General features: G+C 71.9%; 93 protein-coding genes and 3 tRNA genes (2 of these 96 only partly in view). 56 read left to right on the top strand and 40 right to left on the bottom strand.

Going from position 1 to position 115,343, the window contains the following annotated elements; all coding sequences use genetic code 11:
• The 3 genes from J421_RS19510 to J421_RS19500 form a co-directional block, all read left to right on the top strand.
• On the top strand, positions 1-99 hold the 3' end of the coding sequence (locus J421_RS19510; RefSeq protein WP_025412850.1) for a GspE/PulE family protein. The gene continues 1,527 nt to the left of window position 1, outside the view; the window shows 99 of its 1,626 coding nt (coding positions 1,528-1,626); the start codon falls outside the window, past its left edge; its stop codon occupies positions 97-99.
• 193 nt (positions 100-292) lie between these two features.
• Positions 293-796 (top strand): NUDIX domain-containing protein, encoded by a 504-nt coding sequence (locus J421_RS19505; RefSeq protein WP_025412849.1) that lies wholly within the window; start codon positions 293-295, stop codon positions 794-796.
• A gap of 83 nt (positions 797-879) precedes the next feature.
• Positions 880-1,644 carry a PEP-CTERM sorting domain-containing protein gene (locus tag J421_RS19500; RefSeq protein ID WP_104022833.1) on the top strand — a complete coding sequence of 255 codons (765 nt, stop codon included), beginning with the start codon at positions 880-882 and terminating at the stop codon, positions 1,642-1,644.
• Between the two features lie 78 nt (positions 1,645-1,722).
• Here the strand turns inward: J421_RS19500 and J421_RS19495 are convergent, their stop codons facing one another.
• The 8 genes from J421_RS19495 to tig form a co-directional block, all read right to left on the bottom strand.
• Positions 1,723-2,583 (bottom strand): acyltransferase, encoded by an 861-nt coding sequence (locus tag J421_RS19495; RefSeq protein ID WP_025412847.1) that lies wholly within the window; start codon positions 2,581-2,583, stop codon positions 1,723-1,725.
• A 1-nt stretch (position 2,584) separates the two neighbouring features.
• Positions 2,585-3,106 carry a DUF1572 family protein gene (locus J421_RS19490; RefSeq protein WP_025412846.1) on the bottom strand — a complete coding sequence of 174 codons (522 nt, stop codon included), beginning with the start codon at positions 3,104-3,106 and terminating at the stop codon, positions 2,585-2,587.
• Positions 3,107-3,127: 21 nt separating this feature from the next.
• A complete protein-coding gene (locus J421_RS19485) occupies positions 3,128-3,835 on the bottom strand; it encodes a hypothetical protein (protein ID WP_148306400.1) in 708 nt (235 codons plus the stop codon).
• Complete coding sequence (gene yihA, locus J421_RS19480) at positions 3,832-4,458, bottom strand: ribosome biogenesis GTP-binding protein YihA/YsxC (RefSeq protein WP_025412844.1); 627 nt, start codon at positions 4,456-4,458, stop codon at positions 3,832-3,834. The genes J421_RS19485 and yihA overlap by 4 nt, the downstream gene beginning before the upstream one ends.
• Positions 4,455-6,938 carry an endopeptidase La gene (gene lon / locus J421_RS19475; RefSeq protein ID WP_104022832.1) on the bottom strand — a complete coding sequence of 828 codons (2,484 nt, stop codon included), beginning with the start codon at positions 6,936-6,938 and terminating at the stop codon, positions 4,455-4,457. Before lon (J421_RS19475) ends, yihA begins: the two co-directional genes overlap by 4 nt.
• A 95-nt stretch (positions 6,939-7,033) precedes the next feature.
• Positions 7,034-8,275, bottom strand: coding sequence for an ATP-dependent Clp protease ATP-binding subunit ClpX (clpX, locus tag J421_RS19470; protein WP_025412842.1), 1,242 nt, complete (start codon positions 8,273-8,275; stop codon positions 7,034-7,036).
• A 218-nt stretch (positions 8,276-8,493) separates the two neighbouring features.
• The gene (gene clpP, locus J421_RS19465; RefSeq protein WP_025412841.1) at positions 8,494-9,126 is read right to left on the bottom strand and encodes an ATP-dependent Clp endopeptidase proteolytic subunit ClpP; all 633 of its coding nucleotides are present in this window, start codon (positions 9,124-9,126) and stop codon (positions 8,494-8,496) included.
• Positions 9,127-9,215: 89 nt separating this feature from the next.
• Positions 9,216-10,454 (bottom strand): trigger factor, encoded by a 1,239-nt coding sequence (tig, locus tag J421_RS19460; protein ID WP_025412840.1) that lies wholly within the window; start codon positions 10,452-10,454, stop codon positions 9,216-9,218.
• Positions 10,455-10,610: 156 nt separating this feature from the next.
• Here tig and J421_RS19455 point away from each other — a divergent pair, with 156 nt between their 5' ends.
• The 4 genes from J421_RS19455 to J421_RS19440 all read left to right on the top strand — a co-directional run bounded on the left by J421_RS19455 (position 10,611) and on the right by J421_RS19440 (position 16,610).
• A complete protein-coding gene (locus J421_RS19455; protein ID WP_025412839.1) occupies positions 10,611-11,189 on the top strand; it encodes a hypothetical protein in 579 nt (192 codons plus the stop codon).
• 216 nt (positions 11,190-11,405) lie between these two features.
• Complete coding sequence (locus J421_RS19450) at positions 11,406-14,750, top strand: SusC/RagA family TonB-linked outer membrane protein (RefSeq protein WP_158508845.1); 3,345 nt, start codon at positions 11,406-11,408, stop codon at positions 14,748-14,750.
• A gap of 13 nt (positions 14,751-14,763) precedes the next feature.
• Positions 14,764-16,167: a RagB/SusD family nutrient uptake outer membrane protein gene (locus J421_RS19445; protein WP_025412837.1), complete on the top strand. Its 1,404-nt coding sequence runs from the start codon at positions 14,764-14,766 to the stop codon at positions 16,165-16,167.
• Entirely contained in the window at positions 16,167-16,610 is a 444-nt protein-coding gene (locus J421_RS19440) for a hypothetical protein (RefSeq protein ID WP_025412836.1), read from the top strand. The genes J421_RS19445 and J421_RS19440 overlap by 1 nt, the downstream gene beginning before the upstream one ends.
• 98 nt (positions 16,611-16,708) lie before the next feature.
• Here J421_RS19440 and J421_RS19435 read toward each other — a convergent pair.
• From J421_RS19435 to dnaK, 3 genes are all read right to left on the bottom strand, one after another.
• Positions 16,709-16,789, bottom strand: a tRNA-Leu gene (locus J421_RS19435).
• A gap of 21 nt (positions 16,790-16,810) precedes the next feature.
• Positions 16,811-18,349: a trypsin-like peptidase domain-containing protein gene (locus tag J421_RS19430; RefSeq protein ID WP_025412835.1), complete on the bottom strand. Its 1,539-nt coding sequence runs from the start codon at positions 18,347-18,349 to the stop codon at positions 16,811-16,813.
• Between the two features lie 131 nt (positions 18,350-18,480).
• On the bottom strand, positions 18,481-20,421 hold the full coding sequence (gene dnaK / locus J421_RS19425; protein WP_025412834.1) for a molecular chaperone DnaK: 1,941 nt from the start codon (positions 20,419-20,421) through the stop codon (positions 18,481-18,483).
• Between the two features lie 187 nt (positions 20,422-20,608).
• Between dnaK and J421_RS19420 the strand changes: the two genes are divergently transcribed.
• From J421_RS19420 to ppk1, 4 genes are all read left to right on the top strand, one after another.
• Positions 20,609-21,367, top strand: a complete 759-nt coding sequence (locus J421_RS19420; protein WP_025412833.1) for a rhomboid family intramembrane serine protease — start codon at positions 20,609-20,611, stop codon at positions 21,365-21,367.
• Positions 21,368-21,546: 179 nt separating this feature from the next.
• Positions 21,547-22,158: a DUF47 domain-containing protein gene (locus J421_RS19415; RefSeq protein ID WP_025412832.1), complete on the top strand. Its 612-nt coding sequence runs from the start codon at positions 21,547-21,549 to the stop codon at positions 22,156-22,158.
• A 14-nt stretch (positions 22,159-22,172) separates the two neighbouring features.
• Complete coding sequence (locus J421_RS19410; RefSeq protein ID WP_025412831.1) at positions 22,173-23,225, top strand: inorganic phosphate transporter; 1,053 nt, start codon at positions 22,173-22,175, stop codon at positions 23,223-23,225.
• 197 nt (positions 23,226-23,422) lie between these two features.
• Positions 23,423-25,588, top strand: a complete 2,166-nt coding sequence (ppk1, locus tag J421_RS19405; RefSeq protein WP_025412830.1) for a polyphosphate kinase 1 — start codon at positions 23,423-23,425, stop codon at positions 25,586-25,588.
• Between the two features lie 7 nt (positions 25,589-25,595).
• Here ppk1 and J421_RS19400 read toward each other — a convergent pair whose 3' ends face one another.
• The 5 genes from J421_RS19400 to udk all read right to left on the bottom strand — a co-directional run bounded on the left by J421_RS19400 (position 25,596) and on the right by udk (position 31,661).
• Positions 25,596-27,173, bottom strand: a complete 1,578-nt coding sequence (locus tag J421_RS19400) for a Ppx/GppA phosphatase family protein (RefSeq protein ID WP_104022829.1) — start codon at positions 27,171-27,173, stop codon at positions 25,596-25,598.
• Positions 27,174-27,261: 88 nt separating this feature from the next.
• Entirely contained in the window at positions 27,262-28,815 is a 1,554-nt protein-coding gene (locus J421_RS19395) for a hypothetical protein (protein ID WP_148306399.1), read from the bottom strand.
• Between the two features lie 42 nt (positions 28,816-28,857).
• Positions 28,858-30,261 carry a HAMP domain-containing sensor histidine kinase gene (locus tag J421_RS19390; RefSeq protein ID WP_025412827.1) on the bottom strand — a complete coding sequence of 468 codons (1,404 nt, stop codon included), beginning with the start codon at positions 30,259-30,261 and terminating at the stop codon, positions 28,858-28,860.
• A gap of 7 nt (positions 30,262-30,268) precedes the next feature.
• Positions 30,269-31,000 (bottom strand): response regulator, encoded by a 732-nt coding sequence (locus J421_RS19385; protein ID WP_025412826.1) that lies wholly within the window; start codon positions 30,998-31,000, stop codon positions 30,269-30,271.
• A gap of 31 nt (positions 31,001-31,031) precedes the next feature.
• Positions 31,032-31,661: a uridine kinase gene (gene udk, locus J421_RS19380; RefSeq protein ID WP_025412825.1), complete on the bottom strand. Its 630-nt coding sequence runs from the start codon at positions 31,659-31,661 to the stop codon at positions 31,032-31,034.
• A 262-nt stretch (positions 31,662-31,923) separates the two neighbouring features.
• On the opposite strand from udk, the gene J421_RS19375 reads away from it, so the two are divergent.
• From J421_RS19375 to J421_RS19360, 4 genes are read left to right on the top strand one after another with little or no spacing between them, the layout of a single operon-like run.
• Positions 31,924-33,420 (top strand): bifunctional metallophosphatase/5'-nucleotidase, encoded by a 1,497-nt coding sequence (locus J421_RS19375; RefSeq protein ID WP_025412824.1) that lies wholly within the window; start codon positions 31,924-31,926, stop codon positions 33,418-33,420.
• Positions 33,417-33,647 carry a hypothetical protein gene (locus J421_RS19370; RefSeq protein ID WP_025412823.1) on the top strand — a complete coding sequence of 77 codons (231 nt, stop codon included), beginning with the start codon at positions 33,417-33,419 and terminating at the stop codon, positions 33,645-33,647. The genes J421_RS19375 and J421_RS19370 overlap by 4 nt, the downstream gene beginning before the upstream one ends.
• Positions 33,644-34,762: an adenosine deaminase gene (gene add / locus J421_RS19365; protein ID WP_025412822.1), complete on the top strand. Its 1,119-nt coding sequence runs from the start codon at positions 33,644-33,646 to the stop codon at positions 34,760-34,762. Before J421_RS19370 ends, add begins: the two co-directional genes overlap by 4 nt.
• Complete coding sequence (locus tag J421_RS19360) at positions 34,759-35,592, top strand: purine-nucleoside phosphorylase (RefSeq protein ID WP_025412821.1); 834 nt, start codon at positions 34,759-34,761, stop codon at positions 35,590-35,592. The genes add and J421_RS19360 overlap by 4 nt, the downstream gene beginning before the upstream one ends.
• Positions 35,593-35,660: 68 nt before the next feature.
• On the opposite strand, the gene J421_RS19355 is transcribed toward J421_RS19360, so the two are convergent.
• On the bottom strand, positions 35,661-36,488 hold the full coding sequence (locus J421_RS19355; RefSeq protein WP_158508844.1) for a M48 family metallopeptidase: 828 nt from the start codon (positions 36,486-36,488) through the stop codon (positions 35,661-35,663).
• A 127-nt stretch (positions 36,489-36,615) separates the two neighbouring features.
• On the opposite strand from J421_RS19355, the gene J421_RS19350 reads away from it, so the two are divergent.
• From J421_RS19350 to J421_RS19335, 5 genes are all read left to right on the top strand, one after another.
• On the top strand, positions 36,616-37,401 hold the full coding sequence (locus tag J421_RS19350) for a TrmH family RNA methyltransferase (RefSeq protein WP_025412819.1): 786 nt from the start codon (positions 36,616-36,618) through the stop codon (positions 37,399-37,401).
• 76 nt (positions 37,402-37,477) lie between these two features.
• Complete coding sequence (locus J421_RS19345) at positions 37,478-38,359, top strand: prepilin peptidase (RefSeq protein ID WP_025412818.1); 882 nt, start codon at positions 37,478-37,480, stop codon at positions 38,357-38,359.
• 14 nt (positions 38,360-38,373) lie between these two features.
• Positions 38,374-39,627 carry an AAA family ATPase gene (locus tag J421_RS19340; protein WP_158508843.1) on the top strand — a complete coding sequence of 418 codons (1,254 nt, stop codon included), beginning with the start codon at positions 38,374-38,376 and terminating at the stop codon, positions 39,625-39,627.
• Entirely contained in the window at positions 39,624-40,883 is a 1,260-nt protein-coding gene (locus J421_RS32920; protein WP_025412816.1) for a hypothetical protein, read from the top strand. Before J421_RS19340 ends, J421_RS32920 begins: the two co-directional genes overlap by 4 nt.
• Complete coding sequence (locus tag J421_RS19335) at positions 40,880-42,181, top strand: DUF445 domain-containing protein (RefSeq protein ID WP_025412815.1); 1,302 nt, start codon at positions 40,880-40,882, stop codon at positions 42,179-42,181. Before J421_RS32920 ends, J421_RS19335 begins: the two co-directional genes overlap by 4 nt.
• Before the next feature lie 278 nt (positions 42,182-42,459).
• Here J421_RS19335 and lon (J421_RS19330) read toward each other — a convergent pair whose 3' ends face one another.
• Positions 42,460-44,955, bottom strand: coding sequence for an endopeptidase La (gene lon / locus J421_RS19330; protein ID WP_025412814.1), 2,496 nt, complete (start codon positions 44,953-44,955; stop codon positions 42,460-42,462).
• Positions 44,956-45,106: 151 nt separating this feature from the next.
• Here lon (J421_RS19330) and ffh point away from each other — a divergent pair, with 151 nt between their 5' ends.
• The 19 genes from ffh (at position 45,107) to glgP (ending at position 73,820) form a co-directional block, all read left to right on the top strand.
• Positions 45,107-46,462, top strand: coding sequence for a signal recognition particle protein (gene ffh / locus J421_RS19325; RefSeq protein WP_025412813.1), 1,356 nt, complete (start codon positions 45,107-45,109; stop codon positions 46,460-46,462).
• Positions 46,463-46,605: 143 nt separating this feature from the next.
• Positions 46,606-46,926 (top strand): 30S ribosomal protein S16, encoded by a 321-nt coding sequence (rpsP, locus tag J421_RS19320; RefSeq protein WP_025412812.1) that lies wholly within the window; start codon positions 46,606-46,608, stop codon positions 46,924-46,926.
• A 7-nt stretch (positions 46,927-46,933) separates the two neighbouring features.
• Entirely contained in the window at positions 46,934-47,488 is a 555-nt protein-coding gene (gene rimM, locus J421_RS19315) for a ribosome maturation factor RimM (RefSeq protein ID WP_104022824.1), read from the top strand.
• Positions 47,485-48,198: a tRNA (guanosine(37)-N1)-methyltransferase TrmD gene (trmD, locus tag J421_RS19310; protein ID WP_025412810.1), complete on the top strand. Its 714-nt coding sequence runs from the start codon at positions 47,485-47,487 to the stop codon at positions 48,196-48,198. The genes rimM and trmD overlap by 4 nt, the downstream gene beginning before the upstream one ends.
• A gap of 36 nt (positions 48,199-48,234) precedes the next feature.
• Positions 48,235-49,479 (top strand): S8 family peptidase, encoded by a 1,245-nt coding sequence (locus J421_RS19305; protein ID WP_025412809.1) that lies wholly within the window; start codon positions 48,235-48,237, stop codon positions 49,477-49,479.
• Between the two features lie 126 nt (positions 49,480-49,605).
• Complete coding sequence (rplS, locus tag J421_RS19300; protein WP_025412808.1) at positions 49,606-49,986, top strand: 50S ribosomal protein L19; 381 nt, start codon at positions 49,606-49,608, stop codon at positions 49,984-49,986.
• Between the two features lie 8 nt (positions 49,987-49,994).
• The gene (locus J421_RS19295) at positions 49,995-50,747 is read left to right on the top strand and encodes a ribonuclease HII (RefSeq protein WP_025412807.1); all 753 of its coding nucleotides are present in this window, start codon (positions 49,995-49,997) and stop codon (positions 50,745-50,747) included.
• A 194-nt stretch (positions 50,748-50,941) separates the two neighbouring features.
• A complete protein-coding gene (locus J421_RS19290; RefSeq protein WP_025412806.1) occupies positions 50,942-52,735 on the top strand; it encodes a S8 family serine peptidase in 1,794 nt (597 codons plus the stop codon).
• 167 nt (positions 52,736-52,902) lie between these two features.
• Positions 52,903-54,963: a S9 family peptidase gene (locus J421_RS19285; protein ID WP_104022823.1), complete on the top strand. Its 2,061-nt coding sequence runs from the start codon at positions 52,903-52,905 to the stop codon at positions 54,961-54,963.
• Between the two features lie 239 nt (positions 54,964-55,202).
• Positions 55,203-56,033 carry an SDR family oxidoreductase gene (locus J421_RS19280; protein WP_104022822.1) on the top strand — a complete coding sequence of 277 codons (831 nt, stop codon included), beginning with the start codon at positions 55,203-55,205 and terminating at the stop codon, positions 56,031-56,033.
• 141 nt (positions 56,034-56,174) lie between these two features.
• On the top strand, positions 56,175-56,834 hold the full coding sequence (locus tag J421_RS19275) for an OmpA family protein (protein ID WP_025412803.1): 660 nt from the start codon (positions 56,175-56,177) through the stop codon (positions 56,832-56,834).
• A 221-nt stretch (positions 56,835-57,055) separates the two neighbouring features.
• Positions 57,056-59,077: an alpha-1,4-glucan--maltose-1-phosphate maltosyltransferase gene (locus J421_RS19270; RefSeq protein WP_025412802.1), complete on the top strand. Its 2,022-nt coding sequence runs from the start codon at positions 57,056-57,058 to the stop codon at positions 59,075-59,077.
• Positions 59,074-60,738: a maltose alpha-D-glucosyltransferase gene (treS, locus tag J421_RS19265; protein WP_104022821.1), complete on the top strand. Its 1,665-nt coding sequence runs from the start codon at positions 59,074-59,076 to the stop codon at positions 60,736-60,738. Before J421_RS19270 ends, treS begins: the two co-directional genes overlap by 4 nt.
• The gene (locus J421_RS32915; protein ID WP_158508842.1) at positions 60,735-62,183 is read left to right on the top strand and encodes a hypothetical protein; all 1,449 of its coding nucleotides are present in this window, start codon (positions 60,735-60,737) and stop codon (positions 62,181-62,183) included. Before treS ends, J421_RS32915 begins: the two co-directional genes overlap by 4 nt.
• Entirely contained in the window at positions 62,183-64,537 is a 2,355-nt protein-coding gene (gene glgX, locus J421_RS19255) for a glycogen debranching protein GlgX (protein WP_025412801.1), read from the top strand. Before J421_RS32915 ends, glgX begins: the two co-directional genes overlap by 1 nt.
• A gap of 95 nt (positions 64,538-64,632) precedes the next feature.
• On the top strand, positions 64,633-66,930 hold the full coding sequence (glgB, locus tag J421_RS19250; RefSeq protein WP_201773167.1) for a 1,4-alpha-glucan branching protein GlgB: 2,298 nt from the start codon (positions 64,633-64,635) through the stop codon (positions 66,928-66,930).
• Positions 66,927-69,071, top strand: a complete 2,145-nt coding sequence (gene malQ, locus J421_RS19245) for a 4-alpha-glucanotransferase (RefSeq protein ID WP_025412799.1) — start codon at positions 66,927-66,929, stop codon at positions 69,069-69,071. The genes glgB and malQ overlap by 4 nt, the downstream gene beginning before the upstream one ends.
• Positions 69,059-71,902, top strand: coding sequence for a malto-oligosyltrehalose synthase (gene treY / locus J421_RS19240; RefSeq protein ID WP_025412798.1), 2,844 nt, complete (start codon positions 69,059-69,061; stop codon positions 71,900-71,902). The genes malQ and treY overlap by 13 nt, the downstream gene beginning before the upstream one ends.
• Positions 71,903-72,092: 190 nt before the next feature.
• Positions 72,093-73,820, top strand: coding sequence for an alpha-glucan family phosphorylase (gene glgP / locus J421_RS19235; RefSeq protein ID WP_025412797.1), 1,728 nt, complete (start codon positions 72,093-72,095; stop codon positions 73,818-73,820).
• Between the two features lie 56 nt (positions 73,821-73,876).
• On the opposite strand, the gene J421_RS19230 is transcribed toward glgP, so the two are convergent.
• The 3 genes from J421_RS19230 to treZ are packed head-to-tail and all read right to left on the bottom strand — an operon-like array spanning position 73,877 to position 78,351.
• Positions 73,877-74,272 (bottom strand): hypothetical protein, encoded by a 396-nt coding sequence (locus J421_RS19230; protein WP_025412796.1) that lies wholly within the window; start codon positions 74,270-74,272, stop codon positions 73,877-73,879.
• Complete coding sequence (locus J421_RS19225) at positions 74,272-76,395, bottom strand: amylo-alpha-1,6-glucosidase (protein WP_104023174.1); 2,124 nt, start codon at positions 76,393-76,395, stop codon at positions 74,272-74,274. Before J421_RS19225 ends, J421_RS19230 begins: the two co-directional genes overlap by 1 nt.
• A gap of 33 nt (positions 76,396-76,428) precedes the next feature.
• A complete protein-coding gene (gene treZ, locus J421_RS19220) occupies positions 76,429-78,351 on the bottom strand; it encodes a malto-oligosyltrehalose trehalohydrolase (protein ID WP_025412794.1) in 1,923 nt (640 codons plus the stop codon).
• Positions 78,352-78,473: 122 nt separating this feature from the next.
• Here treZ and J421_RS19215 point away from each other — a divergent pair, with 122 nt between their 5' ends.
• Positions 78,474-79,886 (top strand): FAD/NAD(P)-binding protein, encoded by a 1,413-nt coding sequence (locus J421_RS19215; protein WP_025412793.1) that lies wholly within the window; start codon positions 78,474-78,476, stop codon positions 79,884-79,886.
• Between the two features lie 3 nt (positions 79,887-79,889).
• Here J421_RS19215 and J421_RS19210 read toward each other — a convergent pair whose 3' ends face one another.
• Positions 79,890-80,204 (bottom strand): hypothetical protein, encoded by a 315-nt coding sequence (locus J421_RS19210; RefSeq protein ID WP_025412792.1) that lies wholly within the window; start codon positions 80,202-80,204, stop codon positions 79,890-79,892.
• A gap of 149 nt (positions 80,205-80,353) precedes the next feature.
• Here J421_RS19210 and J421_RS19205 point away from each other — a divergent pair.
• Together J421_RS19205 and J421_RS19200 are read left to right on the top strand one after the other, a co-directional pair.
• Positions 80,354-80,426: transfer RNA gene (locus J421_RS19205), tRNA-Lys, on the top strand.
• 142 nt (positions 80,427-80,568) lie between these two features.
• Entirely contained in the window at positions 80,569-82,035 is a 1,467-nt protein-coding gene (locus J421_RS19200; RefSeq protein WP_104022819.1) for a sensor domain-containing diguanylate cyclase, read from the top strand.
• Here the strand turns inward: J421_RS19200 and J421_RS19195 are convergent.
• Positions 81,926-82,825, bottom strand: coding sequence for a serine hydrolase (locus J421_RS19195; RefSeq protein ID WP_201773044.1), 900 nt, complete (start codon positions 82,823-82,825; stop codon positions 81,926-81,928). The two genes, J421_RS19200 and J421_RS19195, sit on opposite strands and share 110 nt — an antisense overlap.
• A gap of 255 nt (positions 82,826-83,080) precedes the next feature.
• Between J421_RS19195 and J421_RS19190 the strand changes: the two genes are divergently transcribed.
• A complete protein-coding gene (locus J421_RS19190) occupies positions 83,081-83,539 on the top strand; it encodes a hypothetical protein (protein ID WP_025412788.1) in 459 nt (152 codons plus the stop codon).
• 229 nt (positions 83,540-83,768) lie between these two features.
• Complete coding sequence (locus J421_RS19185; protein WP_025412787.1) at positions 83,769-85,562, top strand: lytic transglycosylase domain-containing protein; 1,794 nt, start codon at positions 83,769-83,771, stop codon at positions 85,560-85,562.
• Here the strand turns inward: J421_RS19185 and J421_RS19180 are convergent.
• The 4 genes from J421_RS19180 to J421_RS32910 form a co-directional block, all read right to left on the bottom strand.
• Complete coding sequence (locus J421_RS19180; protein ID WP_025412786.1) at positions 85,559-86,320, bottom strand: lytic transglycosylase domain-containing protein; 762 nt, start codon at positions 86,318-86,320, stop codon at positions 85,559-85,561. The genes J421_RS19185 and J421_RS19180 overlap by 4 nt on opposite strands.
• 55 nt (positions 86,321-86,375) lie before the next feature.
• Positions 86,376-86,873 (bottom strand): cyclic pyranopterin monophosphate synthase MoaC, encoded by a 498-nt coding sequence (moaC, locus tag J421_RS19175; RefSeq protein WP_025412785.1) that lies wholly within the window; start codon positions 86,871-86,873, stop codon positions 86,376-86,378.
• Entirely contained in the window at positions 86,870-87,946 is a 1,077-nt protein-coding gene (locus tag J421_RS19170; RefSeq protein ID WP_158508841.1) for a hypothetical protein, read from the bottom strand. The genes moaC and J421_RS19170 overlap by 4 nt, the downstream gene beginning before the upstream one ends.
• 109 nt (positions 87,947-88,055) lie before the next feature.
• The gene (locus J421_RS32910; protein WP_025412783.1) at positions 88,056-88,544 is read right to left on the bottom strand and encodes a DUF3293 domain-containing protein; all 489 of its coding nucleotides are present in this window, start codon (positions 88,542-88,544) and stop codon (positions 88,056-88,058) included.
• An 81-nt stretch (positions 88,545-88,625) separates the two neighbouring features.
• Here J421_RS32910 and J421_RS32905 point away from each other — a divergent pair, with 81 nt between their 5' ends.
• The 4 genes from J421_RS32905 to J421_RS19150 all read left to right on the top strand — a co-directional run bounded on the left by J421_RS32905 (position 88,626) and on the right by J421_RS19150 (position 92,586).
• Positions 88,626-88,967, top strand: coding sequence for a hypothetical protein (locus tag J421_RS32905; RefSeq protein WP_025412782.1), 342 nt, complete (start codon positions 88,626-88,628; stop codon positions 88,965-88,967).
• A 33-nt stretch (positions 88,968-89,000) separates the two neighbouring features.
• Positions 89,001-89,735 carry a type 1 glutamine amidotransferase domain-containing protein gene (locus J421_RS19160; protein WP_025412781.1) on the top strand — a complete coding sequence of 245 codons (735 nt, stop codon included), beginning with the start codon at positions 89,001-89,003 and terminating at the stop codon, positions 89,733-89,735.
• Positions 89,736-89,860: 125 nt separating this feature from the next.
• Positions 89,861-91,072: a hypothetical protein gene (locus J421_RS19155; RefSeq protein WP_025412780.1), complete on the top strand. Its 1,212-nt coding sequence runs from the start codon at positions 89,861-89,863 to the stop codon at positions 91,070-91,072.
• On the top strand, positions 91,069-92,586 hold the full coding sequence (locus J421_RS19150) for a hypothetical protein (RefSeq protein WP_025412779.1): 1,518 nt from the start codon (positions 91,069-91,071) through the stop codon (positions 92,584-92,586). The genes J421_RS19155 and J421_RS19150 overlap by 4 nt, the downstream gene beginning before the upstream one ends.
• 7 nt (positions 92,587-92,593) lie before the next feature.
• Here the strand turns inward: J421_RS19150 and J421_RS19145 are convergent, their stop codons facing one another.
• Positions 92,594-93,529, bottom strand: a complete 936-nt coding sequence (locus tag J421_RS19145) for a nucleotidyltransferase family protein (protein WP_201773043.1) — start codon at positions 93,527-93,529, stop codon at positions 92,594-92,596.
• A 139-nt stretch (positions 93,530-93,668) separates the two neighbouring features.
• Here J421_RS19145 and J421_RS19140 point away from each other — a divergent pair, with 139 nt between their 5' ends.
• Entirely contained in the window at positions 93,669-94,481 is an 813-nt protein-coding gene (locus tag J421_RS19140; RefSeq protein WP_025412778.1) for a metallophosphoesterase family protein, read from the top strand.
• Here the strand turns inward: J421_RS19140 and J421_RS19135 are convergent.
• The 6 genes from J421_RS19135 to purE form a co-directional block, all read right to left on the bottom strand.
• Positions 94,467-95,657 carry a zinc-dependent alcohol dehydrogenase gene (locus J421_RS19135; RefSeq protein ID WP_025412777.1) on the bottom strand — a complete coding sequence of 397 codons (1,191 nt, stop codon included), beginning with the start codon at positions 95,655-95,657 and terminating at the stop codon, positions 94,467-94,469. The genes J421_RS19140 and J421_RS19135 overlap by 15 nt on opposite strands.
• On the bottom strand, positions 95,654-96,532 hold the full coding sequence (locus J421_RS19130) for an SRPBCC family protein (protein WP_025412776.1): 879 nt from the start codon (positions 96,530-96,532) through the stop codon (positions 95,654-95,656). The genes J421_RS19135 and J421_RS19130 overlap by 4 nt, the downstream gene beginning before the upstream one ends.
• A gap of 141 nt (positions 96,533-96,673) precedes the next feature.
• Positions 96,674-97,288, bottom strand: coding sequence for a superoxide dismutase family protein (locus tag J421_RS19125; protein WP_201773042.1), 615 nt, complete (start codon positions 97,286-97,288; stop codon positions 96,674-96,676).
• Positions 97,289-97,365: 77 nt separating this feature from the next.
• Complete coding sequence (locus J421_RS19120) at positions 97,366-98,607, bottom strand: acetate/propionate family kinase (RefSeq protein ID WP_025412774.1); 1,242 nt, start codon at positions 98,605-98,607, stop codon at positions 97,366-97,368.
• Complete coding sequence (gene purK / locus J421_RS19115; RefSeq protein WP_025412773.1) at positions 98,604-99,872, bottom strand: 5-(carboxyamino)imidazole ribonucleotide synthase; 1,269 nt, start codon at positions 99,870-99,872, stop codon at positions 98,604-98,606. The genes J421_RS19120 and purK overlap by 4 nt, the downstream gene beginning before the upstream one ends.
• Complete coding sequence (gene purE / locus J421_RS19110; RefSeq protein WP_025412772.1) at positions 99,869-100,390, bottom strand: 5-(carboxyamino)imidazole ribonucleotide mutase; 522 nt, start codon at positions 100,388-100,390, stop codon at positions 99,869-99,871. The genes purK and purE overlap by 4 nt, the downstream gene beginning before the upstream one ends.
• Before the next feature lie 120 nt (positions 100,391-100,510).
• On the opposite strand from purE, the gene J421_RS32900 reads away from it, so the two are divergent.
• The 3 genes from J421_RS32900 to J421_RS19100 are packed head-to-tail and all read left to right on the top strand — an operon-like array spanning position 100,511 to position 102,206.
• Positions 100,511-100,771 carry a class I SAM-dependent methyltransferase gene (locus J421_RS32900; RefSeq protein WP_025412771.1) on the top strand — a complete coding sequence of 87 codons (261 nt, stop codon included), beginning with the start codon at positions 100,511-100,513 and terminating at the stop codon, positions 100,769-100,771.
• On the top strand, positions 100,768-101,295 hold the full coding sequence (locus J421_RS32895) for a class I SAM-dependent methyltransferase (RefSeq protein WP_025412770.1): 528 nt from the start codon (positions 100,768-100,770) through the stop codon (positions 101,293-101,295). Before J421_RS32900 ends, J421_RS32895 begins: the two co-directional genes overlap by 4 nt.
• A 2-nt stretch (positions 101,296-101,297) precedes the next feature.
• Entirely contained in the window at positions 101,298-102,206 is a 909-nt protein-coding gene (locus J421_RS19100; RefSeq protein ID WP_104022813.1) for an extracellular solute-binding protein, read from the top strand.
• 48 nt (positions 102,207-102,254) lie between these two features.
• On the opposite strand, the gene J421_RS19095 is transcribed toward J421_RS19100, so the two are convergent.
• The 3 genes from J421_RS19095 to J421_RS19085 all read right to left on the bottom strand — a co-directional run bounded on the left by J421_RS19095 (position 102,255) and on the right by J421_RS19085 (position 105,680).
• Positions 102,255-102,327, bottom strand: a tRNA-Asn gene (locus J421_RS19095).
• A gap of 110 nt (positions 102,328-102,437) precedes the next feature.
• Complete coding sequence (uvrA, locus tag J421_RS19090) at positions 102,438-105,302, bottom strand: excinuclease ABC subunit UvrA (RefSeq protein WP_025412768.1); 2,865 nt, start codon at positions 105,300-105,302, stop codon at positions 102,438-102,440.
• 114 nt (positions 105,303-105,416) lie between these two features.
• A complete protein-coding gene (locus tag J421_RS19085; RefSeq protein ID WP_025412767.1) occupies positions 105,417-105,680 on the bottom strand; it encodes a GlsB/YeaQ/YmgE family stress response membrane protein in 264 nt (87 codons plus the stop codon).
• Between the two features lie 69 nt (positions 105,681-105,749).
• Between J421_RS19085 and J421_RS19080 the strand changes: the two genes are divergently transcribed.
• The 3 genes from J421_RS19080 (at position 105,750) to J421_RS19070 (ending at position 108,735) form a co-directional block, all read left to right on the top strand.
• Positions 105,750-107,627 carry an ABC transporter ATP-binding protein gene (locus J421_RS19080; RefSeq protein WP_025412766.1) on the top strand — a complete coding sequence of 626 codons (1,878 nt, stop codon included), beginning with the start codon at positions 105,750-105,752 and terminating at the stop codon, positions 107,625-107,627.
• 147 nt (positions 107,628-107,774) lie between these two features.
• The gene (locus J421_RS19075; protein WP_158508839.1) at positions 107,775-108,518 is read left to right on the top strand and encodes a Stp1/IreP family PP2C-type Ser/Thr phosphatase; all 744 of its coding nucleotides are present in this window, start codon (positions 107,775-107,777) and stop codon (positions 108,516-108,518) included.
• The gene (locus J421_RS19070; protein ID WP_025412764.1) at positions 108,511-108,735 is read left to right on the top strand and encodes a hypothetical protein; all 225 of its coding nucleotides are present in this window, start codon (positions 108,511-108,513) and stop codon (positions 108,733-108,735) included. Before J421_RS19075 ends, J421_RS19070 begins: the two co-directional genes overlap by 8 nt.
• Here J421_RS19070 and J421_RS19065 read toward each other — a convergent pair.
• Positions 108,732-110,003: an HD domain-containing protein gene (locus J421_RS19065; protein WP_025412763.1), complete on the bottom strand. Its 1,272-nt coding sequence runs from the start codon at positions 110,001-110,003 to the stop codon at positions 108,732-108,734. The genes J421_RS19070 and J421_RS19065 overlap by 4 nt on opposite strands.
• A gap of 86 nt (positions 110,004-110,089) precedes the next feature.
• On the opposite strand from J421_RS19065, the gene J421_RS19060 reads away from it, so the two are divergent.
• Positions 110,090-111,931, top strand: a complete 1,842-nt coding sequence (locus J421_RS19060) for an HDOD domain-containing protein (protein ID WP_025412762.1) — start codon at positions 110,090-110,092, stop codon at positions 111,929-111,931.
• Between the two features lie 18 nt (positions 111,932-111,949).
• On the opposite strand, the gene J421_RS19055 is transcribed toward J421_RS19060, so the two are convergent.
• Entirely contained in the window at positions 111,950-113,854 is a 1,905-nt protein-coding gene (locus J421_RS19055; protein ID WP_104022811.1) for a sensor histidine kinase, read from the bottom strand.
• 39 nt (positions 113,855-113,893) lie between these two features.
• Positions 113,894-115,343, bottom strand: partial view of a phosphoenolpyruvate carboxykinase (ATP) gene (gene pckA / locus J421_RS19050; RefSeq protein WP_025412760.1) — the 3' portion only. 179 nt of this gene lie beyond the right edge of the window; only the last 1,450 of its 1,629 coding nucleotides appear in the window; the start codon falls outside the window, past its right edge; its stop codon occupies positions 113,894-113,896.

Genomic DNA, 115,343 nt, shown 5'->3' with positions numbered 1-115,343 from the left:
CCCGCGGAGCGATCGTCCGCCGTTCGGCCCGCCGCGCTCGGGCTGCCCGATCTCGACGCGCTCTTCGACCTGCTGTCACCCTCGGAGCGGCGTCGATGAGGGCGCGGGCGATACGGCGCTGGCGATGATGCGCTATGCGGCGCAGACCCCGTCTCACACCGCTGAACCACGCAGTGCGGCGCAGTGCCGCGATGTGAGCGCCGCGTGCGCTTCATCGCGCCGTACCGCCAGCGCAGTTTCGCCCGCGCCGTCATCGACGCCGTCGTCAAGCGCCCAAGGTTAGGTTGCCGCCATGACCGAGCTCAAAATCGGCGTCGTCGACGTCTACCTCGTCCACCAGTCCGACGCCGGCAAGCACGTCCTCGTCCTCCAGCGCGCCGCGCACGGCACCCGCTGCCCGCTCGCGTGGGAGACCGTCCACGGCCGCATCGAGCCCGGCGAGCGCCCGGAGCAGGCGGCGGTCCGCGAGGTGGCCGAGGAGACCGGCCTCCCCATCGCGCGGCTGTACAACGTGACCACGCAGGCGTTCTACCTGCACGGCATGGGCGCCGTGCAGCTCGCGGTCGTCTTCTGCGCCTTCGTGGCCGAACGAGCGCCGCCGACGCTGGGACCGGAGCATCGCGCCGCCGAGTGGCTGCCGATCGACGCGGCGCGCGCGCGCCTGGCGTGGCCGCGCGAGCGCGAGGCGCTCGACCACGTCATGCATCTGTTTGCGAGCGGCGACGCCGGCCCGCTGGAGGACGTGCTGCGCGTCGACCAACCAGGCACTAGCGTAAAGCCGGATGCGCGCGCATAGTCTGTGCGTGACGGCGCCAGCAGCATCTCGTCGGTCGCCGCGGTACACCGCACCTGGGCTCTGAACCCTTCGGAGGTCGCTCAATGAGCTGGCGCAAACTGCTCGTGCTCGCAGGTGCGGTACTGGTGCCCGCAGGGGCGAAGGCGCAGGGGGCCTGCTCGATCCCGGACGTGTTGACCCACCCGTTCGCCTACGTGTGGATCAACGGCGTCTGCAACGACGCGTCGGCGCTCGTCTCGCCGACCGGCAACGGCACCTGGTCGAACGCCATGACGCTGCGGACCTCCGCGGGCGTGGTGAATCTGAACGCGCAGTACGACTCCGACCCGTTCATCACGTTCGGCGCGACGACGACGAACGTCATCGCGGGCCCGGTCACCTACGCGTTCCTGTTCGGCACGCCGATCACGCCCGGCACGTACAACACCGCGTCGTCCACCGGCGGCCTGACGTACACCGTCGCGAAGACGTCCGGCTCCGTGACGGCACCGGGTGTCTACCCGACGTACATCTCGGGCTATGGCACGTTAGGCCTCGCCGCGACGAACCTGGGCGTGGACCTCGGCACCGCGAGCTGCTCGATCACGACGACGACGCTGGCCACCTGCACGCAGAACTTCGGCGTGCTGACGAACACGTTCACCCCGGCGCTCTACGACAACCTCGAGGCGCTGCTCACGTACAACCAGAGCGGCCTGCAGACCGTCGCCTCGTGGTCCGGCGCCATCACGCTCGACTTCGACAACACCATCGGGAACGGCAACCTCGTTCCCGAGCCAGCGACGCTCGGCCTCCTCGGCATCGGCCTCGCCGGGATCGGCGTGATCGCCCGTCGGCGGCGCTCGTAATCTCGCGCCGCGGACACGCTGAAAGGAGCGCGGGGTTCTTCCCGCGCTCCTTTCGCGTTTCGACCCGCCGCGTGGGCGTCAGCCCTGCTGCTGCGCCTTCTCGCGCGCGGCCGGCGACACGCGCAGCTCCTGCGGCGGCGCGTTCGGCTTCACCGTGATGCTCTTCGCGGGGATGCCGACGTTCACGTGATACGGCCGCACATCCTTCGTCGCGACCGCCATCGCGCCGACCATCCCCTGCTCGCCGACGTGCACGCCCGCCAGGATCGTCGCGTGGTACGTGACGCGCACGCCGTCGCCGAGGACCGTCGTCACGTTCGTCACGTCCTTCTGGTCGACGATGCTGTGCGTGTGGCTGTACACGTTCGCGTAATCGGAGATCGACACCTTGTTGCCGAGCACGATCCCGCCGCGGTCGTCGAGCAGCACGTGGCGGTGCACGACGACGTCGTCGCCCACCTCCATGTTGTAGCCGAACGAGAACTCCACGTGCTGGAAGCATTTGAAGTTCGCGCCGCACCGCCGGAAGATGTGCGGCGCGAGGATGCGGCGCAGGCGCACGCCGAGGTCCACGTACTGGCCGCCTAACGGGCTGCGGTCGAACGAGTACCACAGCCACAGCAGCGGCTTCACGCGCTGGAATTTCACGTCGTCGCACTCGCCGTAGTACTCGGGCTCCAGCGTCACGTTGCGCGGGTCGAGCGCCGAGAGCGCGAGGCGCGTGGCGACCGGGAGCCGCTCGTCGTGCACGGCGCCGTCGACGTCCGCGGCGTACGTGGGATAGAGCAGCTGCGCGAGCGTCGTGCGACACAGCTCGCTGCGTGCGTCGGGCGTCTGCGCGTCGTCGTCGCGCAGGCGGTCGGCGATCGACTCGAGCCACGCGTCGGCGAGCGACGCCGAGCCGCGCGCGGGGAGGGAGCGGAGGGGAAGGAGCGCCATGTCAGTGTGGTCGCTTCTCGAGCGTGGGACTGCGGTTGTACTCCGCGGATTTGCCCTTCGGGATGCTCAGCGTCTGCCACCGGTCGCCGGTCGCCTCGCGCGCGAGCAGCACGATCTGCCCGACGTGCATCGCCACGTGCGCGAGCGACCGGCACAGCGCCTGGTGCACGGTCAGCGGCTGTCCGCGAATGTGCACCGTGCGCGCGAGATCGGCGTCGGCGAGCGCACCGACCTCGCGCTCGAGCACCGACCATCCACGCGCCCACCATTCGTCCACCTCGGCGCGCGTGTAGTCGCGCGTCTCGAACTCCGTGTCCCGCTCCCGCCACGGCTTCTCGCCGTCCTCGGCGAGAAAGTTCGTGAACCGCGACGCGAGGTTGCCGCCGACGTGGCGCATGAGCATCGCCACCGAGTTCGCGTCGGCGGCGGGGATCCGGTTCAGCGCGTCGTCCGGCAGCTGCGCGATCGCCTTCTCACCGAGCAGGCGATAGCGGCGGTACTCGTCGAGGAAGTCCGAGAGCATGATGTCTTTGGTTCGATCGGCTCATGGTCTGGGCACGCTGGTCGCCTTGCTCGGCGCGCTCTGCGCCGCCCGGCCGCGCACGAGCGTGCGCTCCCGGTCGAGCCGCGCGAGCGGACCGCCGCTCGCGCCCCAGGCGTCGTTGCGTACGCCCTGCACGGTCACCGCGAGCTGCGACTGCCACACATCGAGCGCCCCGTCGAACACGTAGAGCGCGGTCTGCTGCCCGCGCTGCTGCAGCCGCTGCTCGCCGAACCCCGGCGTGAGCGGCACGAGATCCAGCGGCCGGAAGTCGCGCCCCGCGTCGGTCACGATGACCTCCTGCGGACTGAACCGCGCCTCGCCCTGCTCGGTGCCGTAGAACGTCACGCGCCACACGCTGTACCGCTCCAGCCCGTAGCGGCGGGCGATCTCCCGGAGCTGCGCCGAGCGCCCGAGCACCTGCTCGTGCAGCGCGCGGTACGTGTCGGGCGACAGCAGGCGGATCACGCTCTCGTCGAGCGGGATGGCGCGCGCGAGCACGCCGCCGGGCAGCGTGAACTGCAGCGACACGTCGTCCAGCCGCAGCGTGCCGAAGCCCGGGGGCACGAGCCCGGTCGTGTCCTCCGTGCCGGGCACGCCGCGCGCGCCCACCGACGGCGCGGGCGCCGGCGCCGGCCCGCTTCCCGGCGCACCGGAGCACGACGCCGCGGCGAGCGCGCCGAACACCGTTAGGCAGCGGCGGAGGCTCATCCCGCCGCCTCGCGCCACGCCGGCTCACCGACGAGCGACACGATCGCCGCCGCGAGGTCGTCGCGTCCCTCGCCGGTGTGCGCGCTGAACGGGATGATCTGCTCCTCGCTCGTCCCTACGACGCCGGCGAGCGCGGCGACGCGCGCCGGCAGCTCGCGTTTGTGCAGCTTGTCCACCTTCGTCGCGACGAAGATCGTCGGCGCGCCGATCTCGGCGAGGAAGTCGACCATCTGCAGGTCGTCGTCCGTCGGGTCGTGCCGCACGTCGAGCAGCTGCACCACGCCGCGCAGCGGAGGGCTCGAGCGCAGGAATCCCTCGATGAGCGGCCGCCACTCGGCCTGCCGCGCCTTCGAGATCTTCGCGTAGCCGTAGCCCGGCAGGTCGACGAGCGTGAACAGCTCGTTGATGCCGAAGAAGTGGATCTCGCGCGTGCGTCCCGGCGTGTTGCTCACGCGCGCGAGCGCCCGGCGTCGCACGAGCCGGTTGATGAGCGACGACTTGCCGACGTTCGATCGCCCGCTGAACGCCACCTCGGGGAGGTTCGGCTCCGGGCGCCAGCCGCCGGCCGACGCCATCGGGCCGAGGTAGTCGATGCGGCGGATGACGAGCGGGTCGGTGCTCATCGCGACGCCTCCGCCGGCACGCGCAGCGCCACGGTGAGCACCTCGTCCATCGACGACACCGGATGCCACGCGATCGCCTCGCGGACGTCGGCCGGCAGCTCGGCGGCGTCGCGCGCGTTGCGCTTCGGCAGGATCACGGTGTGCACACGGTGTCGGTGCGCGGCGACCGCCTTCTCCTTCACGCCGCCCACCGCGAGCACGCGTCCGCGCAGCGTGATCTCGCCCGTCATCGCGACGTCGCCGCGCACCGGGTTGCCGGTGAGCGCGCTCACCATCGCCGTCGCGATCGTGATCCCCGCCGACGGCCCGTCCTTCGGCGTCGCGCCGGCCGGAATGTGCACGTGGATGTCGCGCGCGCGGTGGAAGTCGGGGTCGATGCCTAACGCGGCCGCGCGCGCGCGCACGTAGCTCAGCGCGGCGCTCGCCGACTCCTTCATCACGTCGCCGAGCGCGCCCGTGAGCTGCAGCCGCCCGCGCCCCGGCACGACGCTCACCTCCACCTCGAGCAGCTCGCCGCCGGCGGGCGTGTAGGCGAGCCCGTTCGCCACGCCGATCTTGTCGTCGCTCGTCAGCTCGTCGCCCTCGTGGGGCGGTGGGCCCAACAGGTCGGGCAGATCCTCGGCGCGCACGTCGAGCGAGCGTGGAGCGTGGAGCGTGGAGCGTGGAGGCTCGCTCTCGTCGTCTCCGCGCTCCACGCTCTCCGCTCCACGCTCGGCCTGTCGGCGGGCGAGCTTCCGCGCGACGCGGTGGATCCGGCGTTCGAGGTCCCGCACGCCCGCCTCGCGCGTCCACTCGCGGATCACGCGCAGCAGCGCCTCGTCGTCCCACGTCACGCGATCGGCGTCGAGCCCGCACGCCGACAGCGCGCGCGGCACGAGGAAGCGCCGCGCGATGGCGAGCTTCTCCGGCTCCAGGTACCCCGGGATGCGGATCAGCTCCATGCGGTCGCGCAGCGGCTCCGGGATGCCGGCGAGCGAGTTCGCCGTCGTCACGAACAGCACGCGCGACAGATCGTAATCCACCTCCAGGAAGTGGTCGCTGAACGCGTGGTGCTGCTCCGGGTCGAGCACCTCCAGCAGCGCCGCCGCCGGGTCGCCGCGCCAGTCGCTCCCCGTCTTGTCGATCTCGTCGAGCAGCAGCACGGGATCCACGACCTCGGCGCGGCGCATCGCCTGGACGATGCGTCCCGGCATCGCGCCCACGTACGTCCGCCGGTGCCCGCGGATCTCGGCCTCGTCGCGCACGCCGCCTAACGAGACGCGCACGAACTTGCGGCCCAGCGCGCGCGCGATCGACCGCGCGAGCGATGTCTTGCCCACGCCCGGCGGCCCGACGAGGCAGAGCACCGGCCCGCGCAGCTCGCCGACGAGCGCGAGCACGGCGATGTGATCGAGGATGCGATCCTTCACCTCCTCCAGCCCGTGGTGGTCCTCGTCGAGCACCGCGCGCGCGCCCGCGACGTCGGGCGGCGCGGCCGAGCGCTCGCGCCACGGGAGGCCGAGCAGCCAGTCGAGGAACGTGCGCGACACCGTCGCCTCGGGGGACACCGGCGACATCTTCCGCAGCCGCCGCACCTCGCGCAGCGCGCGCGACTCCACGGACGGCGGCATCCCCCGGTCGCGCACCTGCGCCTCGAGCGCGGCGGTGTCGTCGCTCTCGTCGTGGCCCAGCTCCTGGTGAATCGCCTTCAGCTGCTCGTGCAGGTAGAACTCGCGCTGGTTCTGGAACACCGCGCCGCGCACCCGCTCCTCGATCTGCCGCTCGAGACCGAGCAGCTCCAGCTCCCCGCCGAGCAGCTCGTCGAGGCGGGCGAGCATGTCGGGCAGGGCGGGGGCTTCGAGCAGCCGCTGCCGCTGCTCGTGGCGCACGGCGAGATGCGCGGCCACGCCGAACGCCTGCCGCTCCACGCTCGTCACGTCGCGCAGCAGCGTCACGATCTCCACCGGCACGCGCCGCTGCAGCGCGGCGTAGTCCTCGAACCGGTCGAGGATGCGGCGCATGGCGGCCTGCAGCTCCGGCGTGCCCGCGGCGGTCGTCGCCGGGGGCTCGTCCGGCTGCGGCTCGACGAGCGGGAAGGGAGCGAGCGTCGCGCGGAGCGGCGCGTTCGGGCTTGCGTTAGGCGGGGCGCCCTTCGGCGCGGTGCTCCGCGTCTCGTAGCGCGTCACGCGCGCGCGCGCGGCGCCCTCCAGCAGCACGCGCACGGCGCCGTTCTGGAGCCGCGCGGCCTGCTGGATCCTCGCCAGCACGCCGACTCGATGCAGGTCCGCCGGCGCGGGGTCGTCGACCGCGGTGTCCTTCTGCGCGACGACGAACAGCAGCCCGTCTCCCGCCGCCGCCGCCTCCACCGCCGCGAGCGACGCGGGGCGCCCCACGACCACCGGCGTCACGACGTACGGGAACAGCACCGCGTCGCGCAGCGGCAGTACGGGCAGTCGACTCGGCGCCTCGATCGGATCGCCGTCGCGGGGGAAGGACTTCATGGCCGGAAGTTAACCCCCCTCTACGCTCCACGCTCCACGCTCGGCATCCCCGCAGGGGGAGCGAGCGTGGAGCGTGGAGTGGACCGTGGAGGCGCTTACGCTTCTTTCTTCTTTCGCTGCGGCGCGATCTCCAGCATCGGCGGCGCGCCGTTCGTGATGCAGTTCTCGGTGACCTTCACCTCGACCACGTCCTCGCGCGTCGGGAGGTCGAACATCACGTCGAGCAGCGACTCCTCGAGGATCGCGCGCAGCCCGCGCGCGCCGGTGCCGCGCTTCAGCGCCTTCTGCGCGACCGCGCGCAGCGCGCTCTCCTCGAACGTGATCTTCACGTCCTCGAGGCTGAACAGCTTCTGGTACTGCTTGGTGAGCGCGTTCTTCGGCTCCTTGAGGATGCGCACCAGCGCGTCCTCGTCCAGCGCCTCGAGCGGCACGCACACCGGCAGGCGGCCGACGAGCTCCGGGATCAGCCCGTAGCGGAGCAGGTCTTCCGGCTCCACCTCGGCGAAGATGCTCTTCCGCGCCGCCGCGTCGCGCTGCGCGTTGCCGGTGAAGCCGATCTGCCGCCGGCCGACGCGCGCCTCGATGATCTTCTCCAGCCCGTCGAACGCCCCGCCGCAGATGAACAGGATGTCCTTCGTGTTGATCTGGATGTACTCCTGCTGCGGATGCTTGCGGCCGCCCTGCGGCGGCACGCTCGCCACGGTGCCCTCGAGGATCTTCAGCAGCGCCTGCTGCACGCCCTCGCCGCTGACGTCGCGCGTGATCGACGGGTTCTCGCTCTTGCGCGCGATCTTGTCGATCTCGTCGATGTAGACGATGCCGCGTTCGCACTCGGCGACGTTGAAGTCGCCCGCCTGCAGGAGCCTAACGAGGATGTTCTCCACGTCCTCGCCGACGTAGCCCGCCTCGGTGAGCGTCGTCGCGTCGGCGATCGTGAACGGCACGTCGAGGATGCGCGCGAGCGTCTGCGCGAGCAGCGTCTTGCCGACGCCGGTGGGGCCGACGAGCAGGATGTTCGACTTGTCGAGCTCCACGTCGTCGTCGCGCGACCCCGCGGAGTTGATGCGCTTGTAGTGGTTGTAGACCGCCACCGCGAGCGCCTTCTTCGCCTGCTCCTGTCCGATCACGTACTGGTCGAGGACGTCCTTGATCTCGGTGGGCGTCGGGACCTGCGTGATCGCCTCGGCGACCTCGCGCTCCTCGTCCTCCGCCAGGATCTCGTTGCAGAGGGCGATGCACTCGTTGCAGATGTACACGCTGGGCCCGGAGATGAACTTCCGGACCGAGTCTTTGGACTTTCCGCAGAACGAGCAGCGAAGATGCTTGTCGTGCGACATGGCTCTCGGAGGGGCGGGAGGCGGGGCGCGCCGGCGGCGCGGCCCCGAAAACACGTAATAGTCTGGAGCGGAACGGGTCAAGCACGACGTGCCCGAAGGCAGTCGGGACTCGGGACTCGGGACTCGGGACTCGGGACCTGCGCCCCCACGAGTCCCGAGTCCCGAGTCCCGAGTCCCGAGTCCCGAGTCCCGAGTCCCGAGTCCCGAGTCCCGACCTGTCAGGCCGTCACGGTCGGCTGCTTCGACTCCTCCACGATCGTCCCCGGCGCGGAGATCACCTGGTCGATGATCCCGTAGTTCTTCGCCTCCTCGGCCGACATGTAATAGTCGCGGTCGAAGTCGCGCTCGATGCGCTCGAGCGGCTGGCCCGTATGCGAGGCCATCAGCTCGTTCATCTTCGCGCGGAGATACAGGATCTCCCTCGCCGCCACCTCGATGTCCGCCGCCGTGCCCTGCGCGCCACCGCTGGGTTGATGCATCATGATGCGTGCGTGCGGCAGTGCGAAGCGCTTCCCCTTCGTGCCGCCGGCCGCGAGCAGGAAGCAGCCCATGCTCGCCGCCATCCCCATGCAGATCGTGCTCACCGGCGAGCGCAGGAAGCGCATCGTGTCGTACATGGCGAGTCCCGCGGACACGGACCCGCCCGGCGAGTTGATGTAGATGTTGATGTCCTTCCCCGGGTTGTCGCTGTCGAGGAACAACAGCTGCGCGATCACGATGTTCGCGACGTCGTCGTTGATCGGCGTGCCGAGGAAGATGATGCGGTCCATGAGGAGCCGCGAGAAGATGTCGTACGTCCGCTCGCCGCGGCTCGACCGCTCGATGATGTACGGCGTGTAGATCGTGGGCATGGGTTCGTCGTCGTCGTAGTCGTCGTCCGAGTGGAACGAGTGCAACGGTCCGTACATCGTACCCTCCAGTGCGACGGAGGTCACATCGGTCATTCGGCGGAGTTGCGCTCGAGGAGCCACGCGAAGACCCGCTCCTCCGTGATCTGGTGCTCCAGCTCCTGCAGGCGGCCGGCCTTCTGCAGCGCGGCGTAGAGCTTTCCCGCCTCCGCGCCGCGCTCGGTGGCCATCGCGTTCACCCGATCGTCCACGTCCGCTTCGGTCGCGCGAAGGTTCTGATCGCGTGCGATCGTCTCCACGACGAGATCGCGACGCACCTGGCGCTCGGCGAGCGGTCGGAACTCCTGGGCGAAGCGCTCCTTGTCCTCGTCGGGGATCTGATACGCGTTCGCGTAGCCGTCGACGAGCTGCCGGACCCAGCTCGGCGGCACGTCGAACGGGTTCGCCTCGATGATCTGATCGAGCAGCTGGGTCTTCAGCTGCGTCTCCGCCTCGCGCTGCGCCTGCGCGCCGAGGTCCTTGCGCACCGCCTCGCGCAGCGCGTCGAGCGACTCGAAGTCGCCCACCTCGCGGGCGAACGCGTCGTCCAGGTCGGGCGAGGTCTTCCGCTTCGCCTCCTTCAGCGTCACGCGGACCGTCTTCGTCTGGCCGCGCTGCGCCTCGTCGGGGAAGTCCTCGGGCCACTTCACCGGGCGCTCGATCGTCTCGCCCGCCCGGGCTTCCATGATGAGGTCCTCGATCCCGGGGATCGCCTGGTCCTTCCCGAGCTCCAGCCGGTACTCCTTCTGCTCGCCGATCTGTCCCTGCTCGTCCGCGGTGGCGAGCGCCACGGTGACCATGTCCCCCGACATCGGCCGGTCGTCGGTCGGGGCCCAGGTCGCGCGCTGGTCGCGGAGCGAGTCGAGCTGCTCCTGGACCATCTCGTCGGTCACCTCGGTGGCCGGCCGGTGGACGCGGAAGCCCTCCACCCGCGCGAGCTGCACCTCGGGCCGCACCTCCATGTGGAGCGTGAACGTGAGCGGCTCGCCCGGCTCGAACTTCAGGTCATGGATGTGGGGCTGCGTGATCGGCTCCAGCTTCTCCTGCTCCATGACCTTCTTGTAGGCCTCCTGCACGACCTCCTGCAGGACGTCCTGCCGGATGGCGTCGGCGAAGCGCTTCCGCACCATGGCCGGCGGTGCCTTGCCGGGCCGGAACCCCGGCAGCCGCGCCTGCGACGTGTAGCGCCGCGCCGTGCGCTCCTCGACCTCCCGCACCGCGTCCGCGGGGACGGCGACGTCGACGTGGCGCTCGACACCGCCGGGCTCTCTCTGCGTAATCTGGATGTCCATGAAACCGAAGTACCGGAAGGGACTGCGCGCCCGGGTGGGGGCGCGCATCGCTCGGAAAGCTAACCCGGGCCGGATCCGATTGCACCGACCGCGCCTGCCCGACGAACGCGCTCGTCACCCCGGGGTAGCAGCGCCCGACCTCAACCCCGCACGCTCATGACCCTGGCCCGTCCGTCGCTCCGCCGCCTTCTCTCCGTCACCGCCGCCGCGCTCGCTCCGTCGCTTGCCGCCGCGCAGGCCACCGAGGCCCCGCCGAGCCCTCTGCTGCCGCAGCAGTCGGTGGCAACGAACCCGCTGGCCATCCCGTTCGGCGTGTTCTCGTTCGAGTACGAGGCCGCGCTGCCGTCGCCCGGCTTCACGTTCGGCCTCGGGGGGACGTACTTCTCCGACAACGGCGACCGGAACGCGTGGGCGGAGGCGAAGGCGCTGTACTACCCCGGCGAGACACCGTTCCGGGGGTTCTCCATCGGGCTCTCGGCCGGCGTGCACCAGGCGCGCAACGTCCCCGACTGCGTGGTCTTCGACATCACCGGGGGCTGCTCGAACGAGCGGAAGACGCAGACCGCGCCGACGCTCGGCGTGATCGTGTCGTACGACTGGCTCATCGGGCGAGCGGAGCGGTTTCGCGTCGGGCTCGGCGGCGGCGCGAAGCGGGTGCTGAAGGACGTGGGGCGCGACGACCCGCTGTGGCAGGTCTATCCCGACGGCCGCTTCGTGATCGGCGTGGTGTTCTGAGATCGGGGTGGGGGGCCCCGCTGCGGGCGCGTTTCGTATACTTTATTCCACGGTCCATCACCCGCCGGTGACGTTCCTCGTCATCGGCGGGTGCGTCGTAGTACCGCGAACCGCCCTGTCCAGCGCCCCCCGCGCGTCGCTCCGGTGACGCGCGTCCGCCGGCATTCCGCTCCGCCGGCTTCACCGTCACCACGTCGATCTGGTGAGGACGCCATGATGTCAGCACGCTCCGCCGCCGCACTCCTCCACATCGCTCGCGCGCCAGCGGTGCGCCTAACGAGCAGCGCGCTCGGGCTCGTGCTCGCGCTCGCGACCTCGCTCGGCGCGCAGACGCCGGCCGCGGGCATCATCGAGGGACGCGTGACGGACGTCGGCAGTGGGCGCCCCCTCGAGTCGGCGCAGATCCAGGTCGTCGGCACGACGCTCGGGGCGGCCACGAACGCCGCCGGGACGTTCCGCATCACGAACGTCCCCGCGCGGCAGCTCCAGGTCCGCGTGCGCCTCATCGGCTTCCAGCCCGCCGAGCGTACGGTGACCGTCGCCGCGGGCCAGTCCGCGCACGTCGAGGTCACGCTGACGCCGTCGGCCCTGCAGCTCGAGCAGGTCGTGGTCACCGGCACCGGTGGCGCCGTGGAGACGAAGAAGCTCGGGAACACCGTCGCCGTGGTGAAGCCACCCGAGAACGCGCCGGTGGTGAACGTCTCCGAGGTGCTGCAGGGACGCGAGCCCGGGCTCGTCGGCCTCCCATCGGGCGGCATGACCGGCGAGGGCGCGCGCATCCGCATCCGCGGCAACGCGTCGCTGTCGCAGTCGAACGAGCCGATCATCCTCGTCGACGGCATCCGCATCAACTCCGCCGGTGGGCTCGGGCAGGCGGGCGGCGCCGGCGCATCGTCGTCGCGGCTCGACGACATCGACCCGTCCACGATCGAGCGCGTCGAAGTGCTCAAGGGCGCCGCCGCGGCCACGCTCTACGGCACCGAAGCGTCGAACGGCGTGATCCAGATCTTCACCAAGCGCGGGGCCGCGGGCGCGCCGCGCTGGGACTTCGGCATCGAGCAGAGCCTCTCGCAGTTCCCGCTCGACCGCTTCCCGGTCAACGCCGGCTTCGCGAAGACGCAGGGGCAGGCCGACTCGCTGACCGTCTTCTACGGCCGCACCATCCGGCCGTTCGACATCATCGAGAAGAACATCTGGAAAGACAACATCGCCGCCACGGGCTACGGCCAGATGTACACCGGCCAGGTCAGCGGCGGCTCGGAGCGCATCGGGTATTTCGTCTCCGGGCGCTACCAGGGGGAGAACGGGCCGCTCGGCGGGAAGCTCGGCGGCAAGCGGCTCGGACCGGCCGACGACATCGCGCACCACGCCCAGGCGACGTCGAACCTGAACTTCCAGCCGCGCAGCAACCTGCGGTTCGACGTGAACACCGCGTACACGGGGACGTCGCAGCAGATCCCGTCCAACGGCAACGACATCACCGGCTTCGTCAGCCAGGTCTACCTCGCGAAGCCCGAGAACGCGAACTGCCGCCAGAGCGTCGTCGACAACCCGCAGACCGCGTCGACGCTGGGCGTCGCCGAGCCGGGCGTGTGCGTGGGCGCGGGCAACCCGTTCGGCAACGGCGCGTTCGCGACGATCCGCGAGGCCGCGCAGCTCCAGCGCGAGCAGGAGGTGCAGCGCTTCCGCGGCTCGACCACCGCGGCGCTCTCGATGCGCGACAACCTGAACTGGACGAGCACCGTCGGCATCGACGTGACGGCGCAGCGGAGCTGGTCGATGCTGCCGTTCGGCAACAACATCGACCGGCAGAACTCCACCGCGCCTAACGGTCGCCGCACGATCGACGACATCGCGGACCGCCAGATCACGGTCGACACGAAGCTCGGCTGGAAGACCGAGCCGCGCAGCTGGCTCTCGTCCGACTTCACGGTCGGCCTGCAGGGCTTCTTCGCGCGGAACGTCGAGAGCAACTCGACGGCGGAGAACTTCCCGGGTCCCGGCCTCGAGGTCGTCGGCGCCGGCACGCCCACGACGCTCGGCGAGACGTTCCTGTCCACCGTCACGGGCGGCTTCTTCGGCCAGGAGCAGTTCAGCCTCTTCAACTGGATCCACACCACCGTCGGCGGTCGGTACGACTACTCGAGCGCGTTCGGCAAGGAGGCGCCGGGCGTCTTCTATCCGAAGGCCAGCATCTCGGTGGTGCCGAGCGACCGGCCGGGGTGGAAGGACCACGGCTTCGCGAGCGTGATCTCGGCGCTGCGGCTGCGCGCCGCGTTAGGCCAGTCCGGCCGCCAGCCGGGCGCGTACGACCAGTTCACCACGTACGGCCCGCTGCAGCTCGCGCCGACGGGCACCGGCCTCGTGCCGCTCAACCTCGGCAACGCCGCGCTCGCGCCCGAGGTGTCCACCGAGGCGGAGGTGGGCTTCGAGGTCGGGCTGTTCGACAATCGCGCCGGCGTGCAGGTCACGGGGTGGAACCGCGTCGTGAACGACCTGCTCGTCCCGGTGCAGTATCCGCCGTCGGGCGGCTTCCTGCGCACGCAGCTCACGAACGTCGGCCAGATGAAGGGGCGCGGCCTCGAGCTCTCCGTGAACGGGCTCGCGGTGAGCCGTCCGAACCTGCAGATCGACCTGCAGGCGAGCGGCGCCTATCTCTGGCAGCGCGTCACCGACATGGGCGGCGCCGCGCCGATCAAGGTTGGAGCCGGCGGCGTGCGCTACCGCAACTTCGTCGCGGTCGGCTACGCGCCGGGCGCGCTGTTCGGCGCGAAGCTGATCGGCCCCTGCTCGGCACGCCCCGCCGGCGCGACCTACGCGTGCATGCAGCCGAACCAGGTGCCGTACGACTTCAACGGCGACAAGCAGCCCGACACGATGGACCAGGCGCTCGCGTACTTCGCGAGCGTGCCGAAGTCGGGGTCCACGGTCGGCGTCGCCGCGCTGAGCCCGATCGCCGTGGACGAGGATGGCGACGGCGATCTGCTCGACCACTACCTCGGCAAGCCGACGCCCGACTGGACCGGCTCGTTCGGCGGCAACATGACGCTGTACCGCAAGTGGCGGCTCAACACGCTGTTCGAGTTCAAGGGCGGCCACTACACGGTGAGCGACATGACCGATGCGTTCATGAACGCGCTCACCATCGCGCTCAACTCGAAGCGCACCGCGAAGCTCGACGCAGTGATGCAGAACCCCGCGAGCACGGCGCAGCAGCGCCTCGACGCGGGGCTCGACTGGGCGTACAACGTGAAGGCGCTCTCGCCGTACGACGGCCTGAATCAGAACTTCAGCGGCAACTTCCTCCGCTGGCGCGAGCTCTCGCTCACGTACACCGCCGGCACCTCGCTCGCGCGGAAGGTCGGCGCGTCGTCGCTCGCGATCACCGGCGCCGCGCGCAACCTGCTGCTCATCACCAAGTACCCCGGCGTGGATCCCGAGGCGAACCAGGGCGGCCGCGGCAACGGCAGCACGTTCGACCAGAACTTCGCCGACGCCATCGACGTGTTCGGCCTGCCGCTGCAGCGCCGCTTCTCGCTCGCCGTCCGACTGGGTTTCTGAGGAGACCACGCCCATGACTGCACAGAACACCCAGCGCCGCACCCGCACCGGCCGCCGCAAGCTCGCCCTCGCGTTAGGCACGCTGGCCCTCGCCGCCGGCTGCAACGTGCTGAACGTCGACAACCCGAACAACGTCAGCGAGGACAGCCTCGCCGACCCGTCCGCCGCGACGCCGCTCGCGAACGGCGTCGCCGCGGCGACCGTGCGCGGGCTCAACTCCGTGCTCGACCCGTATTCCACGGTCTCCGACGAGCTCGATTTCGTCGGCTCGCAGGACGGCTTCTTCCAGCTCGACGTCGGCAACGTGTCCACGCCAGTGATCCAGTTCACCGACCAGGCCTTCAACCGCATCGCCGAGGCACGCTGGACGGCCGACCAGGCGCTGGCGCGGCTCGTCGCGTGGGACAAGGACGGCCGCCTGTCGTCGCGCGCCGACCTAGCGAACACGTATCTGTACGGCGCGATCGTCTACACGACGATCGGGGACGTGTTCGACGACTTCACGCTCTCCGATCGGATGACGTCCGCCGCGCCGATCGGCGAGACGAACATGAAGAGTGTCTACGACACCGCGGTGGCGTACCTTGACCGTGGTCTCGCGGTCGCCACGGCGATCAACAACAGCGGGCTCCGCACGCAGATCCTCGCCATGCGGGCGCGCGCGAAGTTCTCGCGCGCGCTGTGGGCGAAGCTCAATCCGCCGGCCAAGTACGCCGGCGCGCCGGCGCCGATCGCGAGCCCGCTCGTGAACGACGCGGAGGCGAGCGCCGACGCGACCGCCGCGCTCGCGCTCATGGGCTCCGCGGACTACGCGTTCACGATCACGCCGTCGTCCCAGAACACGGCGGGCAACAACCTGGGGAACGACCTCAACACCCGGCGTGAGATGCGCATCGGGCAGGCGTACGCGCAGCCCGATCCGGCGGCACAGGGGCAGAACCGCACGCTGGTGCAGGGCGGGCAGCCGGTGATCGTGCTGAACGATCCGGTGACCAACGCGCCGGACGTCGCGCTGCGTGCGCGCGTGAACGCGCTGATCACCGGTGGCCAGTTCCTGCCGATGACGGTCGTCTCCGCGCGCGAGATGCAACTGATCCTCGCCGAGGCCGCGCTCGCGGCGGGCAACCAGGCGGAGGTCGTGGCGCGCATCAACGCGGTGCGCGCGCTCGCGGGCGAGACGCCGGCGTGGAACGGCACGTCGCCGGACGGGCTCACGATGCTGCGCTTCGAGCGGCGCGTGAACCTGTTCCTGCAGGGCCGGCGGCTGCAGGACATGTATCGCTTCGGCGAGCGCGACCCGCGGTGGCAGACGAGCTCCGTGGCCTACACCACGCGCGGCTGCTTCTTCCCGATCACGACCACCGAGCGCCTGTCGAACGCGAAGGTGACGACGCAGCCGGTCTGCAACGGCCTGTGATGCCGCGCGCGCGCGCCGGCTCGGCGCTGCTCCTCGCCGCGACCGCGTGCACCGCGTACCACGCGGTGCCGCCGGAGCACGTCGCGACGGGCGCGCGCGTGCGCGTGACCCTCACCACCGACGGGGCTGCGGCGCTCGCATCGCGCCTCGGCGGCGCGGTGACGGGCGTGGAAGGGAAGTGGGTCGGCGAGCGAGCCGACTCCATCGACCTCCGTGTCGATCGCCTGCTGACCGCGGCCGGTGCGCCCGTCGACTGGAGCGGCGGGCCGGTAGCGATCGCGCGCGGGGCGGTGCAGTCGGTGGAGCAGGCGACCGTCTCGCGCTCGCGCACGACGCTCCTCGTCGGCGGCGTCGCGGCCGCGGGCGCGGCACTCCTGGCCATCGTGCACCGCGGTGGCGGCGCGAAGGGCGAACCGACCGGCGGAGGACAGCCCGGGCTCTAACCGCCAGGGCAGGAGGGCAGGAGGGCAGGAGGGCAGGAGGGCACGAGAGGCGATCGCTCCTGCCCTCCTGCCCTCCTGCCCTCCTGCCCTGGACTTAGTGCTCGGGGCGGGACTCGAACCCGCACGCCTCTCGGCACTGGATCCTAAGTCCAGCGCGTCTGCCATTCCGCCACCCGAGCCTGGTGGCGGAATCTAACGCTTCACTCCACGACCCGGAGGTTCACCACCCGCGGCCCGATGAGCGGCTCTGCGGTGCTGTAGACGCGCAGGCTCACCACGTCGCCCGGCTTCAGCTGCGCGAGCACGTTCTGCAGGTCCGACGCGGCGCGCAGCTTCTTCTTCACCGGGTACAGCACGTCGGTGAGCACGTCCGTGCCGCGCGGCGCGAGCAGCCCGCGCGCGGGGCCCGACGGAGAGACGTCCATGACGCGCAGGCCGCGGTCGCTCGCCTCGAGGTTCGCGTCGCGCGCGAAGTCGGCGTCCACCGGCTGCACCGAGATGCCGAGCTGCCGGCTGCGGCCCGTGTCCTCCGTCGGCGTGGGACGCGCGGTCGGCGTGGCGCGCGCCACCTGCGCACCGTCGTCGTGCTCCTCGAGCCGCACGCGGAACGTGCGCTTCTGGCCGAAGCGCATGACGTCGAGGTTCAGCACCTCGCCCGGCTCGTGGCTGCGCACGACGCGCTGCAGCGTGCTGACGCGGTCCACGGGCCGGCCATCAGCGGCGATGATGACGTCGCCCGCCTCGACACCGGCCTGCTCGGCCGGGCTGCCCTCGGCGGGCGTGAAGCCGCGCACGAGCGCGCCCGCGATGCGCGGCAGCCCCGCGACCTTCGCGTCCTCCGGCGACACGTCCGCGATGGACACGCCGAGCACGGGCTGACGCACGCGTCCGTGCTTGAGCAGATCGTCCATCACGCCGCGCGCGAGCGAGATCGGGATGGCGAAGCCGTACCCGGAGTAGAAGCCCGTACGGCTCGCGATCGCGGAGTTGATGCCGATCACCTCGCCGCGCGCGTTCACGAGCGGGCCGCCGGAGTTGCCGGGATTGATCGCGGCGTCGGTCTGGATGAAGTCGGCGATGGCGTAGTTGCCGTCCATCAGCCCCGGCAGGTCGTTCGAGCTGCGTCCCTTCGCGCTCACGATGCCGGCGGTCACCGTGAAGTCGAGGCCGAGCGGGTTGCCGATCGCGACGACCCAGTCGCCGACATGCGTGACCGTGTCCTCGCCGAGCGCGGCGACCGGAAGCTCCTTCCCCTCGATCTTGATCACCGCGACGTCGGTCGTCGGGTCGCCGCCGATGACGCGCGCCTTGAACGCGCGATGGTCGGTGAGCGTCACGTTCACGCGGTCGGCGTCGCCGACGACGTGGTTGTTGGTCAGGATGTAGCCGTCGGTCGACACGATGAAGCCCGAGCCGTCGGCCTGCACCGGCTCGCTGCGCTCGGGATCGAACTGGCGGAAGAAGTCCTCGTAGCCCGGCGGCACGCGCCCACGCGAGCGCGCCTGGTTGCGGCGCGGGTCGCGCTCGGTCTGGATCGACACGACCGCGGGCGTGACGCGCTCGGCGATCGCGGCGAAGCCGTTGCGCACGTCGCCGGCGGGACCGGATGCGGGCGCGAGGTTCATCCCCGCCTGCGCATAGCTCGGGCGCGTGAAATCGAGCGCCGAGGCGAAGAGCAGCCCGGCGAGAAAGGCGATCGCCACGGCGACGCCGAAGCGTACGCGAGGGAGCGGTGCCATGATCGTGATCCGACGGTTGTGGGAGCCGTGCCGTACGCGGGATGCTAACGCATGCGCCGGGCCGGAAACGAGAAGGCGCCGGGACCGAAGTCCCGGCGCCCACCGCGCACTCCACGCTCTGCGCTCGGCGCTTACTTGTTCTCGTCCACGATCTCGTAGTCCGCCTCGACCACGTCGTCGGGCTTCGCGCCGCCCTGCGCGCCAGCCTGCGGCCCGCCGTTGCCGGCGCCGGTGTCGCCGCCGCCCTGCGACTCGCCGCCCGACTGCGCGGCCTGCTGCTGGTAGAAGCTCTGGCCCGCCTCGCTGAACACGCGGGTGAGCTCTTCCTGCGCCGAGCGGATCTCGCCCATGTCGTCGCCGCGGAGCGCCTTGCGCGCGCGCTCGACGGCCGAGTCGATCTTGCTCTTCGTGTCGGCGGGGACCTTGTCGCCCCACTCCTTCACGTTCTTCTCGACCTCGTACGTGAGCGAGTCGAGCCGGTTGCGCGTGTCGATCTCCTCGCGCTTCCGCTTGTCCTCCTCGGCGTGCGACTGCGCGTCGTTCACCATGCGGTTGATCTCGGCGTCGGACAGCCCGCTCGACGCCTCGATGCGGATCTTCTGCTCCTTGCCCGTCGCCTTGTCGCGCGCCGTCACGTGCAGGATGCCGTTCGCGTCGATGTCGAACGTCACCTCCACCTGCGGCATGCCGCGCGGAGCGGGCGGGATGCCGGTGAGCTGGAACTTGCCGATCGTCTTGTTGTAGATCGCCAGCTCGCGCTCGCCCTGCAGGACGTGGATCTCGACCGTCGTCTGGTTGTCGTCGGCGGTGGAGAACGTCTCCGTCTTCTTCGTCGGGATCGTCGTGTTGCGCGGGATGAGCACCGTCATCACGCCGCCGAGCGTCTCGATGCCTAACGACAGCGGCGTCACGTCGAGCAGCAGCACGTCCTTCTGCTCGCCGGTGAGCACACCGCCCTGGATCGCGGCGCCGATGGCGACGACTTCGTCGGGGTTCACCGAGCGGTTCGGATCCTTGCCGAAGAACTTCTTCACGACCTCCTGCACCTTCGGCATGCGCGTCGAGCCGCCGACGAGGATCACCTCGTCGATGTCGCCCGCCGAGAGGCCGGCGTCCTTCAGCGCCTGCTCCATCGGCGGAATCGTGCGCTGAATGAGGTCGTCGACGAGCTGCTCGAACTTGGCGCGGGTGAGCGTGTAGTTCAGGTGCTTCGGCCCCGACGCATCGGCGGTGATGAACGGCAGGTTGATGTCCGTCGACTGCGTGGTCGACAGCTCCATCTTCGCCTTCTCACCGGCCTCCTTCAGGCGCTGCAGCGCCATCGGATCCTTGGAGAGATCGATGCCCTGGTCGCGCTTGAACTCCGCGACGAGCCAGTCGATCACGCGCTGGTCGAAGTCGTCGCCGCCGAGGTGGGTGTCGCCGTTCGTCGACTTCACCTCGAACACGCCCTCCGCCAGCTCCAGGATGGAGATGTCGTAGGTGCCGCCGCCGAGGTCGAAGACGGCGATCGTCTCTTCCTTCTTCTTGTCGAGACCGTAGGCGAGCGCCGCGGCCGTCGGCTCGTTGATGATGCGGAGCACGTCGAGCCCCGCGATCTTGCCGGCGTCCTTCGTCGCCTGCCGCTGCGAGTCGTTGAAGTACGCGGGGACGGTGACGACCGCCTTGCTGACCGAGTGCCCGAGGTAGTCCTCGGCGGTCTGCTTCATCTTCTGGAGGATCATCGCCGAGATCTCGGGCGGCGTGTAGCGCTTGCCCTGGATCTCCACGGCGGCGAGATCGTTCGAGCCGGAGGTGACCTTGTACGGCACCTTCTTCTGCTCGTCCTGCACCTCGCCGGTCTTGCGCCCCATGAAGCGCTTGATCGAGAAGATGGTGTTCTGCGGGTTCGTCACCGCCTGACGCTTCGCGATCTGACCGACGAGCCGCTCGCCGTCCTTCGTGAAGGCCACGACGGACGGGGTCGTCCGGCCGCCCTCCGCGTTCGGGATGACCACCGGATCGCCGCCCTCGAGCACGGCGACGACCGAGTTCGTCGTCCCGAGGTCAATGCCGATGACTTTGTCTGCCATTGCGTCCTCGATTGATGTATGGGTCGTGGTGACCGGCGCTTTCCAAGGCAATCGCGGGGCCCGAAATTGCTGCCACTCCGGCAGCGCCCGCTGGGCCGGCTCCCTCGGCGCGTGACAGCGCGGCACGATCGGGGCCGACGGCCTGCCTTCTGTACCGGCAGTCGCGGTCCTCTCCTCCCACTCCTTCATGATCCCGATCAGCGACGAGAATCCGACGCTCCGCACGCCGGTGATGACCTACCTGCTCCTCGCCTCGCTCGCCGTCGTGTTCGTGGTGGTGCAGGGCGCGGGGCAGGGGTACCCGCTCATCGCGAGCGTCTGCAACTGGGGGATGGTGCCCGGCGAGCTGACCCATCTCGCCCCGGTCGGGCTGCACGTCCCGATGTCGCCCGGCGTGGACTGCGTGATCGACACCGAGGCGAAGAACATCTTCACGCCGCTCACGTCGATGTTCCTGCACGGCGGGTGGGCGCACCTGCTCGGCAACTCGCTGTACCTGTGGGTGTTCGGCAACAACGTCGAGGACAGCCTGGGCCGGTTCCGCTTCCTCGCGTTCTACATCCTGTGCGGGCTGGCGGCGGCGCTCACGCACGTCGTGCTGAACGGCGCGTCGCCGGTGCCGACGGTCGGCGCGTCGGGCGCGATCTCCGGGGTGCTCGGCGGCTACCTCGTGCTGTACCCGCGGATCCGGGTGCGGACGTACTTCCCCCCGGTGTTCCTGTTCCACGTGCCTGCGTGGTTCGTGCTCGTGTTCTGGTTCGGCGAGCAGGTGCTCACCGGGCTCCCCGAGCTCTCGCCGATGCGGCGCGACGCGTCGGGCGGCGTGGCGGTATGGGCGCACGTCGGCGGCTTCGTGGCCGGCGTGGTGCTCGTGAAGCTGTTCGAGAACCACGCCCTCGTGCGGCGGCGGACGGCGTTGGGGGAGGCGCGCGCGGTCTGGGAATGAGAGGGCACGAGGGCGGGAGGGCAGGAGGGCAGGAGCGATCGCCTCTCGTGCCCTCCTGCCCTGCTGCCCTCCTGCCCTAGATTCACGCCGGTCGTGTGACACGATCGTGACGCGGCTGCCCGTGCCGAGCACGGCCGGCGCTCGCTTCAATTCCACGCACACGTTCCCGGAGACTTTTCGTGCGCCTCATCCCTCGCGACGAGCGCTTTTTCGACATGTTCGGCGAGCTCGCGCAGCGCATCACGACGTCGGCGAAGCTGCTGCATGAGCTGTTCAGTCATCCCGACCGCCTCGTCGAGTACGAGGCCCGCATCAAGGACGTCGAGCACCAGGCGGACGAGCTGGTGCACCAGGTCAACAAGCGAATCGACACGAGCTTCGTGACGCCGCTCGACCGCGAGGACATCCATCTCCTCGCGACGCGGCTCGACAACGTCGTGGACCTCATCGACGGCACGGCGCGGCGAGCGCGCATGTTCCGCATCACGGAGACGCGCGAGGCCGCGCTGCAGCTCACCGACGTCCTGGTGCGCGCCGGCGAGTGCATCGAGGAGGCCGTGCGCGACGTCAAGAAGCCGCAGAGCGTGGCCGACATCGGCCGCCGCATCAAGGACCTCGAGGAGGAGGGCGACGCGACGTACCACGAGGCCGTCGGCGCGCTGTTCGACGGCACGCCGAACGCGCTCGACGTCATCAAGTGGAAGGAGCTGTACGACAAGCTCGAAGAGGCGATGGACGAGTGCGAGGACGTGTCGAACGTCCTGGAGAGCATCTCGCTCAAGAACAGCTAGGCGCGGGAGACTCGTTGGTCACCTACGTCGTCGCGATCATCGTCATCGCGTTCATCTTCGACTTCAGCAACGGCTTCCACGACTCCGCGAACTCCATCGCGACCATCGTCGGCACGCGGGTGCTCAGCCCGTTCGCCGCGGTGGTGTGGGCGGCGGTCTTCAACTTCTCGGCGCTGTTCGTGGTGAAGACCGCGGTCGCGAAGGCGGTCGCCACGGGATTCGTCGACAACGCGATCGTGGAGCCGAACGTGATGTGTGCCGCGCTGCTCGGCGCGATCGCGTGGAACATCATCACGTGGTACTTCGGCATCCCGTCGAGCTCCTCGCACGCGCTCATCGGCGGGCTCGCCGGCGCCGCGCTCGCGAAGGCGGGCACCGCGGGGATCACGTTCGGCACGAAGTGGATCCAGACGCTCAGCGCGATCGCCATCAGCCCGGTGCTCGGCGCGCTCATGGGCTTCCTGCTGATGCTCGCGGTGTTCAACCTGTTCCGCTTCTTCACGCCGGCGCGCGTCGACCGTGTGTTCCGCCGCGGGCAGCTCATCTCCTCCGGACTACTGTCGCTCGCGCACGGCGGCAACGACGCGCAGAAGACGATGGGCATCATCGTCGGGCTGCTCGCCTCGGCGCCGGTGCGCACGGCGATGGAGGGGCGCACGGGGTGGATGCAGTACCTGTACGTCGCACGCCCCGACGTCGTGCCGCCGCTCTGGGTGGAGGCGGCCGCGTACCTCGCGATCTCGTTGGGCACGCTGTTCGGCGGCTGGCGCATCGTGCACACGATGGGCTCGCGCATCACGCGCCTGCGTCCGGTCGGCGGCTTCTGCGCGGAGACGGGCGGCGCGATCGTCATCCTCACCGCGTCGCAGTTCGGCATTCCGGTGAGCACGACGCACACGATCACCGGCTCGATCGTCGGCGTGGGCGCGACGAATCGCCTGTCGGCCGTGCGCTGGGGGATCGCGGGTCGCATCGTGTGGGCGTGGATCCTCACGATCCCCGCGGCCGGCATCATCGCCGCGCTGTCGTTCTGGATCCTGCGCGCCGTGCTGCCGTTCCAGTTCTGAGCGGGGACAGGATGGACGGGATCTGTGGGCCGTTCGTGTCGACAGGATGAACAGGACGGACAGGATGAGAACCAACACCAAGAGCGTTGCCTTTGGTGTTGGTTCTCGTCCTGTCCGTCCTGTTCATCCTGTCGGAGAAGGGAACCGCCGATGTTCGTCGTCTAGCCGGATCCCCCGTCCTGTCGTAAGGTAGACCCGTGACCCCGAAGCTCCCGCCGACCGCGCTGTTCATCAACCGCGAGCTCTCGTGGCTCGAGTTCAACGCGCGCGTGCTGCACGAGGCGACGGATCCACGCGTGCCGCTGCTCGAGCGCGTGAAGTTCCTGTCGATCTTCAGCACGAACCTGGACGAGTTCTACATGGTCCGGGTGGCGGGACTGCGGCGGAAGGTCGCGCAGGGCATGGCGCAGTATCCGCCGGACGGGCTCACGCCGGCGGAGCAGCTCGCGGCGATCCGGCGGCGCGTGAGCGAGCTGCTCGCGCGACGCGATGCGTGCCTGTACGGGCAGCTCCTGCCGCTGCTCGCGTCGAACGGCATCGAGCTCAAACGCATGTCGGAGCTGTCGCCGCCGGAGTGGATGGCGGTCGACGAGTTCTTCGAGTCGCAGGTGTTCCCGGTGCTCACGCCGCTCGCCGTCGATCCCGGGCACCCGTTCCCGTACATCTCGAACCTGTCGCTGTCGCTCGCCGTCGAGCTGCGCGACCCCGATCAGGGCACCGAGCACTTCGCGCGCGTGAAGGTGCCGCGCTCGCTGCCGCGTCTCGTGCCGACCGGCACGCCGCACCACTTCGTGCCGCTCGAGGAGCTCATCGGCGCGAACCTGCCGGCGCTGTTCCCCGGCATGGAGGTGCTGCGCTGGTTCGCGTTCCGCATCACGCGCTACTCGGACCTCGACCTCGGGCAGATCGACCAGATGGAGGACCTGCTCGACACGGTGGAGCAGCAGGTCTTCCGCCGCCGGTTCGGCGAGGTCGTGCGCATCGAGCTGCAGGAAGGGATGCCGGAGGGGCTCCGCACGCTGCTGCTCGAGGAGCTGAACGACGTCGAGACGCAGGCCGTGAGCGCGCTCACGCTCGACGACGTGCACGAGGGCGGTCGGCTGCTGGAGCTCGGCGACCTCATGGCGCTCACGCAGCTCGAGCTGCCGGAGCTGAAGGACGCGCCGTTCACGCCGCTCGTCCCGGGCGTGCTGCGCGACACCGCGCGGTCGATCTTCGACATCGTCCGCGAGCGCGACCTGCTCGTGCACCACCCGTTCCAGTCGTTCGACGCCTCGGTGGAACGGTTCATCGAGGAGGCCGCGCGCGACGAGCACGTCATCGCCATCAAGCTCACGCTCTACCGCACGTCCGGCGACACGGAGATCGTGACCGCGCTCGCCGACGCGGCGCAGGCGGGGAAGCAGGTCGCGGTGCTCGTGGAGCTGCAGGCGCGGTTCGACGAGGTGAACAACATCAACTGGGCGCGCACGCTGGAGCGCTACGGCGTGCACGTGGCGTACGGCCTCCCCGGGCTCAAGACGCACTGCAAGACGGCGCTCGTCGTACGGCGCGACCCGGACGGGGTGGTGCGCCGCTACGTGCACCTCGGCACGGGGAACTACAACTCGAAGACGGCGCGGCTGTACACCGACATCGGGTTGTTCACCGCGAACGCGAGCATCGGCTCCGACGCGTCGGATCTGTTCAACGCGCTCACCGGCTTCTCGCGGCAGCGCCTCTATCGCAAGCTGCTCGTCGCGCCGGCGAACATGCGCGCACGTCTGCTGTCGCTCATCGAGCGCGAGGCGGCGCATGCGCGCGCGGGGCGGAGCGCGCGCATCGTCGCGAAGATGAACGCGCTCGTCGACCCGGAGACGATCGGCGCGCTGTACGCGGCGTCGCAGGCCGGCGTGGACATCGCGCTCATCGTGCGCGGCATCTGCTGCCTGCGGCCGCAGGTGCCCGACGTGAGCGAGCGCATTCGCGTGCAGAGCATCGTCGGGCGGTTCCTCGAGCACTCGCGGCTGTTCTACTTCGCGAACGACGGCCAGGCGGAGTACTACATCGGCTCGGCCGACTGGATGCCGCGCAACTTCGACCGCCGGGTCGAGGCGATCGTGCCGGTGGAGGATCCCGCGCTGCACGCGCCGCTCCGCGCGCTGCTCGACACGTGCCTCGCCGACAACCGGCAGGCGTGGGACCTCGCCGCCGACGGCACGTACACGCAGCGCCGCCCGCTCGACGACGAGCCGGAGCGCGCGACGCACCGCATCCTGCTGCGCGACCCGTGGGGGCAGGTGCACGAGGGCGTCCGCGAGGCGCCGCCCACCGAGGACGAGCAGCTGCTCATGCGCACCACCGAGCACTCGGCGCGCTGGTGAGCGGCCGTTAGGCCTCCACCTCGACGTCGACGTCGAGCAGCTTCGCGAGCAGCTCGGCCTTCCGGTCGGCGCCCCACGACTCGAGGCGCAAGGACGTCGCGTCGGGAACCGGCACGAGGTGGAGGAGCAGCCGGGTCTTCTCCACGGTCGCCTGCACGCGCTCCACGGCGGCCACGTGCCCGCGATCGAGCCCGTCGGCGAGGCGGAGCAGCGCGGCGAGCCGCTTGATGCGGCGGCGCAGCGAGCGGTCGAGCGAGCCGTAGTTCTCGTGCGTCTTCTTCGGCGGCGCGCCGCGGTGGTAGCGCGCGACGTTCGCCACGGCGGCCTGCTCGGCCGGCGTCATGCCCACGAAGTCGGCGTGCAGGATGAGGTGGTACGAGTGCTTGTGATGGCGCTCGTAGCTGATGTGGTAGCCCACGTCGTGCAGCAGCGCGGCGTCGGCGAGGATCTCGCGGTCGCCCGGCTCGCAGCCCAGCCGCGCCGCGAGCTGGTCGTAGAGCTGCAGCGCGAGCTTGCGCACCTGCTCGGCGTGTGGTGCCTCGTAGTGGCAGCGCTCCGCGAACTCGCGCACCGAGCGCTCGCGCGCCTCGCCCGGGTCCGCGGCGCGCGGCTCCACGCGCGCCGCCTCCAGCAGCAGCCCCTCGCGGATGCCGTACGCCGAGACGTGCAGCTCGCGCGCCTCGAGCAGGTCGAGCACTTCCGCGGCGACGGCGAGCCCGGCGACGATGATGTCGGCGCGGTCGGGATTGAGCCCCGGCACCGCGGCGCGCTCGGCGGCGGACATCGCGGCGAGCATGTCGAGCGTCTCCTCCACGTCGCCGCGTGTCACCACGGTGCCGTGGCCGTTAGGCGCATCCTGCAGGCCGAGGCGCGTGTTCATGATCGACGCGAGGTTCGTGAACGTGCCGCCCGAGCCGATGACCCGCGCCTTGTGCCACTCCTTCAGCGGCACGTGCTCGCGCACCGCGCGCCGCACCTCGCGGCGCAGCATCTTCACGTCGCGGTCGCGCGGACGCTCGCCGAGGAACTGGTCGGTGGTGCGGATGGCGCCGAACGGAAACGACTCGAGGCAGTCGAGCAGTCCGTCAGCCGCGAACGCGAGCTCCAGCGACCCGCCCCCGATGTCCATCACGACGGTGCGGCCGACGCCGAGCTCGAAGTGCGCGAGCGCGGAGCGGAACGCGAGCCGCGCCTCCTCCTCGCCGCTGAGGAGCCGCACGCGGAGCCCCGTCTCCATGCGCACGCGCTCGAGGAATGCGCCGCCGTTCGCCGCGTCGCGCACGGCGCTCGTCGCCACGGCCTCGATGCGATTCGCGCCGACCTGCCGCGCGAGCGTCGCCATGCGCGACAGCTCGGCGAGCGCCGCCTGCATCGACGCCTCCGCGAGCTCGCCGGTCGCGTCGACGCCGGCGCCGAGGCGCGGCATCGCCTTCATCTCGTCGGCGACCCGGATCTTTCCGTCGGGGCTGACGTCGGCGACGATCTGCCGGATGGAGTTCGATCCGATGTCGATCGCGGCGATCCGCACCGCATCGCTGCCGTTCGTCGCCGCGGGGGCGCCGTCGTTGGAACGCATCATTTCCATGGGGTTTCCATGGTTCGCATGGGACGAGCGTGCAGCGGGACCCTTCGCTCCGTGCAGATCATGCTAACGCAATGCCCATGACGCGTCATCAATTGCGTGCGTACGCCGTCCACCCCTGCCACCATTTCGTGGCCGAGTTCGGGTCCGCGGCGCCGACGTAGCTCGTCGGTGTCATCGTCGCGCCGAAGAAGCCGGTCGTGCGCGCCTGGATGCGCGGCGTCCACGACGTGACGCCGTTCGCGCGGAGCGGCGAGCCGCCGGCCGGCGTCCAGTCGAGCGTCGCTGCTGCGGGGACGGCGCCCGACGGCACGCTGGTGAACAGCGTGGCGGTCGGCGCGGTGGCGCTGATCGTGTTCGGGAACGTCGCCTGCTGCCCGAAGCCGATCGAGCCCGGCGCGTCGTAGTTGCCGGCCGCGTTGTCGGTGAGCAGCACGCCGGCGATCGTGAGCGAGTCGCGCTGCCGCAGCGTGTCGGTCTGCGCCTCGCGCACCGTGAGGCCGACGCCGGGCCATCGCGCGACAACGCCGTTCAGCAGCGTGCCGCCCGTGCCGCGGCGCAGCATGATCCCATTCGCCTGCGCGGCGACCGTCGCGCCGTAGACGCCGGTCCCCGGGCCGACGAGCGTGAAGTTCGCGAGCACCGGCGAGGACAGCGGCGCGGCGAGATAGCTCGTGCATCCGGGGCGCGCGTCGTTCGAGATGTCGCACCCGTAGCCCTGGATGCCGCGCGGCGTCGTCGACGGCAGTCCGGCGTCGGCCGAGCGCGCGGTCGGCTGGTGCGTCTGGTAGCCGACGAGGAACTGGTCGCGTCCCGCGTACCCTTCGGCCCACGCGAAGTGGTCGTCGCCCGCCTCGTACGACACGAGGTAGCGGCCGTCGACCGTGCCGCCGTACCACTGGAACGCGCTGCCGAGGCTCTCCAGCGACTGCACGTACTCGATCGTGGTCCCGCGTCCCACCGCGTACAGCGTGAGCGCCGCCATCTGCTCGTCGCCGCCGGTCGGCGACGCGCCGGCGAACTCGATGCGCACGTACTGCAGCGTGCCGGAGTTGTCGTTAGGCACCGACCCGCCGCCGTAGCTCTCGGGAACGAGTGGCGTGCCGGCGCGCCCGTAGGTCAGCGCATCGTTCGCGTTGCGGCTCGTCGGCGCGTTGCCGACGATCACGAGCCCGCCCCAGTCGCCGGGTGCGCGCGAGCCCGCGGCGCGCTGCGACGTGAACACGATGGGATTCGTCGCGCTGCCGCGTGCGTCGATGCGCGCGCCGCGTGTGATCCACAGCGAGCTGCCGGCGGCGAGCGTGTCGCCGACGATGCGCGTGCCGGCGGGAATGGTGAGCGTCGCGCCGGCGCGCACCTTCACGAAGCCGCTCAACGTGTAGACCGTGTCCGCCGAGAGCGTCCGGTTCGCCGCGATGTCGCCGCGAAGCGTCGCCACCTTGGGACCGTTCGTCGGGGGCGTGGTGGTGCCGGACGGGGCGCTCGTATCCTTGCAGGCGACGAGCGCCGTCAGCGCTGCGATCGAGGCGAGAGCGACGCGGTACGACGGGGGCATCGACGGCGGGAGCGAGTGGGAGCGGCGAGCGGTGTAGGCGACTGCGGGCGACGAGCGGCGCGCCGTCACGGTCACCACGCGAGTCTGCACGGGCGCGCGGAAGTGCGCCACCCGCGCGCCGGTGGACGCCGCCTACGTGCCGTGGTTAGCGGCGTCGGGAAAGAATCCCTCGATCGTCGTGCCCGCGCCCGGCGCGCTCGTCGCGCGCACCTCACCGCCGTGCGCCTCCACGAGATGCTTCACGATCGACAGACCGAGCCCGGTGCCGCCGGCCTCGCGCGAGCGCGCCGGGTCCACACGGTAGAACCGCTCGAAGATGCGCGGCAGGTGCTCCGGCTCGATGCCACAGCCGGTGTCGCGGACGCCGATCCACACGCCGCGTCGCGTGTCGTCGCGCCGCGCGACCACGGTGACCGCGCCGCTCGCCGTGTGCCGCACCGCGTTCTCCACGAGGTTCGTGAGCACCTGGCGCAGCGCCGTCGCGTCGGCCCACGCGCGCGCGGCGCCCGGCTCGACGAGCACGGCGAAGCCGACGCGCTTCGCCGCCGCCGCGTCGCGCGCGGTGACCGAAGCTTCCTCCGCCGCGGTCGCGACGTCGAGCCGTTCCGGCATCGGGCGCCAGCCGCCGCTCTCGATGCGCGACAGGTCGAGCAGCTCGTCGACGATGCGCTGCATGCGCTGCGCGTTGACGCGGATCGTCTCGGCGAAGCGGCGCCGATCCGCCGGCGCGACGTCGTCGTCGGCGAGCGTCTCGGCGAAGCCGCCGACCACCGTGAGCGGCGTCTTCAGCTCGTGCGACACGTTCGCCACGAAGTCGCGCCGGATCGCCTCCAGCCGGCGCATGGGCCCGAGGTCGAACACGGTGAGCGCCGCGCCCGCGGCATCGGCCAGCGGGTGCGCGGCGAGCGCGAGGTGCCGACCCGAGACAATGAGCTCCACCGGCCCCGCCTCCTGTCCGGCGAGCGCTTCGCGCAGCGTCTCGCGCAGATCGCGGTCGCGCGGCAGATGGTCGACGGAGAACGGCACGGGCGACTTCAGGTCGAGCAGGCGGCGGGCCGCGTCGTTCACGTACACCACGGTGCCCGACGCCGACACCGCGACGATGCCCTCGCTCAGCGACTCGCGCAGCGCGACGAGCAGGTCCGCCTCCACCGTGCGCGCGCGCGCGTGCTCGCCGAGTCGCGCGCGCACGCCGTCGAGCGCGCGGGCGAGCTCCGTGAGCTCGTCTCCGTGCACGGTGTAGCGCACCGACCCGTCCGCCGAGGCGAGCGCACGGGCCGAGTCGCGCACCGCGGCGAGCGGGCGCGCGACTCGATGGCGGAACAGCCACGTCACGAGCACCGCGGCGACGATGGCGGCGATCGCGGCGATCAGCACGCCGCGCTGGGCCGCGACCTCGACGCGCGTGACGATCGTCGGACTCACCGCGCCGCGCGTCGCGGCCCGTGTGAGCTCGCCGACGGTCGCGAGCGCGACGAGCACGAACGCGGCGAGACAGCCGAGCAGCGAGAGAAGGAAGAAGCGGGTGAGGCGCACCGGCGCGCTACGCGCTCAGCCCCTGCGGCGCCCGCAGCCGATAGCCGAAGCCGCGCACCGTCTCGATCAGCTCACCCGCGGCGCCGAGCTTCGTGCGCAGGCGCTGCACGTGCATGTCCACGGTGCGCGTCTGGATGTCGGGGGCGGCCTCCCACACCGTCTCCAGCAGGTGGCTGCGCGCCTGCACGCGTCCGCGGTGCTCGGCGAGCGCGAGCAGCAGGCGGTACTCGGTCGCGGTGAGCTCCACGGGATGCTCGTCGACGTTCACCGTCATCGCCGCGCGATCGATGCGCAGCGGTCCGATGCGTAGCACATCGGCCGACGTCTCGGCGGTGCGCCCGGCAGCGAGGCGTCGCAGGATCGCGCCCACGCGCAGCACGAGCTCCTGGGGGCTGAACGGCTTCGTGAGGTAGTCGTCCGCGCCGAGCGCGAGGCCGCGAATGCGATCCGGCTCCTCGCGGCGCGCGGTGAGCAGCAGCACGCCCACGTCGCGCGTCGACTCCTCGGCGCGCATCGTCTCCAGCACGTCGAAGCCCGAGAGCCCGGGCAGCATGAGGTCGAGCACGACGAGCGCGGGTCGCTCGCGCCGACCGATCTCGATCGCGTCGCGTCCGGTCGACGCCGTCGATACGCGGTATCCCGCGCGCGCGAGGTGGTACGCGACGAGGGCGACGATGTCCGGCTCGTCGTCCACGACCAGGATGCGGTCGCCGGCGGGGCGGTCGGTCGCGTGGGTCACGGGCGCGGGTCGAGAGCGTCCGCCACGCGCGCTACGACCGGCGCGCGGCGAGCCGCCGCTGGATCTTCGCGACGATCATCTCGATCGCGACGGCGTTGTGCCCGCCTCGCGGCACGATGATGTCCGCGTAGCGCTTGCTCGGCTCGACGAACTGGAGATGCATCGGGCGCACGGTGGAAAGATACTGCTCGAGGATCTCGTCGAACGGGCGGCCGCGCTGCGCGATGTCGCGTCGCAGCCGCCGGATTAGGCGCACGTCGGCGTCCGCGTCGACGTACACCTTCACGTCGCACAGCGAGCGCACGCGCGCATCGACGAACAGCAGGATGCCGTCGATCACGACGACGTCCGCCGGCGCGACGGCCACGGCGTGCGGCGAGCGCACGTGCTGCACGAAATCGTACGTCGGCTTCTCGATCGGCGCTCCCTCGCACAGACGGCCGAGATGGTCGACAAGCAGGTCGACGTCGAACGCGTCGGGGTGGTCCCAGTTCACGCGCTTCCGCTCCGCCATCGAGAGGTGCGCGAAGTTCTTGTAGTACGCGTCCATGTCGATGAACGCGACCGTCTCCTCGGTGAGCGCCTCGGCGACGCGCCGCGCGACCGTGGACTTCCCCGACCCCGTGCCGCCGGCGATCCCGATGATGAGCGGCTTCGTCATCGCCGCGCCGACCCATCGCGGGATCGCCCCTGGCAGAATCGCCCGGGTGAGCGGGGCCGGGAAGCGGCGGATCTGTCACGGTCTCGTATCGTCGCCCATGGGCGCAGCGGGTGCGGCATGGCCGAAGGTTCGCCGGCCCCGACCGGCACGTCAACTCGCTACCTTTGGGCGATGAATCGATTGGCCCTCCGGCTCGCCGCGAGCCTCATCGTCGTCTTCGGCACGGACCGGCTGGCGGCGCAGCCGACGCAGGTGCACAAGGATGCGCCGACCGCCGCGCGCCCCACGCGGCTGCGCATCCTCGCGACGAACGACCTGCACGGCGCACTCGAGCCGCGTCCGGACGCGCAGGGCGTGTCGCGCGGCGGCATCGGCCCGCTCGCCGCCGCGATCGCGCGCGCGCGCGCGCGAGTGCACCGGCGACTGCGTCTCGATCCTGCTCGACGGCGGCGACGAGTTCCAGGGCACGCCCGCGTCGAACCTCGCGTACGGGCGTCCGATCGTGGAGGCGTTCCGGCGTCTCGACCTCGCCGCGTCCGCGCTGGGCAACCACGAGTTCGACTGGACCGTCGACACGCTGCGCGCGCGCATCCGGCAGGCGCCGTACGCGATCCTCGGCGCCAACGTGCGCTTCACCGACGGCCGCGCGGTGCCGTGGCTGCGCGCCGACACGATCGTGCGGCGCGGCGGGCTGCGTGTCGGCGTCGTGGGGCTCGCGACGACGGAGACGCCGACCACGACGCGCGCCGCGAACGTGCGCGGGCTGCGCTTCGACTCGCTCGCGCCGGTGATCGACGCGCATGCGCGCGCGCTGCGCGCGCGCGGAGCGGACGTGGTGATCGTCGTCGCGCACAGCGGCGCGTTCTGCGACCGACCGGCGCCGGGCGAGAGCACCCCGACGTGTCGCGGCGAGATCGTCGACGTCGCGCGCGCGCTGCACGAGAAGGTGGACGCGATCGTCAGCGGCCACACGCACAGCCTCGTGAACACCGTCGTGAACGGCATCCCGATCGTGCAGGCGCGGTCGAGCGGCCGCGCGCTCGGCGTCGTCGATCTCTCGCTCGAGGGCGGCGCACCCACGATCGACGTGCGCGAGGTCGTCGCCGACTCCGCGGGACCGGTGCCTCCGGCGATCGACTCGGTGGTGCGCCGGGCGGTCGCCGCCGTCGCGTCGCGCGTGAACCGCCGCATCGCGGACGTGGCCGACGACATGCCGCGCGAGAGCGACGAGCAGTACGCGCTCGGCAACCTGCTCGCCGACGCGCAGCGGTGGGCCGGACGGGGCGACGTCGCGATCATGAACAACGGCGGCATCCGCGCCGATCTGCGGCACGGCGTCGCGACGTATGGATCGCTGTTCGAGATCCAGCCGTTCGGCAACACGCTGTACAAGATCACCGTGCGCGGCCGCGACCTGCGCGGCTACTTCGAGAAGCTGGTGAGCGGCGGCCCGCGCGTGCGCATGCACACGAGCGGCGTGCTCGTGACGTTCGACCCGAGCCGCCCCGCGGGCAGCCGTCTCGTGAGCCTGACGACGGCCGACGGCCGCCCCCTCGACGACGACCGACTGTACACCATGGTCCTGAACGACTTCCTCGTCACCGGCGGGGACGGCGTCGATCTCGCCCGCCGCGCGACGGCCGTCACGCCGCTGAACATCGTCGACCTCGACGCGCTCGTCGGCTACCTCGGCACGCTTCCGCAGCCGGTGCGCGCGCCGTCCGAGGAGCGGTTCCGCGTCGCGGGAGCGTCGCAGTGAGCTCGCCCGAGAGCGAGCCGACGACGGTGCGCGTGTTCGTGAACGAGCGCGGCGTCGACGTGCCGCGCGGTGCGAGCGCGCTCGATGCCCTGCGCGTGGCCGACGAGGGCGAGGCGGCGCGGGTGGCCGCCGGCGAGCGCGCGCTCGTCGACTCGCGCGGCCTGCCGACCGCCGCCGACGCGCCGACGTTCGCCGGCGCCATCTACCGCACCATCACCGCGCGATGACCGAACGCGACGACGGCGGCGCACGACCGCCGATTTCCCGCGAGCTGCTCGTCCGCCTGCCGAAGGCCGAGCTGCACTGCCACCTCGACGGCTCCGTGCGCCCCGAGACGCTCCTCGACCTGGGCGAGGAGCTCGGCGTGCCGATGCCGCGCGCCACCGCCGACGAGCTGCGCGACTACATGCGCGTCGACGACGCGCGCCACCTCGAGGACTACCTGGAGCGGTTCGAGATCACGCTCTCGGTGATGCAGACCGAGCCGGCGATCGAGCGCATCGCGTACGAGCTCGCGGCCGACGCCGCGGCGGAAGGCGTGCGCTATCTCGAGGCGCGCTTCGCGCCGGTGCTCAACACGCGTCGTGGCCTCGACCTCGGCGCGCCGGTGGACGCGGTGCTGCGCGGCTTCGCGCGCGCGGAGCGCGAGCACGACGTCGTGGCGCGCGTCATCGTCTGTGCGCTGCGCAACCAGCCCCTCGATCTCGCCGTCGCGCAGGCGCGCCTCGCGCTCGACTACCGCAAGCACGGCGTCGTCGGCTTCGACCTCGCCGGCGGGGAGGCGGGGAACCCCGCGCGCCGCTTCAAGGAGGCGTTCCAGATCGTGCGCGACAACGACATGGCGTGCACCTGCCACGCCGGCGAGGGGTTCGGCCCCGAGAGCGTGCGCGACGCCGTGCACGTCTGCGGCTGCGACCGCGTGGGCCACGGCACGCGCATCATCGAGGACGCGTCGCTGTTCGACTACATCAACGACCGGCGCATCTGCGTCGAGTGCTGCCTCACGTCGAACGTGCAGACGCGCGCCACGTCGTCGTACGAGACGCACCCGTTCCGCGAGTACTTCGACCGCGGCTTGAACGTCGTGCTGAACACGGACAACCGGCTGATGAGCGGCACGACGCTGGTGGACGAGTACGAGCACGCTGTCCGACGGCTCGGCTTCACGCTCGACGAGCTCGCGGTCGTGGCGCTGAACGGCTTCCAGAGCTCGTTCCTCCCGTATCCGGAGCGGCGCGCGCTCATCCACCGCGTGGAGAGCGAGATCGCGGCGCTCACCGGCCACGGGGCGGGCGAGAGCCCCGTCACCGCGGAGTCCGCGCTGCTGGAGGGCCCGCAATGAGCGCCGACTCCGGGTTGGGCCCCCACGAGGCGGATCACGCGGCGCGCGTCGTCCGCGCGCGGCTCGACGTCTCCGCGCCGGCGTGCGGCATCGTGCTCGGCTCGGGGCTCGGCGGGCTCGTGGACGATCTCGAGGACGCGCGCCGCATCTCGTTCGGCGACGTGCCGGGATTCCCGACGGCGACGGTCGCGGGGCACGCGGGCGCGCTGCTCGCCGGTCGACTCGGCGGCAAGGACGTGATCGCGCTCGCCGGCCGGTTCCACATGTACGAGGGACACGCCGCGGCGCTCGCCGGCTTCCCGGTGCGCGTGCTCCACGCGCTCGGCGTGCGCACGCTGTTCGTGAGCAACGCGGCCGGCGGCGTGCGGCGCACCTTCGCGCCGGGCGATCTCATGATCATCGCCGACCACGTCAACCTCATGTTCCGCAATCCGCTCGTCGGCGCGCTGCACGACGGCGACGTGCGCTTCCCGGACATGTCGGAGGCGTACGACCCGTCGCTGCGCGCGGTGCTCCGCGATGCGGCGCGCGCGATCGGCGAGCGGGTGCAGGAGGGCGTCTACTTCGGGCTCCTCGGGCCGAGCTACGAGACGCCGGCGGAGGTCCGGATGCTCGAGCGCCTCGGCGCCGACGCCGTCGGGATGTCCACCGTCCCGGAGGTCATCGTCGCCAAGGCGTTAGGCATGCGCGTCGCCGGCGTGAGCTGCATCACCAACCTCGCCTGCGGCATCGGACAGCACCCGCTCAGTCACGCGGAGGTGCTGGAGGTCGGGACGCGTGTGGGAGCGCAATTCCGCGCGCTCGTGCGGGAGTTCGTGGAACGACTGTGAGCTACGTGGCTGCGTGGCTGCGTGGCTGCGTGATGGCGGTGACCCAGCCACGCAGCCACGCTGCCAGGTCAGTTCCCGCCCGTTCGCGACTGCGGCGCCTGCGGCAGCGACCGGAGCCGCTGCTGGAACGTGTGGAAGTTCTGCGTGTCCTTGGTCAGCTGGTTCAGCTGCGCCACGTTGTACTTCGAGATCGTCGCCTCGGTGTCGCGGATGCGGTCCTCCTCCAGCGGGTGCGTCGCGAACCACGCCTCCACCTTGCTCGGCGCCGTCTGCCGCTCGTCGAGCAGGATCTGGAACATCTCGGGGATGCCGCGCGGGTCGATGCCCGCCTTCGTCGTGTACTCGATCCCCGCCTGGTCCGCTTCCGCCTCGTCGTTGCGGCTGAACTTCGCGAACACCGCCGTGCCCACGACGTTGATCGCCGTCGATCCGAGACCGCTGTTGCACACCGCCGGCTGGAGCACGCACGCCACCGTCACGCCGATCTGCGCGCCGTTCTGCTGCTCCATCTGCTTCACCGAGTGCCGATGCGTCACGTGGCCGATCTCGTGACCGAGCACCCCGGCCACCTGGTCCATCTTGGACGCGCGCTCGATCAGCCCGCGGTTCACGTACACATAGCCGCCGGGAACCGCGAACGCATTGACCTCGGGGCTGTTCACGACGTAGAAGTGCCACTCGAGGCCGCGCGTGTCCGCGACGCGCGCCAGCTCCATCCCGAGCGTGTTGATGTACTGGTTCACCAGCGCGTCGGTGATGATCGGCAGCTGCTGGTTGATCTGCGCCGAGTACTGCGCGCCCATCTCGACTTCCTGCTGCTGCGAGACGCCGCACGCCGTGCCGGCCAGCGCCAGCGCGGCTCCGGCGATCGTGCGGCGGACGATAGAATGTCTCATGACGACTCCGATGCTCCGCGAGCGCTTGAGTTCACGTGTCTGCCTGTGACGGCAATGGAGCCCTTCTGCCACTATTACGACCCGCCGAACGGGGGCAAGGTCCATTCCGAAGGGCGGAGGTAGCCGCGTGCGTCTGCTGAGTCTGGCCCGCGACCTCCGCCGCCGCCGCGCCCGCGAGCGACACGGCCTGTTCGTCGCCGAGGGCGTGCGCGCCGTCGAGGAGCTATTGGCGAGTGCCGTGCCGGTGCGCGGCGCGCTGGCCGCTCCGGCGCTCGACGCGACCGAGCGCGGCGCGTCGCTCCGGCACGCGCTCGAGGTCCGCGGCGTGCCGCTGCTCGACGTCTCCGACACCGACTTCGCCTCCGCCGCCGACACCGACTCGCCTCAGGGCGTGCTCGCCGTGGCCGAGCAGCCGCGCACCACCGCCAGCGACGTTCTCGCGCACCTCGGCGACGGCGGCTGCGTCCTCCTGCTCGATGCGGTGCAGGACCCGGGCAACGCCGGCACCATGCTGCGGAGCGCGGCGGCGTTCGATGCCGCGGGTGTGATCGCCGTCACCGGGACGGTCGACCTGTGGGGTGCCAAGGTCGTGCGGAGCGCGATGGGCGCGCTGTTCCACCAGCCGGTGGCCCACGCCGCGTGGGAGGAGCTGGACGAGGCGATGGCCGGCACGGGGGCCGAGCTGTGGGGCGCCGACGGGGCGGGGCAGCCGGTCTCGCGGCTCGCCGCCGAGCGGCCGGCGCGGCTCGTCCTGGCGGTCGGCAACGAAGGCGCGGGGCTGTCGCAGCGAGCCCGGGCGCGGGCGAGCCGGCTGGCGGCGATCCCCATCGCGCCCGGTGTCGAGTCGCTGAACGCGGCGGTTGCTGCAGGGATCCTGCTCTACGAGCTGCGGCCGGAGGCGCTCCGCGGGTGACTCGTGGCCTCGCGGGTCCGCCGCTCGTCATCCTGAGCGCAGCGCTCGATCCCGCCCTCAGCCCGCAGTTCCCGTGATGCCCATCCCTCAGCCCGCCGCCCTCGTCCTCGCGTTCCTCATCGGCGCGGTCATCGGCTCGTTCCTGAACGTCTGCATCGTCCGGTGGCCCGAGGGCCTGTCCGTCGTGCGGCCGCCGTCGCGCTGCCCGAAGTGCGGCCGCGGCGTCCGGTGGTTCGAGAACGTCCCGATCGTGAGCTGGCTCGTCCTGCGCGGGAAATGCGCCGGCTGCGGCCTTCCGATCTCGGCCGCCTACCCGGCCGTCGAGCTGCTCGTCGCCCTCGGCTGGGTGGCGGCCGTCGCCACGTTCGGTCCGAGCATCGAGGCGCTCCGGGTCGCCGTGTTCGGCACCGTGCTGTTCGGCATCTCCGCCACCGACGCGAAGCACTACGTCATCCCGGACGGCTTCACGCTGTTCCTGCTCGCCTGGCAGCTGCTCGTCGCGTTCGCGGTCTGGTTCGCGCCGAGCGTCGCCGAATCCTCGCACTTCGCCGGGCCGTACGACGCCATCGTGGGCGCGTGCACCGGCGCCGGCGCGATCGCGATCCTGCGCTGGCTCGGCGAGCGGGCCTTCGGCCGCGAGGCGATGGGCGAGGGGGACATCACGATGATGGCCGGCATCGGCGCCGCGCTCGGCGCCGGGCGCGCTGGGCTCACCGTGCTCGTCGCCGCGTTCATCGGGGCCGTCGTCGCGGCGCTCGTCGTGGTGCCGGCGAGGCTCTTGCGCGCCCGCGGCGGTGCATCGACGGCGCCGTCCGGGGGTACCACCGAGGAGCTCGATGGCGCCCGCGACATCACGGAGATTCCTTTCGGGGTCTTCCTCGCGCCCGCCGCGCTGTTCACACTCCTCTGGGGCGACCGCCTCATCGCCTGGTACATGACGCGAATCCTGCAACCGTGACGCTCGGCGACATCTTGCGCCCATCCACCGAGACCGCGCTCACGAAGTTCACGCGCGACCTGACGTCGGCCGCGCGCGCCGGCCGACTCGACCCGATCCGCTGCCGCGACCCCGAGATCGACCGCGTGATCGACGTGCTGCTGCGGCACGGCAAGAACAACCCGGTGCTCACCGGGCCGGCCGGCGTCGGCAAGACGGCCATCGTGGAGGGGCTCGCCCAGCGCGCGGCGGAAGGGCGCCTCCCGCTCGCACTCCGCGGCGCCCGCGTCCTCGCGCTCGACCACATGGCGCTGCTCGGCGGCACGATGTACCGCGGCCAGTACGAGGAGCGCGTCCAGGCGATCGTCGCCGAGGTCACCGCGGCCCCCGACGTCATCCTGTTCATCGACGAGCTGCACAACCTCGTCGGGCAGGGCACCGCGCAGGGCGCGGCGATGGACGCCGGCAACATGCTGAAGCCCGCGCTCACCCGCGGCGACTTCCGCGTCATCGGCGCCACGACGTCGGACGAGTACGAGCGGTGGATCATGACCGATCCCGCGCTCGAGCGACGCTTCCAGCGCGTCGACATCCGCGAGCTCTCGCCGCCGGAGACGATGGAGATCCTCCGCGCGCGCCGCGCCGTCCTCGAGCGGCACCACGGCGTCGTCATCACCGACGACGCGCTGCAGGCGGCGCTCCAGCTCACCGACGAGTGGATGGTGGAGCGCATGCGCCCCGACCGCTGCATCGACGCGCTCGACGAGACGTGCGCGCACCTGCAGGCGAAGGCCGCGCACTCGCCGCGCACCGAGGCGCTGCTGAAGGAGCGCCGCGCGCTGATCGCCGAGCGCGCCGCCGCCGAGGACGAGCGCGCCGAGCGCGCGCGGCAGCGGCGCGCCGAGGCCCGCCGCGCCGGCAAGCCGGCCGAGGAAGCCGGCGTCGACGCGCCCGACGACGCATCCGAAGAGACCGGGTCCGACAAGCTCAATCGCTACGCGCAGCAGGGCATGGCGTACATCGAGCGCTTCGGCCAGGAGCTGGAGTCGTTCTTCGGCGACGCGCCGCCGCCGCAGCCGATCCCGAAGACGCCGCCGCGCGCCGCGCCGCGCCCGGCGCCGCGTCCCGCGCCTAACGCCGACGGCCCGCTGCCGCCGCCCGCGCCGCGCCTCGGCGAGATCGAGGCGGAGCTCGCGCCGCTGCTCGTCGCCGAGGGCGCCGTGGTGCGCGGCGTAGACGTCGCGCGGATCGTGTCGCGCACCGTGGGCCGGACGGTGAAGTGGCCATGACGCGATCGCATCGCCTCGTCGTCGCGGCGGGGGCGATCGCGGCGGCCGCCTGCCAGCGTACGACCTCCGACCACCGCTCGTACGTGGAGCGCGCGGTCGCGCTCGCGCCGCAGATCGAGCACGCCACGGGGCTGCGCTTCGTGTCGCCGCCGAAGGTCGAGGTGCGCTCGGCCGACCAGGTGCGGGCGTTCGTGCAGCAGACGCTCGACGACTCGCTCGCGCGCCGTGACGTCGCCGCCGAAGAAGCGGCGTACAAGCGCCTCGGCCTCGTGCCCGACAGCGTCAACCTGCGGCAGCTCCTCGCGCGCATCCTCGAGCGCCAGATCGTCGGCTACTACGATCCGAAGTCGAAGACGCTCTACATCGTCGACGGCGCGGACAGCGCGTCCGCCGAGGTCACGCTGCGGCACGAGCTGGTGCACGCGCTGCAGGACCAGCACGCGAACCTCGACTCCATCGAGCGCGTCACGGGCGAGAACGATCGCTCGGCCGCGGCGCACGCGGCGCTCGAAGGGCTCGCGAGCTACGCGCAGTTCGCGTCGAGCGGCGTCGCCTTGCAGGCACCGGGCGCGTGGGATCGCGTGCGCGGCGAGATCCGCGAGAACATGGAGCGCACGCCGGTGCTCTCCGAGGCGCCGTTCGTCGTGCGCGAGACGCTGCTGTTCCCGTATCTCAGCGGCGCCGAGTTCGCGCGCCGCTTCGTCGACCGCGGCGGCGGTGATTCGCTGCTGAAGCGGCTCCCGACGTCGACCGAGCAGGTGCTGCACGCCGACGCGTACTTCGGCAAGGACGGCGGCAAGCCCGACGCGCCGACGACCATCACGCTGCCGACGCCGACCCCGGGCAGCGTCGCCTATACGGGCACGTTGGGCGAGTTCGAGATCCGGCTGCTGCTCTATCATCACACCGAGGACCTCGATCTCGCCGCGCGCGCCGCGCAGGGATGGGACGGCGATCGCTACGACATCGTGCGCACGCCGCAGGGCGACGCGTTCGTGTGGGTCACGGTGTGGGACTCGGCGCAGGACGCGGCGGAGTTCTTCGACGCGCTCGGCCAGACGCTTCCGAAGCACTACCCCGACGCGAAGCTCGGCCCCGCGGCGCCGGCCGGCGGTCGCCAGTACACCGGCGGCGGCGGACGCACCGTCCTGCTGCGCGCCACGGACGTGCAGGGTCGGCCCGCCGTGCTGTACGTCGACGCGCCGCCCGGCGCGACCCCCGCGGTCGACCTCACGAAGGTGACGTTACACGAGTGACGGACGGCACCGGCGTCATCCTGCGGCCGGAGCACGATCCCACCGTGCCGCCGCCGATCGCGGACGAGGCCGAGAAGCAGCGGCAGCTCGTCGTGATGCAGCGGCGCGCGACCGGCATGCTGGGCGTCGCGGCGGTGCTGTTCGTCGTGGCACGGTGGCTCGAGCCGCGCTATCCGTGGCTCGGCTACGTGCGCGCCGCGGCCGAAGCGTCGATGGTGGGCGGCGTGGCCGACTGGTTCGCGGTGACGGCGCTGTTCCGGCATCCGTTAGGCCTGAAGATCCCGCACACGGCGATCGTGCCGGCGCGCAAGGACCGCATCGGACGGAGCCTGGGCACGTTCGTGCAGCGCAACTTCCTCGCGCGCGAGGTCGTCGCCGCGAAGCTCGCCTCGGCGCGCGTCGGCGCCCGCGTCGCGACGTGGCTGTCCGACCCGGCGCATGCGCGCACCATGGGGCGCCAGGTCGCGGCGAGCCTGCACGGCGCCGCGCAGGTGCTGCGCGACGAGGACGTGCAGGACTTCATCGAGCGCAGCCTGGTGAGCCGCGCGCAGAAGGTGCAGGTCGCGCCGATCCTCGGACGCGGCGTCGAGCTGCTGACGGCCGACGGCCGCCACCAGGAGCTGTTCGACGACGCGCTCCGCCTCGCCGTTCGCTTCGTGGGCGAGAACGAGGGGATGATCCGCGACCGCATCGCCGCCGAGGCACCGTGGTGGATGCCCGGCGCGGTGGAGGATCGGATCCACGAGAAGGTCGTCGCCGCGCTCGAGCGCACGCTCGTGGAGATCGCCGCGAACCCGAATCACACGGTGCGCGCGCGGTTCGACGAGGCCGTGCGCCGCTTCGCCGAGAAGCTGCGCACGTCGCCCGACACCATCGCGCGCACCGAGGCGATCAAGGAGGAGGTGCTCACGCACCCCGCCGTGCGCGAGTACGCCGCGTCGATCTGGAGCGACGTGAAGTCGAAGCTCGCGCGCTACGCCGAGGAGGGGGAGGGGACGAGCACGCTGCTCGCGGTCGAGCGCGGCCTCGTGTCGTTGGGCAACGCGATCCTCGGCGACCCCGAGCTGATGGCGAAGGTCGACGGCTGGATCACCGACGCGGTGCTGTTCGCGGTGGAGCAGTATCGCTCGGAGGTCGCGCAGCTCATCGAGACCACCGTCGCCGGCTGGGATCCCGCCGCGACGTCGCGCCGCATCGAGATCCAGATCGGCAAGGACCTGCAGTACATCCGCATCAACGGCACCGTCGTCGGCGGGCTGGTCGGGCTGCTGCTGTACACGATCCAGCGGCTGCTCTGACGCCGAGGTCGCGCCGAGACGCGGAGAACTGCCTGTCGGAATTGAACCGCAGAGGGCCGCAGAGGGCCGCAGAGAACGGCGACTGCTCTTTGAACCACAGAGGACACGGAGGACACAGAGGAGAACCTTTTCAAGAAGTTGGTGTCCTCTGTGTCCTCCGTGTCCTCTGTGGTTGAATACAAAGCCAAAGAGGGGGTCCTCTGCGGCCCTCTGCGGCCCTCTGCGGTTCACTCACAGGCAATCGAGGTGCTCCGCGTCTCCGCGTGCAACGGCCTCGCCTAACGGTCCGCCACCGCGACGTCCGATCTCGCCCCCGGCGTGCGTCGGTTCGCGCCGACTTCCAGGTCCGCCGCGTCGGAGATCGGCGCCGAGTGCTCGTCCCCCTCCGGCGCCTGGTCCGCGCGCGGCACCGGCGCGTCGAGCAGCGCGAGCCGCAGCACCTCGTCCATCGTGCCGGCGAACGTGAACGTCATGTTCTCGCGCACCTCCTTCGGCACGTCGCGCAGATCCTTCTCGTTGCCCTTCGGCAGGATCACCTCGCGCAGCCCCGCGCGGTACGCGGCGAGCACCTTCTCCTTCACGCCGCCGATCTCCAGCACCTTGCCGCGCAGCGTCACCTCGCCGGTCATCGCGAGGTCGCGGCGGATCGGCCGGCGCGACAGCACGCTCGCGATCGCGAGCGTGATCGCGATGCCGGCCGACGGCCCGTCCTTCGGGATCGCGCCGGCGGGGAAGTGGATGTGGATGTCGGAGTCCTTGAACTCCCGCTCGTCGATGCCGATCTGGCGCGCGCGCGAGCGCACGAACGAGTGCGCCGCGTCCACGCTCTCGCGCATCACGTCGCCGAGCTGACCGGTGACCGTTAGGCGGCCATTCCCCGGCATGCGCAGCGCCTCGATCACCATGAGATCGCCGCCCGTCGACGTCCACGCGAGCCCCGTCACCGCGCCGACCTCCGGCTCCTTCTCCGCCTCCTCCATCGCGTAGCGCGGAGGGCCCAGCACCTCCTCGACGTTCGTGAGGTCGAGCACCCAGGCGCCTTCCTCGCCGTCGGCCTTCCGGCGCGCGCGCTTGCGCATGAGCGTCGCGAGGTTGCGCCCGAAGTTGCGGAGCCCCGCCTCGCGCGAGTAGCGGCTCGACACGAACGACAGCACCTCGTCGGTGAACACGATGTCGTTGTCGGACAGCCCGTGCTCGTCGAGCAGCCGCGGGATGAGATAGCGCCACGCGATCTCGACCTTCTCCTCGATCGTGTACCCGGCGATGCGGATGACCTCCATGCGGTCGCGCAACGGGCCGGGGATGTCGAAGATGTTGTTCGCCGTGCAGATGAACAGCACCGACGAGAGGTCGAACGGCAGGTTCAGGTAGTGGTCGACGAACGACGAGTTCTGCGACGGGTCGAGCACCTCCAGCATCGCCGCCGTGGGATCGCCGCTCGGCCCACCGCCGGACATCTTGTCGATCTCGTCGATGAGGAACACCGGGTCCTTCACCCCCACGCGCCGCAGCGCCTGGATGAGGAGCCCCGGCATCGAGCCGACGTACGTGCGCCGGTGGCCGCGGATCTCCGCCTCGTCGCGCACGCCGCCCACCGAGATGCGGTAGAAGTCGCGCCCGATCGCCTTCGCGATCACCTCGCCGAGCGACGTCTTGCCCGTGCCCGGCGGGCCGGCGAAGCAGAGGATCGGCCCGTTCGGGTCGCCCCCCTTCAGCTTCTGCACGGCGAGGTACTCCACGATGCGGTCCTTCGCCTCGTCGAGCCCGTAGTGCCGCTCGCCGAGCGCCTCCTCGACCTTCTTGAGATCGATCTCCTTGTCGCCGGAGCGCTTGTGCCACGGCAAGGCGAGGATCCAGTCGAGGTACGTGCGGATCACCTGGTACTCGCTCGACGCCGGCGAGAGCATGCGGAGCCGCTCGATCTCGCGCTTCGCTTCCTGCGTCACCTTCTCCGGCAGGTTCGCCTCGTCGATGCGGCGGATGATGTCCACCGCCTCCTTCTCGCCCGGATCGGTCTCGCCGAGCTCCGCCTGGATCGCCCGCAGCTGCTGACGCAGATAGAACTCGCGCTGGTGCTGCTCGATCTTGATCTCGGTCTGCTTCTTCACGTCCTCCATCACGCGCGCGCGCGCGACCTCGCGCTCGAGCCGCGAGAGGATGAAGCGCAGCCGCTGGCCGACGTCGAGGCGCTGCAGGACCTCGTCCTTGTCGGCGATCCGGAAGTTCATGTTCGTCGCCGCGAGGTCGGCGAACCGCCCCGGATCGGAGACGTTCATCTTCAGGATCGCCGGCACCTCGTCGGGGATGCGGTCGACCATGTTGGCGAGCGACTCCGCCGCCTGCACCACGCGCGACACGAGCTCGTCGAGCTCGGTCGGATCGACCGGGATGTCCTTCGCCGGCGAGACGCGCGCGATGGCGAACGGGTCCGACTGCTCGATGCCGTCGACGGTGATCCGCCGCAGCCCCTGGAGCGTGATCTGGACGGTGTCGCCGGGGAGGTTGATGCGCTCGTGCACGCGGGCCGCCACGCCGACTCGGCCGACGAACTTCGCGACCTCCATCGGATCCTCGTGGTCGCCCGAGGCGACGACGAGGGCGACGATGACGCCGGGCTCCTCGTTCGCGCGCAGCAGCGCGAGATTCTCGGGCGCCCCCATCTGCACCGCGATCGTCCCCAGCGGGTACACGATGGTGGAGCGCAGCGCCATGAGCGGGAGGACCGGGGGGACCTCGGAGGCGAGGATCTCGTCCTTGCGCTGGGACCTGGCCATTCGACGTGTCGGGCTGGGGAGTACGGGAGCCATCGGCCCGGCGTCGGGTCGGGCCGGGAGGACGATGCAGACCTGATACCCGAGCGCCCGCCGTTGGCAGGGCACCCGGGCCGGTTGCTCAAGATCTTATCCTGCGGTACTTTAGAAGGCTATGTTCGACGAGCTCACCGAAAAACTCGAGGCGACGTTCGCGCGCCTCCGCGGCCGTGGCGTCCTCACCGAGGCCGACATCAAGGAAGGGCTGCGCGAGGTCCGGCGCGTCCTCCTCGAGGCCGACGTCAACTTCCAGCTCACCCGGCAGTTCCTCGAGCGGGTGGAGCAGAAGGCGATCGGCGTCACGCAGCTGCGCGGCGTCAATCCGGCCCAGCAGCTCGTCAAGGTCGTCTACGACGAGCTCACCGCCATGCTCGGCGAGCGGCAGGAAGGGCTCAAGCTGAGCACCATCCCGCCGACGGTCGTCATGATGGTCGGGCTGCAGGGCTCCGGGAAGACTACCACGGCGGGGAAGCTCGCGCGCAAGCTGAAGGCCGAAGGGCGCCAGACCCGGCTCATCGCCGCGGACGTCTACCGCCCCGCCGCCATCGACCAGCTCGAGACGCTCGGCCAGCAGCTCGACATCCCCGTCTACGCCGACCGCTCGACGAAGGACGTCGTCCGCATCGCGCGCGACGGCATCGAGCAGGCGAAGCGCGCGCGTGACCGCGTCGTCATCGTCGACACCGCCGGCCGGCTGCAGATCGACGCGGAGCTCATGGACGAGCTCAAGCGCCTCAAGGCCGCCGTGCAGCCGACCGAGATCCTGTTCGTCGCCGACGGCATGACGGGACAGGAGGCCGTGCGCATCGCGCAGGGCTTCGACGAGGCGCTGAACGTCACCGGCGTGATCCTCACGAAGATGGACGGCGACGCTCGCGGCGGCGCCGCGCTGTCGATCTACGGGATCACGAAGAAGCCGATCAAGTACATCGGCGTCGGCGAGAAGCTCGACGCGCTGGAGGACTTCCACCCCGACCGCATGGCCGGGCGCATCCTCCAGCAGGGCGACATCCTCACGCTCGTCGAGAAGGCGCAGTCGACGTTCGACGAGGCGGAGGCGAAGCGCCTCGAGAAGAAGGTCCGCAAGGAGGGGATGGACTTCGAGGACTTCCTCACCACGCTGAAGCAGATGCAGAAGCTCGGCCCCCTCGAAGGGCTGCTGAAGCTCCTGCCGGGCGTGAACGCGTCCATGCTGAAGCAGGCGAAGATCGACCCGAAGCGCATGAAGCACATCGAGGCGATCGTGCTCTCCATGACGCCGGCCGAGCGCAAGAAGCCGGATCTCATGAACGGGTCGCGACGCCTGCGCATCGCGAAGGGGTCGGGGCGGACGGTCACCGAGGTGAACCAGCTGCTCGACCAGTTCAAGCAGATGCAGAAGATGATGAAGATGATGACCGGGGGCGGGCGCATGCCCGGCTTCCCCGGGATGCCCGGCATGGGCGGCGGGGGATCGCCGTTCAGGAGATAGCGTGGAGCGTGGAGCGTAGAGCGTCGACTGCATTCTCCACGCTCCACGCTCCACGCTGAAGTACCGGGTGCGCGCCGGAGACGCCGGACCGCGCGAGGAGCCCGGGAGCAGGACAACTCACTCGATCGAGGAGCGTTAGGCACATGGTTCGTATCCGTCTCCGCCGCGTCGGCCGCAAGAAGGCCCCGACGTACCGCATCGTCGTCGCCGACAGCAAGAGCCCGCGCGACGGCAAGTTCATCGAGATCGTCGGGCAGTACGCGCCCCGATCGAGCGACGCCCAGCGCGTCAACGTCAACGTCGAGCGCGTGAACTACTGGCTCGACGTCGGCGCCCAGCCGAGCGACACGGTGCGCTCGCTGCTCCGCCGCGCCGGTGTGCTGAAGCAGCGCCACGAGGCGCGTCTCGCGCGCAAGCTGCAGAACTCGGCCGTCGCGCTCCCCGAGACGCCCGCCGCCGAGTAACGCGGCCATGGCAGAAGCACGTGACGCGGCCGGCGACCTGGTGGTCGTCGGCCGCGTTCGCAAGGCGCACGGCGTGCGCGGCGACGTCGTCGTCGAGGCGCTGACCACCACGCCCGAGACGGTGCTCGCCGTTGGACGTCGATTGCTCGGCGGCACCCCGGACGGCCGGCCGCTCCGCACGCCGCGCGAGCTCACCGTCCGCAGCGCGACGCCGTTCAAGGGCGGGTGGATCATGAGCCTCTCGTCGATCGACGACCGCAACGAGGCCGATCTCTGGCGCGACCGCACGCTCCTCGTGCCGGAGTCGGAGCTCCCGCCGCCGGCCGACGACGAGGTGCACTACCACGACCTGCTCGGCCTGCGCGTCGAGCTGGCCGACGGCACGCACGTCGGCGAGGTGGTCGACCTGTTCGAGCTGCCGCAGGGGCTCGCCTTCGACGTGAAGCGTGCGGCGCCGGCGAAGGGCACGGTGCTCTTGCTCTACCGACCCGAGGTCGTCGCCGAGGTGGACCTCACCCGCAGGGCCGTCGTCGTGACACCGCCGGACGGACTGCTGGAGTGAGCCCGCTCCAGGTCAACATCGTCACGATCTTCCCGGCGTTCTTCGAGGGACCGCTGGGACTGAGCATCCCGGCGCGCGCCGCCGCCGCGGGGAGCGTCACGTACCGCCTCGTCGACCTGCGCGACCACACCCACGATCGCCACCGCTCCGTCGACGACTACCCGTACGGCGGCGGCCCGGGGATGGTCATGAAGCCGGCGCCGTTCTTCGAGGCGGTGGAAGCGTTAGGCGCCACCGCGCCGATCGTGTTGCTGTCGCCGCGCGGCCGCCGGTTCACGCAGGCCGACGCGATCCGCTTCAGCGAGGGAGCGGAGCTCACGCTGCTCTGCGGCCACTACAAGGACGTCGACCAGCGCGTCGCCGACCATCTCGCGACCGAGGAGCTGTCGCTCGGCGACTTCGTGCTCAGCGGCGGCGAGCCGGCGGCGCTCGCCATCGTCGACGCGGTCGTGCGGCTGCTTCCCGGCGCGATGTCGGATCACGACAGCGCGTACGGCGACTCGTTCTACGGCCGCGGGCTCTCGGCGCCGAGCTACACGCGGCCGCCGGAGTACCGCGGCCACGCGGTGCCCGAGGTCCTGCTCTCCGGCGACCACAAGAAGATCGCCGAGTGGCGCGAGTGGGAGGGGCTGCGCCTCACCGCGCGGCGCGACGGGCTGCCGGAGCCCGTGAAGCCAGAGAAGCCGAAGCGGAAGCGGTCGCGATCGTGAGTCAGGAGTTCGGGCGAGCGGCCGATACTCGTCGACATGTCGTCGCCGCTCCCTCGCTCCCTCGTCGCCGCGGCCGCGCTCGGCCTCGCGGCATGCCAGGACCCCATCGCGCCGAGCGCGGCGCCGCCGGTCGCCTCCGGCGCCCGGTGGGTGGTGCGGCTGCGTGATGCGGGCGGCGCCGAACGTGTGGTGAACGCGCACGTCGCCACGGCGCGACACGGCAGCGTGCGCGCGCTGGCCGCGGGCCGACTGCACGGATTCGCCGCCGCGCTGTCGGCCGACGAGGTGCGGGCGCTCGTCGCCGACGCCGACGTCGAGGGTGTGGAGCCCGACCAGGAGATCCGGGGCGCCGGCCTGCAGCTCGACGCGCCGTGGGGGCTCGACCGGATCGACCAGTCGGCGCTGCCGCTGGCCGGCACCTACGTGTACCGCGCCGGCGGCGAGGGCGTCGTCGTCTACGTGCTCGACACCGGCATACGGCTGACGCACGAACAGTTCGGCGGGCGGGCGAGTGCCGGCGCCGACTTCGTGAGCGGCGGCGTGGCGGGGGCCGGCGAGGACTGCAACGGCCACGGCACGCACGACGCGGGCGTCGTCGCCGGTCGCGGCTACGGCGTCGCGAAGGGAGTGCAGGTGGTGTCGCTGCGGGTGCTCGACTGCGCGATGCGCGGCACCATGTCGCAGGCGATCGCGGCGCTCGGCTGGGTGGTGGAGCAGAAGCGCGCGCACCCGTCGACGCCGATGGTGGTGAACATGAGCCTCGAGGGCACCGCCGCGAGCACCGCGTTCGACCAGGCGGTGCGGGGCGCGCTCGATGCCGGCGTCACGGTGGTCGCGGCGGCCGGCAACGCGGGCACCGACGCGTGCGCGACGTCGCCGGCGCGGGTGACCGGCGTGCTCACGGTCGCCGCGAGCGACCGGTCCGACGGCTACGCGGCGTTCTCGAACCGCGGCAGCTGCGTGGCGCTCGTCGCGCCGGGCACCGAGATCCTGTCGGCGTGGGCGGCGGACGACTCGGCGACCCGCGTGATGAGCGGGACCTCGTCGGCGGCGCCGTTCGTGGCGGGCGCGGCGGCGCTCTATCTCTCGGCGCACCCCGCGGCGTCGCCGGCCGAGGTCAGCGCGGCGCTCGTGGGGCACGCGGTGCAGGGCGCGCTCGGCGCCGTGCCCGCCGGGACCGCGAACCGGCTGCTCAGCGTGCAGTTCCTGTTCGGCGGGTCGTCGGCGCCGCTGCCGATCGCGCCGGGCGGCTTCGGGAAGCCGCGCGTGGAGCGCTGGTAGGGCGTCGGAGCGTCCGGGACGGCTAGCGTAACCCCATCCGGTTGGCTAGGTTGCGATTCTCCCGACAAACCTCTTGTCCGACCCAGAATCCTGATCGGGCGTTTCCTCCAGCCCCGAGCGTGTCATATGCACCCGTTCATCGAAACCCAGAAGGAGTGGCTCCGCAGCGACATCCCCCCGTTCCGCGCCGGTGACACGCTTCGCGTCAACGTCCGCGTGAAGGAGGGCGACAAGGAGCGTCTCCAGGCGTTCGAGGGGGTCTGCATCGCCCGTCGCGGCAGCGGGGTGAGCGAGACGTTCACCGTCCGCAAGATCTCGAACGGCGTCGGCGTGGAGCGCATCTTCCCGGTGCACAGCCCGATGCTCGGCGACGTGGTGGTGGTGCGCCGTGGCCTCGTGCGCCGCGCGAAGCTGTACTACCTGCGCAACGTCACCGGCAAGGCGGCGCGCATCAAGGAGCGCAAGGCGGCCCCGAAGGCCGCTCCGGCGGGCGCCGCGAAGGCCTGATCCCGGCCGTGTCGGACGCTCCCTCGGTCCCGCCGAGCGAGCCACCCGCCGAGCCGCCGGCCGAGACGCCCGCGCAACCCACGGCGCGCCCCGCACCACGCAGGGCGCGCCGTTCGCGTTGGAGCGATCTCGAGCGCGCGATCCGCGCCTCGCGCGGGCCGCTGATCGCCGGGATCGACGAGGTGGGGCGGGGGCCGCTCGCCGGCCCGGTGGTGGCGTGCGCGGTCGTGATGCCGCCCGACGCGCGCGCGATCGCCGGCGTCGACGACTCCAAGCGGCTCACCGCGGCGGAGCGGGAGCGGCTGGAGCGCCTCATTCGACGCCACGCGCTCGCCGTGGCCGTCGGGGCCGCGTCGGCGCGCGAGATCGACCGGCTGAACATCTACCACGCGACGGTGCTCGCGATGCGGCGCGCGCTCGCGCGGCTGGAGCGGCTGCTGGGCAGCGCGCCGCACCACGTCATCCTCGACGGGAAGCCGATCCGCACGCTCGGCGTGGAGCACACCGCCGTGGTGGGGGGCGACGCGAAGGTGCACGCCATCGCGTGCGCGTCGATCGTGGCGAAGGTGACGCGCGACCGGCTGATGACGGCGCTCGCCCGCAGACGGCCCGGCTACGCGTGGGAGCGGAACGCCGGCTACGCGACGGCGGCGCACCGGGCGGGGCTCACGGCGTTAGGCATGACGCCACACCACCGGCGATCGTTCCTCGTCGCGCCGCAGGTGGAGCTGGATCTCGAGGATCCGACCGGCACAGAGTAGGGCTCGCCGTGATGGCGGTCACGGGAAAATTGCAGGGCTCCCGCTTGTCTTAGACCGAGCCGCGCGCCCGCGCGCTCTCCCCCGCACGACCGCACGTCCCGCCGCACCGCGCACGACCTCTCCGCCGACGTGACTCCACCGTTCGGCCGGAAGGCCTCCCTCCCAGTCCACGGCCACGTGGCCCCCGCCCGCCCATGAAGCGATTCCTCACGCCTGTCCTCGGCGCGCTCGTGCTCGCCGCCTGTCAGGGCGATCCTACCGCGCCCACGGTTACGACGGACCGCGCGCTGACGCCTGCCGTCCCCTCGCTCAGCGTGGCCGCGCGCGGCCAGGCGATCCCGGGGCGGTACATCGTGATCCTGCAGCGCGGCGCGGTGCCGAACGTGGCGGCGGCCGCGGCGAGCATCGCGGCGTCGCAACACGGGCGGCTCGGCAGCGTGTTCACCGACGTGTTCGAGGGCTTCGTCGTCGACGTCGACGACTCGTCGGCGGTGCAGATCGGCCGCGACCGGAACGTGCTCGCGGTCGTGCCCGACATGGCGGTGGGCATCGACGCGAGCGGCGTGCAGGCGGGCGCCACGTGGGGGCTCGACCGCATCGACCAGGCGGCGTTGCCGCTCACCACCTCGTACGCGTACGCGACCGACGGCACCGGCGTCACGGTGTACATCGTCGACACGGGGATCAACTACGCGCACACCGACTTCGGCGGGCGCGCGAAGGCCGGCTACGACGCGGTGACGAGCGGCGGCACGGCGGCCGACTGCAACGGCCACGGCACGCACGTCGCCGGGACCGTTGGCGGCACGAAGTACGGCGTGGCGAAGGCGGTGTCGCTCGTCGGCGTGCGGGTGCTGGACTGCACCGGCTCCGGCTCGTCGTCGGGCGTGATCGCGGGCCTCGACTGGGTGGTGAAGCAGAAGCAGGCGAACCCCACCCGTCCGATGGTCGTGAACATGAGCCTCGGCGGCGGCATCTCGACGGCGCTCGACAACGCGGTCACGAGCCTCACGAGCGCCGGCATCACCGTCGTCGTCGCGGCGGGCAACTCGGCGGCCGACGCGTGCACGGAGTCGCCGGCGCACGTGCCCGCGGCGATCACCGTCGGCGCGACGAACAAGCTCGACGGGTTCGCGAGCTTCTCGAACTACGGCACGTGCGTCGACCTGAACGCGCCGGGCGTGTCGATCACGTCGGACTACTACACGAGCACCACCGCCACCGCGGCGATGAGCGGCACCTCGATGGCCTCGCCGCACGTGGCGGGCGCCGCGGCGCTGTACCTGTCGAAGTACCCGACGGCGACGCCCGCGCAGGTGTCGTCGGCGCTCACGACGAACGCGACGCCGAACAAGATCACGACGCTCGGCGCCGGCACGCCGAACAAGCTGCTTTACGTCGGGTTCCTCGGCGCCGTGGTGTCGGCGAACGCGGCGCCCACGGCGACGATCACCGCGCCGGCGGCCGGCGCGAGCGTGACGCAGGGCACGAGCGTGACGTTCACCGGCACCGGCACGGATCCGGAGGACGGCGCGCTCTCCGGTGCGTCGCTCGTGTGGACGAGCTCCATCAACGGGCAGATCGGCACGGGCACGTCGTTCAGCACGACGACGCTCTCCGCCGGCACGCACACCATCACGCTGAAGGCGACCGACTCGAAGGGCGCCTCGGCGACCGCGACGCGCTCGATCACGGTGGTCGCGCCGGCGCCGCCGCCCCCGAGCTCCACGGCGCCGGTGGCGAGCTTCACGTGGAACTGCACGGGGATGCTCTACCCGCACCAGTGCGCGTTCGACGCGAGCACGAGCACGGCCGGCGCCGCGATCGCGTCGTACACGTGGAACTGGGGCAACGGCCGCACCGAGACGAAGACGGCCGCGACGACGAAGAACACGTGGGCGGCGACGGGCACGTACACGGTGACGCTCACCGTGAAGGACGCGAACGGTCTCACGGGCACGGTCAGCAAGCAGGTCCCGATCCCCTGAGCGTCGAGCCGTTAGGCATGTCGGGCGGGCCCCGGATTCCCTCGCGGGATCCGGGGCCCGCCGCGTTCCGCGCCCGTCACGGCGGGCGTCCGCGCAGTGGCGTGGCGCGCGGCCGGAACGCAGCTTACGCGGCGTCGTTCCCCACCTCCCGCCTTCGCCGTCTCCGCATGCCTCGACGCCTTCCTGCCGCGGTGCTCGCGGCCCTCGTCTCCGCGTCCCCCCTCGTCGGCCACGCACAGGGCGCGACGCCTCGTCGGGCGATCACCCCGGCCGACTACTACCGGCTGAAGACCGTCTCCGACCCGCAGCGCTCGCCCGACGGCGCGTGGGTGGCGTACACGGTGACCTCGCCCGACTCCGCGCGCGACCGCAACGACAGCGACGTGTGGATGACGAGCTGGGACGGGTCGCAGTCGGTGCGACTCACCTGGTCGAACGAGTCGGAGAGCTCGCCGCGGTGGAGCCCGGACAACCGGTGGCTCGCGTTCGTCTCCGGCCGCCAGGAGGGGAAGGGCGGCCAGGTGTGGCTGCTCGACCGGCGAGGCGGCGAGGCGCAGCGCGTGACGCAGATCAAGGGCGGCGTCTCCGACGTGATGTGGTCGCCGGACGGCAAGCGCCTCGCGCTCGTCGTGGAGGACGAGACCGACTCGCTCGCGCGGCGCGATACCTCGGAGCGCAAGACGCCGAAGCCGATCGTGCTCGATCGCTACGCGTTCAAGAGCGACGGCGGCGGCTACCTCGGCTCGTCGCGCAGCCACATCGCCGTGTTCACGATCGACACGCGCAAGCTGGACACGCTCACGCGCGGGCTCGACGACGACGGCACGCCGAGCTGGTCGCCCGACGGGACGCGGATCGCGTTCGTGCGCACGACGCTGCCCGAGCCGCGGCATCCCGGCGGCGACGACCTGTACGTCGTGGAGGCGCGCGCCGGCGCGACGCCGCGGCGCCTAACGGACTTCGACGGCGACGACTCCGGCCGGCCGGCGTGGAGCCCCGACGGCACGACGATCGTGTTCCTGCGCGGCGACTCGGCGAAGTACTCGGCGTACAACCAGAACCGGCTGGCCACCGTGCCCGCGGACGGCAGCGCGCCGGCGCGCCTCGTGCCGACGACGATCGACCGGCCGGTGCGCTCGCCGGCGTTCGCGGCCGACGGCCGGTCGGTGTGGGTCGTCGTGGTGGACGACCGCACGCAGCAGGTGGCCCGCGTGCGCCTCGCCGACGGCGCGGTGGAGCGTGTGCTCACCGGCAAGCGCGTGACGAGCGCGTTCAGCGCGCCGGGCGGCGCCGCGGACGGCGTCATGGCGGTGCTGAGCGCGACACCCGACCGCGCGCCGGAGATCTTCGCGGCCGAGCGCGGCACGCTGCGGCAGCTGTCGCACCAGAACGACTCGCTGTTCGCGGCGCTGCAGCTCGGCACCACCGAGGAGTTCGCGTCGCGCAGCCCGGACGGAACCGACGTGCACGCGGTGCTCGTGCGCCCTGCCGGCGCGGCGCCGGACTCGAAGCTGCCGCTCGTGCTCTTCATCCACGGCGGGCCTAACGGGCAGGACGAGCTCGCGTTCAACCTGCAGCGCGAGCTGTTCGCGGCCCGCGGCTTCGCGGTGCTCTCGGTGAACTATCGCGGCAGCAACGGGCGCGGCGCGGCGTACCAGAAGGCGATCTTCGCCGACTGGGGCCACAAGGAGGTGATCGACCTGCTCGGCGCGGTGGACGCGGCGGTGACGCGCGGCATCGCGGACCCGAACCGGCTCGGCGTCGGCGGGTGGAGCTACGGCGGCATCCTGACCGACTACACGATCGCGACGACGCCGCGCTTCAAGGCGGCGGTGAGCGGGGCCGGGAGCGCGCTGCAGCTCTCGATGTACGGCTCCGACATGTACGTCACGCAGTACGAGCAGGAGCTCGGCGCGCCGTGGGAGAAGCGCGACCTGTGGCTCAAGCTCTCGTACCCGTTCTTCAACGCGAACCGGATCAAGACGCCGACGCTGTTCATGGGCGGCGACAAGGACTTCAACGTCCCCGTCGTCGGCGGCGAGCAGATGTACCAGGCGCTGCGCACGCTCGGCGTACCGACGCAGCTGGTCGTCTACCCCGGCATGCACCACTCGCCGTCCGCGCCGAGCCACCGCGTGGACATCCTGCAGCGGTACGTGTCGTGGTTCGACCGGTGGCTCGCGCCGGATGCCGGCGCGCGGCCGGTGGTCGGTGCGGCGCAGCGGTGAACTTCTCTCGGCGTTCGAACCGCAGAGGGCCGCAGAGGGCCGCCTCTTCGAACAGCAAAAGATCTGGGGATGAAAGGATCCTCAGGGATCCTGGGATCCTTTCATCCCCGGGTCTTTGCTGTTGATGCTCTCTGCGGCCCTCTGCGTCCTCTGCGGTTCAATCACACGGCAAGGGAAGTTCTCCGCGTTCTCCGCGCCTCCGCATGAGACCTCACGACACCAGTGACGCCTGACGATCGATGCCCGATACCTCGGTGTTCCGCGAAGGGTTGCTCGACGGCCAGGTCGCGCTCGTCACGGGTGGCGGCACGGGCATCGGCTTCGGCATCTCCGAGCTGCTGGCGTCGTTAGGCGCGCACGTCGTCATCGCGAGCCGGCGCCGGCAGCATCTCGATCCGACGGTGGAGCTGCTGCGCGGCGGCGGTGGGAAGGCGTCGGCGGTCGAGGTCGACGTGCGCGATCCCGAGCGCGTGCGCGCGATGGTGGAGGAGGTGCGCGCCGAGCACGGGCGCATCGACCTGCTCGTGAACAACGCGGCGGGCAACTTCTACGCGCCGTCGGAGTCGCTGACGCCTAACGCGTGGCGCTCCGTGGTGGAGATCGATCTGTACGGCACGTTCTTCTGCACGCAGGCCGTGATGCCGGTGATGAAGGCGCAGGGCGGGGGGCGCGTGGTGAACGTGTCGATGACGCTGCACTACCGCGGCTGGCCGCAGATGGCGCACGCGACGGCAGCGAAGGCGGGGATCGACGCGCTCACGCGCACGCTCGCCGTGGAGTGGGCGCCGCACGGCATCCGCGTGAACGCGGTCGCGCCCGGTCCGATCCCCACCGAAGGCGTGCGCAAGGCGTTCACGCCACCGGCAGAGAGCGGCATTCCGGACGTGTTCGCCGCAGCGGATCAGGCGATGGCGACGTGGGCGAAAAAGATGATCCCGCTGCGGCGCTGGGGCACGCCACGTGACGTAGCGAACATGGTCGCGTTCCTCGCGTCGCCCGCCGGCGACTGGATCACCGGCGCGATCTTCGTCGTGGACGGGGGCGAATGGCTCGCCAAGCCCGCGCCGTGAGCAGCGCGCGAAGTCGTGCCAGTATCGCCATTTGCGCTCACCCGTGACTCCGGTCACGCCTCGAACGTCGGTATGCGGCGTACGTTGCATTCGAGCCGGCCGAGGCCGACCCGTTTCAAAACACTACTCGGAGCGTAGGCTATGATGCGCAACATGAAGCTGGCCGCGGTCGCATCGTTCGCGGTGGTCGCGAGCAGCGGCTGCGCCACGAAGGGTTACGTCAACCGCAGCGTCAACACCGCTGCCGAGCAGGAGCGCATGGCCCGCATCGCGGGCGACAGCTCGAGCGCTCGTGACATCGCCGGTGTGCGCACGGATGTCGCGACGCTGCGTACGAACCTCGAGTCGCTGCGGAGCGACTTGACGGCGCTGCGCACCGAGTTCGGCGCGCGCATCACCGCGATGGAAGATCAGGTGAAGTTCGACATGCCGGTGCACTTCGGCTTCGACGACGCGATGGTGCGCGATCAGGACCACGCGGCGCTCGAGCGCTTCGCGAAGGTCGCCCAGAAGTACTATCCGGGCGCGAAGATCACCGTCGAGGGCTTCGCCGATCCGGCCGGCACGCCGCGCTACAACCTGCAGCTCTCGAAGCGCCGCGCCGATGCCGTGCGCGACTATCTCGTGCAGCAGGGGCTGAACGACGGCCTGCTCGCGTCGATCGGCTACGGCGAGTCGCGGCAGGTGCGGCCGGGCGCCGCGAAGGATGCGCCGGGCGCCGAGCTGAACCGCCGAGTGGTGTTCGTGGTCGAGGCGAGCGACGTCGGGAGCGTGACGGCGATGGCGGCGCAGAATCCCTGAACGCCGGCACTGAACGAGCGGCGCTGAAACGGCGGCGCTGAAACGGCGGCTCTGAAAAGGTGACACCCCCTCGGCTCTCGGGCCGCAGGGGGTGTTACCGTTTCAGCGCCGATGCTCCGCCGCCGCCGTTCAGCGCCGCCGTGTCACCGCCGCCGTCGGTGAGCAGGTAATGGCCCGCCTCTTGAAGCGGAGAGGCCGCCACACCACCCGCCCACCACGACATGCACGACCGGAAAGAACCCCGCCTCCGGCCGCCGAGGGGCGGCGGCGCGCTGCCCCACCTCGCCATCGAGCACGTCACCCCCGTCGTGGACGACGGGCGGTTCGCCCCGAAGCGCATCGTCGGGGAGCTGCTGGAGGTCGGCGCGGACATCTTCAAGGACGGGCACGACCTCCTGCGTGCCCGTGTCCGCTACCGCGGACCCCGCGACACCGACTGGCGCTACACGCCGCTCGCGTGGGACAAGAACGCGGACCGATGGCACGGCGCGTTCGAGCTCGACGCGATCGGCCGCTGGACGTTCACCGTCGAGGGGTGGACCGACGCGTTCGGCACCTGGCGGGGCAAGCTCGAGAAGAAGGTGAACGCCGGGCAGGACGTCGCCGTCGAGCTGCTCGAGGCCGTGGAGATGGTACGCGCGGCGGTGAAGGCGACGCGTGCCGGCGACTCGCGTCGGAAGCTCGACGCGTACGCGACGCTGCTCGCCGACGACGCGAACGCGCAGCGGACGAAGGTCCAGGCGGCGCTCGCCCCCGAGCTGCTCGCGCTCATGGAGGCGCATCACCCGCCGGACGACCTCGCGACCTACGATCGCGAGCTGCCGCTGTGGGTCGATCGCGAGCGCGCGGGCTTCGCGGCGTGGTACGAGCTGTTCCCGCGCTCGGCCGCGCCCGACGGCCGACACGGCACCTTCGCCGACGCGGAGCGGTTGCTGCCGCGCGTGGCCGAGCTGGGATTCGACGTCGTGTACCTGCCGCCGATCCATCCGATCGGCCGCACGTTCCGGAAGGGGAAGAACAACACGCTCGATCCCGAGCCGGGCGACGTCGGCAGCCCGTGGGCGATCGGCGGCGCGGAGGGGGGACACGACGCCGTGCATCCGGAGCTCGGCACGGTCGCCGACTTCGAGCGATTCGTTAGGCGGGCGAACGAGCTGGGGCTCGAGATCGCGCTCGACTACGCGCTGCAGTGCGCCCCCGACCATCCGTGGGTGAAGGAGCACCCCGACTGGTTCCACATCCGCCCGGACGGCACGATCGCGTACGCGGAGAATCCGCCGAAGAAGTATCAGGACATCTACCCGATCAACTTCTGGTGCGACGATCGGGAGAACCTGTGGAACGCGTGCCGCGACGTGCTGCTGTTCTGGGTGGACCGCGGCGTGAAGACGTTCCGCGTCGACAACCCGCACACGAAGCCGTTCGCGTTCTGGGAGTGGGCGATCCGCGAGGTGCAGTCGCGGCATCCCGACGTGCTGTTCCTCTCCGAGGCGTTCACGCGGCCGAAGAAGCTGCTCCACCTCGCGAAGCTCGGCTTCTCGCAGTCGTACGGCTACTTCACGTGGAAGAACGCGAAGTGGGAGATCGAGCAGTGGCTCGACGAGTTCCTCGCGCCCGAGGTGACGCAGTACCACCGCGGCAACTTCTTCGCGAACACGCCGGACATCCTGCACGAGTTCCTCGTACACGGCGGGCGTCCCGCGTTCCGCCTGCGCCTGCTGCTCGCCGCGACGCTGAGCCCTCTGTACGGCATCTACAGCGGCTACGAGCTGTCGGAGAACGTCCCCGTCAGGCCGGGGAGCGAGGAGTACCTGAACAGCGAGAAGTACGAGCTGCGCCCGCGCGACTACACCGCTCGGGGCAACCTGGACGAGGACATCCGCCGCCTCAACACGATCCGCCGCGCCGAGCGCGCGCTGCAGCGGCAGGACAACCTCACGTTCCATTTCGCGGAGACGCCGGAGATCCTGTTCTATCGTCGCGCGGGCGTCGGCGGGTCGGCCGACATCCTCGGCGTCGTGAACCTCGACCCGCACCACGCGCAGCACGGGCTGGTGCACGTGCCCGTCGACGCGATGGGCATCGGACCCGACGAGCCGTACCAGGTGCACGACCTGTTGACCGGGGCGCGCTACACGTGGCGCGGCGTGCGCAACTACGTGCGTCTCGACCCGGCGCTGCAACCTGGACACCTGCTGCGCGTGGTGCCGCTGTCCCGTCGTGACCGGGAGGGCTGGCCATGACGGCGGCGTACGATCCGCTCTGGTACAAGGACGCGATCATCTATCAGCTGCACGTGAAGGCGTACCGCGACAGCAACGCCGACGGCTACGGCGACTTCCGCGGGCTGATGGACAAGCTGGATTACATCCAGTCGCTCGGCGTCGACTGCGTGTGGCTGCTGCCGTTCTATCCGTCGCCGCTGCGCGACGACGGCTACGACATCGCGGACTACAAGGCGATCAACCCGACGTACGGCACGCTCGACGACTTCCGCGCGTTCCTCGACGCGGCGCACGCGCGCGGCATTCGCGTGATCACGGAGCTCGTCATCAACCACACGTCGGACCAGCACCCGTGGTTCCAGCGCGCGCGTCAGGCGCCGAAGGGAAGCCCGGAGCGCGACTGGTACGTGTGGAGCGACGATCCGAACAAGTACGCCGAGACGCGCATCATCTTCACCGACACGGAGACGTCGAACTGGACGTGGGATCCGGTCGCGCAGCAGTTCTTCTGGCACCGGTTCTTCTCGCACCAGCCGGATCTCAACTTCGACAACCCGGCGGTGTTCGACGCGGTCGTCGACGCGATGCGCTTCTGGCTCGACATGGGCGTCGACGGGCTGCGGCTCGACGCGATCCCGTATCTCGTCGAGCGCGACGGCACGAACTGCGAGAACCTGCCGGAGACGCACGAGGTGTTGAAGCGACTGCGCGCCGTCGTCGACGACGAGTACCGCGGGCGCATCTTCCTGGCCGAGGCGAACCAGTGGCCGCCCGACGTGCGGCCGTACTTCGGCGACAGCGACGAGTGCCACATGGCGTTCCACTTCCCGGTGATGCCGCGCATGTACATGGCGGTCGCCCAGGAGAACCGGACGCCGATCGTCGAGATCATGGCGCGCACGCCCGACATCCCGCCGGACTGTCAGTGGGCGATCTTCCTCCGCAACCACGACGAGCTGACGCTCGAGATGGTGACCGACGAGGAGCGCGACTACATGTACAGCGAGTACGCGAAGGATCCCCGCATGCGCATCAACGTGGGGATCCGGCGCCGGCTCGCGCCGCTCATGGACAACGGCCGGCGGCGCATCGAGCTGATGAACATCCTCTTGATGTCGATGCCCGGCACGCCGATCCTGTATTACGGCGACGAGATCGGCATGGGGGACAACATCTTTCTCGGCGACCGCAACGGCGTGCGCACGCCGATGCAGTGGAACGGCTCGTGGAACTCCGGCTTCTCCGAGGCCGACCAGGCCGCGCTCTTCAGTCCCCTCGTCGTCGACCCGCCGTACGGCTACCAGGGCGTGAACGTGATGGCGCAGGAGCGCACGAACACGTCGCTGCTGCGGTGGATGCGCCGGCTCATCTCGGTGCGTCAGAAGTCGCGCGCGTTCGGCCGCGGGCGCATCGAGTTCCTGCATCCCGACAATCGCAAGGTGCTGGCGTTCCTGCGCGAGCACGAGGGCGACACGATCCTCGTCGCGTGCAACCTCGCGCGCTCGGCGGAGCCGGCGCAGCTCGACCTGTCGCGCTTCGCGGGGTGCACGCCGATCGAGATGTGGGCCGACCGGCCGTTCCCGCCGATCGGCGAGCTGCCGTACTTCCTCACGTTCGGGCCGTACGGCTACTACTGGTTCCGGCTCGACGGGTCCGCGGGCGGAGGGGAGCCGCGGTGACCGGGCGGCCGGCGGCGCCGCCGTCGCTCGGGTCCGAGGCCGCCGCGCGCCTGGGCGCGTACATCACCGAGCAGCGGTGGTCGGGCGCGCGCGGCGAACGGCCGGAAGGAGTGCGCGTGGAGGCCGTCGTGCCGCTCGACGACGCGGCGTGCTGCGTGGTGCGCGCGCGCGTCGCCGGCGAGGACGTGCGATACCAGCTCTGGCTGCCTAACGCGTGGCTGGAATCTCCCGACCGCGCGCCGACCGACGCGCTGCGCGACGAGGCGCTGCGCCTGACGCTCGCGCGCCTCGTCGCGCGCGGTGATCGAGTCGACGGCCAGGGTGCGGCGCTCGTCGCCGAGCCCGAGGCGGAGGCCGCGGCGGTGCTCGAGGCGCTGTCGTCGTCGCGCGTCGGGTCGGCGGAGCAGAGCAACACGTCGATCGTCTACGACGGCAAGGTGATCGTGAAGCTGTTCCGCCGGCTCGCGGCGGGCGCGCAGCCCGACGTGGAGGTGACGCGCTTCCTCACGCGGAAGCGCTTCGCGCACACGCCGCCGCTCCTCGGCACGCTGACGATCGAGGACGCCGAGGGCTCGAGCGTCGCCGGGATGGCGCAGCGGTTCGTCGGCGGGGCAGCGGACGCGTGGGCACACGCGGTGACGCTCGCGCGCGCCGCGGCGCACGACGGCACCGACGACGATCGCGGCGAGGAGGCGCGGCGGCTCGGCGCGACGACGCGCGCGCTGCACGACGCGCTCGCGTCCGACGACGCGGACCCCGACTTCGCGCCGGTGCGTGCCGACCGCGACACCGCGCGCCGGTGGGCCGACGCCGCGGCGCGCTCCATCGACGTCGGCGTCGCGCTGCTGCGCGAGCGACTCGCCGAGGGCGCGCTCGACGGGCTGCCGCCGCCGGCGCTCGCCGCGGCGCGTCGTGTGTCGGCGGAGGGGAGCGAGCGGCTCGCCGGCGTGGCGCGCGCCGCGGCGGAGCGCGCCGGCGACGACGCGGGCTGCGCCACCCGCCACCACGGCGACTACCACCTCGGCCAGGTGCTGCGCGCGGACGACGGCACATTCTACGTCATCGACTTCGAGGGCGAGCCCGCGAAGCCGCTCGAGGAGCGGCGCGCACGGCACTCCCCGCTGCGCGACGTCGCGGGTATGCTGCGCTCGTTCGCGTACGCGGCGGCCACCGCGGCGATCGAGCGTCCGCACGACGCGGACGTGGCGGCGCGCGCGGCGGCGTGGGAGCACGAGGCGCGCACGGCGTTCCTCGCCGGCTACTTCGGGCCCGGCACGGGCGGTTACCTTCCGCGCGCGCGCGCGAGCGCCGACGCGCTGCTCACCGTGTTCGAGCTGGAGAAGGCCTTCTACGAGCTACACTACGAGCTGCGCAACCGGCCGACGTGGGTGCTCATCCCGCTCGCTGGCATCGCGCGCCTAACGCATACGACCGACAGGACCTGATGCGCGTCTGGCCCGGACAACCTTTCCCACTCGGCGCCCACTGGGACGGCGAGGGGGTGAACTTCGCGATCTTCTCGGAGAACGGCACCGCCGTCGAGCTGTGTCTGTTCGACACGGCGGGCGACGCGTTCGAGACCGTGAAGATCCCGCTGCGCGAGCGCAGCGACCAGGTCTGGCACTGCTACCTCCCGGATGTGCGTCCGGGACAGCTCTACGGCTACCGCGTGCACGGACCGTACGACCCGCACCGCGGCCATCGCTTCAACCCCGCCAAGCTGCTCATCGACCCGTACGCGAAGGCGGTGAGCAACACCATCCGGTGGAGCGACGCGCTGTTCGGCTATCGCGTCGGCGGCCCGCGCGAGGATCTCGAGCCGACGACGGACAACAGCGCGGCGGGCATCCCGAAGAGCGTCGTGGTGGACAACGCGTTCACGTGGGCCGACGACCGCCCGCCGCGCACGCCGTGGAACCGCACGGTGATCTACGAGTGCCACGTGAAGGGGATGACGGTGCGTCATCCCGAGGTCGACCCGCGGCACCGCGGTACGTACCTCGGCCTCGCGTCGGATCCGATCATCGACTACTTCCTCGCGCTCGGCGTGACGGCGGTGGAGCTCCTGCCGGTGCACCACTACGTCGTCGACCGGCATCTCGCGGAGCGCGGGCTGTCGAACTACTGGGGGTACAACTCCATCGCGTTCTTCGCGCCCGACTACCGCTACTCCACGGTGGGTGTCCACGAGGACGCGCCGCGGAACTACGGGCAGCAGGTGTACGAGTTCAAGACGATGGTGAAGAAGCTCCACTCCGCCGGCATCGAGGTGATCCTCGACGTCGTGTACAACCACACCGGAGAGGGGAACCACCTCGGCCCGACGCTGTCGCTGCGCGGCGTGGACAACAAGGCGTACTACCTGCTCAACCCCGAGAACCCGCGGTTCTACATGGACTTCACGGGGACGGGGAACTCGCTGAACATGATGCACCCGCGGACGATCCAGCTGATCATGGACTCGCTCCGCTACTGGGTCACCGAGATGCACGTCGACGGGTTCCGCTTCGACCTCGCGCCGGTGCTCGCGCGCGAGCTGTTCGAGGTGAACCGGCTTTCGGCGTTCTTCGACATCATCCACCAGGACCCCGTGCTGTCGCGCGTGAAGCTGATCGCCGAGCCGTGGGACGTGGGGCCCGGCGGCTACCAGGTCGGCAACTTCCCGGTCGGCTGGGCGGAGTGGAACGGCAAGTACCGCGACTGCACGCGCCGCTTCTGGCGCGGTGATCCGGGGATGGTGCCCGAGCTCGCGTCGCGCCTCTCCGGCTCGAGCGACATCTACGAGTGGAGCGACCGGCAGGCGTACGCGAGCGTCAACTTCGTGACCGCGCACGACGGCTACACGCTGCGCGACCTCGTCACGTACGAGCGCAAGCACAACGAGGCGAACGGCGAGGGCAACCGCGACGGCCACGATGACAACCTGAGTCGCAACTGGGGCGTCGAGGGAGAGACCGACGACGTTCGCGTGCTGCAGAAGCGCCGCCGTGCGATGCGCAACTTCCTCGCGACGCTCGCGTTCTCGCAGGGCGTCCCGATGATCTCGCACGGCGACGAGATCGGTCGCACGCAGCGCGGCAACAACAACGCGTACGCGCAGGACAACGACATCAGCTGGATCGACTGGTCGCTCGAGCCGTGGCAGGAGGAGCTGCTCGCGTTCGCGCGCCACGTCTTCTCGGTGCGCCACGGCAACCCCGTGCTGCGCCGGCGCAGCTTCTTCCGCGGTCGACCGGTGAACGCGGCGGGCGTGAAGGATCTCACGTGGCTCCGCCCCGACGGCGAGGAGATGGGCGACCACACGTGGGGCGAGGCGGGCAACCACGCCGTCGGGATGCTCATCAGCGGAGAGGCGGCCGACGAGACCGACGACCGCGGCCGGCCGGTGCGCGGCGATACCATGCTGCTCGTGCTGAACGGCGGCTTCGACGACGTGGAGTGGACGCTGCCGTCGATGGCGGGCGACGGGCAGTGGCGATGCGTGGTGGACACGGCGAGCGACGAGCAGGGACCGGTGACGACGAGCCAGATCCACGTGCCCGGCTTCTCGCTCGTGCTGCTCCGCTACGGGCAGGAGCGTCGCGCCGAGCTGCCCGTGTGGGCGCGCGACACGATCGCCGCGCCGACGCTGCTCCCCGGGCCCAAGCCGTCGCGCGTCGAGCCGACGGTGGCCGAGCCCGCGGTCGCCGAGCCCGCGGTCGCCGAGCCGGCGGCCGAACCGGCCGCACCCGATGTCGCGACGATCGACGTCGCGCCCGACGAGGACACGCAGCCCATGCCCGAGGAGGCAATGGTATGAGCGCCGAGCGACGCGGCCGCCGTGGGGGGGGAGCCGGCGTGAACACCCCGCCGTCGTCGACGGCGACCGTGCCCGACGCCGCCGCACCCGTCGGGATGCCCGCGCCGCCGCCGACCGCGATGGAGATCGCGCGGCTGCACGCCGGAGAGCTGGCGGAGCCGCACGCGCTGCTCGGCGCGCATCCCGGCGTCGTGGACCGGCTCGCGGGGATCACGATCCGCGCATGGCACCCCGACGCGACGCGCGCCGAGTGCGTGCTGCCTAACGGATCCGCGGTCGACATGCCGATGCAGGCGCGCGGGCTGTTCGGCATCTTCCTCCCCGGCGAGACGCTGCCGTTCCGCTACCGGCTGCGCCTGCACTTCCACGGCGGCGGCACGTGGGAGCACGACGATCCGTACCGCTTCCTCCCGACGTTGGGCGACGTCGACGTGCACCTGTTCAACGAGGGCACGCACCGCCGGCTGTGGGAGAAGTTCGGCGCGCACCACCGTGAGGTCGACGGCGTCCCGGGGGTCGCGTTCGCGGTGTGGGCGCCGAACGCCCGGCGCGTGAGCGTGGTCGGCCCGTTCAACAACTGGGATGGCCGCGTCTACCCGATGCGGCGACTCGGCGCGTCGGGCGTGTGGGAGCTGTTCGTGCCGGAGCTCGGCCCGGGGACGCTGTACAAGTACGAGCTGCTCACGCGCGAGGGCACTCCGCGTCTCAAGACGGATCCGTTCGCGCAGATGATGGAGCAGGCGCCCGCCACCGCGTCCATCGTCGTGCCCGAGGGTCGCTACACGTGGGGCGACGACGGGTGGCTGAAGGCGCGCGCCGCGCGCGATCCGGTGCACGAGCCGATGTCGATCTATGAGGTGCACCTCGGCTCGTGGGCGCGCGTGCCGGAGGACGGCTGCCGTCCGCTCTCGTATCGAGAGATCGCGCCGAAGCTCGCCGAGCACGTGAAGAAGCTCGGCTTCACGCACGTCGAGTTCCTGCCGGTCGGCGAGCACCCGTTCTACGGCTCGTGGGGCTATCAGGTCACGGGCTTCTTCGCGCCGACGTCGCGCTACGGCACGCCCGACGAGTTCCGCTACCTCGTCGACACGCTGCACCAGGCGGGAATCGGCGTCATCCTCGACTGGGTGCCGGCGCACTTCCCGAAGGACGACTACGCGCTGCGCCGCTTCGACGGCACCGCGCTGTACGAGCACGAGGATCCGCGGCTCGGCGAGCATCCGGACTGGGGCACGCTGATCTTCAACTACGGCCGCCTCGAGGTCCGAAACTACCTGCTGGCGAACGCGCTGTTCTGGCTCGACGAGTTCCACATCGACGGCCTGCGCGTGGACGCCGTCGCGTCGATGCTGTACCTCGACTACAGCCGCTCGCCGGGCCAGTGGCTCCGCAACCGCTACGGCGGCCGCGAGAACCTCGACGCGATCGACTTCCTGCGCGCGGTGAACCACGCGGTGCGCACCGAGCACCCGGGGTGCATGACGATCGCCGAGGAGTCCACGGCGTGGCCCGGGGTGACGAAGCCGGTCGGCGAGGGAGGGCTCGGCTTCACGTTCAAGTGGAACATGGGGTGGATGCACGACACCCTGAAGTACTTCTCGGTCGACCCGGTGTACCGCTCGTACCATCAGGACCAGCTGACGTTCGCGATGATGTACGAGTACAGCGAGCGATTCATCATGCCGCTGTCGCACGACGAGGTGGTGCACCTCAAGGGATCGCTGCTGCAGAAGATGCCGGGCGATCCGTGGCAGAAGTTCGCGAACCTGCGCCTCCTGCTCGCGTACCAGTTCACGCGGCCGGGGAAGAAGCTGCTGTTCATGGGCACCGAGCTCGCGCCGGGCGGCGAGTGGAACCACGACCAGAGCCTCGACTGGCACCTGCTCGGCGACCCGATGCGGCAGTCGTTCTATCGCTTCATGGAGGCGTTGGGCGCGCTGTACCGCGACAACGCGCTGTTCTGGCGACGCGACGCGGACTGGACCGGCTTCAAGTGGATCGACGTCGGCGACCGGCAGAACTCCGTCGTGTCGTACATCCGCTGCGACGGGCCGGCGCACGCGGTGATCGTGCTCAACCTCACGCCGGTGCCGCGCGAGCGATATCGGATCGGCGTGCCGGGGACGCACGCATACCGGCTCGCGCTCTCGTCCGACGACGCGCGGTTCGGCGGCAGCGGCTACGGGCAGCGCGATCGCCTCGAGGTGCAGGCGGTGCCGTTCCACGGGCACGAGCACAGCGTGGAGCTCACGCTGCCGCCGTTAGGCGCGCTCGTGCTGCTGCCGGAAGATGCGCCGCCCGCCGCGCCGACGACCGATGACGCGGAACCCGCGCTCGCCGTGCGCACCGAGGGGGAGGCGGGTCAGGAAGCGGGGGGCCCGGCGCACGGATGACGGATGCATCGCCGCTCGCGCGGCTCGCCGACGCGGTCGGCATCCTGCCGGAGTACGTGGATCAGACGGGCGAGCGGCACACGACGGGCGACGAATCGCGGCGCGCGCTGCTCGCGGCGCTCGGCCACGACGCGCCGGACGACGACGCGGCGCGCGCGCTGCTCGACGAGCTCGCGCACGAGCGCCGCACGCGTCTGCTCGCGCGGGTGCGCGTGGCGCGCGCCGACGAAGGCGAGGTCGTCGAGCTGACGCTCGGCGGCCACGGCGGCCGCGAGGCCGAGTGGCGCGTGGAGATCACGTACGAGGGTGGCGGCGCGCGCGTCGAAGAGGGGCGCACACGCGTCGAGCACGATGGATCGCTCGCGGTGGTTCTCGCGCCGCCGGACGAGGCGCGGCTCGGCTACCACACCGTGCGCGCCACCGCGCGCGTCGACGGCGCGACGCTCGCCGGCGAGCAGCGGCTCATCGTGGTGCCACCGCGCTGTCCCGACCCGGCGTCGCTGCTGCGCGCGCAGCGCGTATTCGGCGTGACCGCGAACCTCTACACCGTGCGCAGCGCGCGGAACTGGGGCGTCGGCGATCTCTCCGACCTCGCGACGCTGTTGGAGTACGCGGCGGGAACGGGCGCCGCGTTCGTCGGCGTGAATCCGCTGCACGCGCTGCGCAACGCCGAAGGCGACGTCAGCCCGTACAGCCCCGTGAGCCGGCTCTATCGCAACCCGTTGTACCTCGACGTGGAAGCGGTGCCGGAGTTCGCGAGCGCGGGGCTCGACGAGACGGCGCACGGGCCCGAGCTGCGCCGGCTGCGTGACGCGGACCTCGTGGACTACGACGCCGTCATGGCGCTCAAGATGCCCGCGCTCGAGACGCTGCACCGCGTCTTCCGCGCGCGCCGCCGCACGAAGCGCCGCGCCGACTACGCCGCGTGGGTGGAGCGCGAGGGGCAGGCACTGGAGAGCTTCGCGCGGTTTCGTGCGCTCGACGAGCACTTCCGCGCCGGCGGCGCCGGGTGGTGGCGCGAGTGGCCCGACGAGTTCCGCGACGCGCGCTCCGGCGCGGTGGAGGCGTTCGCGCGCGAGCACGAGGAGCGCGTCGATCTGCACCGCTGGCTGCAGTTCGAGCTCGATCGACAGCTCGCCGAGGCGGCGCGGCGCGGGCGCGTCGCGGGGATGCCGATCGGGCTCTATCAGGATCTCGCGATCGGCACGTCGCCCGCGGGCAGCGACGTGTGGGCGCAGCCGGAGCTGTTCGTCACGGGCGTGAGCGTCGGCGCGCCGCCGGATCCGTTAGGCCCGGAGGGACAGAACTGGGGGCTGCCGCCGCTGCATCCCGCCGCGATGCGCGCCGACGGCTACCGCTACTGGGCCGCGCTGCTGCGCAACGCGATGCGCCACAGCGGCGCCCTGCGCCTCGATCACGTGCTCGGCCTGTTCCGGCAGTTCTGGATCCCCGAGGGGATGAGCGGCGCCGAGGGCGCGTACGTGCGCTTCCCGACGGACGATCTGCTCGGCGTCCTCGCGCTCGAGGCGACGCGGGCGGGCGCGCTCGTCGTCGGGGAGGACCTCGGCACCGTGCCGCCCGAGGTGCCGCCGACGCTCGCGCGGTGGGGCGTGCTGTCGTCGAAGGTGCTCTACTTCGAGCGCGAGGAGGGCGGGCGCTTCCGTCCGCCGCGGCGCTATCCGCGCGGCGCGCTCGCGACCGCCAACACGCACGACCTCGCGCCGCTCGCCGGATGGTGGCACGGCCGCGACGTGGCGCTCCGCCGCGAGGTCGGCTTGCTGCGGGACGAGGCCGCGCACGACGACGCGCTGCGCGAGCGCGCGTGCGACCGCGCGGCGCTGCTCGCGCTGCTCGTCGACGAGGGACTGCTCGACGACGACGAGGCGAACCGCGATCCGGACGCGGTCTCCGAGATCGACGTGCGCGCCGCGGTGCACGCGCTGCTCCGTCGCTCGCCGTCGTGGCTCGTCGGCCTGTCGCTCGACGACCTCGTGGGCGAGACGGAGCCGGTGAACATGCCGGGCGTGGGGCAGGACAAGTACCCGTGCTGGCGCCGGAGGCTCTCGCTCTCGCTCGAGCAGCTCGCCACCGATGCGCCGGCGCGCCGCGCGCTCGGCGCCGACCGCGCGTGGGTGCCGTGACGGCGGTGCCTAACGGGGCGCCGCCGCTCACGGCGACGTACCGGCTGCAGCTCCACGCGGGCTTCGGCTTCGACGACGCGCGCGCGATCGTGCCCTACGTCGCGCGGCTCGGCGCGTCGCACCTGTATCTGTCGCCCGTCACCGCCGCGCGGCCGGGGAGCCGGCACGGCTACGACGTCGCGGACCCGCGCGCCGCGAACCCGGAGCTCGGCGGCGACGCGGCGTTCCGCGCGCTGTGCGATGCCGCGCACGCCGAGGGGCTCGGTGTGCTCGTCGACATCGTGCCGAACCACATGGGCGTCGGCCCGGCGAATCCGTTCTGGATGGACGTGCTGCGCTGGGGGCGCGACTCGCGCTTCGCCGGCGTGTTCGACGTCGACTGGAGCGTGCCCGGTCGCGAGGGCCTGCTCGTGCTGCCGGTGCTCGGCGACGATCTCGCGGCGGTCCTCGATCGCCGGGAGCTGAAGCTCGACTGGCGCGACGACGAGTTCCGGTTCGTGTACTTCGAGCACGAGTGGCCCGTCGATCCGCGTACCGTGCACCGCGTGTTCGCGTTCGAGCACACGCAGGAGCTGTCGCCCAAGGGCCGCAACCAGGTCGTCGCGCTGCGCGACGCGCTGTTCCCCGAAGGCGGCGCGTCGCTCGACGAGGCGAGCGCGTCGCGCGCCGCGCAGTCGCTCGCCGACGCGGTGCGCGGCTCCGCGGAGCTGCGCGCGTACGTCGACCACGTGCTGGCGCAGTTCGCGGACGGCGAGGCGGGACGGTATCGCGTGGAGGCGCTGCTCCAGCTCCAGAACTGGCGCGCCGTGCACTGGCGACGTGGTCCGCGCGAGATCAACTATCGCCGCTTCTTCGACATCGGCGAGCTGGCTGCGGTGCGCGCCGAAGACCCCGCGGTGTTCGCCGTCACGCACCAGTGGATCCTCGACCGCGTGGCCGAGGGGCTCGTCGACGGACTGCGTGTCGATCACGTGGACGGGCTGCGGGATCCGCGGGGCTATCTCGAGCGGCTGCGCGGCGCGGTCGACGAGCGGCGTCCCGGCGAGGCGCTGCCGATCCTCGTCGAGAAGATCCTCTCGCCCGACGAGCACCTGCCGCCCGCGTGGACCACCGACGGCACCACGGGCTACGAGTATCTGAACGACCTCGAGTCGGTGTTCGTCGATCCGGACGGCGCGGCGGCGCTGGAGGCGGCGTACCGCAAGCTGCTGCGGCTTCGCACCGACCGCGGCGGGTTCCACGATGTCGCGGCGCGCGGCAAGGAGCACGTGCTGCGTCACGCGTTCGACACCGACGTGCGCCGCCTCGTTAGGCACCTGGAGCGGGCGGCGCGCGGCGTAGCGCCGCGGCTGCCGCGCGCCGCGCTGCAGGAGGCGGTCGTGCAGACGATCGTCGGTCTGCCGGTGTATCGCACGTACCTGCGCGTCGGCGACGACGGCACGCTGGACGCGTCGCCCGAGGACTTCCGGTGGATCGGCGAGACGCTCGCGCGCGCGTTCGGCCACGGCGCCGCGGACCGCTTCGCGCTGCAGTTCGTCGCCGACGTGCTGCGCGGGGAGTGGTCGGGCAAGCCCGACGTCTCGGAGCGCGCGCGCCGCGCGGCGGCGGAGTTCGTGCTCCGGTTCCAGCAGACGAGCGGCCCGGCGACGGCGAAGGGCGTCGAGGACACGGCGCTCTATCGCTGGTTCCCGCTCGCGTCGCTGTGCGAGGTCGGCGGCGAGCCGTCGCGGCCGCTCGCCGATGCGGTCGGCCGCCTGCATGCGGGCAACGTCGAGCGTCTCATGGCGTGGCCGCGGCAGCTGCTCGCCGTCGAGACCCACGACACGAAGCGCAGCGCCGACGTCCGCGCGCGTCTCGACGCGCTGAGCGAGATCGCGCCCGAGTGGACGCGGCTCGTCGCGCGGTGGCGGCGTCGGCATGCGCCGCTGCACCGTCTCGTCAACCGCCGCGGCGCGCCCGACGCGAACGCCGAGTACCTGCTGTATCAGACGCTGGTCGGCGTGTGGCCGTTAGGCGGCCCGGCCGACGACGCCGAGCGCGCGTCGCTGAAGGAGCGCGTCACGACGTACATGCGGAAGGCGGCGCGCGAGGCGAAGGCGCAGACGTCGTGGACCGACGCGGACGCGCAGTACGAGCAGGGGCTCGACGCGTTCGTCGCCGCGCTCGTCGAGGGCCAGGCGGGCGACGCGTTCCGCGAGGAGCTCGGTCGGCTCGTGGAGTGGATCGCGCGCGCCGGCTGGTGGACGTCGCTCGCGCGCACCGTGATCCAGACGGCGAGCCCCGGCACGCCCGACACCTATCAGGGCGGCGAGCTGTGGGCGCTCGCGCTCGTCGATCCCGACAACCGACGCCCGGTGGACTTCGCGCGCCGCGCCGAGCTGCTCGACGCGCTGGACGCCGAGGACTGGTCGGCGCCCGACGCGGCAGCCGCGCGACTGCTCGACGGGCCCGGTGACGGGCGGCTCAAGCTCCATGTGCTGCGCACGATGCTGCGACTGCGGCGCGAGGAGCCGGCGCTGTTCGCGGCCGGCGCGTACCGGCCGATCGAGGTGATCGGCGCCGCGGCGCGCCACGTCGTGGCATTCGCGCGCGAGGGGGAAGGGCGGGGCCTCGTCGTCGTCGCGCCGCGCCTCCCGCTCGGCCTGCGGCGCGATGGCGCGATCCCGGTGGGATCGGCTGTCTGGGGGGACACCACGCTTCTGCTTCCGGAGTCCGCCGGCGGTCGCCGCGTGCTCGACCGCTTCACCGGTACGGTGCATACCCCGGATGGCGCGCGGCTGGGGGTGGGCGTCGCGCTCGGCGTTCTTCCCGTGGCGTGCCTCGCATGGTGAGCGAGGCACGCCGAGGCGCGACTGTGGCGTCGTTGCAACGCATCGCGCGGTCGCTCGTCCTTGGGGGTGACCGGGGAACGCTTGCCGCGCGCGGCGGTACACCCCTAATTGAGGGCCTGTTGAGCCCCCTCCTTTCGCGGAGCGCCGCCGTTCCTCGCGCCCGCTCGACCTTCTGAATCTCGAGGACCGTATGGCAACGGGCTCGATCCCGGCCGTCGCCTACTTCTCCATGGAGATCTGCCTCGAAGAGGCGATCCCCACGTACAGCGGGGGCCTCGGTGTCCTCGCCGGCGACACGCTGCGCTCCGCAGCGGACCTTGGCGCGCCGATCGTCGGCGTGACGCTCGCGCATCGCAAGGGCTACTTCCGCCAGCATCTCGACGCCGACGGCGTGCAGACGGAGAGCGCCTGGAACTGGAATCCCGAGACGCGTCTGCCGCCGGTGCCGCACGCGGTGACGGTGGAGGTCGAGGGGCGTCCGGTGCGCGTGCGCGCGTGGCGCTACGACATCCGCGGCGTGAGCGACCACGTCGTGCCGGTGTACCTGCTCGACACCGACCTGCCGGAGAACTCGGACTACGACCGGTCGCTCACCGACACGCTGTACGGCGGCGACAACCGCTACCGCCTTTGTCAGGAGGTCGTGCTCGGGATGGGTGGCGCCGCGCTGCTCGCCGCGCTGGACCACGACGGGCAGTACCACATCAACGAGGGACACGCCGCGCTGCTCTGCCTCTGGCTGCTCGACCGCCGGCTGGCCGAGCGCGGCGCCAGCGTGTCCGAGGTCGGCGTCGACGACGTCGAGGCGGTGGAGCGGCGCTGCATCTTCACGACGCACACGCCGGTGCCCGCCGGACACGATCGCTTCCCGATGGCGCTCGTGCGCGAGGTGCTCGGCGAGCGCGCGGCGCTGCTGGACTCGGCCGGGCTGTGGGAGGGTGAGGAGCTGAACATGACGCGCCTCGCGCTCCGCTGCTCGCGCTTCATCAACGGCGTGGCGCTGCGGCACCAGGAGGTGTCGCAGGAGATGTTCCCCGAGTTCCCGATCGGCGCCATCACGAACGGCGTGCACGCGACGACGTGGACGTCGGCACCGTTCCGCGACCTGTTCGATCGCCACATCCCGCAGTGGCGGCGCGACAACCAGTACCTGCGCTACGCGCTCACGATCCCGCTCGACGACATCCGCGAGGCGCACGCCGCCGCGAAGCAGGCGATGCTCGACGAGGTCGCGCGGCGCACCGGCCAGACGCTCGACCCGAAGGTGTTCACGATCGGCTTCGCGCGCCGGTCCACGCCGTACAAGCGCGCGGACCTGATCTTCTCCGATCTCGACCGGCTCCGCTCGATCGTTAGGCACGTGGGCCCGGTGCAGATCGTGTTCGGCGGCAAGGCGCATCCGCGCGACGAGGCGGGGAAGTTCCTCATCCGCCGCGTCCACGAGGCGGCGCACGCGCTCGGCGACGCGCTCCGCGTGGTGTACGTGGAGAACTACGAGATGCAGCTCGGGCACCTGCTGACGTCGGGCTCCGACGTGTGGCTGAACAACCCGATGAAGCCGCTCGAGGCGTCGGGCACGAGCGGCATGAAAGCGGCGCTCAACGGCGTGCCGAGCCTCTCGGTCCTCGACGGCTGGTGGATCGAGGGGTGCCTGGAGGGGACGACTGGCTGGGCGATCGGGCCCGATGCGAAGCTGCCCCAGGACCCGTCGCAGGACATCCCGGAGCTGTACTACCAGCTCGAGCGCGTCGTGCTGCCGCTCTACTACGGGCTGCCGTACCGCTACGCGGAGGTCATGCGCAACGCGATCGCCATCAACGGATCGTTCTTCAACACGCAGCGCATGGTGTCGCAGTACATCCAGAACGCGTACGCGCCCGGAGGCTCCTCGCCGGCGCTGCTGACGGCGTCGCGGTAGTGGCTGCGTGGCTGCGTCGCTGCGTGCCGTGCGTACGCAGCCACGCAGCCACGCCGCTACGTGTTCACGAACGGATCGCCGAGGGCATGCGCGCGACACCAGGCGCGGAAGTGGTCCATGATCTCGCGCAGCAGCGTCCGTTGCCCGTCGTCGTGCACGCTCGCGTCGTAGGCGGCGCGCAGGCGGCGGGCGCGCTCCTGGGCGGACGGGCCGCCTAACGGAATCGCCGGCTCGGCGCGCGACGCGAGCGCATCGGCCACCGCGGCGGCGCCGGTGAGCAGCGCCTTCGGGCGCATGACGAACCGCGAGTGGCGCCCGCGGCGCGGCGACGGCGGGGCGAACGCGGGCACGCGCTCGCGCCCGCGCTCCGGCGCCACGAGGTGCAGTGCGGCGCGCCGGCGTGGCGCGGGCGTCGCGTCGGTGCCGCCGCGCGGCCGTCCGGTGCGCGGCATCAGCGCGTTCCTCCCACGCCCTCGGTGAACGCCGCCGCGCGGTCGCCGCGGCGCTGCACGTCCGTTCCCGTCGGCGCGGTCCGCTGCCAGCAGCGCAGCAGCTCCGCCACGCTCCACGCCTGCGCGATGCACCCGCGCGGCGTGTACGGCGCCTCGGCGTCGAAGATCTCCGCCACGGAGCCGACCCCGAACTCGTCGAGATGGTCGACCAGCGCGGTGAGGAAGCGGCGCGCATCCGACGGCTCGTCGGGATGCAGCTTCAGCCACGCGTCCACCCACGGGCCGATCAGCCAGCCCCACACCGTCCCCTGGTGGTACGCGCCGTCGCGCGCGCGCAGGTCGCCGAAGTAGCGCGGCTTGTAGTCCTTGTCGCCGCGCGCGAGCGAGCGCAGACCGTACGGCGTGAGCAGCTCGCGCTCCACCGTGCTCACGACCGCCTCCCATCGCGATGCGTCGAGCACCGCGTGCGGCAGCGACACGGCGAGGATCTGGTTCGGTCGCAGCTCGGTGCTGTCGCCGTCGGGCCCGTCGACGACGTCGTACAGATACCCGCCGCGCTCGTACCAGAAGCGCGCGTTGAACGACGTGCGCGCCCGCTCCGCCGCCCGCGCGTACGGCTCGGCCGCCGATTCGCCGCGCTCCGTGCGCACCCACTCCTCCAGGATGCACAGCGCGTTGTACCAGAGCGCGTTGATCTCGACCGGTTTGCCGCGGCGGGGCGTCACCACCCAGTCGCCCATCTTCGCGTCCATCCACGTGAGCTGATAACCCTCCTGCCCCTCGTGCAGCAGCCCGTCCGCGGGGTCGACACGGATGCCGTAGTGCGTGCCGCGCAGGTGGTGGTCGGCGATGTCGGTCATCGTCGGCAGGAGCTGCCGCAGCGTCGCGCGGTCGCCGGTGAGCGCGACGTATCGGTCGAGCGCGTGGAAGAACCACAGCGTGGCGTCGGCCGTGTGATACAGGCCGTCGTTCGCGCCGTCGGGGAACATGTTCGGGATCAGACCGTCGCGCACGTACTGCGCGAACGTGCGCAGGATGAACCCCGACTCGCGGTACCGGCGCGTCGAGAGCGTGAGGCCCTCGAGGCTGATCATCGTGTCGCGCCCCCAGTCCGTGAACCAGTGGTAGCCCGCGATCACGGTGCGCACCTCGTCGCCCACCGCCTGGGCGCGCACGCGGTCGCGCAGCCGCCCTGCGGGTTGGATGAGGAACTGATCGGCCGCGAGCACGAGCTCTCCGCCCACCGCGTCGCGCAGCGAATCCGGCACGCGGGCGAGCAGTCGCCGCCGCCGCTCGAGCTCGAGCTGCAGCGCCTCGTCGGGCGACAGCGCGTCGATCACGTCGAGCGGCTCCGCGGACGCGACGAGCGCCGCGGTCGCGCCGGGCGCGATCTCCATCGAGAAGCATCCCGGCGACCAGAGCGCGCCGGTGTATGCGTAGCCGCGCGCTTCCTCCACGCGGTACAGCAGCTCGTTCATCCGCACCGGCTCCACCGTCGACGCGGCCGCGCCGCCGACGACCCGGAAGCGCAGCGGCGGCAGCGTGCTTCCCTCGCTCGTCACCGTGTAGTGCCCGTCGGCTGCCGAGAGCTGGTACCGCGCCTCGTGCGGCGTCGTCACCGGATCCTCGTAACCGCGGAAGTGCAGGGCGGGGCGCAGCGACAGGCGCACCGTGCAGTCGCCCTCCACGAGCCGGTAGGTGATGAACACCGTGTTCTGGCGGTACGGCATGAAGACGCGCCGCTCGATCGTGCAGCCGCCGAGCCGGTAGCGCCACACCGGCAGCCCCGCCTCGAGCTGGAAGTCGACGAGGTACTGGGCACCGGACGCCTCCAGCTTGCCGGCCGCGTACTCCTCGCCGCCTAACGCTGCGCGCGTGCCGTCGGGGAGCGTGAGCTCCTCCACGAGATGGTTCAGCATCACGATGCGGCCGAACGGGTTCGGCAGCGCGGACACGAGCAGGCCGTGGTAGCGGCGCGTGACCACCCCGGCGACGGTCGCCGACGCGTAGCCTCCCAGCCCGTTCGTCACGAGCCACTCGCGCGTGAGCAGCGGCTCGATGTCGGCGGCGCCGGGGTCGAACGCGGGCCGGCGCGTGACGCGGTCGATCAGTCGTTCCTGCATGATGGGTCGCGTGTGCGGTGTCGCCATGTCGGGTCAGCCTTCGGGCGCGAGCACCACCGCGCACTCCGCCGTCAGGCGCCAGTTCTCCGTGTGCCAGCGCACCGTCGGCTTCTGCGGCGGCGACGTCGGCGCCTCCGGTGCATCGAGCGGCGGCGTGCCGAGCCCGCCGTAGCGCGGGTCCTCGCTCGACCACGCGATGCGCCACCGCCGGCCCTCGGGCGGCGCGAGCAGCGGCTCCGGCGCGGGATCGAGGTGCAGCGTGCGGCCGAGGTTCACCGCGATCAGTCGGTCGGCGCCGTCGGCCGCGAAGTAGCGCAGCACGAACGCGTGCTCCGCGAGCACCGCGCCGTCGAGCCGTACGCCCGGCGTCGCGATCCACGGATCGTCGCGCCGCAGCCGCAGCAGGTCGCGGTGCAGCCGCCACCACGGCGCGTGCCGCTCGCGCTCCGCGTCGTCGAGCACGCACCGCTCGAACGTCTCCCGCGCGTCGGGGCGCGCGAGCTCGCGCTCCATCTCGTCGAGCGACAGGTTCACGAACTGCGCGAGCTCGGCGCGCCGCCCCACGGCCACCTTGCGCGCGAGATCCGCACCGTGATCGGCGAAGAACAGGAACGGCGCCGACGACGCGAACTCCTGGCCCATGAACAGCATCGGCGTCTGCGGGCCTAACAGCAGCAGCGCCGTGAGCGCGCGCAGCCGCGCCGCGCTCGTGAGCCGGTGCACGCGCTCGCCGCGCCCCGAGTTCGCGACCTGGTCGTGGTTCTGCAGGAAGTGCACGAACCGCCACGGCTCGACGCCGAACGTCGGCGTGCCGCGCCGCTGCCGCTGCCACCGGTACCACTGTCCCTGGAACAGGAAGCCGTACTTCGCCGCCGACACGAGCTCCTGCGCCGTGCCGCGATAGTCGGTGTAGTACGCCTCGTCGCGGCCGCCTAACGCGACGAGCGCGCTGTGGTGCCAGTCGTCGTTCCAGATCATGTCCAGCCCGCACCCGCCGGCGTCGACGGGGCGCACGAGCTGCACCCGCTGCGGCTCGTTCTCGTTCACCACGAGCGTCTCGCGGCCGATCGCCGCCGCGCGTGCGCGCTCGCCGATCTCGACGAGGATGTGCGGCGTCGAGTCGTCGACGATCGCCTGCGTCGCATCCAGGCGCAGCCCGTCGAGGTGGAACTCGGTCATCCAGTACTCGACGTTCGACAGCACGAACTCGCGCACCGGCTCGCAGTGCGGCCCGTCGAAGTTGAACCCCGCGCCCCAGTCCGTGCCGTGCGTCTCGCTGAAGTACCACGGCGAGAACTTCTCGAGGTAGTTGCCGTCGGGGCCGACGTGGTTGTACACGACGTCGAGGATCACCGCGATGCCGGCCGCGTGCGCCCGGTCCACGAACGCGCGGAAGTCGTCGGGGTGGCCGTACAGCCGGGTCGGCGCATACAGCCCGACGCCGTCGTAGCCCCACCCGAACGTTCCCGGGAACTCCGCCACCGGCATCACCTCGAGCGTCGTCACGCCGAGCTCCGCGAGCCCGGGCAGCCGCTCCGCCGCGGCGGCCCACGTGCCGTCGCGCGTGAACGCGCCGACGTGCAGCTCGTAGAGCACGTGCCGGTCGCGCGGCACGCCGCGCCACGCCGCGTCGGTCCACCGGAACGCTCCGGGATCCACGACCTCGCTCGGCCCGTGTGGCCCCTCCGGCTGGAAGCGCGACACCGGGTCCGGGAACGGGCCCTCCCCGTCGATGCGGTAGCGGTACAGCGTGCCCGCGCCGGCGTCCTCGACGAGCCCCGACCAGTGGCCGCCTGCCTCGCGCGCCAGCGCCACCGAGCGCGGCGCGGCGCCGTTCGACGACTCCAGGACGAGCTCGAGCCGCTCGCACCGCGGCGCCCACACCCGGAAGTGCACGCCGCCGTCCGGCGCCATCTCAGCCCCCACGGGAAGCCGACGCCACTCGGGAACGAGCATCGGAGCGCCGCGCGGCCGGGCGGACGAATCGGGAGGAAGCACCGGGATCATCGCGCCGCGGAAGCGCACGATCGGTACCACCCACGGGTGGCCAGATTCCACTGGCGACCCCATCATTGGGGATGACCGAGCCTCGTTACACCGTAGCCGTCGTCGGCGCTGGCTTCAGCGGTACGCTCGTCGCGGCGCACCTGCTGCGCCGCGCGGCGGGCCCCCTCCGTGTGCTCCTCGTGAACCGCTCGGGCCCGATGGGACGCGGCGTCGCGTACGGCACGCGCACCGAGGCCCACGTCCTGAACGTGCCGGCGGGCCGCATGAGCGCGTTCGTCGACGACGAGGACGACTTCCTCCGCTTCGCGCAGCGGCGGCTTCCCGGCGTGGCCGGCGGCACGTTCGTCCCGCGCCGCCTCTACGGCGAGTACCTGGAGCACGTGCTCTCGTCCGCCGAGTCGAGCGCGGTGGACGGCGCGACGCTCGAGCGCGTGGTCGACGAGGTCGTGTCGCTGGACCTCTGCGACGACGGCGCCTCGGCCCGCCTCCGGCTCGCCGACGGCCAGGTCGTGCGCGCCGATCGGGTGGTCCTCGCGCTCGGCAACTTCGCGCCCGCCGATCCGCCGGTGCACACGCCGGAGTTCTACCGGAGCCCGCGCTACGTCCGCGATCCGTGGAGCGCCGGCGCGCTGGACGTCGTGCAGCCGGGCGAGCCGGTGCTGCTGATCGGCACGGGCCTCACGATGCTCGACATCGCGCTCGACCTCCAGGCGCGCGGCGCCGGCCGCATGCTCGCCGTCGCGCGCCGCGGCCTGCTTCCCCTGCCGCACCGGTCGCCGAGCGTGCCACCTGCGTCGGATCATCGGCCGCCCGACATCCTGACCGGACCGCCGACGGCGCTCGCCTACCTCAAGGCGGTCCGCGCCCACGTCGCCCGGTTGGCCGCCGCCGGCGTCGACTGGCGCGAGGTGATCGGGTCGCTCCGTCCGATAACGCCGCAGCTCTGGGCGCGGCTCGGCGTGCGCGAGCGGGCCCGCTTCCTCCGGCACCTGCGCGTCTACTGGGACGTCCACCGCCACCGTACCGCGCCGGAGCTGGACGCCGCGCTGCGCGGGCACGCCGCTGCTGGTCGGCTCGCCGTCGTCGCCGGACGGGTCCTGCGCTACGCCGCCGACGAGGACGGCGTCACGGTCACGCTGCAGCGGCGCGGCGCGTCGAGCCCCGAGCTCGTGCGCGTGGCACGGGTGCTGAACTGCACCGGCCCCGACGCCGACGTGCGGCGCCTCGCAGAGCCGCTCATCGCCTCGCTGCGCGACCGCGGTCTGCTCATGCCCGACACGCTCGGCCTCGGCGTCGAGACGGCGGACGACGGCGCGCTGCTCGACCGGCACGGCGTGCCGTCGCGGGTGCTGCACCACGTCGGGCCGCTGCTGAAGGCGCGCTACTGGGAGGCGACCGCCGTCCCCGAGCTCCGCGTGCACGCCGAGCGTGCGGCGTCGAGCATCCTGTCGTCGCTGGAGGAGCGGGAGCTCGAGGCGGTCTGAGGATCAGTCCGCGCGATGGTAGCCGTGAACGGCCCACCATTGTACGAACGCCAGCAGCTCGGCTTCGGCGGTCGTGGGGTGCGAGGCGAGGACCCCGCGCACCCCGCGGGTGAGCGCCGCGAGCATGTCCTCGAGCTGGACCGCCTGCTCGTGGGCGAGCGCTCCGTAGCGCACGACCACGCGCCGCAGGATGTCGAGCGGGGCGGCAGGGGTGCCCAAGGCCTGGAGCACGGCGTCCAGTGCGGCATGCAGCCGATCGCCGGCCGATCGTCGGCCCGCGCCGGACTCGGTGGACGCGCTGTCGCTCCAGGTTTCCATACCGAGCTGCCCTCCGGATGCGGAGAATGAGGTCGGTGGGCACGGCCGGTCGCGGGGGACCACGCCGCCACTGACACAGTTAAACGCCGCAACGTCCGCGCCGCGCCGGGGGACACCGGTTAGATTCCCCGGCGCCCTGGGTCGGGATGGCGCGGGTAGCTCAGTCGGTAGAGCAAGCGGCTTTTAACCGCAAGGTCGTGGGTTCGAGTCCCACCCCGCGCATCGCTCGCCATTCCTGCCGGCGGCCCGGCCGCGAGCGCGGTGACGTCACCATGACCGGCTCGTCATAGGAGGCGGCCGCTCCACGAGTTGCCGGCGCGACGGTACGTCGGTCGCGCTCCCGCCTCCGCCCCATCCCCCCGACATGGCAGACGCCACGGCGCCGTTGGACGCGCCGGTCGCCCTCGCACCCCGTCCCGCCGATTCACCGACGGGCGAGCTGGCGCTCGCCACCGAGCGGTACCAGCGAGCGGCGCTCGACGCGATCCCGGAGGCGTGGGTGTTCCTGCGCTCGCTGCGCGACGGGCGGCGGGTCGTGGACTTCGCGGTCATCGACATGAACGCGGCCGCCGAGCGGCTCGCCGGCCGACCGCGCGCGGCGGTGATCGGCACGCGGCTCCGCGAATGCTTCCCGGTGCAGGTGCGCCTCGACCTCCACGACACGTACGTCGCCGTCGCCGAGGGCCGCGTGTCGTTCGACGACGAGCGGTGCGTGTATACCGAGGCGGGGGAGGAGCAGTGGCTGCACGTCCGCGCCGTGCCGATCCCCGGCGGGCTCGCGCTGTTCACGCGCGACATCAGCGACAGGCGCCGCGCGGAGTCGGCGCGCGCGCGGCTCGCGGCGATCCTCGAGGAGACGCCGGACGTCGTCACGGTGAGCGACATCGATGGCCGCCTGCAGTACCTGAACGGCGCCGGCCGCGCGATGCTCGGCCTTCCGCCGCAGCGCTCGGCCGACGGCGCGTACGACCTCTCGATGGCCGACGTCCAGCCGCAGCTGATGCCCGGCGGCGCGCTGGAGGAGGCGACGCGCATCGCGGCGCGCGAGGGCACGTGGCGCGGCGAGACCGTGCTCCGCAAGCGCGACGGCCGCGACGTGCCGGTGGAGCAGGTGCTCATCGCGCACTTCGGCGCCGACGGCCGGCCGACGTACTACTCGTCGGTCATGCGCGACATCACCGACCGCAAGCAGGCCGAGGCCGCGCTGCGCTCGCTGTCCTTGGTCGACGAGCTGACGACGCTGTACAACCGGCGCGGGTTCCTCACCGTCGCCGGGCAGGCGCTCGACCGCGCGCGCGAGCGCGGCGCGCCGGTGCTCGTCTTCTACATGGACATGGACGACTTCAAGCGCATCAACGACGGCCACGGCCACGCCGAGGGCGACGTCGCGCTGCGCACCGTCGCCGACGTGCTGCGCGCCACGTTCCGCGAGTCGGACGTCATCGGACGGCTGGGCGGCGACGAGTTCGTCGCGTTCGCGGTGCACGGCGTGGGGGATGGACGCGGCGGCGATCGCCCGCGCCGTGACCGCTCGCATCGAGCAGCGGCTCGCCGCGGCGAACGCCGCGCACGGCCAGTCGTACGTGCTGAGCCTCAGCGTCGGCGTGGCGAGCGAGTCGCACGCGCGGCGCGCCGACGGCTCGGCGCCGCCCACGCTGGAGGACCTGCTCGCCAACGCGGACGCCGCGCTGTACGAGGAGAAGTGCCGCCGGAAGGCCCGCCTAACGACGTGACGTCGTCGCCTCGTTCGGCGCCGCGTACGCGTACACCAGCCGCGACACGTCGGCGATCGCGGCCGCGGCGAGCTTCTCGTCGGGGATGCCGCGCGTGAGCACGACGAGCACGTACGGTGGCCGGCCCCGCGGATAGACGATCGCCGCGTCGTGGAGCACGCCGGTGATCTGCCCGCTCTTGTGGGCGACCCGCGTGCCCGGCGGCACCCCTGCGGGAATCGACCCGGCGTCGAGCTCCTGGCCGAGCAGCACGCGCCGCATCTCCGCGCAGGCGCCGGCCGACGCCGCGCGCCCGCGCTCGATCGCCTCGAGCAGCGCCGCGAGGTCGCTCGCCGTCGTCACGTTGTTGAGTCCCTTGTCGAACGCCTTCTGGTCCTCGACGCCGCGCCGCACGCGCGTGCGAACGGCGCCGAGCGAAGCGGCGGTCGCCGTCACCTGCGCAGGGTCGGCGAGGGCGATGAGCGCGTTCGTCGCGAGGTTGCTCGACCGCACGATCATCCGCCGGATCAGCTCCCGCACCGCGACGCGGCGCCCGACCAGCGCGTACGTCGCGCTGTCCGAGTCGTCGCCCGTGTCGAGCGCGTACGGGGAGCCGTCCACGATCGACGCGAAGCGGTTCACGAGCAGGATCTCCTGGTCGAGCGCGAGCGCGCCGCGATCGCTCCGCCGCATCAGCTCGATCATCACCGGCACCTTCATCGTGCTCGCCGCGTGGAACACCGAGTCGCCGTGCAGGTCGAGCCGCTCGCCGGTCCCGAGATCGCGCCAGGCCACGGCGACGAACGCGTCGGGCGCCGTCCCGCGCAGCTCGGCCACCCGCCGCTCCACCCGCGCCCGCAGCGAATCGATCGGCTCGGCCGCCCCGGCCCGTGGCGTGACCGAAGTCACAGTGCAGAGGAGCAGTGCAGTGACCGAGACTGTCAGGGGTCGCATGACGGGAATTGGCTCGTCCGCGGGGACCCGCGCAATGCCCGACATCCGGCGGCCAGAAACACGACGCGATGTGGCGCGTGTCACGGCCTCATCCATAAGCGCGGTCGCACTGTGACCCCGGATGTCACTCGGCCGTCCCCCTGCCGGGCAACGTGCACTGGGCACGTCCGGCTCGGCGGCTCGCGACGTGGCCCCGCACCCGTCTCGCCTATGTCCGCAACCGACTCCGCTCACCACCTCCTGGCGCTCCCCACCGAAACGGCCGGGAGCGAGCCGCCGCGCGTCCGACTCGTCGACGTGCGCGCGCGGCTCGGCCCCTCCGTGCGCTACCGCGTCGAGGTGCACCTGGAGAGCCCCGAAGGCCGTCCGGTCGTCGCGTCGCACGAGGACGCGTCGAGCGCCACCGGCGACGTGCGCATCGCCGCGGAGGCGGCGGTGAAGGCGCTGCGCGCCGCGATGCCCGCCGCTCCACCGTTCTACGTCGCCGGCGCGAAGACCGTCCGCGCGTTCGACCAGACGGTGACGCTGGTGCTCATCGGCATCACCGGCGAGCCCGGGCCGGCGCGGCTGCTCGGCGCCGCGTGCAACGAGGAGAACCTCGCCCGAGCGGCCGTCGTTGCGGTGCTGAACGCGACGAACCGCGTCCGCAACCTCCGCTCCGGTTCGTGACGACCGCGTGCCGTTGGCGCCGCGTGTGATCCGCGGCGCACGGTCGCGGCGTTCACCCGCTGGCAAGCGACACGAGGCGCGTTAGGTTCCTTCGCGGCGCCCGCGGCACACGGCGCCCCGATCGTCCCTCCTCCGTGCGCACGACCGCCGCGTCCGTCGCGGCCGAACGGTCCTCGCAAGGCGCGCCCTCCCCGCCGGCGCGTCGCCTCCCACCCGCAGCTCCCCCGCCGTGGCCCCGCTCCGCGCCGCGCTCGTCACTCGTCGCCGTCCCGCGCCCCTGCTCGGCGCGTTGCTCGCCGCGACGACCGCCTGCGCGACCGCGCCGCATCCGGTGACCGCGCCCACGCCGGCGCCGACCGTCCGCCAGGCGGACGCGGGGGAGACGTTCGCGGGCGCGACGCCGCCGACGAGCGACGCGAAGCGCGCCGCACGCCCCGCTCGCGCCGCGCGCAACAAGGCAGCGACGGACTCCGTGGTGCCGTCGCACGTGCACGCGCCTGGCGTGACGTTCGACCTCCCGGTGCACGACTTCGAGAGCGACGAGCGCGTGCGGCGCTACGTATCGCTGTTCTCCGGTCGCGACCGAGAGGACTTCACCGCACAGCTCGAGCGCGGCACGCGCTACGAGACGATGATCCGCGCGAAGCTGCGCGCGGCCGGCGTGCCCGAGGACATGCGCTACCTCGCGCTGATCGAGAGCGGCTACGACCCGCAGGCGACGTCGCGGGTGCAGGCGGTGGGCATGTGGCAGTTCATGCTCGGCACCGCGCGCGACGTCGGGCTGCGCGTGGACTGGTGGGTGGACGAGCGGCGCGACCCCGTGCGCTCGACCGATGCCGCGGCGCGCAACCTTCGCTGGCTGCGTTCGCACTTCGGCTCCCCGTTCCTCGCGGCGGCGGCATACAACGGCGGCGAGACGCGCGTCGCGAAGGGTCTCGCCCAGCTCGCGATGGACGACAGCCTGCGCGTGAGCGCCGCGCGTCTCGACTCGATGTCGCAGGCCATCATCGCCGAGATGCCTAACGACACGGCCGACGCGGCGGAGGCTTCGACCGCGGTGCTGCAGGCCCCCGACGACAGCGCACCGATCGCGCCGGCGCCCGCGGAGGCGAGGTCGTCGGCCGACGCGCGGTTCTTCGCGCTGTCGTCGGCCGGCTATCTGCGCTCCGAGACGAAGAACTACGTGCCGCAGCTGATCGCGGCGACGCTCGTGGCGAAGGAGCCCGCGCGCTACGGCATCACCGTGCGGTCGCTCCCGGCGTACGCCTACGACAGCGTACGCGTCCCGGCGCTCACGCCGCTCGCCGCCGTGGCGTCGGCGGCCGACGTGTCGCGCGCGCAGCTGCTGGAGCTGAACCCGCACCTGCTGCGTGGACTCACGCCTCCCGGCGCGTCGACGGTCGTGCGCGTGCCGGTCGGCCGGGCGGCGGCGACGGCGCGCGCGCTCGATGAGCTGCCGGCGAGCGAGCGCCGTGCGTTCCGCCGACTCACGACGAAGAAGCGCGAGTCGTTCGACGCGCTGAGCGACCGCGCCGGCGTGCCGGCCGCGGCGCTGCTGCGCCGCTACAACCCCGGGCTCGACGTGGTCACGCACGGCAAGTGGAAGGGGCGCCTCGTGTCGGGGCAGCCGGTGCGCGTCCCGACGCGCGCGGTGCTCGACTTCTCGCGCGACGTGCCGAGCTACGACGACGCCCCGATCGCCGGCCTGCCGATGCCCGCGGCGCCCGCCACGCGCGACACCGTGGCCCACGTGGCGCACGCGGCGCACGCGGCGTCCGGGAAGAAGCGCGACTCCACGGATGACGCATCGGCCGCATCGCCGCGCAAGAGCACCGACCGCGCGCGTGCCGTGGCCACCAAGGCGGCGAAGACGGCGAAGGCGAAGGAGCCTAACGCGACGGGGAAGAAGGCGACGCCGTCGAAGGCGTCGCCGTCGAAGGGGTCGCCGTCGAAGGCGTCGAAGTCGAACCCGTCGAAGTCGAACTCGTCGAAGTCGTCGACGTCGAAAGCCGGAAAGGCCTAACGCCCGACGACGCCGCGGCCCTCGTAGCCCTTCGCGACGACTTCCTCGTAGCCGTTCGCCGGGTCGTCGCCGTTCTTCAGCGCGCGGTCCACCGCGGCGGGGCCGCGGTTGTAGACGAGCAGCGCGAGGCGCAGGCTCTTGTACTCGCGAATGAGGCCGCGCAGGTACCGGAAGCCGACGTGCAGGTTCAGGTGCCGGTCGTACAGGCGGCGGCGCGTCAGCTTGCCGGTCACGAAGAAGCGCGCGGTCGCCGGCATCACCTGCGTGAGGCCGACCGCCCCGACCGGGCTCGTCGCCCGCTCGTTGAACTCGCTCTCCGCGCGCACGAGCCGGAAGCCGAGGTCGGGCTCGATCCCCTCGGCGAGCGCGATGTCGTGGATCGCGACGGCCAGGTCGGGCGCCACGCCGTAGTGCCCCGCGAGGCGGTAGACGCGGTGCCACCGGCGCAGCCGCTGCGCCGTGCCGATGCTGTCCGCCACCGCGGCGAGGCCACGGACGGCGACCGGCGCGCGGAGCAGGGCCGGCGACGGCGCGTACAGCCGCTCGGACGCCGGCTCCGGGGCAGCCAGCCGGTGGCCGCGCACGAGCGAGGCGAGCGGCTTCACCGGGGCGGCCGTGGCGAGCTTCGGCTCCGGATGCCGGGCCGAGACCATCACCGTGGCCGTGAGACCGCTCGCGAGGAGCAGGCGGCGGTTCCGACGGCGCTTCCGTGCCTGTTCGCCGCGACGAGCGTACGGCGTGCTGGTCGTGTGAGTCATGGACGGTTCTCGACTAGGAGCAACGTCTGTGCCGGGCTCGGCCATTGGCAGGCGCTCATGCTCGGCTCCACGGTCCACCGGCGCCGCCGGCCTTCTCCAGCAGCATCACCGGGCCGATCTCCATGCCCCGATCTACGGCCTTGACCATGTCGTAGACCGTCAGAAGCGCCACGCTCACCGCCGTCAGGGCCTCCATCTCCACGCCGGTGCGGGCGGTCGTCGCTACTGTGGCCTCCACGCGGACGCCGGGCAAGGCCTCGTCGAGCTGGAGATCGACCACCACGGAGGACAGCGGCAGCGGATGGCAGAGCGGAACGAGCTCCGACGTGCGCTTCGCGGCCATGATCCCGGCGATGCGGGCGACGCTCAGGACGTCCCCCTTCGCGACCCGGTTCTCGCGGACGAGCGCGAGCGCGTCGCCCGACATGCGGATCGCGCCGGCGGCGCGCGCGGTGCGCGCGGTCTCCGCCTTCGCGGACACGTCCACCATGCGCGCCGCCCCGGACGCGTCGACGTGCGACAGCGCGCGCCCCTCCGCGGGTCGTCGGGTCATCGCAGCGCTCCGGTGAGCTCGCCGAGCAGCCACGCGGTGACGAGCTGCGGGCTGACGTTCCCCTCCGCGCGCACCTTGGCCTGCTCCACCGCCGCCACGGCCCGGCTGGCGCCGAGCGCGGTGGCGGGGTCCGGGGCGGGCTCGCCGGGGCGTCCGCTCGCCTCGCGGGCGAGGTCGTGGAGCGCCACGGTGAGCTCGTCGAGCATGTCGCTGAACGCGCCCCGTGCCCCCGCGGCACCGCGGGAGAACGCGAACCGCATCCGGTCGGCGCGGGTGCCGGCGGTGACGGTCTCCAGCAGCCGCCGCGCCTCGTGGCGGGGGCCGTCCTGCTCGGCCCCCGCCACGAGCGCTCCTGGGGCCCCGCCGGCGGCCTCCAACCGGTCCGCGGATACCTTGCCGATGGCTCCGGCGACCACCTCGTCGTCGGCGAACGCGCGCATCTCCGTGTCGGTGAGCGGCGCGACGCGCACGCAGACGACCCGCGATCGGATCGTCGGGAGCAGCGCCCCCGGCTCGCTCGACGTGAGAACGATCACGGTGTCGGCGGGGGGCTCCTCGAGCAGCTTCAGGAACGCGTTCGCCGCCGCGTCGGACCCTTCCTGGGGCACCATCCGCTCGGCGTCGCCGACCACGAACACCTTCCGCCGCCCGATGGCCGGCGAGACCGACGCGAGCTGCACGAGCGCCCGCACGGCGGCGACGTAAATCCCTTCGGCGCCCGACGGGGGGGCGTAGAGGCCGCGGGCCTTCACCCGGTCGGCGGTCGCGTCGGCGTAGTCCGCCTGGACCTCGCCCACCGACGGGTCGGAGTCCTTCAGCCGCGGTCGCGGGAAGAACCAGTGCAGGTCCGGGTGCGTCAGCTCCCTGGCGAACCGGCAGCTCCGGCAGGCGCCGCACGGGGCCTCCGCCCGCCGCTCGCACAGCGCGGCCTGGGCGAGCCAGAGCGCGAGGCGCTGCTTGCCGATGCCGCGCGCTCCGGTGAGCAGAAGGCTCGCCGGCAGGGCGTCACGCTGGAGCGCGCCCAGCAGGCGCTCGCGCACGCCGTGGTGGCCGTGGAGGGGAACGATGGGCACGGCCCAAATATGCCCCCTCCCGGTCCGGGGCTGTAGGATTGACTTCCGCCCCCGACCCGCTCCCGGGCTCGGCTGTAGCGAGCGCGCGACGGTTCCGGGCGTCCGCGCCTCAACGATCGCCGTCGAACGGAAGCCGCCGAGGGGGCTCCCCCGCTTCCGCAGGCAGGAGCGAGAACCCCTGCCCGTCGAACCAGAACAGGGCGAGCTGACCGAAGCGGCGGGCGAGCGCCACGCTCTCGTCGCGCGGCAGCATCACGGCGACGCACCGCTCGCGATAGCTGCCGTCCGGCGCGGTGCCGTCCACGCGCACGAACGGCGTGTGCGCCGCGCCTAACGCGTCCACGAGCGTCGCGAGCTGCGCGTCGTTCACGGCCTCGCGGTCACGCTCCGCGTCGCGCGACGGCGCGTCCTCCTCGTTGTCGCCGTGCGGGTTCTCGGCCGTCAGCACCGCGAACGGTCGATCGAGTCCGACCGCCGCGAGCGCCGCCCGTGCGGCGTCGTCCAGCGGACGGCGGAGGTCGATGCGTCCGTCGGGGACGCCGGGCAGCTCGAGAATGGTCCGGGCATACGCGTCGTACTTCTCGGTCGGGTTCGCCATACGGCAGAACCGTGCGAGAGGCGGGCCGCCCGGCACGGTTAATGACCTTCGACCGCCCCGGACCCACGACAGGAGGAGCACATGGGTGGCAAGCGTCCCGACCAGTACGCGATCGATCCCGGCGAGGCCGGCGCGACCGACTACAAGGACCGTCGGCAGCAGGAGTTCATCCCCGAGCACAAGGAGCACTACGTCGAGTCGTCCGACCCGGCGAAGCAGAGCGACAACCTGATCCCGCAGGGCGGCGTGAACCCCGCGCTGGCCGAGCTGCGCGCGCGCAACGAGCGCGACGCGGAGGAGGCGCGCGGCGAGCATCACCGCGAGGGCGGGCTGCACGGCGGCGCGCACTCGGCGTCCGGTCGGCAGGGCGGCCGGGCGGAGGAGGGCACGCGCGACGCGGACGACGCCGAGCGCCCGGAGTGAGGTGGGATCCCGCAACCCCGACCGTCACGAGCGATGCCTAACGCACCGGAGAAGCCGATGCTCGCCGACCGCGCGGCCGCGAGCACGAACGAGAATCCGCTGAGGGGCCGCCGCGTCGCGGTGCTGGCGACCGACGGCGTGGAGCAGGTGGAGCTGGTGCAGCCGATGGAGGCGCTGCGCGCGGCGGGTGCCGAAGTGCATCTCGTCTCGCTGGCGTGCGAGTCGATCCAGGCGATGAACCACGACGACAAGGCGGACACGTTCCCGGTGGACCGCTCGGTCGACGAGGTGAAGATCGCCGACTATCAGGGGCTCGTGATCCCGGGCGGCGTCGCGAACCCGGACCGGCTGCGCGCGGATCCGGCGGCCGTGAAGCTCGTGCGCGACTTCGTGGAGCACGACAAGCCGGTGGCGTCGATCTGCCACGGCCCGTGGCTGCTCGTCGAGGCCAACGTGGTGCGTGGCCGCACGCTGACGTCGTGGCCGAGCCTGCAGACCGACATCCGCAACGCGGGCGGCGAGTGGGTGGATCGCGAGGTCGTCGTCGACCAGAAGCTGGTCACGAGCCGCAAGCCGGCCGATCTGCCCGCGTTCTGCGAGAAGCTGGTGTCGCTGATGTCGAGCGCGGTGGAGGAGTCGCTCGTCGACCGCGCGATCGAGCAGACGTTCCCGGCGAGCGATCCGACGTCGTTCCAGGTGCCCGCGTCGGCGGGGGCGATGAACGAGCGTCGCAGCCGCCCGCGCGACGAGGCTGCACCGCCCGCCTGACGGCGAGGGCAGGAGGGCAGGAGGGCGGGAGGGCAGGAGAGTCCGAAGCTCTCCTGCCCTCTCGCCCTCCTGCCCTCCTGCCCTATTATCTGCGGGTCGGCTTTCCTCCCCTCGACCCCGCCCCTATGGAAGCCCGCGCGATCCCCGCCGCGGCGGCGCCTCTCTCGCGTGCCCATGAGCAGAGCGCCGCGGCCGTCGTTCCGTGGCCGCTCGTCGCGACGCTGTTCGCCGCCACCAGCATCGTCGTCGGCATCATCTGGGACATCTCGTGGCACATGTCGATCGGCCGCGACACGTTCTGGACGCCGGCGCACATGGGCATCTACGTCGGCGGGCTGGTGGCCGGCGGCGCGAACGGGTTCCTCGTGCTGCACACGACGTTCGCCGGCTCGGAGGCGCAGCGCGCGCGCTCGGTGCGCATCTGGGGGATGCGCGGGCCGCTCGGCGCGTGGGTCGCGATCTGGGGCGCCGGTGCGATGCTGACCTCCGCGCCGTTCGACGACTGGTGGCACAACGCGTACGGGCTCGACGTGCAGGTACTGAGCCCTCCGCACAGCGTGCTGATCGCCGGCATCCTCGGCGTGGTGTTCGGCGCCGCGATCACCGCGCTCACCGCGCAGAACCGCGCCGAGTCGGGCGACGGCGGCGCGGCGATGGCGGCGCGCGCGGGCTTGTTCCGCGCCATCTACGCGTACGCGTTAGGCGTCGTGCTCACGATCGTGTTCATCGGCGTGTGGCAGGACATGCACCCGGGCTTCTCGCACGGCGCGCACTTCTACCGCGCGGCCGCGTACCCGCTGCCGTTCGTGCTGTGCGCGGCGCTGCCGTCGCTCCGCGTGCGCTGGCCCGCGACGGCGACGGCGCTCGTGTACACCGCGATCTTCGCGGCGATGACGTGGACCCTGCCGCTGTTCCCGGCGACGCCGAAGCTCGGCCCGATCTTCCAGCCGATCACGCACTTCGTGCCGATGGGCTTCCCGCTGCTGCTCGTCGTGCCGGCGGTCCTGTTCGACCTCGCGTACCAGCGCGCCCGTGAGGCCAACCGGTGGCTGCTCGCGGCGGTGCTGGGCACCGCGTTCATCGCGTCGCTGCTCGCGGTGTACTGGTGGTTCGGCGCGTTCCTCATGTCGCCGGCGTCGCACAACTGGTTCTTCGCCGGCGGCAACTACAACTACAATCTGCCGCCGACGTCGCGCTGGTACCGCGGGCTGTTCTTCGACGCGGACGCGCCGGGCGCGGAGTTCTGGCGGGGCATGGCGTGGGCCGTCGGCATCGCGATCGTCACGTCGCGGCTCGGCCTCGCGTTCGGCGACTGGATGCGCCGGGTGCGCCGATGAGCGTGCGCGCCGCGTTAGGCACCGCCCTCCGACGCGCGGCACGCGCCGCCGCGATCGCGGGCGCGGCGCTGTCGCTCTCGGCGCACGTGGGGACGAACGACGCGTTCTACGACGGCCCCGCGGGACCGTACGGCGTGCGCGTCGCGGTGCGCATGCCGGGGGTCATCCCGGGCCAGGCGCAGATCACGGTGCGCGTCACGAGCGGCGAGGCGCGTCGCGTGCTCGTGCAGGTGGCACAGTGGCAGGTCGGCAGGAAGGGCGCGCCGACGCCCGACGTGGCGGAGCCGGTCGCCGGGGCGGCGGGCACGTTCGCGGCGCCGCTGTGGCTCATGACCGGCGGCGCGTACGCGGTGAACGTGACCGTGGAGGGCATGCGCGGCGTCGGCGCGGTGACGGTGCCGGTGAACGCGTACGCGACGTCGCGGCTGCGGTTAGGCAGTGGGCTCGGCTGGATCCTCGTCGCGCTCGGCGGCGCGCTCATCGTCGGGCTGCTGTCGCTCGTCGGCGCGGCCGTGCGCGAGAGCGTGGTGCCGCCGGGCGAGGCGCCGGATGCGAGGCGGCGTCGGACGGGACGCGTCGGCGTCGCGGTCGCGGCGGGGATCGTCGCGCTCGCGCTCGTCGGCGGCAACACGTGGTGGAACGCGGTCGATCGTCGCTACCTGCGCGGCATGTTCCGTCCGCTCGCGACGCGCGGCGAGCTGCGCGCGCCGACGACGCCGGGCGGGCCGGCGACGCTGCGCATCGTGGTCACCGACTCGCTGCTGTTCAGCGCGCGCTCGACGCCGATCATGCCGGACCACGGGAAGCTGATGCACGCCTTCGTGGTCGCGGATCCGAGCCACGATCTGCTGCTGCATCTGCACCCCACGCGCGTCGACTCGGCGACGTTCGAGAGCGCGCTGCCGGATCTGCCCGCGGGGCGCTACACCGTGTTCTCCGACATCGTGCTGGAGAGCGGCTTCGCGATCACGCTCGTGACGCCGATCGTGGTGCCGGCGCGCGACCAGACGCTCGTCGTGGCGGCCGGCGGCGCGAGCGTCGGGGACGACGCGTGGTTCGTCGGCCGCGCCGACGGGCCGGTGGCGCCGCTCGGCGACGGCTTCACGGTGCGCCGCGAGGATCCGCCGACGGCGCGCGTCGGCGTGGAGACGGCGCTGCGCTTCACGGTGCGCGATTCGGCGGGACGCGTCGCGTCGCTCGCGCCGTACATGGGGATGGCCGCGCACGCGATCGTCCTGCGCGCCGACGACAGCGTGTTCGTGCACCTGCACCCGATGGGGACGATCTCGCTCGCCGCGCAGCAGCGCATCCTGCGCCGCGAGGCGGGCGACACCGTGCTCCACGGCGCCGACCAGCCCGACGCGCCGCACGCGCTGCACGACGCCGACGTGTCCTATCCCGGCACGCTCTCGTTCCCGTTCGCGTTCCCGAAGCCGGGCCGCTACCGCATCTGGGTGCAGTCGCGGCCTAACGGCGGCGTGCGGACGGCGGTGTTCGACGTGGACGCGAAATGACGCCGCGTCATTTCTTCGTTCCGATCGCCGCCGTCCACTCCGCGATCTCGTGCGGGTTCATCTCGCCGTTCGGCACCAGGCGGCCATCGGCGTAGCCCCACTCGAGCACGTCCGGCAGGTATTGCTGGCGCGACAGGATGGTGCCCTGGCAGAGACGGCCGACCGGCGCGTCGTTCGTCAGCTCGTTGCGCAGGCGATCGAGCAGCAGCTCCATGACCCACGGCGGGATGCGCGAGCGCTCGCCCGGGTAGACGAAGCCGAACAGCACGAGGTACGAGAGCAGCACGCGCCATCGGTCGCCGAAGCGCTCGAGCACGCGGTTCCAGTCGAGCCGCTCGGCGCGGGAGCGGAGCAGGTGGATGATGTCGTTCCCGTCGTAGCGCTCGCGCTCCATGACGAACGCCTTCGACCAGAGCGACTCCTCCGCCGGCGCGATGAGCACGTCGACGCCGAGCACCTTGCCCGTCGGCGCGTGCTCGAACCACCGCTCGTCGACCGGGGCGACGCCGTTGCCCGAGCTGAAGATCAGGTCGACGAAGTCCTGCCCCCAGTACGCCTTGCCGAGCCAGTGCGGGAACGTGAGCTCGGTGCGGAATCCCGCGGCGTCGAGCACCTCGAGCGCGCGGTGGATCTCCGTCTTCGCGACGAAGACGTCGAAGTCCTTCGTCGAGCGCGGGATCCCCGTGATCGGCGTGAACGCGTACGCGCCGCCGACGAGGAAGCGCACGCCCCCCTCGCGCAGCGTCTCCATGACGCGGCGATAGACGGCCTGCGACGTCGGCGCGGCGAGATCGTGCCGCCGGGGTGGCCGCGGATACGCACGCCGCTCGGCGTCGACGGCCGAGTGCAGCGGCTGCGGGCCGGCCTTCCGCGTGCTCGGCGCCGGCGCGACGTCCGGCTTCGGGGCGCGGCGCGGTCGGCGCACGCGCGGGCGAGCGGGCACGGACGGGTCCAGCGGCTCGTCGGGCGGAGCGTCGTGAGGGTCGCGGTGCACGGGCGGAATAATTGTTGAAACGCGAGGCGGGCGTGCGGCCGCCGCTCACGGCGCCCGAGTCATCCGTATCCTCGATCAAGCATCGACCATGCCCACCGTCCGCATCGCCGCGATGAGCGATGTCCACGTCAGCAAGACGTCGCAGGGCGCGCTCGCGCCGATCCTCGGCCAGATCTCCGAGCGCGCCGACGTGCTCGTGCTGTGCGGCGATCTCACCGATTACGGCACGCTCGACGAGACGCGGGTGCTGCTGAAGGAGCTCTCGATCGTCCGCATGCCGGTCATCACCGTGCTCGGCAACCACGACTACGAGTCGGGCCACGTGACGGAGATGGTCGACGCGCTGCGCGAGGCGGGCATCGTGGTGCTCGACGGCGAGTCGCACGAGGTGAGCGGCGTCGGCTTCGCCGGCGTGAAGGGATTCGCCGGCGGCTTCGGGCGCGGGGTGCTCGGCTCGTGGGGCGAGAGCGCGATCAAGTGCTTCGTGAAGGAAGCGGTGGACGAGACGCTCAAGCTCGAGACCGCGCTCGCCCGCCTGCGCACGCGGCAGAAGATCGCGCTGCTGCACTACTCGCCGATCCGCGCGACGGTCGAGGGCGAACCGCTCGAGATCTTCCCGTGGCTCGGCTGCGGGCGGCACGAGGAGCCGCTGCTCCGCTACAAGGTGAGCGCGGTGTTCCACGGCCACGCGCACAACGGCACGCCTGACGGCACGCTGTCGAACGGCACGCCGTGCTACAACGTGGCGATGCCGCTGCTGCGCAAGCGCTGGCCCGACCAGATCCCCGTGAGGTTCATCGAGGTCGATCCCGACTCGCCGACGGCGGGCGACGACGGCGCCGCGTACGACGGCATGGAGCGGCGCCGCGCCGGCGAGAAGCTCACGCTACACAGCGCGTAGCTCGGGCTTCAGCACGACCTTCACGCACCCGTCCTGCTTGTCGCGGAAGGTCCGGTACATCTCCGGCCCGCGCTCGAGCGGGACGCGGTGCGTGATGATGCGCGACGGGTCGACGTCGCCGCGCTCGATGCGCTCGAGCAGCGGGCGCAGGTACCGGTGCACGTGCGTCTGGCCCATGCGGAGCGTGAGGCCCTTCGCGAACGCCTGGCCCATCGGGAACTTGTCGATGAAGCCCGCGTAGACGCCGGGGATGCTCACCGTGCCGCCCTTGCCGCACGCCTGGACCGCCTGGCGCAGCGCGTCGGCGCGGTCGAGCTGCAGCTTGAGGAACTGCTTGCCGCGGTCGATGCGCGACATGACGCCGTGGCCGTGCGACTCCATGTCCACCGCGTCGATGGCGTGGTCGGGGCCACGGCCTCCCGTCATCTGCTTCAGCGTCTCCACGACGTCGTCCGTGTCGCGCGCGTAGTCGACGACGTCGGCGTTGCCCACCTCGCGCGCCATGTCGAGCCGCTCGGCGAACCGGTCGATCGCGATGACACGGCCGGCGCCTAACAGATACGCGCTCACGATCGCGAACTGGCCGACCGGGCCGCATCCCCACACGGCCACCGTGTCGCCGGGCCGGATGCCGCACTGCTCGGCGGCCATGTAGCCCGTGGGGAAGATGTCGGTGAGGAAGAGGACCTTCTCGTCGGGGAGGTCGTTCTCGAGCTTCAGCGGGCCGACGTCGGCGAACGGCACGCGCACGTACTCGGCCTGCCCGCCGGCGTACCCGCCGTACAGGTGCGAGTAGCCGAACAGCCCCGACGTGCTGTAGCCGTTCAGCGCCTCGAGCGCCGCGGCGTTCGGGTTGGAGTTGTCACACAGCGACCAGAGGTCGTGGTGACAGTACCAGCAGTTGCCGCACGCGATCGCGAACGGCACGAGCACGCGGTCGCCGGGGCGCAGGTTGCGCACGTCGCGACCGACCTCCTCGACCACGCCCATGAACTCGTGGCCGAGGATGTCGCCCTTCATCATCGACGGCACCATGCCGTCGTACAGGTGCAGGTCGGATCCGCAGATGGCCGTCGACGTGACGCGCACGATCGCGTCGCGCGGATTGACGATCTCCGGATCGGGCACGCGCTCGCACCGCAGGTCCTCCACGCCGTGCCAGCAGAGCGCCTTCATGACCCGTGCGGCGCGTCGAGCGGAGGGGTCGTCATGCGCACGGTGTCGTCGTTGCTCGCGCGCGCGTTGAACGAGCTGCCGGCGCGCGGCCCCTGGCCGGGATTCTCGCCCACCGTCAGCTCGCCGGTCTCCATGAGCTGCTTGAAGCGCCGCAGCTCCTCGCGCACCTGCGCGTCCGGCTCCTCGCCGAACAGCTTCGCGACGGCGGTGCCTAACGCGCCCGCCGGCGGCGCGTACTCGACGATGACGCGCACCTCGGTGCCGCGCCCCGCCGGCGCCGGCTCGAAGTGCACCGACCCCGCGTGCGCGATGTCGGCGTCGTGCAGCGTGCGCCACGCGATCAGCTTGCCCGGGATCTCGTTGTAGACCTCCGCCTCCCACTCCACGGTTTGACCGGCGGGCGCCGTCGCCGTCCACCGCGAGCGCGTCTCGTCGATGACCTGCACGCTCTCGAGGCGCTCCATGATGCGCGGCAGGTTCTCGAAGTCGCGCCAGAACGCGTACAGCTCGGCCGGCGAGCGGCCGTGGATCGTGACCGCGTGCTCCACGCGCTGCGCGGTGCTCGCGTCGATCACGGCATTCGGCCCGTGCTGCTGCACCGGCTCGTCGGTCGGCTCGGCGGTGCTCATGCCGAGCGCGCCGTACACGCGGCAGTGTCCCGTGACGCCGCGCTCCACGAGCGCGCCGCCGACCAGCGCGACGAGCAGTCCGCCGAGGTCGCGCTTCTTCAGCGCGTACGCCGCGAGCGCGCCCCCCGCGGCGACCGACAGCATGCGCTCGATGTCGTTGACGTTCTTCCGCTCGCTCCCGCCGTGACGCGTGACGGACGACCGAGTCCGGGGCGCCTGGCCGGCGCCCGCTGCCGTTGCGGCCATTGTCGTTCCTCTCCGGATGAGGTTCTCTGATGCCGCCTCGTGCGCAGCAATCGGACCAGGGCAAGAGGGCAGGAGGGCAGGAGGGCAGGAGCTATCGCCACTCCTGCCCTCTTGCCCTCCTGCCCTCTTGCCCTGGTCCAGTCAGTGCGTGATCAGCCCGCAGGCGATGCGCGGACCGGAGTTGCCGGCCGGGTCGCTCTGGTAATCGTCGGGGCCGCCGTGGATGACGATCGACGAGCCGTCGCCGTCGAACAGGCCGCCGCCCTGGGCCAGCGTGAGGTCGCGGCTGATCGTCTCGACGTGCCCGGTGCCGTTCGTGCCAACCGAGAAGTTCGGCAGGTCGCCGGCGTGGTTGCCCGTGTTCGCGCGGAAGCCGTGCGAGCGCATCGCCGGGTTGTAGTGCCCGCCCGCGCTCGTGAACGGCGGCTCGCAGCGCCCGCTGTCGTGCACGTGGATGGCGTGCACGCCCGGCGGCAGCGAGGACAGGTCACCGGTGATCAGCACGCCGTGCGCGGTCTGCGTCAGCGTCACCGTGCCGACCGACGCGCCGTTCACGTCGCGCAGGTCGGCGCGCGCCGTCGTGTTCGGCGCCGCCATCGGCAGCGTGTCGCCGGGCATGCGCTGGCCGCGCATCCCCCCGGGGCCCCCGCGTCCGGCCGGGCCGGGGGGCGGGCCTGACTGGTTCGAGGCACACGCGGCGAGCAGCGCCGCGCCAAGCGAGAGCGACAGGCGGAAGAGGAGAGCGGGCGATCGCATGGTTGTCTGACTGGAGCGTGGTGAGCGGCGCGCGAGAGCCGCGCGCCCGGAGGTCGCAAACGCGGGGCCGGACGACGTCAGAACCGCGCCGGCGCGCCGGTCACGACGCGCACGGTGTCGCGGGCGATGAGCAGCTCCTCGTCGGTCGGGATGACCCACGCGGCGAGCCGCGCATCGTCGGTCGAGATCTTACCCTCGCGTCCGACCGCCGCCGCGTTGCGCTCGGCGTCGAGCGTGAGGCCGAGCCAGTCGAGTCCCGCGACGATGCGCGCGCGCACCGTCGGCGCGTTCTCGCCGATACCGCCCGCGAACACCACGGCATCGGCGCCGCCCATCTCCGCGAGGTACGCGCCGATGTACTTGCGCGCGCGGTGGCAGAAGATCTCGATCGCGAGCCGCGCGCGGCGATCGTCGTGCTCCTCGGCTTCGGCGAGCAGCTCGCGCATGTCGTGCGTGAGGCCGGAGACGCCGAGCAGGCCGGACGACTTGTTCAGCATCGTCTCCGCCTCGCTCATCGTCATGCCCTCCTTGGACGAGAGGTACTCGAGCACCGCGGGATCGACGTCGCCCGAGCGCGTTCCCATCACCAACCCCTCGAGCGGCGTGAACCCCATGCTCGTGTCGACCGAGTCGCCGCCGCTGATGGCGCACGCCGAGCAGCCGTTGCCGAGATGCAGCGTGACGAGCCGCGTATCGTCGCGGGCCGTTCCCGTGAGCTGACGCCAGCGGTGCGCGACGTAGCGGTGCGACGTGCCGTGGAAGCCGTACCGCCGCACCTTGTACCGACGGTAGAACTGGTACGGGATCGCGTACAGATACGCGTGATCGGGGAGCGTCTGATGGAACGCCGTGTCGAACACCGCGACCTGCGGCGTGCCGGCGCCGAGCACCGCGCGCGCCGCGGCGATCCCCTTCAGGTTCGCCGGATTGTGCAGCGGCGCGAGGTCGATGTTCTCCTCGATGCCGCGCAGGACCGTGTCGTCGATGAGCACCGAGCGCGTGAAGTGCTCGCCGCCGTGCACCACGCGATGGCCGACCGCCTCGACGTCCGCGCGGCCGCCGAGCGCGCCGCCCGACTCGTCGCTCACGAGCCAGCGCATGATGAACTCGACCGCCGCGCGGTGATCGCGCAGCGGGGCGGTCGTCTTCGTCGACGGACCGTCGCCCGCCTTCAGCGAGATGACCGACTCGCCGCCGAGCCGCTCGATCGTGCCGCGCGCGAGCTTCTCGTCGGTGTTCGCGCTCATTCGCTCGGCGTCGGTGCGCACGAGCTGGAACTTCAGCGACGACGAGCCGACGTTGAGGACGAGGACGTTCATCGCTCGCCTCCACGCTCCGCGCTCCACGCTCCACCCTCGCTGCGTTCCGCGAGGATGCCGAGCGTGGAGCGTGGAGCGTGGAGCGTGGAGGGATCCATGCGTTCGATCGGTGGGGCGGACGCCGGCTTGAACCGGTCGTAGGCGTCCCACACGCGGCGGAGTGCCTCGTCGGGCGACGCGCCGGTGGCGGACAGGTGCCCCATCTTGCGGCCGCCGCGGGCCTCGCGCTTGCCGTACAGGTGCAGCCGCGCCGCCGGCTCGGACAGCGCGTCCACCGCCGACGGCGGCTCGGGCGCGAGCCACAGGTCGCCGAGCAGGTTCGCGATCGCGCCGGCGGCGAGCGGCGCGGGGGCGCCTAACGGCAGGTCGCACACCGCGCGCACGAGCTGCTCGAACTGGCTCGTCGCGCACGCGCGCTCCGACGCGTGATACGTGTTGTGCGGGCGCGGCGCGAGCTCGTTCACGAGCACACGGTCGTCGGTGGTCACGAACATCTCCACCGCGAGCAGCCCCACGACGTCGAGCTCCTCCGCGATGCCGAGCGCGATCTCCGCGGCCTCGCGTCCCACGGCCGCGGGCACGGGCGCCGGGAGCACCGACCAGGTGAGCACGCCGCGCGCGTGGTGATTGCGCGCCGGCGGGTATACCGCCATCTGCCCGCCCGGTCGACGCGCCACGAGCACCGATACCTCGTACGCGAGCTCGAGCCGCTGCTCCACGACCGCGCTCCGCGCGCCCACCGCCGCCCACGCGTTCGCGGCGTCGTCCTCGCGCTCGACGTGCGCCTGGCCGCGGCCGTCGTAGCCGCCGTGCGACGACTTCACGATGCACGCGCCGAGCGAGCGCACCGCGTTCGCGACGTCCTTCGCCTCAAGCGCGGCGCGGAACGGGCCGACCGGGAAGCGATGCGCGGCGAGCCACTCCTTCTGTCGCACGCGGTCCTGGATGATCCACACCGGATGCGGGCCCGGTCGCATCGGCGTGCGCTCGGCCACCGCATCGAGCGCCGCGCGGCCGATCTGCTCGATCTCGAGCGTCACGACCTGGCAGCTGCTCGCGAGATCCGCCGCCGCGGCGGCGTCGTCGAACGGTGCGGTGACGACGCGCGCGGCGATCGCGCCCGCCGCGCACTGCGGATCGGGATCGAGCACGTGCACGGTGTAGCCCATCGACAGCGCGGCCATGCCGGTCATGCGGCCGAGCTGACCGCCGCCGAGGATGCCGATCGTGCTTCCCGGGAGCACCGGGTTCGCGCCGCGCGTCATGTCTGGGGCGGCAGCGTCTGCCCGAGCACCTTGGCCTCGTTCGCCGCGCGGCGCTCGGCCAGCCGGCCGCGCAGCGCGGGATCGGCGGTGCCGAGGATCTGGGCGGCGAACAGCGCCGCGTTCACCGCACCGGGCTTCCCGATGGCGAGCGTTCCGACCGGCACGCCGGCCGGCATCTGGACGATGGAGAGCAACGAATCGATGCCGTTGAGGAGTGTCGCGGGGACCGGTACACCGAGCACCGGAACGAGCGTCTTCGCGGCGAGCATCCCCGGCAGGTGCGCCGCGCCGCCCGCGCCGGCGATGATGACGCGCAGACCGCGCGCCTCCGCGGATTCCGCGTACTCGAACAGCCAGTCCGGCGTGCGGTGCGCGGAGACGACGCGCGCCTCGTACGGGATCCCGAGCTCGTCGAGCGTGTCGCACGCGGGGCCGAGCACCGACCAGTCGCTCGCGCTGCCCATCACGACGCCGACGAGCGGTGCGGGAAGGGCGGAGTCGGCGGTCGGCGTCGTCATCGATGGGCGGTGGAGTGCGACGTCGCGCGCAGGCATTGACGGCCACCGCGCGACGCGGGGAAGATACGCGGCGGCCGGGGGTGGTGGGAGCGCCGGCGGGGACGAGTCCATGGAGCGCAGATGACCGAGCGGGGCGATCGACTGGACGCGGCCGAGGCGCGCGACGCGTGGGATCGCGCCGCCGACGCGTATGCGGCAGGGCAGGCGAGTGGTCGCGACTACTACCGGCTGCGCTTCTTCGGCCCCGCTCAGGTCGCGCTGTGCGGCGACGTCTCGGGCCAGCGGCTGCTCGACGTGGGGTGCGGCTCGGGCTACTTCGCGCGCGAGATGGCGCGCGCCGGCGCGCGCGCGTGGCGGCCGTCGATCTCTCACCGCGCATGATCGAGCACGCGATGCGCATCGAGCGCGACGCGCCGTTAGGCATCGCGTACACCGTCGCCGACGCGCAGACGCTCGATCGCACGTTCGCGCCGGCGTCGTTCGACGTCGCGACGTCGTGCCTCGCGCTGCAGGACGTGCCCGATCCCGAGCGCGCGCTCCGCGCCATGCACACCGTGCTCCGCCCGGGCGGCCGCGCGGTGGTCTCGATCGCGCATCCGTGCAGCGACACGCCGTACCGCGAGTGGCTGAAGGACGCCGGCGGCCGCAAGCTCGCGCTCAGCATCGATCGATACTTCGAGCGCACCGTGATGCGTTACCGGTGGACCGGCTGGTCGTACGAGTTCACGACGCCCGCCGTGCACGCGCCGCTCGAGGACTGGTTCCGCTGGATCCTCGGCGCGGGGTTCGCGCTGTGCACGTTCGCCGAGCCGCGGCCGAGCGCGGAGGCGCTGCGCGAGCATCCGGATCTGGAGGACGCGGCGCGCGTGCCGTACTTCGCGATGTTCGGGCTGGCGCGGTCGTGAGCATGCGGCGGTGGTGCCTCGGGCCGATCGCCGCATGGGTGTGCGCATGCGGCAGGGCCGATCGGCACGCGACCGGCGAGCCGCTCGTCGTGTGGGCGGCGGCGAGCCTCACGCGGCCGGTGCGCGCCGCGCTCGACACGTTCGCCGCGCGCGAGGGCGTACGCTACACGTTGGAGACGCAGGCCAGCCTGGAGCTCGCGCGTCGCATGACGGAGCTGGGCCAGACGCCCGACGTGCTGCTGCTCGCCGACCGCGGCGTGTTCCCGGCGCTGCTCGTGCCCACGTACGTCGACCGCTACGCGCTGTTCGCGCGCAACCGCATCGTGCTGGCCTACGGCGCGCGCGCGCGCGGCGCGGACGACGTCGCGCGGAGCGCTCGGTGGTGGGAAGTGCTCGAGCGGCCGGGCGTGCAGGTCGGACGCGCCGACCCGGCCACCGACCCGAGCGGCTATCGCACGCTGCTCGTCTTCCAGCTCCTGGAGCGGCACTACCGCGAGCCCGGCCTCGCGCGGCGCCTGCTCGCGGCGGCGCCGCCCCGGAACGTCCGACCGCGCGAGGCCGACCAGATCGCGCTCGTCGAGGCGGGCGAGCTGGACTACGTGTGGACGTACGAGAGCCTCGCCCGCGCGGCGGGGCTCCGCTTCCTGCCGCTGCCGCCGGACGCCGATCTCGGCACGGTCGCCGACTCGCTCGCCTACGCGACCGCCCAGCTGCGCGTACCGGGGCGCGGACGTGGCGACTCGATCACGGTGCGGGGCGAGCCGATCGCCTACGCGCTCGCCGTTCCCAAGCAGGCGCCGCATCGGGCGCTCGGCGCGCGGTTCGTCGCGTTCCTCGGCTCGGCCGACGGGCGGCGGGTGATGAGGGCACGGCAGCTCGACGTGCTGGACTCGCTCATCCGGGTGCCGTGAACGACAGTGCGGGCCGGTGTCCCTGAAGGACACCGGCCCGCACACGAGCTCCCGCGGTAGGACTCGAACCTACGACCCGGCGATTAACAGTCGCCTGCTCTACCAACTGAGCTACGCGGGATCGACCGGCTAACAGGCGCTCGCTCAATAGCTTACGCCGTTGCGGCACAGGTCGGGAAGTATAGCCGGGGTGGAGAGTCGAGTCAACCCGGCGCCGGGCGCCGCGCCGGGCTACGACGCCCTCGCGCGACGGGTGCGCGGACGCGGTGGCGCGGGCAGCTCGACGCTGTTCGACGGGGCCGCGGCCGGTCCGGGCAGGACCCGCCGCAGGAACCGTCCGGTGTGCGACCGCGGCTCGGCCATGATCTCCTCCGGCCGCCCCATCGCCACGATCTCGCCGCCGCGGTCGCCGGCGTCGGGGCCGAGGTCGATGACCCAGTCGGCGAGCTTGATGACGTCGAGGTTGTGCTCGATGAGCACGAGCGTATGGCCGGCATCGACGAGCCGGTCCATGACGTCGGCGAGCTTGCGGATGTCCTCGAGGTGCAGCCCCGTCGTCGGCTCGTCCATGACGTAGAGCTTGCGCCCCTTGCTCTTCGCCGACGCGTTCAGCTCGCGGGCGATCTTCACGCGCTGCGCCTCGCCGCCGGAGAGCGTCGTCGCCGGCTGGCCGAGCCGCAGGTAGCCGAGTCCCACCTGCTGCAGCTGCCACAGCGCCTGGCCCAGCTTCTCCTCGCGCGGGAAGAAACGGATCGCCTCGTCGACCGTGAGCTGCAGGACGTCGTGGATCGTCTTGCCGCGCACCGAGACCTCGAGCACCTCCGGCTTGAACCGCTTGCCGCCGCACGCGTCGCACGGGACGAACACGTCGGCCATGAACACCATCTCGACCTCGAGATAGCCGGCGCCCTCGCAGTGCTCGCAGCGTCCGCCCGCGGTGTTGAAGCTGAACGTGCTGGCCGTGAATCCGCGCTGCTTGGACAGCGGCTGCGCGGCGAAGATGCGGCGGATCTCGTCGTACGCCTTGATGTACGTGACCGGGTTGGAGCGCGGCGAGCGGCCGATCGGGCTCTGGTCGACGAGCACCACGTCGTCGATTCCCTCCCAGCCCGTCATGCGGTCGAAGCGTCCGACCTTCTCGCCGAGGTGCTGCTTGGCCGAGTGCTCGCCCGTGATCGTCTGCTCCAGCGCGCGATAGAGCACGTCGTGGACGAGCGTGCTCTTGCCCGATCCCGACACACCCGTGACGACGGTGAGCGCGCCTAACGGCACGCGGATGTCGACGCCCTTGAGGTTGTGCTCGCGCGCGCCCTCGAGCGTGAGCCAGCGCGGCCCGAGCCGCCGGCGCTCCGCGGGGACGGGAATCGACTTGCGGCCGGTGAGGTACGCGCCGGTGAGCGGGCTCTCCGCGACGCGCGCGATGGGGCCGGCGAAGACGACGTATCCGCCCTTCTCGCCGCTCTCGGGGCCCAGCTCCACCATGTAGTCCGCGACCTCGATCGCCTCCGGGTCGTGCTCCACGACGAGCACCGTGTTGCCGCCGTCGCGCAGTCGGTGCAGCAGCCGGAGCAGCCGCTCCATGTCGCGCGAGTGCAGCCCGATCGACGGCTCGTCGAGCACGTACAGCGTGTCGACGAGCGAGGAGCCCAACGAGTTCGCGAGGCCGATGCGCTGCGACTCGCCGCCCGACAGCGTGCGCGTGGCGCGGTTCAGCGAGAGGTACGTGAGGCCCACGTCGCAGAGGAAGCGCACGCGCTCCTTCGCCTCTTTCAGCACGTGCTCCGCGATCTGCTTCTCGAACGGCGTCAGCTCCAGCGCGTCGACCCACTCGAGCAGCCGGTCGACCGGCATGTCCGACACGTCGGCGATGCTCCGGTCCGCGACGCGCACCTGCAGCGCCTCGGGCTTGAGCTTGGTGCCGTGGCACGTGGGGCACTCCTGCGCCGACTGGTACTGCCGCAGGAAGACGCGGATGTACTGCTTGTAGCGCTTCTCCTCCTTGGAGCGGAGGAACGGGAACGCGCCGACGAAGCCACGCGTCTTCGTGTGCAGCAGGAGGTCGCGCTGCGCCTTCGTCAGCGACGACCACGGCACGTCCATCGGGATCCCCTCGCGGCGCGCGAAGTCGGCGAGCTTGCGCCGCTCCGCCTCGTAGCGGGGCGCCGTGAACGGGCCGATCGCGCCGTCGCGCAGCGTGCGCTCGGGGTACGGAACGACGAGCGCCTCGTCGTACTCGAGCACCGCGCCGAAGCCGTTGCACGTCGGGCAGGCGCCGCGCGGGTTGTTGAACGAGAAGAGCTGCGGCGACGGCGCGGGGAGCCGCGTGCCGTCGTTCGGGCACTCGAAGCGCTCGGTGAAGCGCATCGGCTTGCCCTCGGCGAGCAGCACGACGGCGTCGCCGTCGCCCTCGCGGAACGCGGTGCCGAACGCGTCCGACAGCCGGCCCGCGGCCTCCGGACCGACGGCGAGCCGGTCGACGATGACGAGCAGCTCCTTCGCGCGCGTGAGATCGAGCCCGGCCGCCTCCACGTCGTCGAGGTGGCGGGTCTCGCCGTTGACGTGCACGCGGAGGAACCCCTGGGCGCGCAGGTTCTCGGCGACGACGGCGTGGGTGACCTTGTCGGAGAGCCGCAGCGGGAAGGCGACGGCGAAGCGCGTCCCGGCCGGGAGCGCGAGCACGGCGTCGCTCGCCGACTGGACCGTGTCGGGGCGCATCTCGCGGCCGCAAACCGGGCAGAACGTGCGACCGACGCGCGCCCACAGCAGGCGGAGGTAGTCGTAGATCTCCGTCGCGGTGCCGACGGTCGACCGCGACGTCTTCGTCGGGTTCTTCTGCTCGATCGCGACGGCGGGGGAGAGCCCCTCGACGGCGTCGACGTCGGGCTTGTCCATCCGCTCGAGGAACTGCCGGGCGTACGCCGAGAGCGACTCCACGTATCGGCGCTGCCCCTCGGCGTAGATCGTGTCGAACGCGAGCGACGACTTCCCCGACCCCGAGGGGCCGGTGATGACGGTGTAGCTGCGCCGCGGGATCTCGAGGTCGAACCCCTTGAGGTTGTGCTGGCGCGCGCCGCGGACGACTATGCGATCTTTCACACCCGAAGAATAGCCGAAATGAGGGCAGGAGGGCAGGAGGGCGCGAAACGAGGGCAGGAGCCGTGCAACTCTCCTGCCCTCGCGCCCTCTTGCCTTCCTGCCCTCAGGCAGTCGTCAGACTGCCCGGCGGCCCGTCGCCATGCGATAGATCCAGAGCAGCACGAGCGCGCCGACCACGGCGATGAGGATGCTGCGGATGTCGACGCCGGAAACGCCGCCGATGCCGAACAGCATGTTGCCGACGAAGCCACCGATCACCGCGCCGACGATACCGATGAGCGCCGTCACGATGAAACCGCCGGGGTCACGGCCAGGCATGATCGCCTTCGCGATCGCACCGGCGATGAGCCCGAGAATGATCCAAGCGAGGATTCCCATTCGTCCCTCCAGAGTGAGTGCTGAAGTGCCAGCGGCGGACGGAAGGGCAACGGCCGTGCCATCCACCTGATGTCGGGTCACGAGGACGAAGTACTCGGGGCCGCCTACGACGCGCGCCTCGCCCGCCGGCTGCTTCGGTACGTGCGGCCGTACGGTCCGCTCGCCGCGGCGGCGGTGCTGCTGCTGTGCGGCGCGGGCGCGCTGCAGCTCGTCGGCCCGGCGATCACGCGCTGGGTGGTCGACGTCGCGCTGCCTGCGCACGACCTCGCCGGCGTGCGCCGCGCCGCGCTCCTGTTCGTCGTCGCGCTCGTGGCCGAGTTCGGGTTCGGGTACGGCGAGACCGTGCTCACGGCGCTGCTCGGTCAGCGCGTGATGCGCGACCTGCGCGACGAGCTGTTCGCGCACCTGCAGCGGCTCCCCGTCGCGTTCTTCGACCGCTCGCCGGTGGGGCGGCTCGTCACGCGCGTGACGTCGGACGTCGAGGCGCTGAACGAGCTGTTCACGAGCGGCGTCGTCGCGGGCCTCGGCGACCTGTTCACGCTGCTCGCGATCGGCGTCATGATGTTCGTGGTCGACTGGCGGCTCGCGCTCGCGGCGCTCGCGGCGATCCCGGGCGTGCTGCTCGCGTCGCGCCTGTTCCAGCGCAGCGTGCGCGGCGCGTACCGCGACATCCGCACGCGGCTGGCGCGGATCAACGCGTTCCTGCAGGAGCGGCTCACGGGCATGCGCGTGGTGCAGGCGTTCGGCCGCGAGCGCGCGGAGCGCGACACGTTCGACGGGCTCAATCGCGCGCACCTCGACGCGCATCTGAAGTCGATCACGGCGTACGCGCTGTACTTCCCGGCGGTCGAGCTGCTGACGACGATCGCGCTCGCGCTGATCATCGTCGCGGCGGCGGACCGCGTGCACCGCGGCCTGCTGAGCGTCGGCACGGTCGCGGCGTTCCTCCAGCTCGTGCGCCGCTTCTTCCAGCCGCTCCAGGATCTGTCGGAGAAGTACAACATCCTGCAGGCCGCGATGGCGGCGGCGGAGCGGATCTTCGAGCTGCTCGATACGCCCGTCGGCGGAGGCTCGTCCACGCTCTCCGCTCCACGCTCCGCGCTCGCTCTCCCGTCCGTCGGAGCGAGCGTGGAGCGCGGAGTGGGGAGCGGGGAGGGAGTCACGGTGTCGTTCCAGGACGTCTGGTTCCACTACGACACCGGATCGGCGACCCCGGACTGGGTGCTGAAAGGTGTCAGCTTCGAGGCGCGGCCTAACGAGACCGTCGCCATCGTCGGGCACACGGGGGCGGGGAAGTCGACGATCGTGAACCTGCTGATGCGCTTCTACGAGCCGCAGCGCGGGCGCATCACCGTCGCGTTCGGCGACGGGCCGGCGGTGGACGTGCGCGAGCTGGCGGTCGACACGCTGCGATCGCTCGTCGGCTACGTGCAGCAGGACATCTTCCTGTTCGCCGGCGACGTCGCGTCGAACGTGCGGCTGTCGAGCGCCATCGACGATGCCGGCGTCCGCGCCGCGCTCGCGAGCGTCGGCGCGGACCGCGTCGTCGCGCGGCTGCCCGGCGAGCTGTCGTACGCGCTCGGCGAGCGCGGCGCGTCGCTCAGCGTGGGCGAGCGGCAGCTGCTCGCGTTCGCGCGCGCGGTCGCCGCCGATCCCGCGCTGCTGCTGCTCGACGAGGCGACGAGCGCGGTCGACAGCGAGTCGGAGGCGCTCATCCAGCGGGCACTCGCGACGCTCATGCGTGGGCGCACGACGATCGCGATCGCGCATCGCCTCACGACGATCGTCGGCGCGGACCAGATCCTCGTGCTGCATCACGGGCAGGTCGTGGAGCGTGGCACGCACGCCGCACTCCTCGCGCGACGCGGCTTGTACGAGCGGCTGTACCGTCTGCAGGTGGGTGAGTCGCACGCGGCCCCGGTGGCCGCGACGCAGGCCGTGACGTAGGGAGCGCCGCGCTTGCCACGCCTTGGGGCCCCGGGTAGTTTCGTTCCACCCGGGCGCCCGGCCGGGACATCGTCGCGCGGCCCCAAGAGACCGATCTCTCGTGCCCCAAGTCGCCTCCATCGCGCCCCTTCGCTAGTGCAGCTCTCCGTGGCCGCCCGGACGGATGTCGGTCGCATCCGGCAGGGGAACGAAGACAGCCTCTACGCCGACGCCTCGGAGAGCCGCGGGCTCTTCATCGTCGCCGACGGAATGGGCGGGCACGCGGCCGGCGAGGTGGCCAGCGAGATGGCCGTCGCGATCATCGCCGACGAGCTCACGGCGCTGGAGACCCTCGACGCGCCCGACTCGCAGGGGCGCGTGGCCGAGGCGCTGCGTCGCGCGAACGACGCGATCTACCGCCGCACGGTCCTCGAGGCCGACAAGCAGGGCATGGGCACCACGGCGTCCGTGCTCGTCCTCTCCGACAGCGGCTACGTCATCGGCCAGGTCGGCGACTCGCGCATCTACCTGCTGCGCGACGGCGTGCTCCGCCAGCTCACGAAGGACCATTCGTACGTGCAGGAGCAGGTCGACGCGGGGTTCCTCACCCCGGAGCAGGCGCGCTACCACCCGTACTCGAACGTCATCACGCGGTGCGTCGGCGCGAACGAGGCGGTGGAGCCCGACGTCTTCGCGGGCCCGGTGCAGTCGGGCGACGTGTTCCTCGTCGCGAGCGACGGTCTCACCGGCATGGTGGACGACCGCCGGCTGCAGCAGCTCCTGTCGTCGAACGCGCAGCCGCGACGCGTGGTCGACGCGCTCATCGCCGAGGCGAACGGCCGCGGAGGACTCGACAACATCACCGCGGTGCTCGTGCAGGTGCACGCGGTGAACGCGCCCGGGCGTGACTGACGCGTCGGCCTCCGACGCGTCGGCCGCCGACGCGTCGTTCCCCGACGTCGCGCGGCTGTACGTCGGCAACATCCTCTACGCGATCGAGATCGCGGCCATCGCGCTCGAGGAGCAGGGCCGCCGCGAGGACGCCGCCTGGTATCGCGGACTCGCGCGCAAGCTCGCCGAGTCGTACGGCCGCGACAAGCGCGCCGGCGAGGGGATCGACGAGCGTTAGGCGAGCAGCGGCCCGCCGGCGTCCACCCGCGCGCGCAGCTCCTCGGCGGGTCGCTGCAGCGTCTGCACGAGTGCGTCGCGCGGCACCGCCACCGGTCGCGCCACGAACACGCGCAGCCATCGCGCCGACCGATAGAGCTGCTCCGACAGCGTCGGCAGATTGATGGCGCCCTCCCAGCCCGCCGCCGTTAGGCGGTGCACGGTGCCGCCGCGCCGCAGCACGGGCAGGTCGAGGCCGAGCATCTGCGTCTTCGCCGGATAGTCGAGCAGCAGCTCGCCGGGCGCGAGGCCGAGCTCCCGCGCGAGCGCGTCCTCCACGGCGACGGTGAGGTCGCGGTCGTGCACCATCCAGTCGCCGAACGACTCGTCGAACTCCGCGGCCGGACACTCCAGCGCGCGCTTGTGCAGCCGCCGCGCGCGCAGCGCGTCGAGCAGCGGCGACGGGGCGCGCTCGTCGAGCGCGTGCAACAGCCCCTCGTCGGTGTAGCCGACGAGCGCGTCGGGGTCGATCGCGCCGGCGCGCAGCGCCTCGTCCACCAGCCGCTTGTACATCGACGTCGCCGCGCGCACGGCGTGGTGCCAGTACACGTTGCGGTACATCTGGTACTTCGCGAACAGCAGCGACTCCAGCGCCGAGAGCCCCTTCTCGCGCAGCGCGACGGCGGGACGGCCCGTCGCGGGGTCGTCGGCCACGACGAGCGCGTTCAGCAGCCGGTCGACGTCGATCTCGCCGTACGGCACGCCGCACATCAGCGCGTCGCGCTTCAGGTACTCGATCTTGTCGAGGTCGAGCGAGCCGGAGATGAGCCCCTGCAGCGGGCTCTCGCCGGCGCCGATCATGAGTGCGTAGACCCGCTCCGGCGCGTCGGGCCCGATCAGCGCGCGCAGCAGATCGCCGACCTCCCCGTCGGTCACCAGCGGCCGCCCGACGCGCTCGTGATGCGGCACGCCGATCTCCTCGAGCGCGTGCGAGAACGGGTAGTGTCCGACGTCATGCAGGAGCGCCGCGGCGCGCACGATCGCCGGCTCGTCCTCCGGCAGCCGCCGCAGCTCGCCGCGCTCGGCCAGCATGGCGAGCGTGGTCCCGGCGAGGTGATAGGCGCCGAGCGCGTGCTCGAAGCGCGAGTGGGTCGCTCCGGGATACACGAGGAACGCGAGGCCGAGCTGCCGGACGTACCGCAACCGCTGGAATACCGGCGTGTCGACGAGCCGCAGGGCGACGGGGTCGACGCGGACGTTGTTCCACAGCGGGTCGCGGATGATCTCCATGGCGGGGCAGGTTAGGCGACCGGCCGGCCCGGTGGAAGCGGGCCCGGATTCACGAGATCGGCCGGTGCGGCCGATACTCGACAGGGATGAGCCCCGCCCCAGCCCCCGCTGCACCGTCCGCCCCCGAGGACGTCTACGTCCGCCGCATCCTCGCCGCGGAGGACTTTCCGGCGTTCTCGAAGGTGATGACCGACCTCATGTCGTCGCTGCGCGACGACGACGCGTCGGCGCAGCGGCTGGCGAACCTGGTGCTGCGCGACTACGCGCTCACCGTGAAGGTCATCCGCACGGCGAACACGGTGCACTACAACCGCTCGGGGCGGACGGTGCAGAGCGCGACGCACGCGCTCATGCTGCTGGGCGCGCGCACCGTGCGGGACCTCGCGAGCGCGCTGCTGCTGTTCGAGCACTACCGCCGGCGCTCGCCGGGGATGAAGGAGCTCATGCTGCTCTCGCTGCTCACCGGCGCGCAGGCCCGCGAGGCGGCGGCGCGCAGCGGAGGAGCGGACCCGGAGACGGCGCAGCTCTGCGGCATGTTCCGCAACCTCGGCGAGGTGCTCGTCGCCGCGTACCTGCCGACGGACTACGCCGAGGTGCTGCGCCGCACGCCCGAGATGCGCACCGGCGCGGACGGCGTCGTGGCGCCCGGCGGCATGGCGCGCGCGCGCACGCAAGCCGCCCTCGCGCACCTCGGGTGCACGTTCGAGGACATCGGCGTCGCGATCTCGCGGCACTGGGGGATGCCCGACGTCGTGCGGCGCGGCATGCGCGCCACCGGTGCCGCCGGGGAGGATCCGCTGGAGCTCGCGACGGCATTCGGGCACGACCTCGCGACCGCGATCCACCGCGAGGACGAGACGTCGTCGCGCGACGGCGTGGGGCGCGTGCTGCACGTGTTCGGCAAACGGCTGGACCTCAAGCGCGAGACGCTCGCGGCGATCGCCGACGCGGCGGTGGCGGAGACGAAGGACGTGTTCGCGAGCGCGCGCGTGGCGCTCGACGACCTGAAGCTCGGGCGGCAGATCGCGCGCGCCTTGACCGAGGTGGTCGCGAGCGGCGACGCGCCGGCGGAGACCGTCACGCCGGTGGCGCCGCACGCGGCGGTGAGCTGCGACGATGCGCATCCGCACCAGCCGCCGGTGAGCGGGCCGGCGCTCGCCGCGCTGCGCGATCGGCTCGTCGCCGACGTCGCGTCGGCGGTGGCGGACGTGGGCGCGTACGAGATCCAGCGCGCGCTGCTCGTCGCGCTCGAGGCGGCGCTGCGCGGCGGCCCGTTCGACCGCGCGTGCTTCTGCTCCGTGGACGTGCGGCGCGGCGAGCTGCGCGCGCGCTTCGGGCTCGGCGACGCCGTGGAGCGGCTCGTCGAGCAGCTCGCGCTGCCGCTGGTCGGCGGCACGACGGCCCTCGCGCAGGTGCTGCTGCGCGGCGAGGAATCGCTGCTGTCGCTCGGCAACCGCGTGTCGCTGCAGGAGGCGCAGCTGCTGCGCGCGTGGGGCGCGGCGAGCGCGGGGATGTTCCCCGTCACCGTCGACGGCACGACGATCGGCGCGATCTACGTCGACCGCCGGAGCGCGGCGTCGGCGCTCGACGGCCCGACGCTCGCCTACCTGCGGCGCATCGTCGAGAGCGCATCGCACGCGCTGGCGCTCCGGCGGGCGCGCACGGCGCCCGCGTCGGCGAATGCGGCGAGCGCGCCCAGCGCGCCGAGCGCGCCGAGCGCGCCGGCCGCGCCGCCTCCCGAAGCGTTAGGCGCTCCTCCCGCGCATGCGGCCGTGCCGGCGGCGGCGCGCGCCGAGCTGGTGCTGCGCGTGCTGCGCGGCGAGACGCTCGAGAACGTGGCGGCCGCCGGCGACGTCACCGTCGCGGAGCTGTCGCACTGGCGCGAGGAGTTCCTCGCCGGCGCGGTGGCGCGGCTGGCGGCGGTCTGACGTCGAGCGCGCCGCGGGTCAGCGGCGCTCCGCGCTGAGCACTCCGCCCTCCGCGCTCGCCGCCATGCTCGTGCCGGCGCGCGGCAGGACGAGCGTGAACACGGACCCCTCGCCGATCGTGCTCTCGGCGAGCAGCGTGCCACCCATGCCGAGCGCGAGGTCGTGGCTGATCGCGAGGCCGAGGCCGACCCCCTCGTGCGGGCGATTGAGCGCGCGGTCCACCTGCACGAACGGCTCGAAGACGTGCGCGAGCCGATCGCGCGCGATGCCGACGCCCGTGTCGCGCACCGAGACGTGCACGGTGTCGCCGTCGGCCACGCACTCCACCGTGACGCTGCCGCCGGACGGCGTGAACTTCACCGCGTTCGACAGCAGGTTGAGCAGGATCTGCTGCAGCTTGTCGCGGTCGGCGCGCACCGCGACGTCGGAGTCGCCGGGCGAGCAGGCGTAGCGCATCGACTTCGCGGCGATCTGCGGCGCGATCATCGTCTCCACGCTGCTCACCGCCTCGCGAACCGGCACGTCGCGAATGTCGTACTGTACCTTCGACGCGTTCAGCTTCGCGAAGTTCAGCACGTCGTTGATGAGACCGAGGAGGTGCTGCTGGCTGCGCGCGATGCGGGTGAGCGCCTGCGTCTGCTCGTCGGTGACCGGGCCGTAGATGCCGAGCTGCATCAGCTCCGCGTATCCGCTGATCGCGTTCAGCGGTGTCCGCAGCTCGTGGCTCATGACGGCGAGGAAGTCGCTCTTCGCGCGGTTCGCGCGCTCGGCCTCGTCGCGCGCGGCCTCGACGGCGCGCATCGAGCGCTCCAGCTCCCGGGCGACCGTGCGCGCGTCCGAGTACTGCCGCGCGAGCTCGCGCTGCGACGCGTCCACCTCGGCCGTCATCGCGTTGAACGCGCGTGCGAGCCGCCCGATCTCGTCGGCGCGTCCCTCGGCCACGCGCGAGCGATAGTCGCCGCGCGCGATGGACTCGGCGGCGGCGGTGAGCTGCGTGATCGGTCGTGCCATGCGCCGGCCGATGGCCCACGACGCCGCGGCACCGGCGATCATGAGCAACACGCTGAGCGCGGCGATGCTCCCGACGACGCCGCGCGGGCGCGCGAGCACCGCGGTGAGCGGCTCCTCGAGCGTGAACAGCCACGGCGTCCCGCGCAACTCGGCCGTCGCCGAGAGGCTCCGCCCTTCGCCGGCACGCATGACGAGCCCGTCGCCGAGCGGCGTCGGCGACGTGGTCGGCAGCCCGGCGACGGTCGTCCACAGCGGATTCTCGCGCTGGTGGATGTAGAGCGCCGCGTCCTCGCCGATGAGATCGTGCAGCTGCCGAACGACGCTCGGATTGTTCGAGAGCCGGCGGAGGAGCACGATGTAGCCGAGCCGCTGGGGGCCATCGTGCACCGGCACGACGACGTGGTAATAGACGCGGCCTCCGGCCTGGAACGGCGGGCCGGTGTGCACCGAGTCGCCGCGCGCGTTAGGCAGGCTGGCCGGCGTGAGCTCCGGAACGGGCGGCGGCTCGACGGCGAGGCCGAGCTTCGCGACCGGGCGGCCGTCCGCCGTGACCAGCGTCGCGGGAAGCCCCGAGTCGTTCGGGAGCTCGAGGCGCGTGAGCACCGCGCGCGCGGAGTCGATGGCGGCTGCCGAGAGCGACGCGCCGGCCGCCGCGCGACGGAGCACGCCCACGAGCGTCGAGTCGCGCGCGGCGCGCGACAGCGTTGCCGCACGCTGTCGCTGCGTCTGCTCCGACATGCTCGTCAGCAGACGCGCCACCTGCTGCAGCCGGGCGGCGGTGGTGGCGCGCGCGGTGCTCGCGAGCGTCCGGTACGTGAGCACCAGCGACGTCGCGAGGACCGCGGCCAGCACTGCCGTCATGAGCAACGGCAGCCGTCTTTCGATGGAGAGTCCGCGACCTGCGTCGGTCATCGGCGTCGTGCTGGGGATCGGGACCGGGGTCCCGAGTGGTCAACCTCGCGGGCCGGCGTCGCGGATGCTCTGCGGCACGGCGTCGCCGAACTTCGCGATGTTCTTCGCGAACATCTCGGCGAGCTTGCGCGCCTGCGCGTCGTACGCCGCGGCGTCGGCCCACGTGTCGCGCGCGCGCAGCACCTCGGCCGGCACGCCCGGTACGGCCGTCGGCACGGCGAGCCCGAACACCGGATCGGTCTCGGTCGGCGCACCATCGAGCTGGCCCGCGATCGCCGCGCGTACCATGGCGCGCGTGTACGCGAGCTTCATCCGCTTGCCCACGCCGTACGCGCCGCCGCTCCAGCCGGTGTTCACGAGCCACACCTGCGAGCCGTGCTCGCGCAGCTTCTCGCCGAGCATCTCGGCGTACTTCGTGGGATGCCAGACGAGGAACACGGCGCCGAAGCAGGCGCTGAACGTCGCCTGCGGCTCCGTCACGCCGCGCTCCGTGCCGGCGACCTTCGCCGTGTAGCCCGAGAGGAAGTAGTACATCGCCTGCTCGGGCGTGAGCTTCGCGATCGGCGGCAGCACGCCGAACGCGTCCGCCGTGAGGAACACGACGTGCTTCGGGTGCCCGGCGCGCCCGCTCGGGACGTGGTTGCGGATGTAGTGGATCGGGTAGCTCGCGCGCGTGTTCTCGGTGATCGACTGGTCGTCGAACCTCACGCGCTTCTTCTCGTCGAGCACCACGTTCTCGAGCACCGTGCCGAACATCTGCGTCGTGGCGTAGATGTCGGGCTCTCCCTCGGGGGAGAGGTGGATCACCTTCGCGTAGCAGCCGCCCTCGTAGTTGAAGACGCCGTGCTCGGCCCATCCGTGCTCGTCGTCGCCGATGAGCGCGCGATGCGGGTCGGCGGAGAGCGTCGTCTTGCCGGTGCCGGAGAGACCGAAGAAGAGCGCCGTGTCGCCCGACTCGCCGACGTTGGCCGAGCAATGCATCGAGAGCACGCCCTGCTTCGGCATGAGGTAGTTCATGATCGTGAACATCGACTTCTTCAGCTCACCGGCGTAGCGCGTGCCGCCGATGAGGATCATGCGCTTGCCGATGTGCACGACGATGAACGTGCCGGTGCGCGTGCCGTGCTTCGCGGGGTCGGCGTGGAACTCCGGCGCGTGCAGCACCGTGAAGTTCGCCTCGAACCCGTGCAACTGCGCGTCGTCCGGGCGGATGAACATGTTCCGCACGAACTGCGCGTGCCACGCGTTGGGCAGCACGTAGCGCACCTTGAGCTGGTGCGCGGGGTCGGCGCCACAGTACAGGTCCTGCACGAATAGCTCGGGCAGATCGCTCAGGTAGCGTTGCACGTCGGCGAGCAGCGCGTCGAAGTGCGCCTCGTCGAGCGGCTGGTTCACCTTGCCCCAATCTACGTCCGCCTCGCTCGACGGCTCGCGCACCACGAATTTGTCATTCGGCGAGCGGCCGGTGTGGGGCGACGTCACGCCCACG

Source organism: Gemmatirosa kalamazoonensis, assembly GCF_000522985.1.
In the GTDB taxonomy this organism is placed as follows: domain Bacteria; phylum Gemmatimonadota; class Gemmatimonadetes; order Gemmatimonadales; family Gemmatimonadaceae; genus Gemmatirosa; species Gemmatirosa kalamazoonensis.
Note: the sequence above shows the minus strand (reverse complement) of the source record. Positions and strands in the feature narration are given on the sequence as shown.

What these genes read in the sequence shown, in the direction of transcription:
- tig (WP_025412840.1), bottom strand. Translation starts at nt 10,454, where the DNA reads ATGGACATCCAGATTACGCAGAGAGAGCCCGGCGGTGTCGAGCGCCAC.
- J421_RS19180 (WP_025412786.1), bottom strand. Translation starts at nt 86,320, where the DNA reads ATGACTCACACGACCAGCACGCCGTACGCTCGTCGCGGCGAACAGGCA.
- J421_RS19100 (WP_104022813.1), top strand. Translation starts at nt 101,298, where the DNA reads ATGCGGCGGTGGTGCCTCGGGCCGATCGCCGCATGGGTGTGCGCATGC.
- J421_RS32900 (WP_025412771.1), top strand. Translation starts at nt 100,511, where the DNA reads ATGACCGAGCGGGGCGATCGACTGGACGCGGCCGAGGCGCGCGACGCG.
- J421_RS19430 (WP_025412835.1), bottom strand. Translation starts at nt 18,349, where the DNA reads ATGGCACCGCTCCCTCGCGTACGCTTCGGCGTCGCCGTGGCGATCGCC.
- J421_RS19290 (WP_025412806.1), top strand. Translation starts at nt 50,942, where the DNA reads ATGAAGCGATTCCTCACGCCTGTCCTCGGCGCGCTCGTGCTCGCCGCC.
- J421_RS19285 (WP_104022823.1), top strand. Translation starts at nt 52,903, where the DNA reads ATGCCTCGACGCCTTCCTGCCGCGGTGCTCGCGGCCCTCGTCTCCGCG.
- rpsP (WP_025412812.1), top strand. Translation starts at nt 46,606, where the DNA reads ATGGTTCGTATCCGTCTCCGCCGCGTCGGCCGCAAGAAGGCCCCGACG.
- treZ (WP_025412794.1), bottom strand. Translation starts at nt 78,351, where the DNA reads ATGCTCGTTCCCGAGTGGCGTCGGCTTCCCGTGGGGGCTGAGATGGCG.
- add (WP_025412822.1), top strand. Translation starts at nt 33,644, where the DNA reads ATGACCGAACGCGACGACGGCGGCGCACGACCGCCGATTTCCCGCGAG.
- J421_RS19445 (WP_025412837.1), top strand. Translation starts at nt 14,764, where the DNA reads ATGACTGCACAGAACACCCAGCGCCGCACCCGCACCGGCCGCCGCAAG.
- J421_RS32895 (WP_025412770.1), top strand. Translation starts at nt 100,768, where the DNA reads ATGATCGAGCACGCGATGCGCATCGAGCGCGACGCGCCGTTAGGCATC.
- J421_RS19065 (WP_025412763.1), bottom strand. Translation starts at nt 110,003, where the DNA reads ATGGAGATCATCCGCGACCCGCTGTGGAACAACGTCCGCGTCGACCCC.
- J421_RS19400 (WP_104022829.1), bottom strand. Translation starts at nt 27,173, where the DNA reads ATGGAAATGATGCGTTCCAACGACGGCGCCCCCGCGGCGACGAACGGC.
- lon (WP_104022832.1), bottom strand. Translation starts at nt 6,938, where the DNA reads ATGAAGTCCTTCCCCCGCGACGGCGATCCGATCGAGGCGCCGAGTCGA.
- yihA (WP_025412844.1), bottom strand. Translation starts at nt 4,458, where the DNA reads ATGAGCACCGACCCGCTCGTCATCCGCCGCATCGACTACCTCGGCCCG.
- J421_RS19355 (WP_158508844.1), bottom strand. Translation starts at nt 36,488, where the DNA reads ATGAGACATTCTATCGTCCGCCGCACGATCGCCGGAGCCGCGCTGGCG.
- J421_RS19080 (WP_025412766.1), top strand. Translation starts at nt 105,750, where the DNA reads ATGTCGGGTCACGAGGACGAAGTACTCGGGGCCGCCTACGACGCGCGC.
- J421_RS19495 (WP_025412847.1), bottom strand. Translation starts at nt 2,583, where the DNA reads ATGGCGCTCCTTCCCCTCCGCTCCCTCCCCGCGCGCGGCTCGGCGTCG.
- J421_RS19450 (WP_158508845.1), top strand. Translation starts at nt 11,406, where the DNA reads ATGTCAGCACGCTCCGCCGCCGCACTCCTCCACATCGCTCGCGCGCCA.
- J421_RS19225 (WP_104023174.1), bottom strand. Translation starts at nt 76,395, where the DNA reads ATGCAGGAACGACTGATCGACCGCGTCACGCGCCGGCCCGCGTTCGAC.
- J421_RS19120 (WP_025412774.1), bottom strand. Translation starts at nt 98,607, where the DNA reads ATGAACGTCCTCGTCCTCAACGTCGGCTCGTCGTCGCTGAAGTTCCAG.
- J421_RS19200 (WP_104022819.1), top strand. Translation starts at nt 80,569, where the DNA reads ATGGCAGACGCCACGGCGCCGTTGGACGCGCCGGTCGCCCTCGCACCC.
- lon (WP_025412814.1), bottom strand. Translation starts at nt 44,955, where the DNA reads ATGGCCAGGTCCCAGCGCAAGGACGAGATCCTCGCCTCCGAGGTCCCC.
- rimM (WP_104022824.1), top strand. Translation starts at nt 46,934, where the DNA reads ATGGCAGAAGCACGTGACGCGGCCGGCGACCTGGTGGTCGTCGGCCGC.
- J421_RS19305 (WP_025412809.1), top strand. Translation starts at nt 48,235, where the DNA reads ATGTCGTCGCCGCTCCCTCGCTCCCTCGTCGCCGCGGCCGCGCTCGGC.
- J421_RS19055 (WP_104022811.1), bottom strand. Translation starts at nt 113,854, where the DNA reads ATGACCGACGCAGGTCGCGGACTCTCCATCGAAAGACGGCTGCCGTTG.
- clpP (WP_025412841.1), bottom strand. Translation starts at nt 9,126, where the DNA reads ATGCCCACGATCTACACGCCGTACATCATCGAGCGGTCGAGCCGCGGC.
- dnaK (WP_025412834.1), bottom strand. Translation starts at nt 20,421, where the DNA reads ATGGCAGACAAAGTCATCGGCATTGACCTCGGGACGACGAACTCGGTC.
- J421_RS19060 (WP_025412762.1), top strand. Translation starts at nt 110,090, where the DNA reads ATGAGCCCCGCCCCAGCCCCCGCTGCACCGTCCGCCCCCGAGGACGTC.
- ffh (WP_025412813.1), top strand. Translation starts at nt 45,107, where the DNA reads ATGTTCGACGAGCTCACCGAAAAACTCGAGGCGACGTTCGCGCGCCTC.
- J421_RS19345 (WP_025412818.1), top strand. Translation starts at nt 37,478, where the DNA reads ATGCCCATCCCTCAGCCCGCCGCCCTCGTCCTCGCGTTCCTCATCGGC.
- glgB (WP_201773167.1), top strand. Translation starts at nt 64,633, where the DNA reads ATGCCCGCGCCGCCGCCGACCGCGATGGAGATCGCGCGGCTGCACGCC.
- J421_RS19420 (WP_025412833.1), top strand. Translation starts at nt 20,609, where the DNA reads ATGATCCCGATCAGCGACGAGAATCCGACGCTCCGCACGCCGGTGATG.
- J421_RS19085 (WP_025412767.1), bottom strand. Translation starts at nt 105,680, where the DNA reads ATGGGAATCCTCGCTTGGATCATTCTCGGGCTCATCGCCGGTGCGATC.
- J421_RS19505 (WP_025412849.1), top strand. Translation starts at nt 293, where the DNA reads ATGACCGAGCTCAAAATCGGCGTCGTCGACGTCTACCTCGTCCACCAG.
- J421_RS19270 (WP_025412802.1), top strand. Translation starts at nt 57,056, where the DNA reads ATGCACGACCGGAAAGAACCCCGCCTCCGGCCGCCGAGGGGCGGCGGC.
- J421_RS19150 (WP_025412779.1), top strand. Translation starts at nt 91,069, where the DNA reads ATGAGCGTGCGCGCCGCGTTAGGCACCGCCCTCCGACGCGCGGCACGC.
- J421_RS19280 (WP_104022822.1), top strand. Translation starts at nt 55,203, where the DNA reads ATGCCCGATACCTCGGTGTTCCGCGAAGGGTTGCTCGACGGCCAGGTC.
- J421_RS19375 (WP_025412824.1), top strand. Translation starts at nt 31,924, where the DNA reads ATGCGCCGACCGCCGCGCGCCCCACGCGGCTGCGCATCCTCGCGACGA.
- J421_RS19190 (WP_025412788.1), top strand. Translation starts at nt 83,081, where the DNA reads ATGTCCGCAACCGACTCCGCTCACCACCTCCTGGCGCTCCCCACCGAA.
- J421_RS32905 (WP_025412782.1), top strand. Translation starts at nt 88,626, where the DNA reads ATGGGTGGCAAGCGTCCCGACCAGTACGCGATCGATCCCGGCGAGGCC.
- J421_RS19215 (WP_025412793.1), top strand. Translation starts at nt 78,474, where the DNA reads ATGACCGAGCCTCGTTACACCGTAGCCGTCGTCGGCGCTGGCTTCAGC.
- moaC (WP_025412785.1), bottom strand. Translation starts at nt 86,873, where the DNA reads ATGACCCGACGACCCGCGGAGGGGCGCGCGCTGTCGCACGTCGACGCG.
- J421_RS19140 (WP_025412778.1), top strand. Translation starts at nt 93,669, where the DNA reads ATGCCCACCGTCCGCATCGCCGCGATGAGCGATGTCCACGTCAGCAAG.
- J421_RS32910 (WP_025412783.1), bottom strand. Translation starts at nt 88,544, where the DNA reads ATGGCGAACCCGACCGAGAAGTACGACGCGTATGCCCGGACCATTCTC.
- J421_RS19275 (WP_025412803.1), top strand. Translation starts at nt 56,175, where the DNA reads ATGATGCGCAACATGAAGCTGGCCGCGGTCGCATCGTTCGCGGTGGTC.
- clpX (WP_025412842.1), bottom strand. Translation starts at nt 8,275, where the DNA reads ATGTCGCACGACAAGCATCTTCGCTGCTCGTTCTGCGGAAAGTCCAAA.
- rplS (WP_025412808.1), top strand. Translation starts at nt 49,606, where the DNA reads ATGCACCCGTTCATCGAAACCCAGAAGGAGTGGCTCCGCAGCGACATC.
- purE (WP_025412772.1), bottom strand. Translation starts at nt 100,390, where the DNA reads ATGACGACGCCGACCGCCGACTCCGCCCTTCCCGCACCGCTCGTCGGC.
- J421_RS19230 (WP_025412796.1), bottom strand. Translation starts at nt 74,272, where the DNA reads ATGCCGCGCACCGGACGGCCGCGCGGCGGCACCGACGCGACGCCCGCG.
- udk (WP_025412825.1), bottom strand. Translation starts at nt 31,661, where the DNA reads ATGACGAAGCCGCTCATCATCGGGATCGCCGGCGGCACGGGGTCGGGG.
- J421_RS19155 (WP_025412780.1), top strand. Translation starts at nt 89,861, where the DNA reads ATGGAAGCCCGCGCGATCCCCGCCGCGGCGGCGCCTCTCTCGCGTGCC.
- treS (WP_104022821.1), top strand. Translation starts at nt 59,074, where the DNA reads ATGACGGCGGCGTACGATCCGCTCTGGTACAAGGACGCGATCATCTAT.
- J421_RS19455 (WP_025412839.1), top strand. Translation starts at nt 10,611, where the DNA reads ATGACCCTGGCCCGTCCGTCGCTCCGCCGCCTTCTCTCCGTCACCGCC.
- J421_RS19125 (WP_201773042.1), bottom strand. Translation starts at nt 97,288, where the DNA reads ATGCGATCGCCCGCTCTCCTCTTCCGCCTGTCGCTCTCGCTTGGCGCG.
- malQ (WP_025412799.1), top strand. Translation starts at nt 66,927, where the DNA reads ATGACGGATGCATCGCCGCTCGCGCGGCTCGCCGACGCGGTCGGCATC.
- glgP (WP_025412797.1), top strand. Translation starts at nt 72,093, where the DNA reads ATGGCAACGGGCTCGATCCCGGCCGTCGCCTACTTCTCCATGGAGATC.
- J421_RS19135 (WP_025412777.1), bottom strand. Translation starts at nt 95,657, where the DNA reads ATGAAGGCGCTCTGCTGGCACGGCGTGGAGGACCTGCGGTGCGAGCGC.
- J421_RS32920 (WP_025412816.1), top strand. Translation starts at nt 39,624, where the DNA reads ATGACGCGATCGCATCGCCTCGTCGTCGCGGCGGGGGCGATCGCGGCG.
- glgX (WP_025412801.1), top strand. Translation starts at nt 62,183, where the DNA reads ATGCGCGTCTGGCCCGGACAACCTTTCCCACTCGGCGCCCACTGGGAC.
- J421_RS19485 (WP_148306400.1), bottom strand. Translation starts at nt 3,835, where the DNA reads ATGAGCCTCCGCCGCTGCCTAACGGTGTTCGGCGCGCTCGCCGCGGCG.
- purK (WP_025412773.1), bottom strand. Translation starts at nt 99,872, where the DNA reads ATGACGCGCGGCGCGAACCCGGTGCTCCCGGGAAGCACGATCGGCATC.
- J421_RS19500 (WP_104022833.1), top strand. Translation starts at nt 880, where the DNA reads ATGAGCTGGCGCAAACTGCTCGTGCTCGCAGGTGCGGTACTGGTGCCC.
- J421_RS19440 (WP_025412836.1), top strand. Translation starts at nt 16,167, where the DNA reads ATGCCGCGCGCGCGCGCCGGCTCGGCGCTGCTCCTCGCCGCGACCGCG.
- J421_RS19360 (WP_025412821.1), top strand. Translation starts at nt 34,759, where the DNA reads ATGAGCGCCGACTCCGGGTTGGGCCCCCACGAGGCGGATCACGCGGCG.
- J421_RS19490 (WP_025412846.1), bottom strand. Translation starts at nt 3,106, where the DNA reads ATGCTCTCGGACTTCCTCGACGAGTACCGCCGCTATCGCCTGCTCGGT.
- J421_RS19210 (WP_025412792.1), bottom strand. Translation starts at nt 80,204, where the DNA reads ATGGAAACCTGGAGCGACAGCGCGTCCACCGAGTCCGGCGCGGGCCGA.
- J421_RS19160 (WP_025412781.1), top strand. Translation starts at nt 89,001, where the DNA reads ATGCCTAACGCACCGGAGAAGCCGATGCTCGCCGACCGCGCGGCCGCG.
- J421_RS19130 (WP_025412776.1), bottom strand. Translation starts at nt 96,532, where the DNA reads ATGGCCGCAACGGCAGCGGGCGCCGGCCAGGCGCCCCGGACTCGGTCG.